The organism is Mycobacterium bulgaricum (genome assembly GCF_041287165.2).
GTDB classification, from domain to species: domain Bacteria; phylum Actinomycetota; class Actinomycetes; order Mycobacteriales; family Mycobacteriaceae; genus Mycobacterium; species Mycobacterium bulgaricum.
Genome location: NZ_JBGGKV020000012.1, coordinates 1 through 115,343, shown reverse-complemented (window position 1 = coordinate 115,343; position 115,343 = coordinate 1). Strand labels below are relative to the sequence as shown.

The 115,343-nt window shown below is 66.8% G+C and carries 100 protein-coding genes, 6 pseudogenes and 1 riboswitch (1 of these 107 running past the window's edge); of the genes and pseudogenes, 31 read left to right on the top strand and 75 right to left on the bottom strand.

Annotated elements, in window-relative coordinates:
• Both ACAG24_RS24855 and ACAG24_RS24850 read left to right on the top strand, forming a co-directional pair.
• Positions 1 to 484 carry the end of a hypothetical protein gene (locus ACAG24_RS24855; protein ID WP_370475604.1) on the top strand. 1,100 nt of this gene lie to the left of the window's left edge, so the window shows 484 of its 1,584 coding nt (coding positions 1,101-1,584); the start codon falls outside the window, past its left edge; it ends in the stop codon at positions 482 to 484.
• Positions 485 to 506: 22 nt separating this feature from the next.
• A riboswitch (ZMP/ZTP riboswitch) is annotated at positions 507 to 583 on the top strand.
• Between the two features lie 18 nt (positions 584 to 601).
• On the top strand, positions 602 to 1,450 hold the full coding sequence (locus ACAG24_RS24850) for a bifunctional 5,10-methylenetetrahydrofolate dehydrogenase/5,10-methenyltetrahydrofolate cyclohydrolase (RefSeq protein ID WP_445206227.1): 849 nt from the start codon (positions 602 to 604) through the stop codon (positions 1,448 to 1,450).
• A gap of 4 nt (positions 1,451 to 1,454) precedes the next feature.
• On the opposite strand, the gene ACAG24_RS24845 is transcribed toward ACAG24_RS24850, so the two are convergent.
• The 7 genes and pseudogenes from ACAG24_RS24845 to ACAG24_RS24815 all read right to left on the bottom strand — a co-directional run bounded on the left by ACAG24_RS24845 (position 1,455) and on the right by ACAG24_RS24815 (position 8,024).
• Positions 1,455 to 2,090, bottom strand: coding sequence for a GNAT family N-acetyltransferase (locus tag ACAG24_RS24845; protein ID WP_370475560.1), 636 nt, complete (start codon positions 2,088 to 2,090; stop codon positions 1,455 to 1,457).
• Between the two features lie 67 nt (positions 2,091 to 2,157).
• Positions 2,158 to 2,877 carry a class I SAM-dependent methyltransferase gene (locus tag ACAG24_RS24840; RefSeq protein WP_370475561.1) on the bottom strand — a complete coding sequence of 240 codons (720 nt, stop codon included), beginning with the start codon at positions 2,875 to 2,877 and terminating at the stop codon, positions 2,158 to 2,160.
• Between the two features lie 49 nt (positions 2,878 to 2,926).
• On the bottom strand, positions 2,927 to 3,553 hold the full coding sequence (locus tag ACAG24_RS24835; RefSeq protein ID WP_370475562.1) for a nucleotidyltransferase domain-containing protein: 627 nt from the start codon (positions 3,551 to 3,553) through the stop codon (positions 2,927 to 2,929).
• A pseudogene (locus ACAG24_RS24830) lies at positions 3,550 to 4,342 on the bottom strand (ATP-dependent DNA ligase). The gene ACAG24_RS24835 and the pseudogene ACAG24_RS24830 overlap by 4 nt, the downstream one beginning before the upstream one ends.
• Before the next feature lie 4 nt (positions 4,343 to 4,346).
• Entirely contained in the window at positions 4,347 to 5,114 is a 768-nt protein-coding gene (locus ACAG24_RS24825; protein WP_370475564.1) for a tyrosine-type recombinase/integrase, read from the bottom strand.
• The gene (locus ACAG24_RS24820) at positions 5,098 to 6,801 is read right to left on the bottom strand and encodes a site-specific integrase (protein WP_374150799.1); all 1,704 of its coding nucleotides are present in this window, start codon (positions 6,799 to 6,801) and stop codon (positions 5,098 to 5,100) included. The genes ACAG24_RS24825 and ACAG24_RS24820 overlap by 17 nt, the downstream gene beginning before the upstream one ends.
• A 56-nt stretch (positions 6,802 to 6,857) precedes the next feature.
• A complete protein-coding gene (locus tag ACAG24_RS24815) occupies positions 6,858 to 8,024 on the bottom strand; it encodes a tyrosine-type recombinase/integrase (protein WP_370475567.1) in 1,167 nt (388 codons plus the stop codon).
• Between the two features lie 73 nt (positions 8,025 to 8,097).
• Between ACAG24_RS24815 and ACAG24_RS24810 the strand changes: the two genes are divergently transcribed.
• Entirely contained in the window at positions 8,098 to 8,958 is an 861-nt protein-coding gene (locus tag ACAG24_RS24810; RefSeq protein ID WP_370475568.1) for an ATP-dependent DNA ligase, read from the top strand.
• Here ACAG24_RS24810 and ACAG24_RS24805 read toward each other — a convergent pair whose 3' ends face one another.
• Genes ACAG24_RS24805 through vapB form a run of 3 tightly spaced genes read right to left on the bottom strand, consistent with a single transcriptional unit; the run spans position 8,959 to position 11,187 of the window.
• Positions 8,959 to 10,512, bottom strand: a complete 1,554-nt coding sequence (locus ACAG24_RS24805) for a serine/threonine-protein kinase (RefSeq protein ID WP_370475569.1) — start codon at positions 10,510 to 10,512, stop codon at positions 8,959 to 8,961.
• A gap of 46 nt (positions 10,513 to 10,558) precedes the next feature.
• The gene (locus tag ACAG24_RS24800; RefSeq protein ID WP_370475570.1) at positions 10,559 to 10,969 is read right to left on the bottom strand and encodes a PIN domain nuclease; all 411 of its coding nucleotides are present in this window, start codon (positions 10,967 to 10,969) and stop codon (positions 10,559 to 10,561) included.
• A complete protein-coding gene (gene vapB / locus ACAG24_RS24795; protein WP_370475571.1) occupies positions 10,960 to 11,187 on the bottom strand; it encodes a type II toxin-antitoxin system VapB family antitoxin in 228 nt (75 codons plus the stop codon). Before vapB ends, ACAG24_RS24800 begins: the two co-directional genes overlap by 10 nt.
• A gap of 143 nt (positions 11,188 to 11,330) precedes the next feature.
• Here vapB and ACAG24_RS24790 point away from each other — a divergent pair, with 143 nt between their 5' ends.
• A complete protein-coding gene (locus ACAG24_RS24790; protein ID WP_370475572.1) occupies positions 11,331 to 12,287 on the top strand; it encodes a DUF4226 domain-containing protein in 957 nt (318 codons plus the stop codon).
• Positions 12,288 to 12,320: 33 nt separating this feature from the next.
• Here the strand turns inward: ACAG24_RS24790 and ACAG24_RS24785 are convergent, their stop codons facing one another.
• Complete coding sequence (locus ACAG24_RS24785) at positions 12,321 to 12,584, bottom strand: class I SAM-dependent methyltransferase (protein ID WP_370475573.1); 264 nt, start codon at positions 12,582 to 12,584, stop codon at positions 12,321 to 12,323.
• A 79-nt stretch (positions 12,585 to 12,663) separates the two neighbouring features.
• Between ACAG24_RS24785 and ACAG24_RS24780 the strand changes: the two genes are divergently transcribed.
• Positions 12,664 to 13,047, top strand: coding sequence for a hypothetical protein (locus tag ACAG24_RS24780; protein ID WP_370475574.1), 384 nt, complete (start codon positions 12,664 to 12,666; stop codon positions 13,045 to 13,047).
• A gap of 921 nt (positions 13,048 to 13,968) precedes the next feature.
• Here the strand turns inward: ACAG24_RS24780 and ACAG24_RS24775 are convergent.
• Positions 13,969 to 14,175: pseudogene (locus ACAG24_RS24775) on the bottom strand (tyrosine-type recombinase/integrase); the annotation flags it as partial.
• A 383-nt stretch (positions 14,176 to 14,558) separates the two neighbouring features.
• Complete coding sequence (locus ACAG24_RS24770) at positions 14,559 to 15,476, bottom strand: hypothetical protein (RefSeq protein WP_370475576.1); 918 nt, start codon at positions 15,474 to 15,476, stop codon at positions 14,559 to 14,561.
• 215 nt (positions 15,477 to 15,691) lie between these two features.
• On the opposite strand from ACAG24_RS24770, the gene ACAG24_RS24765 reads away from it, so the two are divergent.
• Positions 15,692 to 16,384 carry an alpha/beta fold hydrolase gene (locus ACAG24_RS24765; RefSeq protein ID WP_370475577.1) on the top strand — a complete coding sequence of 231 codons (693 nt, stop codon included), beginning with the start codon at positions 15,692 to 15,694 and terminating at the stop codon, positions 16,382 to 16,384.
• Between the two features lie 143 nt (positions 16,385 to 16,527).
• Here ACAG24_RS24765 and ACAG24_RS24760 read toward each other — a convergent pair whose 3' ends face one another.
• On the bottom strand, positions 16,528 to 17,208 hold the full coding sequence (locus ACAG24_RS24760; protein ID WP_370475578.1) for a hypothetical protein: 681 nt from the start codon (positions 17,206 to 17,208) through the stop codon (positions 16,528 to 16,530).
• A 506-nt stretch (positions 17,209 to 17,714) separates the two neighbouring features.
• Positions 17,715 to 19,394: an FAD-dependent monooxygenase gene (locus ACAG24_RS24755; RefSeq protein ID WP_370475579.1), complete on the bottom strand. Its 1,680-nt coding sequence runs from the start codon at positions 19,392 to 19,394 to the stop codon at positions 17,715 to 17,717.
• A gap of 711 nt (positions 19,395 to 20,105) precedes the next feature.
• Between ACAG24_RS24755 and ACAG24_RS24750 the strand changes: the two genes are divergently transcribed.
• The 4 genes from ACAG24_RS24750 to ACAG24_RS24735 all read left to right on the top strand — a co-directional run bounded on the left by ACAG24_RS24750 (position 20,106) and on the right by ACAG24_RS24735 (position 23,816).
• On the top strand, positions 20,106 to 20,732 hold the full coding sequence (locus tag ACAG24_RS24750) for a hypothetical protein (protein WP_370475580.1): 627 nt from the start codon (positions 20,106 to 20,108) through the stop codon (positions 20,730 to 20,732).
• Positions 20,733 to 20,943: 211 nt separating this feature from the next.
• Positions 20,944 to 21,294 carry a DoxX family protein gene (locus tag ACAG24_RS24745; protein WP_370475581.1) on the top strand — a complete coding sequence of 117 codons (351 nt, stop codon included), beginning with the start codon at positions 20,944 to 20,946 and terminating at the stop codon, positions 21,292 to 21,294.
• Positions 21,295 to 21,510: 216 nt separating this feature from the next.
• Entirely contained in the window at positions 21,511 to 22,128 is a 618-nt protein-coding gene (locus ACAG24_RS24740; protein ID WP_370475582.1) for a TetR/AcrR family transcriptional regulator, read from the top strand.
• A 554-nt stretch (positions 22,129 to 22,682) separates the two neighbouring features.
• A complete protein-coding gene (locus tag ACAG24_RS24735; RefSeq protein WP_370475583.1) occupies positions 22,683 to 23,816 on the top strand; it encodes an MFS transporter in 1,134 nt (377 codons plus the stop codon).
• Between the two features lie 530 nt (positions 23,817 to 24,346).
• On the opposite strand, the gene ACAG24_RS24730 is transcribed toward ACAG24_RS24735, so the two are convergent.
• From ACAG24_RS24730 to ACAG24_RS24710, 5 genes are all read right to left on the bottom strand, one after another.
• Positions 24,347 to 24,898 carry a pyridoxamine 5'-phosphate oxidase family protein gene (locus ACAG24_RS24730; RefSeq protein WP_370475602.1) on the bottom strand — a complete coding sequence of 184 codons (552 nt, stop codon included), beginning with the start codon at positions 24,896 to 24,898 and terminating at the stop codon, positions 24,347 to 24,349.
• A gap of 159 nt (positions 24,899 to 25,057) precedes the next feature.
• Positions 25,058 to 25,705 (bottom strand): TetR/AcrR family transcriptional regulator, encoded by a 648-nt coding sequence (locus tag ACAG24_RS24725; RefSeq protein ID WP_370475584.1) that lies wholly within the window; start codon positions 25,703 to 25,705, stop codon positions 25,058 to 25,060.
• 22 nt (positions 25,706 to 25,727) lie between these two features.
• Positions 25,728 to 25,931, bottom strand: a complete 204-nt coding sequence (locus tag ACAG24_RS24720; RefSeq protein WP_370475585.1) for a ferredoxin — start codon at positions 25,929 to 25,931, stop codon at positions 25,728 to 25,730.
• A gap of 7 nt (positions 25,932 to 25,938) precedes the next feature.
• Positions 25,939 to 27,144: a cytochrome P450 gene (locus tag ACAG24_RS24715; RefSeq protein ID WP_370475586.1), complete on the bottom strand. Its 1,206-nt coding sequence runs from the start codon at positions 27,142 to 27,144 to the stop codon at positions 25,939 to 25,941.
• A gap of 35 nt (positions 27,145 to 27,179) precedes the next feature.
• Positions 27,180 to 27,815 (bottom strand): TetR/AcrR family transcriptional regulator, encoded by a 636-nt coding sequence (locus ACAG24_RS24710; protein ID WP_370475588.1) that lies wholly within the window; start codon positions 27,813 to 27,815, stop codon positions 27,180 to 27,182.
• A 103-nt stretch (positions 27,816 to 27,918) separates the two neighbouring features.
• Between ACAG24_RS24710 and ACAG24_RS24705 the strand changes: the two genes are divergently transcribed.
• Both ACAG24_RS24705 and ACAG24_RS24700 read left to right on the top strand, forming a co-directional pair.
• A complete protein-coding gene (locus tag ACAG24_RS24705; protein WP_370475589.1) occupies positions 27,919 to 29,580 on the top strand; it encodes a CocE/NonD family hydrolase in 1,662 nt (553 codons plus the stop codon).
• A 138-nt stretch (positions 29,581 to 29,718) separates the two neighbouring features.
• A pseudogene (locus ACAG24_RS24700) lies at positions 29,719 to 30,024 on the top strand (2-oxo acid dehydrogenase subunit E2); the annotation flags it as partial.
• 26 nt (positions 30,025 to 30,050) lie between these two features.
• On the opposite strand, the gene ACAG24_RS24695 reads toward ACAG24_RS24700, so the two are convergent.
• From ACAG24_RS24695 to ACAG24_RS24675, 5 genes and pseudogenes are all read right to left on the bottom strand, one after another.
• Positions 30,051 to 31,394: an amidohydrolase family protein gene (locus ACAG24_RS24695; RefSeq protein ID WP_370475591.1), complete on the bottom strand. Its 1,344-nt coding sequence runs from the start codon at positions 31,392 to 31,394 to the stop codon at positions 30,051 to 30,053.
• Positions 31,391 to 32,980 (bottom strand): FAD-dependent monooxygenase, encoded by a 1,590-nt coding sequence (locus ACAG24_RS24690; protein ID WP_370475592.1) that lies wholly within the window; start codon positions 32,978 to 32,980, stop codon positions 31,391 to 31,393. The genes ACAG24_RS24695 and ACAG24_RS24690 overlap by 4 nt, the downstream gene beginning before the upstream one ends.
• Positions 32,977 to 33,870, bottom strand: a complete 894-nt coding sequence (locus ACAG24_RS24685) for an alpha/beta fold hydrolase (protein WP_370475593.1) — start codon at positions 33,868 to 33,870, stop codon at positions 32,977 to 32,979. Before ACAG24_RS24685 ends, ACAG24_RS24690 begins: the two co-directional genes overlap by 4 nt.
• On the bottom strand, positions 33,867 to 34,694 hold the full coding sequence (locus ACAG24_RS24680) for an alpha/beta fold hydrolase (RefSeq protein ID WP_370475594.1): 828 nt from the start codon (positions 34,692 to 34,694) through the stop codon (positions 33,867 to 33,869). The genes ACAG24_RS24685 and ACAG24_RS24680 overlap by 4 nt, the downstream gene beginning before the upstream one ends.
• 500 nt (positions 34,695 to 35,194) lie before the next feature.
• Positions 35,195 to 35,614: pseudogene (locus ACAG24_RS24675) on the bottom strand (transketolase-like TK C-terminal-containing protein); the annotation flags it as partial.
• A 241-nt stretch (positions 35,615 to 35,855) separates the two neighbouring features.
• On the opposite strand from ACAG24_RS24675, the gene ACAG24_RS24670 reads away from it, so the two are divergent.
• Positions 35,856 to 36,446, top strand: coding sequence for a hypothetical protein (locus ACAG24_RS24670; protein WP_370475595.1), 591 nt, complete (start codon positions 35,856 to 35,858; stop codon positions 36,444 to 36,446).
• 203 nt (positions 36,447 to 36,649) lie between these two features.
• Here the strand turns inward: ACAG24_RS24670 and ACAG24_RS24665 are convergent, their stop codons facing one another.
• From ACAG24_RS24665 to rimP, 8 genes and pseudogenes are all read right to left on the bottom strand, one after another.
• Positions 36,650 to 38,632 carry a serine/threonine-protein kinase gene (locus ACAG24_RS24665; protein ID WP_370475596.1) on the bottom strand — a complete coding sequence of 661 codons (1,983 nt, stop codon included), beginning with the start codon at positions 38,630 to 38,632 and terminating at the stop codon, positions 36,650 to 36,652.
• Between the two features lie 11 nt (positions 38,633 to 38,643).
• Positions 38,644 to 39,993: a DUF7373 family lipoprotein gene (locus ACAG24_RS24660; protein WP_370475598.1), complete on the bottom strand. Its 1,350-nt coding sequence runs from the start codon at positions 39,991 to 39,993 to the stop codon at positions 38,644 to 38,646.
• 5 nt (positions 39,994 to 39,998) lie between these two features.
• Entirely contained in the window at positions 39,999 to 41,456 is a 1,458-nt protein-coding gene (locus ACAG24_RS24655; RefSeq protein ID WP_370475599.1) for a hypothetical protein, read from the bottom strand.
• 72 nt (positions 41,457 to 41,528) lie between these two features.
• A pseudogene (locus ACAG24_RS24650) lies at positions 41,529 to 42,068 on the bottom strand (sensor domain-containing protein); the annotation flags it as partial.
• Positions 42,069 to 42,074: 6 nt separating this feature from the next.
• Positions 42,075 to 42,734: pseudogene (locus tag ACAG24_RS24645) on the bottom strand (translation initiation factor IF-2 N-terminal domain-containing protein); the annotation flags it as partial.
• A gap of 102 nt (positions 42,735 to 42,836) precedes the next feature.
• On the bottom strand, positions 42,837 to 43,172 hold the full coding sequence (locus ACAG24_RS24640; protein ID WP_370475740.1) for a YlxR family protein: 336 nt from the start codon (positions 43,170 to 43,172) through the stop codon (positions 42,837 to 42,839).
• A 94-nt stretch (positions 43,173 to 43,266) separates the two neighbouring features.
• Positions 43,267 to 44,328, bottom strand: a complete 1,062-nt coding sequence (gene nusA, locus ACAG24_RS24635; protein ID WP_370475739.1) for a transcription termination factor NusA — start codon at positions 44,326 to 44,328, stop codon at positions 43,267 to 43,269.
• 2 nt (positions 44,329 to 44,330) lie between these two features.
• The gene (rimP, locus tag ACAG24_RS24630) at positions 44,331 to 44,855 is read right to left on the bottom strand and encodes a ribosome maturation factor RimP (protein WP_370475738.1); all 525 of its coding nucleotides are present in this window, start codon (positions 44,853 to 44,855) and stop codon (positions 44,331 to 44,333) included.
• Positions 44,856 to 45,021: 166 nt separating this feature from the next.
• Here rimP and ACAG24_RS24625 point away from each other — a divergent pair, with 166 nt between their 5' ends.
• Complete coding sequence (locus ACAG24_RS24625; RefSeq protein ID WP_370475737.1) at positions 45,022 to 45,537, top strand: hypothetical protein; 516 nt, start codon at positions 45,022 to 45,024, stop codon at positions 45,535 to 45,537.
• Entirely contained in the window at positions 45,534 to 46,010 is a 477-nt protein-coding gene (locus ACAG24_RS24620; RefSeq protein ID WP_370475736.1) for a ferritin-like domain-containing protein, read from the top strand. The genes ACAG24_RS24625 and ACAG24_RS24620 overlap by 4 nt, the downstream gene beginning before the upstream one ends.
• Before the next feature lie 7 nt (positions 46,011 to 46,017).
• On the opposite strand, the gene ACAG24_RS24615 is transcribed toward ACAG24_RS24620, so the two are convergent.
• The 9 genes from ACAG24_RS24615 to mqo form a co-directional block, all read right to left on the bottom strand.
• Positions 46,018 to 47,784, bottom strand: coding sequence for a proline--tRNA ligase (locus ACAG24_RS24615; protein ID WP_370475735.1), 1,767 nt, complete (start codon positions 47,782 to 47,784; stop codon positions 46,018 to 46,020).
• A 64-nt stretch (positions 47,785 to 47,848) separates the two neighbouring features.
• A complete protein-coding gene (locus ACAG24_RS24610; protein ID WP_370475734.1) occupies positions 47,849 to 49,339 on the bottom strand; it encodes an MFS transporter in 1,491 nt (496 codons plus the stop codon).
• Between the two features lie 75 nt (positions 49,340 to 49,414).
• On the bottom strand, positions 49,415 to 51,058 hold the full coding sequence (locus tag ACAG24_RS24605) for an MFS transporter (RefSeq protein WP_370475733.1): 1,644 nt from the start codon (positions 51,056 to 51,058) through the stop codon (positions 49,415 to 49,417).
• Positions 51,059 to 51,091: 33 nt separating this feature from the next.
• Complete coding sequence (cobA, locus tag ACAG24_RS24600) at positions 51,092 to 52,306, bottom strand: uroporphyrinogen-III C-methyltransferase (RefSeq protein ID WP_370475732.1); 1,215 nt, start codon at positions 52,304 to 52,306, stop codon at positions 51,092 to 51,094.
• Positions 52,303 to 53,667 (bottom strand): cobyrinic acid a,c-diamide synthase CobB, encoded by a 1,365-nt coding sequence (locus tag ACAG24_RS24595; RefSeq protein WP_370475731.1) that lies wholly within the window; start codon positions 53,665 to 53,667, stop codon positions 52,303 to 52,305. The genes cobA and ACAG24_RS24595 overlap by 4 nt, the downstream gene beginning before the upstream one ends.
• Before the next feature lie 120 nt (positions 53,668 to 53,787).
• Positions 53,788 to 54,402: a cob(I)yrinic acid a,c-diamide adenosyltransferase gene (gene cobO / locus ACAG24_RS24590; RefSeq protein WP_370475730.1), complete on the bottom strand. Its 615-nt coding sequence runs from the start codon at positions 54,400 to 54,402 to the stop codon at positions 53,788 to 53,790.
• Between the two features lie 12 nt (positions 54,403 to 54,414).
• Complete coding sequence (locus ACAG24_RS24585; RefSeq protein ID WP_370475729.1) at positions 54,415 to 56,283, bottom strand: magnesium chelatase subunit D family protein; 1,869 nt, start codon at positions 56,281 to 56,283, stop codon at positions 54,415 to 54,417.
• On the bottom strand, positions 56,280 to 56,726 hold the full coding sequence (locus ACAG24_RS24580) for a GNAT family N-acetyltransferase (RefSeq protein WP_370475728.1): 447 nt from the start codon (positions 56,724 to 56,726) through the stop codon (positions 56,280 to 56,282). Before ACAG24_RS24580 ends, ACAG24_RS24585 begins: the two co-directional genes overlap by 4 nt.
• A gap of 15 nt (positions 56,727 to 56,741) precedes the next feature.
• A complete protein-coding gene (mqo, locus tag ACAG24_RS24575) occupies positions 56,742 to 58,298 on the bottom strand; it encodes a malate dehydrogenase (quinone) (protein ID WP_370475727.1) in 1,557 nt (518 codons plus the stop codon).
• A gap of 138 nt (positions 58,299 to 58,436) precedes the next feature.
• Between mqo and ACAG24_RS24570 the strand changes: the two genes are divergently transcribed.
• Positions 58,437 to 59,474 (top strand): alpha/beta hydrolase, encoded by a 1,038-nt coding sequence (locus ACAG24_RS24570; RefSeq protein ID WP_370475726.1) that lies wholly within the window; start codon positions 58,437 to 58,439, stop codon positions 59,472 to 59,474.
• Positions 59,467 to 60,879 (top strand): mycothione reductase, encoded by a 1,413-nt coding sequence (gene mtr / locus ACAG24_RS24565; protein WP_370475725.1) that lies wholly within the window; start codon positions 59,467 to 59,469, stop codon positions 60,877 to 60,879. Before ACAG24_RS24570 ends, mtr begins: the two co-directional genes overlap by 8 nt.
• A gap of 44 nt (positions 60,880 to 60,923) precedes the next feature.
• On the opposite strand, the gene ACAG24_RS24560 is transcribed toward mtr, so the two are convergent.
• Entirely contained in the window at positions 60,924 to 61,511 is a 588-nt protein-coding gene (locus ACAG24_RS24560; protein ID WP_370475724.1) for a sigma-70 family RNA polymerase sigma factor, read from the bottom strand.
• 122 nt (positions 61,512 to 61,633) lie between these two features.
• Positions 61,634 to 62,032 carry a DoxX family protein gene (locus tag ACAG24_RS24555; protein ID WP_370475723.1) on the bottom strand — a complete coding sequence of 133 codons (399 nt, stop codon included), beginning with the start codon at positions 62,030 to 62,032 and terminating at the stop codon, positions 61,634 to 61,636.
• A gap of 220 nt (positions 62,033 to 62,252) precedes the next feature.
• On the opposite strand from ACAG24_RS24555, the gene ACAG24_RS24550 reads away from it, so the two are divergent.
• Together ACAG24_RS24550 and ACAG24_RS24545 are read left to right on the top strand one after the other, a co-directional pair.
• A complete protein-coding gene (locus tag ACAG24_RS24550; RefSeq protein WP_370475722.1) occupies positions 62,253 to 63,020 on the top strand; it encodes a response regulator transcription factor in 768 nt (255 codons plus the stop codon).
• Positions 63,020 to 64,528 carry a sensor histidine kinase gene (locus ACAG24_RS24545; protein WP_370475748.1) on the top strand — a complete coding sequence of 503 codons (1,509 nt, stop codon included), beginning with the start codon at positions 63,020 to 63,022 and terminating at the stop codon, positions 64,526 to 64,528. Before ACAG24_RS24550 ends, ACAG24_RS24545 begins: the two co-directional genes overlap by 1 nt.
• Here ACAG24_RS24545 and ACAG24_RS24540 read toward each other — a convergent pair.
• From ACAG24_RS24540 to ACAG24_RS24455, 18 genes are all read right to left on the bottom strand, one after another.
• A complete protein-coding gene (locus ACAG24_RS24540; protein ID WP_370475721.1) occupies positions 64,520 to 65,269 on the bottom strand; it encodes an energy-coupling factor ABC transporter ATP-binding protein in 750 nt (249 codons plus the stop codon). The genes ACAG24_RS24545 and ACAG24_RS24540 overlap by 9 nt on opposite strands.
• The gene (cbiQ, locus tag ACAG24_RS24535) at positions 65,254 to 66,033 is read right to left on the bottom strand and encodes a cobalt ECF transporter T component CbiQ (protein ID WP_370475747.1); all 780 of its coding nucleotides are present in this window, start codon (positions 66,031 to 66,033) and stop codon (positions 65,254 to 65,256) included. The genes ACAG24_RS24540 and cbiQ overlap by 16 nt, the downstream gene beginning before the upstream one ends.
• Before the next feature lie 2 nt (positions 66,034 to 66,035).
• Positions 66,036 to 66,404: a PDGLE domain-containing protein gene (locus ACAG24_RS24530; RefSeq protein WP_370475720.1), complete on the bottom strand. Its 369-nt coding sequence runs from the start codon at positions 66,402 to 66,404 to the stop codon at positions 66,036 to 66,038.
• On the bottom strand, positions 66,401 to 67,087 hold the full coding sequence (locus ACAG24_RS24525; protein WP_370475746.1) for an energy-coupling factor ABC transporter permease: 687 nt from the start codon (positions 67,085 to 67,087) through the stop codon (positions 66,401 to 66,403). The genes ACAG24_RS24530 and ACAG24_RS24525 overlap by 4 nt, the downstream gene beginning before the upstream one ends.
• Positions 67,088 to 67,175: 88 nt before the next feature.
• Positions 67,176 to 69,638, bottom strand: a complete 2,463-nt coding sequence (locus ACAG24_RS24520; RefSeq protein ID WP_370475719.1) for a GcvT family protein — start codon at positions 69,636 to 69,638, stop codon at positions 67,176 to 67,178.
• Entirely contained in the window at positions 69,635 to 70,564 is a 930-nt protein-coding gene (locus tag ACAG24_RS24515) for a phosphotransferase (protein ID WP_370475718.1), read from the bottom strand. Before ACAG24_RS24515 ends, ACAG24_RS24520 begins: the two co-directional genes overlap by 4 nt.
• A gap of 68 nt (positions 70,565 to 70,632) precedes the next feature.
• The gene (locus ACAG24_RS24510) at positions 70,633 to 71,439 is read right to left on the bottom strand and encodes a GntR family transcriptional regulator (RefSeq protein WP_370475717.1); all 807 of its coding nucleotides are present in this window, start codon (positions 71,437 to 71,439) and stop codon (positions 70,633 to 70,635) included.
• Between the two features lie 51 nt (positions 71,440 to 71,490).
• Positions 71,491 to 71,853, bottom strand: coding sequence for an ArsR/SmtB family transcription factor (locus ACAG24_RS24505; protein ID WP_370475745.1), 363 nt, complete (start codon positions 71,851 to 71,853; stop codon positions 71,491 to 71,493).
• An 8-nt stretch (positions 71,854 to 71,861) separates the two neighbouring features.
• Positions 71,862 to 72,698, bottom strand: coding sequence for a class I SAM-dependent methyltransferase (locus tag ACAG24_RS24500; RefSeq protein ID WP_370475716.1), 837 nt, complete (start codon positions 72,696 to 72,698; stop codon positions 71,862 to 71,864).
• 96 nt (positions 72,699 to 72,794) lie between these two features.
• Positions 72,795 to 74,204 (bottom strand): PGRS repeat-containing protein, encoded by a 1,410-nt coding sequence (locus tag ACAG24_RS24495; RefSeq protein ID WP_370475715.1) that lies wholly within the window; start codon positions 74,202 to 74,204, stop codon positions 72,795 to 72,797.
• 100 nt (positions 74,205 to 74,304) lie between these two features.
• Entirely contained in the window at positions 74,305 to 77,148 is a 2,844-nt protein-coding gene (locus tag ACAG24_RS24490) for an AfsR/SARP family transcriptional regulator (RefSeq protein WP_370475714.1), read from the bottom strand.
• Between the two features lie 4 nt (positions 77,149 to 77,152).
• Positions 77,153 to 80,044, bottom strand: a complete 2,892-nt coding sequence (locus ACAG24_RS24485; RefSeq protein WP_370475713.1) for an AfsR/SARP family transcriptional regulator — start codon at positions 80,042 to 80,044, stop codon at positions 77,153 to 77,155.
• A 115-nt stretch (positions 80,045 to 80,159) separates the two neighbouring features.
• Complete coding sequence (locus ACAG24_RS24480; RefSeq protein ID WP_370475712.1) at positions 80,160 to 81,731, bottom strand: PGRS repeat-containing protein; 1,572 nt, start codon at positions 81,729 to 81,731, stop codon at positions 80,160 to 80,162.
• 130 nt (positions 81,732 to 81,861) lie between these two features.
• Complete coding sequence (locus tag ACAG24_RS24475; protein WP_370475711.1) at positions 81,862 to 82,587, bottom strand: FadR/GntR family transcriptional regulator; 726 nt, start codon at positions 82,585 to 82,587, stop codon at positions 81,862 to 81,864.
• A 6-nt stretch (positions 82,588 to 82,593) separates the two neighbouring features.
• Positions 82,594 to 83,370, bottom strand: a complete 777-nt coding sequence (locus ACAG24_RS24470) for a 3-oxoacyl-ACP reductase (RefSeq protein ID WP_370475744.1) — start codon at positions 83,368 to 83,370, stop codon at positions 82,594 to 82,596.
• Positions 83,371 to 83,379: 9 nt separating this feature from the next.
• A complete protein-coding gene (locus tag ACAG24_RS24465; RefSeq protein WP_370475710.1) occupies positions 83,380 to 84,753 on the bottom strand; it encodes an aldehyde dehydrogenase family protein in 1,374 nt (457 codons plus the stop codon).
• Positions 84,750 to 85,490: a gamma-glutamyl-gamma-aminobutyrate hydrolase family protein gene (locus ACAG24_RS24460; RefSeq protein ID WP_370475709.1), complete on the bottom strand. Its 741-nt coding sequence runs from the start codon at positions 85,488 to 85,490 to the stop codon at positions 84,750 to 84,752. The genes ACAG24_RS24465 and ACAG24_RS24460 overlap by 4 nt, the downstream gene beginning before the upstream one ends.
• Before the next feature lie 16 nt (positions 85,491 to 85,506).
• Positions 85,507 to 86,886: a glutamine synthetase family protein gene (locus tag ACAG24_RS24455; RefSeq protein WP_370475708.1), complete on the bottom strand. Its 1,380-nt coding sequence runs from the start codon at positions 86,884 to 86,886 to the stop codon at positions 85,507 to 85,509.
• Between the two features lie 191 nt (positions 86,887 to 87,077).
• Between ACAG24_RS24455 and ACAG24_RS24450 the strand changes: the two genes are divergently transcribed.
• The 3 genes from ACAG24_RS24450 (at position 87,078) to ngg (ending at position 92,405) form a co-directional block, all read left to right on the top strand.
• Positions 87,078 to 88,664 (top strand): amino acid permease, encoded by a 1,587-nt coding sequence (locus ACAG24_RS24450; protein WP_370475707.1) that lies wholly within the window; start codon positions 87,078 to 87,080, stop codon positions 88,662 to 88,664.
• Positions 88,665 to 88,830: 166 nt separating this feature from the next.
• A complete protein-coding gene (locus tag ACAG24_RS24445; protein ID WP_370475706.1) occupies positions 88,831 to 90,636 on the top strand; it encodes an N-acetylglutaminylglutamine amidotransferase in 1,806 nt (601 codons plus the stop codon).
• Positions 90,633 to 92,405 (top strand): N-acetylglutaminylglutamine synthetase, encoded by a 1,773-nt coding sequence (gene ngg / locus ACAG24_RS24440; RefSeq protein WP_370475705.1) that lies wholly within the window; start codon positions 90,633 to 90,635, stop codon positions 92,403 to 92,405. The genes ACAG24_RS24445 and ngg overlap by 4 nt, the downstream gene beginning before the upstream one ends.
• Before the next feature lie 7 nt (positions 92,406 to 92,412).
• Here ngg and ACAG24_RS24435 read toward each other — a convergent pair whose 3' ends face one another.
• From ACAG24_RS24435 to map, 3 genes are all read right to left on the bottom strand, one after another.
• Entirely contained in the window at positions 92,413 to 92,976 is a 564-nt protein-coding gene (locus tag ACAG24_RS24435) for an alpha/beta fold hydrolase (RefSeq protein ID WP_370475704.1), read from the bottom strand.
• A gap of 62 nt (positions 92,977 to 93,038) precedes the next feature.
• Positions 93,039 to 93,698: a hypothetical protein gene (locus tag ACAG24_RS24430; RefSeq protein ID WP_370475703.1), complete on the bottom strand. Its 660-nt coding sequence runs from the start codon at positions 93,696 to 93,698 to the stop codon at positions 93,039 to 93,041.
• 20 nt (positions 93,699 to 93,718) lie between these two features.
• Positions 93,719 to 94,576, bottom strand: a complete 858-nt coding sequence (gene map, locus ACAG24_RS24425) for a type I methionyl aminopeptidase (protein WP_370475702.1) — start codon at positions 94,574 to 94,576, stop codon at positions 93,719 to 93,721.
• Positions 94,577 to 94,598: 22 nt separating this feature from the next.
• Between map and ACAG24_RS24420 the strand changes: the two genes are divergently transcribed.
• Positions 94,599 to 94,985, top strand: a complete 387-nt coding sequence (locus tag ACAG24_RS24420) for a PaaI family thioesterase (RefSeq protein WP_370475701.1) — start codon at positions 94,599 to 94,601, stop codon at positions 94,983 to 94,985.
• Here the strand turns inward: ACAG24_RS24420 and ACAG24_RS24415 are convergent.
• Positions 94,982 to 95,584, bottom strand: a complete 603-nt coding sequence (locus ACAG24_RS24415) for a TetR family transcriptional regulator (RefSeq protein WP_370475700.1) — start codon at positions 95,582 to 95,584, stop codon at positions 94,982 to 94,984. The two genes, ACAG24_RS24420 and ACAG24_RS24415, sit on opposite strands and share 4 nt — an antisense overlap.
• Before the next feature lie 19 nt (positions 95,585 to 95,603).
• On the opposite strand from ACAG24_RS24415, the gene ACAG24_RS24410 reads away from it, so the two are divergent.
• Both ACAG24_RS24410 and ACAG24_RS24405 read left to right on the top strand, forming a co-directional pair.
• Positions 95,604 to 96,695 (top strand): DUF1214 domain-containing protein, encoded by a 1,092-nt coding sequence (locus ACAG24_RS24410; RefSeq protein WP_370475699.1) that lies wholly within the window; start codon positions 95,604 to 95,606, stop codon positions 96,693 to 96,695.
• Positions 96,692 to 97,867 (top strand): sulfotransferase family protein, encoded by a 1,176-nt coding sequence (locus tag ACAG24_RS24405; protein ID WP_370475698.1) that lies wholly within the window; start codon positions 96,692 to 96,694, stop codon positions 97,865 to 97,867. The genes ACAG24_RS24410 and ACAG24_RS24405 overlap by 4 nt, the downstream gene beginning before the upstream one ends.
• A gap of 4 nt (positions 97,868 to 97,871) precedes the next feature.
• Here ACAG24_RS24405 and ACAG24_RS24400 read toward each other — a convergent pair whose 3' ends face one another.
• The 7 genes from ACAG24_RS24400 to dxr form a co-directional block, all read right to left on the bottom strand.
• Positions 97,872 to 98,480, bottom strand: coding sequence for a DUF1707 SHOCT-like domain-containing protein (locus ACAG24_RS24400; protein WP_370475697.1), 609 nt, complete (start codon positions 98,478 to 98,480; stop codon positions 97,872 to 97,874).
• A 92-nt stretch (positions 98,481 to 98,572) separates the two neighbouring features.
• Entirely contained in the window at positions 98,573 to 100,387 is a 1,815-nt protein-coding gene (locus ACAG24_RS24395; protein ID WP_370475696.1) for a penicillin-binding transpeptidase domain-containing protein, read from the bottom strand.
• A gap of 190 nt (positions 100,388 to 100,577) precedes the next feature.
• The gene (locus ACAG24_RS24390; RefSeq protein ID WP_370475695.1) at positions 100,578 to 101,252 is read right to left on the bottom strand and encodes a GNAT family N-acetyltransferase; all 675 of its coding nucleotides are present in this window, start codon (positions 101,250 to 101,252) and stop codon (positions 100,578 to 100,580) included.
• Positions 101,253 to 101,278: 26 nt separating this feature from the next.
• Complete coding sequence (locus tag ACAG24_RS24385; protein WP_370475694.1) at positions 101,279 to 102,133, bottom strand: GNAT family N-acetyltransferase; 855 nt, start codon at positions 102,131 to 102,133, stop codon at positions 101,279 to 101,281.
• 58 nt (positions 102,134 to 102,191) lie between these two features.
• Positions 102,192 to 103,337 (bottom strand): flavodoxin-dependent (E)-4-hydroxy-3-methylbut-2-enyl-diphosphate synthase, encoded by a 1,146-nt coding sequence (gene ispG, locus ACAG24_RS24380; RefSeq protein WP_370475693.1) that lies wholly within the window; start codon positions 103,335 to 103,337, stop codon positions 102,192 to 102,194.
• Between the two features lie 32 nt (positions 103,338 to 103,369).
• Entirely contained in the window at positions 103,370 to 104,608 is a 1,239-nt protein-coding gene (locus tag ACAG24_RS24375; protein ID WP_370475692.1) for a M50 family metallopeptidase, read from the bottom strand.
• Positions 104,609 to 104,622: 14 nt separating this feature from the next.
• The gene (gene dxr / locus ACAG24_RS24370) at positions 104,623 to 105,798 is read right to left on the bottom strand and encodes a 1-deoxy-D-xylulose-5-phosphate reductoisomerase (protein WP_445206226.1); all 1,176 of its coding nucleotides are present in this window, start codon (positions 105,796 to 105,798) and stop codon (positions 104,623 to 104,625) included.
• A 140-nt stretch (positions 105,799 to 105,938) separates the two neighbouring features.
• Here dxr and ACAG24_RS24365 point away from each other — a divergent pair, with 140 nt between their 5' ends.
• The 5 genes from ACAG24_RS24365 to ACAG24_RS24345 all read left to right on the top strand — a co-directional run bounded on the left by ACAG24_RS24365 (position 105,939) and on the right by ACAG24_RS24345 (position 112,245).
• Positions 105,939 to 106,625, top strand: coding sequence for a fasciclin domain-containing protein (locus ACAG24_RS24365; RefSeq protein ID WP_370475691.1), 687 nt, complete (start codon positions 105,939 to 105,941; stop codon positions 106,623 to 106,625).
• A gap of 40 nt (positions 106,626 to 106,665) precedes the next feature.
• Positions 106,666 to 107,247, top strand: coding sequence for a fasciclin domain-containing protein (locus ACAG24_RS24360; protein ID WP_370475690.1), 582 nt, complete (start codon positions 106,666 to 106,668; stop codon positions 107,245 to 107,247).
• 424 nt (positions 107,248 to 107,671) lie between these two features.
• Entirely contained in the window at positions 107,672 to 108,952 is a 1,281-nt protein-coding gene (locus ACAG24_RS24355; RefSeq protein WP_370475689.1) for a nucleotide sugar dehydrogenase, read from the top strand.
• A gap of 10 nt (positions 108,953 to 108,962) precedes the next feature.
• Positions 108,963 to 110,516: a glycosyltransferase family 2 protein gene (locus ACAG24_RS24350; RefSeq protein WP_370475688.1), complete on the top strand. Its 1,554-nt coding sequence runs from the start codon at positions 108,963 to 108,965 to the stop codon at positions 110,514 to 110,516.
• Positions 110,517 to 110,616: 100 nt separating this feature from the next.
• A complete protein-coding gene (locus ACAG24_RS24345; protein ID WP_370475687.1) occupies positions 110,617 to 112,245 on the top strand; it encodes a polysaccharide deacetylase family protein in 1,629 nt (542 codons plus the stop codon).
• 14 nt (positions 112,246 to 112,259) lie between these two features.
• Here ACAG24_RS24345 and ACAG24_RS24340 read toward each other — a convergent pair whose 3' ends face one another.
• Together ACAG24_RS24340 and ACAG24_RS24335 are read right to left on the bottom strand one after the other, a co-directional pair.
• Positions 112,260 to 112,985, bottom strand: a complete 726-nt coding sequence (locus ACAG24_RS24340) for a hypothetical protein (protein ID WP_370475686.1) — start codon at positions 112,983 to 112,985, stop codon at positions 112,260 to 112,262.
• A 16-nt stretch (positions 112,986 to 113,001) separates the two neighbouring features.
• Positions 113,002 to 113,877, bottom strand: a complete 876-nt coding sequence (locus ACAG24_RS24335; protein ID WP_370475742.1) for a TIGR03619 family F420-dependent LLM class oxidoreductase — start codon at positions 113,875 to 113,877, stop codon at positions 113,002 to 113,004.
• Positions 113,878 to 113,948: 71 nt separating this feature from the next.
• Here ACAG24_RS24335 and ACAG24_RS24330 point away from each other — a divergent pair, with 71 nt between their 5' ends.
• Complete coding sequence (locus ACAG24_RS24330; protein WP_370475685.1) at positions 113,949 to 115,289, top strand: cryptochrome/photolyase family protein; 1,341 nt, start codon at positions 113,949 to 113,951, stop codon at positions 115,287 to 115,289.
• The last annotated feature ends 54 nt before the right edge of the window (positions 115,290 to 115,343 follow it).

The following is a 115,343-nucleotide window of genomic DNA, read 5'->3' as shown; positions in this document are numbered from 1 at the left end:
GGCAGCAACAAGTTTAGACCTGAAGACCATTAATCGCTTTTCCGAGGCCATCGCTGACAGGCTCGCCGCGTGGAATGTGCCGGATAGTGATCGCGTCCGCTACGACCGCAACGAGCAAGATTTAATAGCTGGCGATCAACTCCGATCTGCGCACGGCAAGGGTGTTCGCGCGATCCTCCACGCCGCCTTTACCATGGGACTAGCTCAATACTGTTTCGAGAATGATCGACCGCATCCCGGCTTCGTGGTGCTTGACTCGCCGCTAGTTACGTATCGTCCGCCTGACGAGGGAGAGTCCGATGATCTTGAAAAGCTAGATATCGGCGTAGCTGCCCGCTTCTACGCGGATATACAAGCCTCGTTCGACGGCCAGATCATCGTCATGGAGAACATGGATCCGCCTGAAGGCCTCGAGCCGAACTCGGCAGATGTCCGCTTCACAAAGTCGGTCAGTTCGGGACGATACGGGTTCTTTCCGGTTTAAGGAGCCGTCTGAACAGCTAAAATGGTGCCGACGCGACTGGCGCAGGTGGGACACCACCAGGAAGCAAAACGCGAAGCATCGAACGCCTGGGTGCTCCTCTCAACTGAGGAGATATCTGTGAGCGCTGACGTTATCGACGGCATCGCCGTTGCAAGCCGAATTCTGTCCGACACTGCTGTCCGCGCCGCACAGTTCGCCGAGATCGCGGGCCGAAAGCCGTGCCTTGCGACCGTCCTGGTGGGCGACGATCCCGCTTCTCATACCTACGTGCGGATGAAGACCAACCGATGCCGAACCGTCGGCCTGGAATCCAAATCCCATCGACTTTCCCAGACTGCCACCACCACGGAAGTGGTGACGCTCGTCGCGAGGCTGGCGCGCGACATTACCGTGGACGGCATCTTGGTTCAGCACCCCATGCCGAACCAGGTAGACGAAAGGCAGGTATTCGAGGCCATCACCCCCACGAAGGACGTCGACGGCGTGACGGGCGCATCGTTCGCGGCAATGGCACTGGGAGACAAGGGATTCGCATCCTGCACTCCCGGAGGCATCATGCACTTACTCGACGCCTATGGTGTCGATCCCTCCGGGCAACGCGCTGTCGTCGTCGGCCGCAGCCCCATCCTTGGCAAACCAGTCGGGATGCTGCTCCTGGCGCGCGACGCCACGGTGACCTACTGCCACTCCAAGACCGCCGACCTCCCCGGCGTGGTGAGTGAAGCCGATATCGTCGTCACCGCCGTCGGTCGGCCCGAACTCATCAAGGGCAACTGGATAAAGGCCGGTGCGGTCGTGATCGACGCCGGTTACAACCCCGGCAACGTTGGCGATGTCGAGTACTCCGCGGCGGCCCAACGTGCCCGACTCATCACCCCCGTTCCCGGCGGGGTAGGGCCGACCACGATCGCGGTACTACTTGCCCAAACTGTCGATGCTGCAGAGTCCGCCCACAGCGTCGCGTAGAGCGTTAGCGGCCCAGGAGCTGGACCAGCTGTTCGGCACCGGTGATCACGGGAACGTACTGCTGGCGAACCGGTGATTCTAACCAGACGTCTCGGTCCAATTGGTACACCTCTTCGGTGTGGGTGCAACCGTGCTCGGTGATGTGATGGCGATCAACGAGGCGGTAGCCGAGTTTGGTCGATATCCCAACGCTGGCCTGGTTGTCGACGAGCACCCAGGACTTCGCCGACTCTGCGTGCAGATGAGTGAAGGCGAGTTCGAGAATCGCTGTACGAGTTTGTGTTCCAATACCGCGGCCCTGAAAGGGAGAAAGTAACCATGACGTCGTTCCCACGATGCGGCGGTGTGGCCATCCGTCGAATCCAGACAGACTCTGCAGGCCGACCGGTTCACCACCGACTTTGACCGCGAGGTCGAGCGTCCAGCCGGGACGGCTGGTCAGATCGCGGTTCGCCTGCACACGCGCAACGCGCTGTTGTGCGATCTCTTGCGGTGTGCGGCCCTGAATCCACATCACGAAGTGCGATCTTTCTGCAGGAAGGACAGCTTCGGGTTCAGCGGCACGCTGCGCGAGCTGGCACAGCTCATCATCGGCTGGGGGCGCCAGCTGGGCGCCGTCGAGCTCCAGAAGCAGGGGCATTGGCCTACGGTAATCGCGGATCGGCGATGGACCGAATGGCTGGAAAGTCGCGGGGTTCGAGCAATAGCTATATCAGTACGGTGCTGACCAGCAGAAACGGCGGTAATCCCAAACGATGTGGGGCCTCGGCCCGTACGGCGTCGCTGGGGGCCGGATCCGTGCAACTGCGCAGTGTGAAGCCGTGGTCGAGCACCGCGGTGAGATAGGTCGAGATGGTGCGGTGGTAGTTGCCCGCTCGGCGAACGCTCTGCGGGTGCGTCGATCGCCAGAGCCCTTCGGCGAAGTATTCGCCGGCGGTGCGTCGCATCCCACTCGACGTCGTGATTGTCTCGGAGCCGGGGGCGTCAAAGCAGGGGTGTGGCACGGTGAAGCTAAGAAATCCATTGGTGCGCAACACTCGTCGGATCGATCTCAACGCAGCATCGAGATCGGCGATGTTGTTAAGTGACAGCGCAGCGGTCACTCCGTCGACGGAATCGTTGGCCACGGTGGCGAGCGTGGTTCCGTCATCAACTCGGTAGGTCACTCCGAGTGGGAGGGCACGTTCTGCTGCCTCCGCATGGGCAATCAGCTTGTGAGTGGGATCAATACCCAGTACGCCCGCTCCGGCTGACGCGAGCGCACGACTGACGATGCCCTCACCGCACCCCAGATCAAGGACGGCGAGACCCAGCAGTTTTTCAGGCAGAGCATTCAGGAGCATGCCCCGCGAGAAATGATGCATCGCCGACCCGCCACGAACCAACTCGGCATACCAGTCCGCGATGCCGTCCCAATCCGCCTCCATCAGCTGCCGACCTTATCCGGTGGCGCCCCGGCTCCGCTGGACCACGTGTTCAATGGTTGGCAGCGATCTCGGTGAGCCACTGATGGTGCGGGCTTTCCAAACGCAGCGTCTGGGCAAGCCATGTACGGCTCGGTCCATCGAGAAGTGGTAAGCAGCGCTGAAAGTCGACGGCATCCTTCTCTCGCACATGCTTGGCCTTGTGCAGAAGTTGTATCTCCGGTCGCAGGTAGGCGATCCCATCGTGGGACCATAGGCAATCGCTCAGGGGACGAGAAATGTTCGGGTTGCGTTTGTATCGCCAGGTTGGGCCGTCGACGTCGTTGAGCTGGACGTCGTATTCCCACGGGTCTGCTCCACTCGCCCGCAACCAGAGGTTGCCGCAGTGAGGCGACACATCTGAGGATCGATCGAGTAGAGGTGTGAGGCTCCCTGCCGCTGCCCATACGTCTAATGAAGTACTGGCGAACTCAATGAAGCCGTCAACCTCGCCACGAGGGATACCGATGTCGAGATCGCCATGAGCCCGCGGGGTTCCGACGAACGCTTCGATAGCCCAGCCGCCGGCAATCCACCACTGGCCCGAATAACCGTTAAGGAATCTGGCCGCGTCATGCGGAGTGCGGCGCTTCCATGGACCGTAAAGCCGGACCACTTCGGCAGGATCGAGTACGGTCACAGCGCTCCCAGTCCAGGGATGATGTCCCTCAGGCTGAAGGTGAGCGGCTGCTCCAGTTGCGCGTATGTGCACGAACGTGGGTCGCGGTCGGGCCGCCAGCGGTTGAACTGCGCGGTGTGATAGTAGGGAGCCGATCGCGTCGTCGCTGGACTTGTGCACGCGATAGCCAGCGATGACACAGTCAGCCGTCCGCTGGTGCTTGACCTTGAACATGACCCGTTTGTCGGGCTGATAGGTGACGGTCAGCGGTTTGGCGATTACCCCGTCGAGGCCGGCTCCTTCGAACTCTTCGAACCATCGTTGTGCGGTCGCTAGGTCGGTGGTCGCTGGTGTGAGGTGGACCGAGGGACCGGAGTCGGCCAACGCCCCAACGAGTGCGTCGCGGCGCTCGGTAAACGGCCGCCGGGTGTAGTCCTCGTCGCCCAATGCGAGGAGATCGAACGCTATGAAGGACGCTGGGGTCTTCTCCGCGAGCATCCGTACTCGCGAGTCCGCTGGGTGGATGCGCTGCTGCAGCGCCTCGAAGTCCAAGCTGTGGTCGGTGGCGATGATGATCTCACCGTCGACGACGCATCGCTCGGGCAACTCAGCGGTGACCGCGGCGACCAGTTCGGGGAAATACCGGGTCAGGGGTCGTTCGTTACGGCTGCCCAGCTGAACCTCCGCGCCATCGCGAAAGCAGATCGAACGGAACCCGTCCCACTTGGGTTCATAGGATGCATCGGGCGGGATGGCCGAGACCGATTTGGCCAGCATCGGTGAGACCGGTGGCATGACGGGTAGCTTCACAGTCTCATTGTGGTCTCTGGTCCGCGAACGGGTTGGCCCCGTGCGAAAGCCGTTGCCGAGCTTCGGATTGTCGAATACGCAGATGCTTGATGCTTTCCTCCAGCGCGGCGACCTCGCCGAGCCACGCTCGGTCCTTCGCCTCTGCGAGGCGCTGCTCGGCGTTCTCGGTCATCTCGTCGATGCGGCCCAGCTGAGCAGGGTCTACGCGCAAAAACCGGCATCGAGTGCAGGCGTGCTCGTGGACGCAGGGTGTGCCGTAGGGGCGGTGGCACTCGCCGAGCGCTACGCGGCGCAGTAGGAAATGTTCTTCGAAGTCGGCCCACTCGTCGTCGTCGGCGACCTTGGCCTCCTCGAAAGGTCGCAGTTGGCGACGGCGCTCGATGAACGCCTGGTGGGCAGTGACGATGTGCTCAGGGAACACCGCCGTGTAGCCGCGCGTGGTGTCAAGGTTGAGGTGGCCGAGCAACGCCGCGGCGATGTGCAGTGGAAGACCGTTGTTGACCGCATCGGTGGCGAACAGGCGACGGAAGTCGTGCGGACTGAAGTGCACCGGGCGACCCGCATCGGTCAACCTGGCGATCGCGGCGAGGTGGATCAGGATCTGGCGCACATAGTGCCGGCCCAGCACTTCGTGGCGGGTGCCCAAGGGACGTGCGAACAGGTGTGGGAATGGTTCGCTGTGGACCTTGTCGTTGGTGTCGTAGGCAACTGACAGCGGCACCTGATCCTTGCCGGCCTTGGCGCGGCGCAGCACCTCAAGCAGCACCGCCACCAGTTCCCGGGGTCATGGGGATGAGCCGCTCGCAGTCGGTCTTGGACGGCACGATGTGCAGCAACGGCACCAGAGTGGCGGTGGTGGAGGCGGTGTAGTGCCGAAGCGACAGCTGAGTTAGCTCCAGTAGTTCTTCGATGCGAATACCTGTGTGACGCAACGTCTCCACGACGGCCCAACCCCAGAAGCCTTCCTCTTCCAGCGCTGTTACGTCGATGCGCTGAGCGCGACCCCGGATCCAGCTCGGTCGTTGCTGCCCGGGAGCGAGGTGCGCCCAGATCCGGGCCCGTTCGTCGCCGTCACGTCGCAGCGGTGGGCAGTGCCGCAGAAACGTGGAGCCGTCGACCACGAATTCCTGGTCGTGCACGCAGGCCAGGGCGCGCTGCAGCAGCATCGCGGTACGGTCCTTGTGGGCGGCAGCCGTCGCCAGTATCGCGGGTAGCAGCGGCGTCAGCATGCGGGTGCGGTCCTGCATTGTGGCCTTCTGGCGGCGTTTCTCCTTGGCCGCCGCTCGGCTGAGTGCTCGCGGCACTGGGCACGGCGCCACCCACACGCCCCAGCGGGCGGGGTCGTCGTGCGACCACTCGGCCAGGTCGCGATACATCCCGCGGATGGCGAACAGGGTCGAATGCACTTCGCGTCGCGGTCGGCCGTCCAGGGTCAGCGCCAAGCGTTCTCGCCACGCCGTCACCACCTCGGCCGAGATCGCCAAGTTGGCCTGACCGGGGTTGATCTGCAGGATCTCCCACCAGAACAGCCTGGCCAATCGGTAGGCCAAGCCTTCCAACGAGCTGTAATCCATGTTGGGCTGAAGCTCTTCGAGGTAGCCCACCAGGACATCACGCATCCCTGAGGCGGGGATGCCGTATCTGTCGACCATCGTCGCGGCGCTGTGTTGGCGTGAGTTGCCCCGCGCCGACCACGTCGCCCTTAGCGTCGGTGCCTCCCCCGCCAAGGGGCCCAACGCGACCAGCAGCTCCCAGATGAGGTGTTCGCGTCGCTGCCGCCCCGAGGTACGCACGACATCTGCGTAAAACAGCAGATCGTCACCGCACACCTCGGCAATGGTCTTTCCGGTGCGAATCATCACCCGCGCCAACGCCTTTTCGGCGTCGGCCTGGTACTTGGGCACCGCGTCCTGGTAAGCGGGCAGCGCACGTAGCCGTTCCAAGTCCGGACCGCCGTTGTAGTCGAGGAACCTCCACAGGTTCACTCTTTGCTTGGAGTCCAGCAGCCAACTGTATGACGGCCGTAGCGCCCGAACCCGCAGCAGCGCATTGACTGCTTTGAGCGTGGGTGACCAGTGATCGTAGTGCGGCAAAGCGTCATGCTCGAACCAGCTGCGAGGTGCGGCGTCGTAGCCACTGGCCAACCACCGCTGCTCCCACGTCTGCCCGGGATACCGAGCCAGCACACCCAGCATTGCTCGCGTTCCTCGAACGATGGGCTGCAGCTGCTGGGGTGCCATGGTTTGGTGATACTCGGCGACGACGTCGCACAACTCCGTGATGCTCAACGCCTGCATCGCCGCACCGCGGGCATGATCGGGCAGCGGCGGGGGCGCATGATTGGCGTCATACCCCCATAGGGGACGTACGCCGCCTGCGGGGCCGAATCGGCTGTCCGCCGGGATCGCTTGTAAGTGAGGAGAATCGGGCCTCGACAGCAGCTGGACTTGGGGGCTCATCGCGCGGCGCGTCGCCGCAGCCTGTCGGCGTTGCGGTGACCGGGTGTCCTCGGCGCTCAACGCGGCAGCCCCAGCAGCTCTCGGACCGCCGCGGCGTCATAGGCCGGTTCGATAGTCGCCACATCGGCCTTCGGTCGGGCGTGATGTTCGAGGACCTTGCCGATCAAATCTTCTAGGCGCGGCTGGGTGTAGATCTGGGTGGTGGTGACGCTTGCATGGCGTAGCACGGTCTGCACATCGACCAAGGTGAAGGCGGGATCAGCCAACATCCGCGCAGCGGCGGTATGGCGAAAGTCATGCAATGACCAGTTCGCGCCCAAGCTGGCATTGGCGCGGCGCAGCACCGCGCGCATGGCGTGGTAGTTCAGCGGTGCCGGGCGGGAGCGTCGGGTCCACCACACCGGGGCGCCAGGCTGCATAGGTGGTTGCTCGGCCAGGTAGAGCGCCAGCCACACGAACGAGTCCACCGATGCCGGCACCGTCTCCCGCACGCGGCTTCCCTTACTGGTCACCGTGATTGTGTATCGGCCGGCATCCAGATCGCCGTGACGCAGGCCCAACAGCTCCGACGCGCGAACGCCTGAGGACAGATAGAAACTCACCAGCGCTCGGTCACGGTGACTGCGCAGCGCGTTGAACAGAGCTGCGGCAGCATCATCAGGGATCGCCCGCCACACCGGCCGGGGAGTCTTCTGCCGATAGTTCGCGCGCCGGAAGATCGCAAAGTCTTCCATCGGGTTGTGGTGAGCATGCGGCCGACCACTATGCCTAGCACGCTGTGCAGGAACTGGATTCACCAACGGACCCAGGTCGGCGGCACAGGCGTGTTCGTAGAACCCGAACAAGACCGACAGTTGATGATTGATGGTGCGAGGCGCGTACTTGCCCGACAACTCCGTCTTGCCGGTCACCGCGTTCACCGACCCCGGCGGCGGCGCATCCGCACGTCGGCGCAACCGCTGCGGATTGGGCACCACCCGCAGGTGCTCGACGAACGCGCGGACGTCGACCCGTTCGGCTCGCTCCCAATTGATCAGGCGTTCGTGGAGGAACCGGAACCACCGCAGCAGGTCGAACGCGTAACTTCGAACTGTGAGTGGACTGCAATCCGACGCCGCCAGCTCCCGCAGGTACGACGTGGCACCCACGTGCTCGACATCGGGGAAGATCACCCGCCACGGCAGGCCGGACTCGGCTGACTCCACCGGTCCCAACTCGCCCATTACCGGATCCTCCGCCCGCTGCACCCACCCCACCGGCAGGCTCGCCGAAGTTCAGTCAACTAGACGGGGGATGGTGACCGTTGATCGGCGCGTGCGGGTGACGTCCCGAAATGGTGCGGACATCACCGAAACCTTCCCCGAGTTGGCCGCCGTCGCGGCTGCGGTCGGTGGTCGTCGGATGGTTCTCGACGGCGAGATCGTCGCGGTTGACGAGCACGGCCGCCCGTCGTTCACACGGCTTCAGCGGCGATGGCCTCAGCAGCGGCGGCCCGGCGCGCAGCTCGTTCGTGAGGTTCCCACGCGATTTCTCGCTTTCGATGTGGTGAACATTGACGGCGAGGACGTCACACCCTGGCCGTACCGCGCTCGCCGCGAGCTGTTGGACACGCTGATGTTGGTCGAGCGTTCGCCAGCACTAACAGTGCCGAGGCACTGGACCGATGTCGCTCCTGCGGACATGCTGGCTATCTGCGCTGAACAACACCACGAGGGCATCGTGTGCAAGCGGCTGGATTCGCCATACCGGTCCGGGCGCTCACGGGACTGGATTAAGTGCCCAGTGCGCGCCACGACGGAGGCGGTGATCGTGGGGGCGCTCGCCGGCCCTCGCGGTGAGGTTGGTGCGCTGATCCTGGCCGCCCACGATGAGGCGGGACAACTCGTGCTGCTAGGGCAGGTGGGAACCGGTTTCAGCGGTGCCGAACGTCGCCGCCTGGCCACAGTGTTGGCCGGGACCGAGGTCGCCGCGCCCCCGATTGACGAAGGGACGTCGATGCTGGGGGTCCAGTGGTTCAAGCCGCTGTATGTCGGTGAAGTCGCCTACCGGGAGTACCACGCAGGTAAGGGCCTGCGACACGCGTCATGGAAGGGCCTTTGCACCGCGCCTGTGTCGGGAGTGTGTTTGCCGCGCGATGCCGCCGCTGTGGCTGGCTGATTACGAGTGCGTGCCCCACCAGGCGTAGAGCTGGTCGAGCCGAGGACCGTTGGGGCCACCTGACTCCACGTCGGCAATGAGTCGTTCCGCCTCGTTGGTCCACACCACGCGTGGGCTCCCGTTGCTCAGCCCGCACAGCACCGTTCCGCGGGTGACGGCGGGGGTGTCATTGCGCCGCCACGGCCCGGGGGACTGAATGTTGCCGGGGCAGACCACCACTGTCGTCGACTCGACCAGCTCGTCGAATGTGGTGCGCAGCATCGCGGGTCCGTCGGCCAGGGTGTAGGTGGCGCTGCGGGGTCCACCTGGGTCGGTGTTTGGCCCGCAGGTGATCACCGTCGCGCCCTCTGAGGATGCCGCCGGGGTGCATGCTCCGGCGGGATAGCCGGACGGGAGCAGCCGCCGCAGGTCCTCCAGCGCAGCGGACGGGGCCGTGCTGGTCGTCGATGGCGCCGCCGTGGGTGCGGCGTCAGGCGAGTCGGAGCCACGTCCGATGAGCCACACCGACAGGGCGACGATGAGCACGGCGGCGACGGCGAGTGCTGCGAGCAACTGGCGACGCTGCGAGACCGCACGGGTGTGGGGAAGCAGGCTGATGAAATCAGCTGCCGCGCCGTGAGACTCGGCACCGCCCAGTTCAGCGTTGGGTGGCGGAGTGTCCCGATCGGCGGGAGGCGATGCCGGCGCCGAGGAGTGGGGGAGGGTGAGTGCTGCACTGGCCGCGGCGGCGAAGGCGCCGGCAGTGGAGTAGCGGGCAGCGGGACTCTTGGCCAGCGCCTTGGCGATTACGCTGTCCAGCTGTGGAGAGGCCCAGCTGAGCCGATCAGACACCCGCGGCGGGGTGGTGTCCAGATGGGCCTTTACTGTGGCGCCGACCCCGGCGTCTGTCGGGTATGGGTGTTCTCCGGTCAGCAGCCGAAACAGTGTGCACGCCAGGGCGTAGACGTCGGCGCGTCCGTCCAGGGCATCCCCGGTAATGACTTCGGGCGCGCTGTACGCGAGGGTGGCGTTCAGGGGCCCGTCTCCAGCACCGCGGCTGTGGGGGGACAGGGCGGCACCGAAGTCGGTGAGCACGACGCGGTCGAGACCGCCAGGCAGCTTCTCGGCCGCGAGCAGGAAGTTCGAGGGCTTGATGTCCTGGTGCACGACACCGCGGGCATGCGCGTAGTCCAGGGCGCGTGCGACCTCGGTGATGATGTGCACTGCCCGCGCGGGCGTCATTTGCCCGTCGTTCAGCGCAGTCTCGGCGTTGGTTCCCTCGACGTACTCCATGGCGATCCACAGGTGGCCGGTGTCGGTCTCGCCGCGGCTGAACACGCGCACGATGTTGGGATGTTCGAGCCCGGCTGTGATGTCGGCTTCGTGGAGGAACTGAGCGCGTACGTGCTCGCCGCTGCCGGGGTCGGCTTGAAGCACCTTGAGCACTTCCCGGCGCGGCAGGGTGGGGCTGTGCACCAGGTAGACGGTCGCCATCGCCGTGACGGCCAGGACCCGCTCGACGCGGTATCCGGCGATGTGCGTGGGCGGTGGGGGCAGGCCCTCTGGTGCGGTCATGTCGACGCCTTCCCTGCCGAAGCGTGAGGACCGCGGGCACGGGGGCTCATAGACGCAACCGTTCGACGGCTTGCCCGGTGACTTGCGCGATCAGGTCGAAGTCCTTGTCGAGGGCGAGCACGGTCAGGCCGGCCATCTCAGCGACAGCAGCCACGAGCAGATCCGGGATCGCGGGGGCGCGGTGCATCCCACGGTCGGCCAGCTGGAGCTGGACGTCCACGGCACGATCCTCGGCGGCCGGGGTCAGGTACTCCAGTGGCATCAATGCCAGCGGCGGTGCGCCCGATTCGGTGCGGGCCTGCGGTCCGTTTCGGAAGGAGTAGCCAATTTCCAGGCGGGTGACGATGCTCATGCGCACAAGGCCACGTTCGATGCGCTCGACCCAGGCCTGAGCATCAGGGGATGCCACCAGTCGGGTGTAGGCCGATTTGTCGATGAGCCAGTTGGTCACCGCCACGCGGCGTCCATGACGTCGGGATCGTCGAGGTCGGTCGCCGCCGCGGCGGCGCGGCGTAGATCGTCGACGGTCATGGTCCGTGCCGAGGCGCTCACTGAACCTTCGGTCTCGAATCTGGTTCGCAGATACTCTTGGCGCGAGAGACCGCGGGCGGCGGCGTCGGCGTCGATACGCGCGATCGCCGCGTCGGACAGGCCCCGGATCAGCACATCACCCATCTCGCAGACCTCCTGATATCACTGATATCAGCATACAGGCGTTCGGCGGGGCCACTGTCGTGACCCTTCACGACGATCGCTGCGCGTCGGCTGACGCCGACTCCTGCTGTCACCAGGGCTGTGCATGCCCGATAATTGGTGGCGTGACCATTCAGCTTGAGGCGGCCCAGGCGCTGGCGGTGGTCGAACGCGCCCGCTCATTGTTCGCGACACCCGGGCCTGTGGCGACGTCGGGCGCGCCTTTGCAGACGGCCGCGGAATCGGTCAGCGGCGCAGGCCAGCAGATGTCGGGCCTGTCCGGTCAGTTGGTCGATCGACATGCGTCGGTGGTACAGCAGCAGAGCCGGGAGCTGGGCACCGCAGGACGTACCGATTCCACACTGGAAGCTCGATTGGCCAGCGCGGCACAGATCACTGAGGGCGGGGCCCGCCAAATGGACACGATTGTCTCCCAGACGCGCTCCATCGCTGAGGTGGCTGGATCGGCTCGCACGCCTGCGGCAGAGATGATGGTGCTCAAGGCGCTGCGCACACAGGTCGCGCGCGCCCAGTCAGTGGTGGCCTCGACTCAGCAGCAGTCCAGCCAGGCCGCCAGCGAGGTCAAAGCGCTCAACTACGGCTCTGGCGATCTACCCCAAGCGCCGGCTGATCTGCCTACCGACAAACCGGGTGAAGACCCACCACACGGTGAAGATCCGCGGTACTGGCTCGACGTCACGAAGCTGACCTACGTGGGTGACGGCGAGCTCGCACCGCCGAACTACAAGCAGGTCGGCCCCAACCTCTGGTATCCAGACCCCGAGGGCGGTTTGGGGTATGTGCCCCCGCCGGCGCCGGCAAAATATCCCCTCGACCTGAGTGACGTTCGGGTGATCGACCCCGACTCCGGCGCCCTGTTTCCGCCTGGCTATCAGCAGGTGGCTCCGGGAATTGGTGTCCCACACCCTGATTCGTATTTCGGCGGGCAGCCCCCGTGGCCTCGGCCGCAGCAGCCCATCGATATCCGCGACGTCGTCGAGATAGCTCCCGATCAGCTTGCCCCGTGGGGGTATGTGGAGTACATGCCCGGATGGTGGGTCCCCGATCCGTCCCGGCCCTAAAGGGCCCAGCACCCCCGCGCGAGGCTCACGGTGTCAGATCAACCGTGGGCGGCTGTTGTGGTCCTCGACGATGCGGCGTTCGCGGCGCAGGAGCGCGTCCAGACGGGCGTTGATGTGCGTGACGGCGCGGCCGTCGAGGCAAACGGGTCCGTAGATCAAGACGTGACCGGCGCCGGCGGTCAGTCCGACACACTCCGGACCACCGCTGACACGTACGCGCAATTCCCACGCGATACGCGATCCAACGCTATCGGCATGCGCGTCGAGCAAGGCAAGAACGCTCGCTGTTCCCCCCACCTATATCGTAAAGGCACCCCAATTAGTTTGCTGAGCAACAGTTTTCGCCGCGCAGTTGGTATCGCGCCAGCGGAGAGCGGTGGGCGCTGCTCTGGTGCGCTCGGGACAGCTGGACGAGGGATTGACCACGGTGTCGCAGACGCGCCCTAGCATCGGCGCCATGCTTGGTTTCTGGATGGCCGCATGCGCCGTACTGCTTGTGTTCGTGATGTTGGCTGTTGAGACGTACGTGAAGCGCCGATGGCCATCTCGCAGCAGCCTAGGGCTGGGCGCGCTCGTGGGACTCAGCGCGATCCTGTCTGCGTTCGTTAGTATCGGGGTCCTCGTGGAAGGAGCCCTTCACGACGCGGTGTGGCTGCGCGATGACGCGATGGCGCTGTGGACCGGAATCCTGTGCATTTGCGGCATCTTTGTCTATGGCGCAGCCCGCGCGATTCCCTGGGTGTCCGCGCAGCGTGAGTGAGAAGGAGGCAACGTACTGCGTGGCGTGTTGGTCTGAAGCATGAAATGTGCAGCAGCAGAGCCGAATTGCGGGGCGGGGTTAACCATCAGCTCGAACGGTGAACACCTTGTCGACGATGCTTGCCAGCGCGGCGCGCGCATCGTCGAGATAGGTGAACATGGTCGCCCGACCGACTAGGGTCGGATGGCCAGGGATTCCGGTCAGGCCGACGTCCAGCCAGTCGCGGTCGAGCCGGCGACACCAACGGACGACCAGGCCGGCAGCGCATTCTTGCCATTCCTGGCGTCGTGCACACCAACACCACCCTGGCTTTGACGTCGCCGCTGCCATACCGAGTGAACCCGCTCGCACACGAAATGACCCGCGGTGCCGGGTGGGGCCGGTCCACGCCTTCGCCGTCCAAATAGCTTTCGCTACCAAGTCGCCATCACTATCTGACACGCTCTGGTTCAGCCGGAGCCAAGATCATGGCGAGATCGGCGTTGTCGGGATCAGCCCCCGCACCTCTCAGGGCACACCGTGGTGAACCCCACGGCCTCGTTTCCGCCCGATCTGGTCACGCGACGCTTCGATCAGGGCCCGCCCGATGCGGTCTGGAGCTCCGACATCGCCTAACTGAACTGCTGTCCGGTCCGAGATTAACTGAGAATAGGAGGCCACCGTGAGCCGGGAACTCTCAACTAGCCGGGACAGGAGCCCCCGGCTGAAGATCACCGAAGGAAGCAGTACAGCGGCATCCGAGCTGATGTCGACCGAGGCGTAGTCATTGCGGTGTGCCCACTGTCGCAGGATCAAAGGCTGGCGAGCCCCGATGAAGGAAGGGAGCGAGCATCGCCTCGTCTGCGTCGCGGAGAATCAGGCTGACTCGCTTACCCATTGCGGGGCCCTCCTTCGTCGTTGTTCACATGGATCGCTTCGTTCTCAGCTCGTCCCATCGTCCTCCCGTTGTTCGGTCAGTAGGGAGTAAAGCTGATTTTGCGCTGCCGCACTTCGTGTTTCAACCCCCGCCGCTGTTACGTAACGCTGCGATGTCGTCATCGACTCATGCCCAAGGAGTTTCATCAGCGTGTAGACGCTGGCATTCGAGGTCGCGAGCTCATTTGCATAGGTATGGCGAAGTCCGTGCACGGCGCGCCTGTTTCGTCACCGTGACGGAATAGCTGTAAGGTGTTGCATCCCATTCAATTACCGCTCTCGCATTAGGTGAACCATTCGACCGACAGGTTACTGAGAACCGGGGCGGCGCAAGCGGGACCGGTAGCGCCACCAGGGCAAGGGCGGCAAGCACTGACCGTTGGTGCCGCTGTCGGATAGTTCTGGAATGCGGGCGAGAAGTCGGACAGCTCTCAGGTTTTCCCGGATTACTCCCAACCAGTTCCGGATCGGACACTGGCGGGACGGTAAGAACCCGACACTGACTTCCTTTGCGCTACAACATAAGCTGGTAACGGTGCGTGTTCAAGAGGTGCGAGTTGCCCGTCGTGCGATTACGGATGCGGAGATCGATGAGTCTATTGTTGCGGGCAGCCAAACGGCAGACTCTTCGCCTCGATTTCGTCGCGGACATACTGGAGCAGTTCGACCGTTGTTGGCTCTCTGCCTAGAGTCTCGCGCAGGGCGTCCGGACCACTAGTAAACGCGACCATCATGATCTGCATCTGGTTGGTCCGGGCGTACGCATCGTCGAAGTCGTCCCTTGGCGTGAGCGGCTGGTAGTCGTCTGGAGCGCCGAGCGCAACAACCCGAAGTAGCTCGATCGCCGTCATGATTCGGTTGCCGTGTTCGAACATTTCGACGAAGCCGACATCTGCAAGGAGCCCGGTCGGGTCTTCAGCCTCTGGGCCACGCGCAGTCATTGCCGATTCGGTGGGTGTTACATGCAACGCTGTGCTGTGGGCCCAGTAGTCGAGAGGCTCAAACCCTTTGTCGGAAAAGGGCTTAATGCCAGCAGCCGACAGCCTGTTCCGGACCTTCTCGGGGCGATACTTGGCCCATCGACGCGCCCGGTCCGCCTCAAGCCACTCCTGTGCGTTACTCGGGTTGGCAGCGAAGTCGAGCAGCAGGGCCTCAATCTCCATGACATCGCGCATGGCGTCGCCAGCGACACTCTGATAGCCCGATAAGGTTGCCTCTAGTGCTGTCTGGAAGTCGGCGCGCACTCTACCGACCAAGAATGCAAGGTCCGCAATCGCCGGGAGCGACGCATACGACTTTACGGCTGCGTCGAGATAGGCGTACAACTGCTCCAGCCCCCGAAGCCGCATTCCATCGAGATAGCCCGCCAAGCGCTCGGCGCGTCTCGCATCGGCCTTCCGAAGGGCCGATGCGATGCGAGGTTTCGACGCTTCCAGTGCGGTGAGCGAGGCCTGGTAGGAATGTGGCGCGTTGGGCGCCAGTAGCGCAGTCTCATGTCGGCGACGTCGGAACACGAAACACAACGTAGCGGCCTGAGCCACCTAGCTCGACCAAATTTTGCTAGCTTGGGCGTTCGTGACCGTTCGGGGCGGCCGGCCAGTGCCGTGGGGCCAGTGCTAATGGAGATCGTCGCGGTATTCGAGTAGCCGAATACCGAATGTGTGCTACCTCCACCGGGCGATACTCAACGCCGGATGCAGATGGTTGCTCAAGATTGGGGTGGTTGGACATGAGCCTTGGGGGCGCTGTGTTGGTGCACGGCGGCATGTGTACGTCGGCGTGTTGGGATCCGGTAGTGCCACATCTGGCGATGCCGGTTGTCGCCGTCGATCTGCCCGGTCGCGCCGGACGCCCGGCTGACCTTGCTGCCGTGACGGTCGGTGATTGCGTCCAGGCAGTCATCGACGCCGCGGACGAGGCCGGGTTCGAACGGTTCGCACTCGTCGGGCACTCGCTCGGTGGGGTCACCATCACCGAGACCGCGTTGCGACATCCGGACCGTGTCGGACATCTGGTCTACGTGGGCGCTCTCGTTCCTGGGCCGGGTTCATGTGCAGCGATCATCCAGACCGGCGCCGACTGGCCGTCCGGCCAGCTGGTGACCATTGAGCAGAAGATCGCTAAGGCGATATTCGGCAACGATCTCAGCGATGAGCAGTGGACGGAGACCTGGCAGGGGTTCGTGCCTGACGCCGGCAATCTGATGAACGCGCGTTTGAGCGGCTATCCCGACGGCATACCCATCACCTACGTCAGCATGACGGATGACGTGCCGGTGCCCCCGGCGCTCGTCGAGCAGATGACCACCCATCTGGGTACGGGCGTGGAACACCGGGTGCTGTCAGCGGGACACATGGTGATGGTGTCGAAACCCCAAGAGCTCGCCACCATCATCAACGACGCGATAGCTCGCCACAAGTAGTGAGATAGCCTGTGCTACAGCGTAACTCAGCTGGCAACGGTGTGTGCTCGACAGGTGTGAGTGCCTATGTTGCGGAGTGGTGACGGTCTCGACGGCGTAATCGAGGCACTGAAGTACCCTTTAAGTCGCCGCCGCAACCGGGATCACTTCAGGGTCTGCACCCGAATCGCTGGATAGGTCCCCTCGCAGTTCGTCTGCAGTGCGGGGTCCATGCTCATCTTGGTCGTGTAGTCCTTCGCAACCTGCAGGTTGTCCGCTGCGAACTGCGTGATCTGCAGGTTGAGGGCCTTGACGGATGTGACGTTCCCGCTGACCGATTTCAGGAGGTCGTCCTGGCAGGCCGGATCCTCGGTCGTGAGCGTGTAAAGCCCGAACTGCGCAGACGGGAAGGTGTCTCCGAAGTGGATGCGCCAGGTGTAGGCCGTCCCAGTCCTCGGTTCGTACAGGTAGCGCAACGCGCCTGTGTGCATGAGGGTGTGCCGCATGAGTTGGATCGCGACTCGGTGCTCGTCGACCTTGTGCACGTCGAGGTAGTTCTCCATGCACGCCTGCATCCGCGGTGTCTGATTGCGTGGCGGCTCCACTGGGCCCCACTCGCATCTTGACATGGGGTCGATCTGACCCATGCAGGCCATGAGGTAGCCGTAGTGCGCGTGGGAGAAATTGCGACTGTCATCAAGGAACGCGGTCTGGGACAAGAGCTTCGCGAGGTTGGACACCTCGTCGTTCAGGGCAGAGGCGTTCCCGATGAGTTCGTCGGCGATGTCGCTGAACTTTATATAGAGCAGTCTGGCATCGCAGTACGGCACGCGGGCTAATCCCACGTTGGTTCGGCGCCAACGCACGGCGTGGTTATTTGCTGGGAGTTGTCGGACCCCAGTTGTATCGTGATGGCGAGGGCGTCAGGTGGCGTCCGCGAGAAAGCCGAGGCCCTCGCCGGAGGGGACTCCAGCTAGGGCCTCGGATGTCTTGCCAGGACTCCCTGATCCTAAATGATCGTGCGGGGTGCACTGACCCCATCGCACGATCTGCTGTGCGTCAGTCCTGGCATGGGCAGCGGCCTGGCGCGGCTGTGCCGCAGATTGGTGTGTCTATGTTCGAACGACCGCGGCTCGGATGTTCAACTTCGATGGTGTTGTCGGGGATGAACTACCGGCAGGGATCCCTCGGAAGCGGCCAGCGTGGTTCAGCTCCGACGAACAGTACGAGGCCTTGGAGTCTCCGCTGTGCTGATGAGGCCTACGAGTCGTGAGTCCCTGCCGTCGAACTAGGTCAGATGCTGCTCGCGTGTGGCGTTCGCGCGCCAAGACTCGTCGCGCGTCGGCGCAGATCACGATGTCTGTCTGCTCGCTGTTGCGCCGACGACTTCGGAAGGTTCGGCGTGCATGCCGCGCACGCGGGCAACAATGTCGCTGGCGTCGCTGACGGTGGTACCACTCCAGGCGATGTGAAGGTCGGGGCGCACCAACACCATTCGGTGCTGGTAGAGAGCCATGAGCGTGGGTTCGGTCAGCGGCAGGTACAGCATCGGTAAGCCAACGCGAGCGGCTTCGCTGAGGATTTCCGTTGACTGCCGAACGTCGTGGGCTGCGTCGACGAGAGTGAACGCCGTTCCAAAGCGGTCGAACAGGGTGCCTTCCTCGCCGATTGCAACGTTTGGTGCGCGGTGACCTGGACGCACAGTGGGAACGAAAGTTCTGCGGTGCCAGGGCGGGCCTGCGCTGTTATCGGAGATCACCACCGGCGAGTGGTCGTATCGGATGTCGAGTTCGACTCCCAAGCTGACGTTCTCGCCGTCGTTGGCGGCCAAGAACTCGGCGATGGCCTCGCGGTGCGCCCTACCAGCGTCGTCGTCGGCATGGATCAGGGATGGTTCGACCATGTCCCAGTACTTCAGCTGTACCAGACCATGGTCCACCGAGACATTGCGGTTGCGCTCGCCGATCGGCGCTCGTTCTGCTTCATAGCTGGCCAAGAGGTGTGGCCCGCCCCAGCCTTGGACTGCCCCGGCGAGCTTCCAGCCTAGGTTCACTGCGTCGCCAACGCCGGTGTTCATGCCGTAGCCGCCTGTGGGGACCATCGTGTGCGCTGCATCCCCAGCCAGAAAGATCCGTTCGCGGCCATAAGAATCCGCCAGAAGAGCGCTGGGCCGCCAGGTGCTGCATGCCAGGACCTCATCTATCTGGATCGCACGCCCAAGTGCGCGGGCGACGAATTCTCGGGGGTTGCCGATCGGGTCCGGGTCATCGTCGCGGTCGCCCAGGTCTTGATGCAAAGTCCATGTCTCGACCTCATCCTGCGCGATCAGGACTGCGCCACTCGTGCTGAAGAGGTGCCAAAACTGGCCCAGCGAACGTAGATTCGACAAGTCACTTGATCGAAAGTGAACAAGTGCGAAGGTGGTGAAGTCCTTCATCCCGTTCATCTCGATACCCAGTTCGCTTCGTACACGACTGGCGTGGCCGTCGCAGCCGACAAGGTAAGATGCGCTCACCGACGTCAAAGTGCCGTCTCTATTGGACAACTCGGCGACTACCCCGTCGCCGTACTGGCTGCAGCGTTCTAACGTCCAACCTTGCCTAACGTCGATGAGCGGGTCGCGGTGAGCGCGCTCCATCATCATGGCCTCGAAGATCGCTTGTGAACATCGCTGCCATGGCTCGGCGGGCACGCTGCCGTCATCAGTTGAGGCGATGAGAGCGCGTTGCTCGTCGACCGACGGCTGGCGCCAACGCGCAAGTTCTGGGCCGTCGAGACCAGCGGCGAAGATGACGTCGAAGGAATAGCTTGCGCCGACTCCGCGGGCGCGCAGTTCTATGTCGACACCAAGTCGGCGCAGAAGTTCCATGTTCGCGCCATTGGTGATGTCCATCTTGGGAAACGTCGTTGTGTGTGGATTGCGTTCGGCCAACAAGCTGGCGACACCGTGCCGCGATAACTCGGCAGCCAGTACCAGTCCAGTTGGCCCCGCGCCTGCGATCAGTACGGGGGCGGTGGTCCGTGTCGTCATTGCGATTGCTCCTGCCGTTTTCCTGGAAAGTTTGACCGCTGGTTCCACGAGAGCCACGGTGGATGCACTCTGTGCTCTTCGCCTTTCGCCGCGGTTTGGTGCGTCCAAACCCAAGCCAAGTTGGATGCGGACGCTACCGAGTCAGGCTGTTGCGTAGCTGGATCCGGTATAGGTCTCCTGCTGCTTCCTTCGGTCACGAGACTGCAAGCTCTCGATGCCCAGATCGGCGGCTCTTTGGGAGATCTGGGTCGACCCGGCGGATAAACGCTCCTGTGCCTCGTCATGTAGAACCCCTGCGATCGCGTAGTCGCCGCCGTACTGACAAAGTAATCGGCCACAGCGTATCCGAAATATTTTGAGTCGTCAACGCCCGCCGTCTATGTCACGAATCTGTCTTGGGGACAGTGGATCTGGAAGCAGGCTGGCTCCGAAACTGCGTTGACTCGACGGGGTGCGCGGGCCTATGCTTCGCGCTCGATGCCTGCCATTGGTGGCGCGCGTACTTCGGACGGATGGCCGTGCGGGATCCTAAGTCGGGTTTCGCCTTGAACGGCGTGGACACGTCGCAGCGCCTTGCGCGCCGGCCTGCCACGTGCATTGCAAGCCGACGAGGTCAGGAGAGAGTAGATGCCCCAACCGAGTTCGATAGACGTAGATGAGTTGCGACGTCGCCGACTACTCGCACGCGCCGCTATCGAGGCTGCCGGTGATGTGTCATTCAAGCCGGTGTCATCCGCTAAGTGGGTGAATGTCAGCCGCTCCTGGTCGGGCAAGGTCAAGAATCAGGTGGAACACGACACGATTAGGGGAGTCAGTCCCAAGATGTTGCGATGGTGGTTCCAAAACGCCTCTGGAATGACCACCTGGAATGGGAAGGATTTCACGGGCCCAGAGATCCCGGTGAACTTGCTGTGGCACCATCGCGATCACATTGACGTCACGCCGCTCACCGACGGAGATCGGCAGAACGAGGGGTTCATCCCTGGCGGGGTTTCCGTGATTCGCGAACAGCTCAGCGACTACAGAGACTTGATCATCGCGACGGTGCACACCGACGTGCTGGACGACGAGGCATTCGATTTTCGCATCATGCGATTCGGCCGGACGGTAGGCCGGATGAGGCACCGTTTCAGCGCCGAACCGAATGGTTCGCGGCTCTACGCCGAGATCGAGATTGGCGTCGACATTCCCGTGCTAGGGGTTTTACTCAACTGGCTCCTCGTGCCGCTGCTGTTCTCCAAATCGACGGCCGAGCGTTCGATCCGGCACGGCATCGAGGAGATGGGTCGGCTAGAGCAGGTGCTGCCGCCCTTGTATGCGCGCGCGCACCGCGAGTGATGGCGAAGCCCGAGCGAGTCGGTTCCAGGCCCATGCGGCAGCACGCCCCCCCGAGCTTGACACAAACCAGCTAATAATGGCTACACTGTATCCGTGAACCTCGAACCTATCGAGGAAGGGTCGGCGAAACCAGATCGCGTGCCCGTCGACGCGATATCAGCGTTTGCAGGCGTCCGTATCCCGCAAGGGAACTGTGAGATCAGGAGCGATCATGACACTGCCGAATATTCTTGCCGTCTTGCTGGCCACGATCTTCGGAGCTTCGGGCCTGATGAAGGTGTTGGCATTGCCGCCCGCGCGCAAGTTGGCCGCCGAGGTTGAGTATTCGGTGTCGTCGTACCGGATGATCGGCCTTCTGGAGGTCGCCGCAGCCTTGGCGCTGACAGCCGCGATCTTCGTCCTGGCACCGCTAGGTGTACTTGCGGCTCTGGGGCTAGTGATGCTCATGGGCGCCGCAGTAGGTACCCATTTGCGCAACGGCGACCCGGTGGCCAGGGTCCTGCCTGCGGCGGTGCTCGCCGCGCTAGCAGGCGCATACGTCATGTCCGCTTACGCGATGTGACGCTGGCACGGTGATGGGTGGCCACCGCCTAGCCTGCCCGGGCATGTGTCGACGGCCACCAGTAAGGCAAGTCCCACAGGCACTGCCAGGCGCGTCTGGGCCAGGAGGCTGCCGACAATGACCTTGGCTAGTACGCAGCGTCATAATGAGGCCGTGAGTGGGACTCGGAGGACCACAGAGCGACCCTCGACCGGCCGTTCGCGGGGGCGTCCGGCGATGCCGCGAGAGCGGATCATCGCCGCTGCGCTGGAATTGGTCGATGCCGAGGGGGCCGACGCGTTGTCGATGCGTACGCTGGCTCAAAGCCTGAATTCGGGAACCGCAACGCTGTATAGGCACTTCGCCAACCGGGCGCAACTGGTCGGTGAGGTAGTGGATCTCGTCTTTGCGGAGGCCGATCCTGGCGCGTTGCGTCAGGAAGGCCGGGGCTGGCGGCGCGACTGCGCAGCATTCGCTACAGCGATGTATTCGGCGTTGGGCGAGCATCCCAATGTTGCGCAGCTGATGCTCGAACAAACTCCCCTCGGGCCCAACGCAATGTCGTTGCGTGAGTCCGCGCTCTCCGTGCTTCTCGCCAACGGCTTCTCGCCGGAGTTGGCCGCCCGTAGCTATGCCACGTTGTCTCGCTTCGTTCTTGGGTTCGCCATTCAGATGTCCGGACGCGATGATTCGCGAGCAGCGCAGGACAGTGCTGTCTTCCACGGCGTGGAGGCGTCTCGGTTCCCCGCTACTTTGGCCGTAGCCGACGCGCTGCCGGTACCACTGGACGAGGAGTTCGCCTTTGGTCTGGAATTGATCATCAAGGGGCTCGGGCAGATTCGTCGTCGACGGTGATTCTCCCGTCGCTACGGACGGACAGTAGAGACACGGTCGTCGCAAGCTGGCCGGCTCTCTGTGAGGCCACCGATAAGCCTGCCGGACAGGCGGATTCAGCGATAGGGGGACTGTCAGGGATATCTTTCCTGCAACGGTTGGCGCGCACAAGGATCGCGCTGAGTTCGGTGGCGCTTGTCTGTGCGGTCGCACGGTCAGAATCGCGCGCCCGGCGGTTGTTGCTGCCATCTCTTTCGTCGCGAGGTTGGACTGCTACATCGATTGTTCACCCCGAATTGCTGACGGCATCGCGCGGCTCTGAATGAGCGGACGCCGACCGCTTGGCGAGATGATCGACGAAGGCGCGCCCGCGCTGGCGTGATCACCGCGGGAGTTTGACGTGGCAGCGCCGAGCGCCAATAATGGATACGGTGTTGCCCAAAATGGACGGTACCTTCTCGCGGTCGCTAAGGCGTCCGGTGGGCGTCGTCGAACGGGAGATCTCGAGGCGTGACCCGGAAAATGCCGGTCAAGCGTGTCCTCGATGGCTGTTGGCCTACGCATTCGCGGCGATAATGGCCGGAACGACGCTCCCGACCCCTATGTACTCGCTGTATGCGCAGCGGTTTCATTTCGCCGTGCTGACCACCACGGTCATCTTTGCCGTCTACGCCGGCGGCGTGTTGTTCTCGCTGTTGTGCTTCGGCCGTTGGTCCGACGCGGTCGGTCGCCGGCCGATGCTACTGGCCGGCGTGGTTCTCGCGGTCTTCAGCGCAGCGGCTTTCCTGACCGCCGACGGTGTGCCGCAATTGCTGGTTGGCCGTGCACTGTCAGGGTTGTCTGCGGGCATCTTCACCGGCACCGCGACGGCCGCGATCATCGAAGCAACGCCGCCGAACCGACGCACCCGGGCTGCCGCGATTGCGACGGTGGCCAACATCGGCGGGCTTGGTTTCGGGCCGCTGCTGGCGGGAGCGCTCGTCGAGTACGCTCCGGCGCCGCTGCACCTGACCTTCGTAGTGCACATCGGACTCGCGCTCGTGGCCGGGATCGCGTTATCGATCGTGCCGGAAACCTCCGGGCGCAGCGGGCAGATCGGCATCCAGCGACTGTCGGTGCCGCCCGAGGTGCGCGGCGTGTTCACCGTGGCGGCGCTCGCCGGGTTTTGTGGGTTCGCGGTCCTGGGGCTGTTCACCGCGGTGGCTCCGTCGTATGTAGCCACCTTCGACATCGGCAACCACGCGGTGGCCGGTCTCGTGGTGTTCTCGATCTTCGCCGCATCCGCGGCGGCGCAGATCGCTGCTACGCGGATAGCGCCTCAACGAGCAGTAGCACTGGGTTGCGCCACCACCGTGGTCGGCATGATCGTTCTGGCAGCGACACTGATGCTCTCGTCGTTGATCGGGCTTGTTGCAGCCGCCGTGGTGTGCGGTGCCGGACAGGGCATTAGCTTCAGCCGAGGACTGGCTGCGGTAGCCGAACGGACCCCCGCTGACCGACGAGCAGAGGTGACCTCCACCTACTTCGTCGTCGCCTATGTCGCGATCTCGCTACCGGTGGTCGGGGTGGGCCTGGCCGCCGGCGTCTGGGGTTTGCGTGCCGCCGGGGTCAGCTTTACCGGCGCGGTGGCTGCGCTGGCAAGCGTCTGCCTTGCGGCGATAGTTGTGCAGAACTGCGGCCGGACTTCGCTTGCTCGGGCTACCGATTGACCGCCGAATCCCATCAGTCGTTTCGCGCGGGACCGGGCACGAGGCGAAGTCGGGTAGCTCCGGTTGAATTCGCGGCGGATTGTCGGGCGGCGGAGCCGGACAGTTGGAGGGTGGTGATGTTGGCCCAGGGGACACCACCTCCACGGATGTATTTGGTCGCGGAACTCGACCAACGCACATCATAAATCGACCGCCATGGCTTCCGGAGGCGCGAGTCGGCTAGAGGGTTCATCGCGAAGCGTTGCGCGGCGCTGAGGTACTGGCCCGAGAGGCTGATTGTCGAAGCTTCTAGCCGCGGTCGGTTGTTCGACTGGCATGAACGAAGAGCCCGACTTGAATGGTGCCGACGCGAGCACCCGAGTCAACGACGACCGCAGCCGGTTGCGCGGGGATTCTCGTCGGCGGCAGTTCGACAAAAGGCCACGTCAAGAGCACCTGATGGACAAGGGCAGCCGGCGACTGGCAGCAGGGGGATTATCCGGCGTCCCGGGATTGCACAAACTAGTCGCCGCACATTACCCGCTCGTTTCCTACTTGGGGTCAGGTGTGTCCCACGCGACCGCTGCCGATTGCCAGTGCGTGAGCTGCTCTGCTTGATCGTTGACGTGGAGGTGGCGCGGCGGCGTCGCGAAGGTGGCGTATGGACGGCAGCGCAACACGACCCGATTCTCCCGTTCGGCCATGTCGCTGACGAAGGGCCGCACGTTGTCACCGGGTTGTTCTCCCGACATACGCCACGCCACCGCCATCATCACGTCGACGGCGAGATCCTGGTCGTGCTCGACGACGGCATCGGCATACACCTGAAGAAAGGTGAATGGCCAGTTCTCGTCGATGACGCAGAGGCTGACCTTTCCATCCCGTTCCACCACGCGAGCTTTTCCGCGCCCCGCCATCGTGGAGACCAATAGTTCGTCAGCATCGGTCGGTATGTAGTACACGACCGACATGGCTGGGCCGTCATCGCGCCGTCGATAGCCGAACACGCATGTGCGGTGCGTGCGTACGAACTGTCGACGTTCCGAAGGGAGCATGTCGCGATCGGTAGGAGCCTTGAACGGCTCGGCAAGCGGCAACAGCATCAAGATGTGTCCCTTCGATTGGCTCAGGCAGACAGCGTCGCTCGCGAGGAAAGCGGTGGACACCGTGAGAGGCTATGGCTTGGCCCATAATAACGGTCACAATGTATCCAAAATTGAGTCGCACGTCAACGGTGCGCGGCGGGATCAACCCGGACTACCTCAGGCGCCACCACCGGCGTTTCGCCGTCCACAGCGGTGGGCGACCTGAACAGCCTTGTGGCTGTTGGGCTCGGCGTCTGGGAGGGGGCGCCCAGTGGGTCGCAGCCCGTCGGTAAGGAGCGTGAGATAACGACGGCTGATGGCGGGATTGCGCTCCGATCTGTGAACGATGGCCAACGCCATCACGACCACAGCCGTCAAGTCGGCTGTCGTTAGGTCTGCGCGCACCGCGCCGGCGTCTCGGGCACGTCTTGGAACCCGTTCCTTGGCAGCAGCGTAGGCAGCCATGGTCTCCATCCCCATGACTGCGTGTTCGGTAGCCAGCGAAACCAGAACGGGGTGTGCGGCGAACGCATCGACGGTGGCGGTGAGAGTGGCAACGAGATCTGTCCAGGGGTCTGGACCGTCCTCGACTATCGCGGTCGCGATCTCTTCGGCGAATACATGTTCGGCCACCGCGCCGATTAGTTCCTCGCGCGTGCCGAAGCGACGGTAGAGAGTGGCGATCCCGACACCCGCGCGACGGGCAATGTCGTCAAGCGACACCGCTGAGCCGTCAATTTCGAACGCCTCTGCGGCCGCAGTAAGGATCCGCAGATGGTTGCGTGCCGCATCTGATCGCAGGATTGGGCCATCGCTCGCTGTCATTCGAGCACGTTAACGCGAACCGTTAGTCGTCGACGACGCTCAGTGCGCCCGAAGGGCATTGGCGTACGGCCATGTGGACCTGCTGTCGCTCGTCCTGCGGCAACTGCCCCTCCTTGTCCGCGCGCACCACCACGATGCCGGCGTCGTCCTGATCGAAGACCGCTTCGGTGGCCATGACGCACATGCCCGCCCCGATACAGATATCGCGGTCCGCCTTGATTTTCATCGGCTGATCACCAGGTGACCTGGAGTGATTGAGCGCCGTAGACGAGATTGAACGCATGAAAGCGCACCTCGTCGACGTCTTCGGCCATCGCAAGATGAGGAAAACGGCGAAGCAGCGCGGGGAACGCGATGCGCATTTCCATGCGTGCCAGAGGTGCGCCAAGGCAGTGGTGTACGCCATGGCCGAAGGCCAGATGGCCTGGCGCACCGCGGTGGATGTCGAGAGTATCGGGGGCGTCGATGAATTGAGGGTCGCGATTGGCCGCGGGCAGCGAAAGAATCACGACTTGCCCGGCGGGGATGGGGACCCCGCCGATCTCGACGGCGGTCGTGGTGATGCGCGGGATGGCGTTCTGCACCACCGACAGGTACCTCAGCAACTCCTCGATAGCGGGCCCGAGCGCATCGGGATCGTCGCGGACGGCGGCCAATTGGTCGGGCCGTTGCAACAGTGCAATCGTCCCCAGTCCCAGCATGTTGGAGGTGGTCTCGTGGCCCGCGAGCAGCAAGAGCCCGCCGATGCCGACCAGCTCGTCGTCGGTGACTTCGTCGCCGTGCTGGCGTACCAGCATGCCCAGCATGTCGTCGCCCGGGTTTCGACGGGCGCGCTGAACCAGCGACATCATGTACTCACGGGCGGCCAACTGCAGAGCCCAGCGTTCGTCAGCCGGAAGGCTGAAGTTCAGTTGTCGGGACGATCGCTGCTGGAAGTCGGTGCGGTCCTGGTAGGGGACACCTAGTAGTTCGCAGATGACCAGCGACGGGATCGGCAGAGCGAAACCCGCCACTAGGTCTGCAGGTGGTCCGGTGCGCTCCATCGCGTCCAGGTGTTGGTCGACGATTTCGATAATCCGCGGCTCGAGTCGCTGCATCCGCCGGACTGTGAACTCCGACGTGAGCATTCGTCGGATCCGTTGGTGCTCGGGCGGGTCGATGCCGAGAAGGTTTCCAGCCGTGAGCCGCGCATGTTCCTCGGCGGTGACGTTGGAAGCACCGGGCGCCGCTGCCCAGCCAGGTGGTTTGCGGTTGGAGAAGCGCTGCGGATCGGCGAGTGCGGCTTTGACGTCCTCGTAGCGCGTCACCAGGTAGGCGGGCATCCCGACTGCCGTGACCAGCTTCGTGACCGCCGTGGAACTGCGGAGCTCGCCTAACGCTGGGACGGGGTCAAGGACGTTGCGTCGCATGTAATGCGGAGCTTCGGTTGCCTGAGTCATACCAGCACCATACGGCAGAAACGATAGGAGTGCTATCAATTAGTGCCAGTGCTACCCGCCGCGGTCAAGACCGCTCGGATTGCCGCGACCAGATGCGCTGGGCGGGCGGCCGGAGCAGATGCGCCGGTCACCTCGGCGGGACTGAACATGATGGACAGCACGGCATCAGCGAGGAGCAATCGATAGGCGGCTTCAGCGGCATCGGGTGGGCAACCGAACCGTTCCGTGAGTTGTGCGGCGAAATACGCGGCGAAGCGTCCGCTGGACTCGTTTCCGCGGGCTCGCAACCCGGGGTCGTCGTTTCCCGTGACCATGAAGGCCTTGAAGGCATTGCGGTGCGTTGCGAATGTCTCGGTGAATGCTGCGACCAGTCGGTGCAGCTGTTCGTCGCGATCCTCGGTTGCCCAAATCGGCGCCGAGGTGTTCAGCCAGTCCCGTTCGAGCCGGCTCAGGAAACGATCCTGGACCGCGATCAGCAGGTGCCGGCGATCGGCGAAGCGATGATAGATGGCGCCGATCGACATCGCGGCCTCGTTGGCCACCGCGGCCATGGTCAATCCCGACAATCCGGCTCGATCGAGGACGGACAAGGCGCCGTCAAGGATGCGTTCGGTCGACTCGTGGCTTCGCGCCTGAACGGGGGCGCGCATGCCGTTTGGCTCGTCGCTCATATGGTCCTTACACCCTTGGGAACTCAGCCTAACGCTGCTACGGTACCGAAGCAGAATTCTGATTCTAATACAGACCGAGAGTTGGAGAATTATGAGTGAAGAAATGACGCTGCTGATGGTGGATGCCACCCCACCCGAATTGGGCGGCTATCCGGGCCTGCGACCAAGCAGCAGCGAGGCTGACGGGATGCTGACCGAGCGCGACGTCGCCGTCCCGATGCGCGACGGCGTAACCATCTATGTGGATATATGCCGTCCGGCGGGGGACGCAGCTCAGGCCCCGGTGCTGATCGCCTACGCCCCGTACGGCAAGCACAACGGCTTCCCGCCCATCCTGGGCGCCGGCGCCGACATAGACCCGCCGCTACCGGAGGGCGCGCCCTTCGAAGCTCCGGTGGCCCAGTACTGGGTCAAACACGGCTACGCAGTCATCTACGCCGATCCGCGCGGTTGCTGGGGATCGCAGGGCGATGCATCGTTCTTCACTGCCCAGGAGGCCAAAGATGGTTACGACCTGGTCGAGTGGGCCGGGACCCGGCCATGGAGCAATGGCAGGGTAGGGCTTTCTGGTGTCTCCTACTTGGCGATGAGCCAGTACGCGATCGCCGCGACCCGTCCACCCCACCTCGTGGCGATCAATCCCTCCGAGGGCATCAGCGATCCGTATCGCGAAGCGGCTTTCCCGGGCGGAATCCCGGAAACGCAATTCGGTCCGAACTGGGTCACGACGCTCGGTTTCGGACTGAACAAACGCGAAGATATCGCCAGCGAATTCTTCACGCACCCGCTCCTGGATGATTTCTGGAACGCCAAGACACCCGTACTGGAATCCGTCGAGGTGCCAGCGCTTTTCGTATGTTCGGTAGGTAATCACGGTACTCACACTCGTGGCACACTGGAGGCCTACCGGCGCTGCGGGTCCACGCAGAAGTGGCTCGACGTCCACGGCCGCAAGGAATGGCGCTACTACTACGCGCCCGAGAACATGGACCGTCAACGCAGTTTTTTCGACCACTTCCTAAAGGACGCGGAAACTGACCTCACGTCCTGGCCACCCGTACGCGTCGAGTACCGCGACCGCACCGAGACCGGGCCCATCCGCTCCGAATCATCTTGGCCGCCAGCACGAGTCACCCCGACCGTGCTCTATCTGGATGCGGAGACCGCCCAAATGACGACGACACCCATCGCCGGGGCCGGCACGACGGGCTACGACCCGACCCTCAGCCCCACCGATCCCGCGTTGCACGCCGGTGAGGAGAAGACCGAGTTCGACTACACCTTTGACGCCGAAACCGATCTGGCCGGCCATTGCGCGCTGCGCCTGTACGCCGCCTCACCAGGTGCCGCCGACATGGATCTGTTCGTCCAACTCGACAAGATCGACAGCGACGGACAGGTGGTGCACTATCCGCTATGCGCCTACCTCGACGATGGTCCGCTTGCCATGGGTTGGCTGCGCGCCAGCCATCGCGAACTCGACACGACCCTCTCCAGCCCCGATCGCCCCGTGCACACGCACGAACGAGAACTCGCGATTCCCGATGGACCGGTGCAGCTCGACATCGAAATATGGCCATTTACAGCGCATTTCCGGGCGGGGGAGACGCTTCGGCTCACCGTCGCCGGCGCCAACATCTCGCGCTGGCCGCGAGAGCAGTTCGTCGCCGGGCACGACATCGTCAACAACACCGCTCCGCACGTCCTGCACACCGGCGGTCAATACCCCTCAGCGTTGTTAATCCCAGTGGTGCCAACGCAATAAAGGACTGGCCGCGTGGCGGTTCGGGGCGGCGAGTTCGCCTCGACGATGCGATCACACCAGAGCGCTCGTCCCCAGTCCAATCGAGGAAGTCGTTGACAGGTTCGAGACCGCGGCGTAAGACTGATTGATAATCAATCCACGGTCACCAACACCGGCAGTCGCGGAGCCCTCTTCGATACCCCGATCCTGAACAAGCCGCAGTCAGGGATCCTCGGAACTGGCGCCGTCGTCGAACGCGTGGTCCCTACGCGTGATGCTCACGGCAACATAGTGTTCAGCGTGCGCTCTATGGTCTACCTCGCCCTCACCTACGACCACCGCATCGTCGTCGGTGCCGACGCCGCCCGCTTCCTCGACACCGTCAAAAGACAGCTCGAATCTGGCTACACCGCAGAAGAACTCTTCTCCGGGCCGCACACAACACAAATGGCGACAAGCACCTGAACGTGCGCGGGGGGAGCCAACTGATTTCAATGGCGACGGACAGACATTGAGTGCGACTCGGTACTGGTCCCGTGGTGCTCGCTGGCCAGCAGCCTGTCGCCCGACTCGCGGAGCTGGGCCTTGAGATTGCCGAGGTCGACTTCAAGCAGGCGGTGGTCGCGTTTGCGCCATTTACCGGAGATCATGACGGCTTCGATGTTGGCTAGATCGGCGTGTAGAGCGGCGGCGACGGGGTGATGGGCGGGCCAGAGGTTCAGCTGGCGGGCATCGATGACGGTCAGGTCGGCTTGCAGGCCCACCTCGATCTTGCCGACGCGGTCGGCAAGGCCCAGGGCGCGGGCCCCCTCGGTGGTGGCCCACGCCAGCGCCTGCTTGCTGGTGACCGTCGCGGTGGGACACATGATGCCGGTGTCCTGACGCGCCTTGTCGTGGTCGATGCCGCGCTGGTGAGCCAGCGCGATGCGTGCGGCGGTCAGCACATCGCCGGGCACGGCGCTATCAGTGTCGGTGCCCAGCGAAGGTGCGCCCTCGCCGGCCAGAAGCTTAGGGGTGATCGGACTCCCGTGGCCGTGGCTTAGTTCATTTTCCGGTGTGGTGGTGAATGTGGCACCAGCGTCGATAAGGCGCTTAACCCATTCTTCGGTCAAGCCGGCGCCGTGCACGACGTTGGTCAATGGAGTGAAAAGGTCGGCCGAACTCACCGCTTCCCATGCGGGTCGTGCAGGGCCTCCGCTCTGATGCATCGACGCCACGATGCCGCGCTCGGCGGCAGCGCGGAAGTCGGCGATCGCCACTTGCGGCGTCGACGTCTGGGGACCGGCTATGGCCATGCCGACGGTGACCAGCGAATGGGTTGGCACGTCGAGGAGGCGGTCCACCTCGGCGAGCGGATGAGTGGTCTCAGGTGTGCGACCGGGGATTCCGTGAAGGAACAGCGCCCGTACACCGGATTGCTTCAGTGCCTCGAGCGAAGCGTCGGCGTGGTCGGCGGTGAGGCTGTTATGCGCCCAATCGCCGATAGTGGTTGTACCGCGGTTAATTTGGCTCAACGCGCCAACCAAGGTGGCGATGTAGACATCGTCGGGGCGGTAGCGGGGGCCGAGTTCACCGTGGACGTGGCGCAGGTACTCCAGCATGGTCCAGTCGGCTCCGACGGTACGCAGCGCAGTCTGCCAGGTGTGCAGGTGGGCATTGATCAGGCCTGGGATGATGATGCGCCCAGCAAAATCGACGACGTCGGCGGCGGCGGGCAGGTTCTCGCCGATAGCGGCGATGGCGTCGTCGGCGATGAGGATGTCGAGGCGCTCGGCGTCGGGTCGGTCGGCGGTCATAGTAATCACGTGCGCGCCACGCAGCAAGGTGGACGTCATGGGCGCGACTCCTGTTGGGACAGAAGGCCTTTGTAACCGGTGCCGCCATGCACGGGTGGTGTGAGCGTGGCGATGACGGCGATGGTCGTGGTGAGCATGTCGTGGGTGGCGATACTGGCGACGTAGCCGTCGGGCCGGATCAGCAGCAGCGTGTCGCGGTCGAGGCCGTAGTGCCTGCAAAAGGCCTTGGTGGTGTCGTACAAGACGCTGTCGGCTTCCGCATTGTCGGCGTCGATGGCGACGCGGCGCAGTGGCGAGCCCCCGGTTGGCCAGGCCAGCAGAGCCATGTCGTGGGCGGAGCGCGGGCCGTAGGCCACCGCGGTGAAGTGCGGGCCGCGGTAGGTGTCGAACAAGCGCACCGCGGTGCCGTTTCGGTCGTGCAATCGGGCGTCGGGAGCGCGGTCGCCCACATGCAGGGCGGCGCTGTGTTCGGCAGCCATGGGTGCTAGTGGGCCGCCGCGGTAGTTCAGCGCGAGTTGCTGTTCGTCTGTGCCGCGTCTGATGCTTGACGGGTTGAGTTTGGCGATGCCGCTGTACTTCTTGGTCGACAGGCCCAGCACTGCGGCGGCGATGGGTTGACGTTCAGCATGGTAGGTGTCCAGCAGTCCAACGGGGGCGCCGGCGATGACCTGGGCGAGTTTCCAGCCGAGATTGTAGGAGTCACCGATGCCGGTGTTGAGGCCTTGGGCGCCCGCGGGGGTGTGCACGTGGGCGGCGTCGCCAGCGATGAACACCCGCCCGCTCCGGAAATTTTCGGCCAGTCTGATATTGGGGCGGAACACCGACTGCCAGGTGATGTTGTACACGCCGAGCCGCTTATTGCCGGTGTGAGCGCGGATGCGTTGGGTGATCTGGTCTTCACCCTCGGGTGGCGATTCATCAGGGCGCAGCCGGATCATCCACTGGAACTGATCCCCGTGCGGCAGCGGGCACGCGCCGACAAACCGGCCCCCCAGACCGGGCCACACATGCCAGCGGTCACGCGAGAGCCCGCCGCGCACGTCGGCGTCGACGATGAGCATCCGATCGGACTCGTCGGTGGATCCGATGAACGCGATGTCGAGTTGTCTTCGCACCGCGCTGCTGCCGCCATCGGCGCCGACCACGTAGCGAGCCGTGATGGTCTCGATGCCGTCGCCGCTATGGACGTTCGCACTGACTGCCTCCGCCGTTTGGCCGAGGTCGAGGAGTTCGCGCTGGTACTCGATGGTCACACCAAGTTCGGACAGCCGGTTGCGCAGGGCTCGGTCGGTGCGGAACTGGGGGACCAGCCAGGTGTCGGGGAACGGGACGTCGTCGCCTGACTTGGCCTTGCCCATCATCCGCCATGGAAGGTGGATCGGTCCGAGGTGAATGCCCATGAGAGGGTATGTGGTTCCGCCGGCGAGCACATCATCGAGTGCGCCGAGGTCCTCGAATACTTCGAGGGTGCGCGGCTGCACTCCTTTGGCGCGCGATCCGTCGAATCCGTGATCGGCCTTGTCGATGATGCGTACGGCGAGCCCGCGCCGGGCCAAATCGATAGCGAGCGCACTGCCGACAGGGCCGGCCCCGACGACGAGGACATCAATGGTGGGTGCGGTCATGAGGTAATCCGATCGTGGTGTGCGGTCGTGAAAGAAACGAGGTGCTCTGCCACGTCAAGGGGGCGTTCGTAGGGGGCCATGTGGCCGCACTGCAGGAGGTGTGTCTCGGCGGGTTGTAGCAGCGCGCGGGCGTCGTCGAGACCGGTGATCGGGGTGACCTGATCATTGGTGCCCCACAGCAGCTGGGTGGGCACCTTGCGCTCGCCTACACCGCGGAACAACAGCCCCCGGCTCGACAGCGGAAAGTTCTGCAGCGTTGAGAAGAACGCGTACATCGAACCTTCATAGCGGTAGGCGTCGCTAATCATGGTTTTCAGTTGGGGGACCAGGGCGGGGTCGGCGACGTTGTGCTCGAGGTGGCCGAGCAGGATGCGGCGCCCAGATCGTTTGGCTACCAGCGTCGCGAGCAGATCGCTGCGCAGCAATCGTTGCTGGCGCGTATTCGCTCCGCTCAAACCAGCCGGTCCGACGAGTGTCAATGATGCTACTGAGTCAGCCTCTGCTGCAACGTATCCCATGGCGATAAGAGCACCCATCGACGTGCCTACGAGGTGGTGAGTCGGTAGCTGCAGCTCGGCGACGAGTTCGCGCAGTTGGCGGCTGAACAGCGCCTCGGTGTAATCGGTGCGGACTCGTTCGGAGTAGCCGCGCCCATAGGCGCTAAAAGCCAGGGTGCGCAGACCCCGTGAATGCAACTCGGCGGCGACGGAGTCCCAGTAGAACAGCGGAATGGTTAATCCCGGCACCAGTACCACCACAGGACCGTTGGTCGGGCCGCGGAGTTCGTAGTGAGTCACTCCGTCGGTTAGGTCGATGTAACTGCCGCGCAGTTGGCGACGAGTGATGCCGTCGAGCGTGCGGTCTTCTCCAGCGACGGTGAAGTACTTCATGTCAGCTCCTGTGCTTCGAGGGTGTTGAGGAAGGTGGCGACCTTCTCGGCGAACCAGATCGGCTCCTCCTCAGGCAGCAGATGTCCGGCGCTGGGATGCACGGCCTCACGAACGTCGGGGATGTCGCGGGCGAAGTGCTGTGCGTCGACGCCGGCACTGCGCAACACCAGCGTAGGCACGCCAATCTCAGGAATCTCGGCGCTACGGTCCGGCTGGTTGGTGTTCACGAAATCGACGAAGGCCGAACGGTTTCCGCTGGCATTCCAATATCGGTGGACCCGGTCAACCATCGCGTCGTCGACGATGGTGGAGTTGGGCGCCACCGATTGCCGCAGGCCGCGTTCGACCAACCGCCGCGGCATCCCCGCCCGCATCAGCGGGCGTGCAAGCGGGTTACGGGCTAATCGCATGCCGGCCGGCAAGGTCTTCTCCGGATAGCCGGTGGCGTTGACCAGTACGAGGGCGAACAGGCGATCTGGGTAATCCAGGGCCAAGGTCCACGCAATGTTGCCGCCCAGCGAGTTTCCCGCCACCGCATACCGGGGAACGTGGAGTTGCTGCATGAATTCGGCCACGGTGCTGGCGTACGTACACACCCGGTAGTCGCGGTCCGGGCGCGGGCCGGTGAGCCCGAACCCGGGCAGGTCCGGGCGAATGACATCGAAACTACGCTCCAGGCTCGCGGCGGCGCGGTCGAAATGCTCCAGCGAGGAGGTGGTGCCGTGCAACAGCAGCAGCGGGTGCCCGCGCCCGGCACGCCGATAGCGGACATTTAGATCATTGACTCGCACGTACTGCGAGGAAAGAGAAGAGTTATCGACCATAATGGATACAGGGTTACCGTTAATTATCGGGGTGTCAACTTGCCGATCGGTGAACGGGTTGGACGGCGCTCAGGCGAGGCGGGTGAGCGCCCGCCGCGGCAGCTAAACAGCCTGCTCTGTCACCCGAGCGCATGTGGGGCGGCGCACTCCCAGTGGCACGCTTCACTACAGGCGCGCACCCGCGCCGGCGATCACTGACACGATGGAACCCCGTGATCCTTCGCCAAAAGGGGCGAATCTCGTGCCGTCGTTGCGGTTGCCCCAGGACATTCCGGAATCCACATCACCAGCTGCGAAGGCTTCGTCGGCGGCGCCGCTGCTCGTGGCGCCAACAGCCGACCGGGCGTGGGATTGCCGGTTCGTCAGTCATGGCATGATTTGATGATCGGTAGTCGTTGATACTCGTCGCCAGCCATGTCCAGTCCGCGACCCTGCGGCGTTCTCCACTCGCACCCTGAGCACCGTGAGATCCTGGCCGGTACTCTCACTGCCGATACCGCTCACCCACGAACATCGAGTGCTGCGCGCACGATGGTGTCGGTATCGATGCCGTGGTGGCGGTACACCGAGTCAAGGTCGCCGGCCTGTCCGAAGGTGCTGACACCCAACGACTTACACCGGACTTGGTTGATGGTTGCCAAGAACGCCAGCGTGTGCGGGTGTCCGTCGAGCACAGTGACCATCGGCGCGGCGCGACCCGCTGCGAAAACCTGGTCGAGAATCCAGGACGGCGCCTCCGTCTGCCCCTCGCGGGCTTGGATGGCGCGGTAGAGTAGGTCTGCGCTTGTCACGCAGACGACTTCGGCCTCGGCTCCGATGTCGGCGAGCCGGTCCGCGGCTTCGACGGCTTCCGTGGCCAGCGCCCCCATCGCCACGATGCACACCGCCGGCGTGGGCGCCGGGCGCAATGTATACGCGCCAGGCCCTGACCAGCCTCACTCACCGGCCCAGCGATGCGCTGCAGGTTTATCTCAGCTTGCTGTACACCGCACACCTGGAATTCGAACCCGGTGACCGGTGGAAGAACGGTCGGGCCAACAACGGGGTGGACGGCTGGAGCGAACTATGCGGCCTGCTGGCGCTCGACGTATCCAACCGCGAACTGAATTTGCGGATGACAAGGGCTCTCACCAAGCTCGCCGAGCACGACTTGGTGCAAGCGTGGGCGCCCGTAGAAGCAAGCACCGATTCGACCGCTTCACCCTGTTCTGCGAAGACCGATCTAGGCAACGATACTTCGTCCCCTCCGAAGAGGCCGGGGCAGTGATCCTGCCCGCCGGGTTTTTCATGGCGGGGTGGCACCTGGTACTCACCAACGAGGAGATGGCGACTCTGCTGGCGGTCGCCGAGCAGACGCAGCGGCCCCGGAGCCGCAAGGACGCCGACGAAGCTGGCGTAGCCTTGCCCCAGCTGACGCGGTGGCAGTGGTACGGCCTAGCCCCCGAAGCCTTCTCCGCCCGCCACGAATTGCAGGAGTTCGGCCTGATCGACATGTTCGACCCGATGGATCGAGCCCACGGGAAGCTCTCCGAGAACCAGCGTCAGAAGGATCTCCTGCGGGCGCCTCGAATTAGGTTGAGGCTCGGTGAGGCTGACTTCGCTCGCCCGGCGATGGAGGTAGTCAAGGCCAAGCTCCGGAGGCCGGTAGCGCCTCGTTGGGAAGACCGAGCCATCGCACTGCAACTGATCGACAACAATCGGCAGTGGCGAGAGCGGACACCGATGGGGTCACCACATGCTGGGGAAAACTAGCCGCAAATCGCGCTCGATCATGTCTGCGAGTCGGGTCGGATCAGCTGCCTGCCACTGGTACTTGGCCCCGTCTGCTGGTTGAGTCGAGATGACGCTGGGGTCGCCGACACCCAACCCGCCGGCTAGGTCGGACTCCAGGCTCGCCCGCACTTGCGCCCCATGTCTGGAAGTCTGCAGACCACGCCATCCGTGGTCAGTGACAACTAGCGAACCTGGCTGGCCAGCGCGTCGATGAGGGTCTTGTTGAGATATGTGGTTGCGGCGTAGCCGGGGGTCTGTAGGGCGGCGATGGTGTCGGGGTTGTCGACGATGACGGTGACGCCGCGGTATTGCGAGAAGGGTTGTGGGAGGCCGTTGTAGCTTCCGCCGCCGGCTGCTTTGTCGGTGCGCAGGATGACTCGGACATCGGTGGGGGTGAGGTTGAGTTGCTGGGCGTCGACGGGTTGGAGTTCGGCAACGGACGTCGTCGCGGAGGGCGTTTGGCCCGGGTAGCGGAATCCGAGACCTTGCAGGTATCGGGCGATCCCCGATTCGGGGGTGGCGAGGTTGACGCCGTTGTCGGTGACGAGCACCATTTCGATGCTTTTGGCATCGAACGCGGGGTGGGCCTCGCGCAGGTCGGCTTGGGCGGTGGCCGCCATATCGATGAGTTCTTGGGCTCGGTCGGAGCGGCCCAGGATGCGCCCGACCCATTGCAGATGGGTTTGCCAGGTCCAGTCGTTGGCGTTCTGGGGGCGGGTGATGGTGGTAGCGATTTGTGACAGGGACCGGTAGGTGGCGCCGTCGATGGGTGCGGTGTCGATGATGAGGTCGGGTTTGGTCGCCGCGATCGCGGCGGTGTCGTTGGTATCGGGGAGTACGGCCACGTCGCCGGTGATGAGATCTCTTTCCCAGCCGGGTAGTTGGGTGTCGGGGGCGATGACGGCGACTGGTTGCACGTCGAGGGACAAGAGGGCGTCGGCGTCGCCGGGTCCTGCTGCGACGACCGCGCGTGGTTGTTCGGTGAGCGTGGCGGTGCCGTGCTGGTGGGCCAATTGTTGGGCTGGGTAGGGGGTTTGGCTGTCGCGGGGCCACATCCAGACCGTGATTGCGCCGGCGACGAGCAGCACCACGGCGGCGAGGCTGGCCGCGATCAGTGCGCGGCGCGGGCGACGCGGGCGCGAGAGCGGCGGAGGCGCCGGGGGGTGAGGCGCGGGGTGTGTGGGGCCGGTGGGCCACGCGGCGCCGCCAACTGCGGTGTGCGGTGGTGGGTAGGGGCGCGGGCCCGGGCCGGCTGGGTGGGTGGGCCAGTGCGGCGGGGTGTGGTCGGGCCGCGGCGGCGGCGCCGGGGTGGGGGTGATGCGGACCGCGTCGGTGGTTTCGTCGAGTGCGCGGGCTGCGGCGGCGGCGAGGTCGCCGGCGGTTTGGAAGCGGTGCGCGGGGTCTTTGGCCATCGCGCGGGTAAGGACTGCGTCGATGGCGGTGGGTAGTTGGGGGGCGGTGTCGGTGGCGCGGGGGGGTGCTTCCATGAGGTGGGCGGCGGCGACGGCGGCCATGCCGCCGGTGCGGGCGAACGGCGAGACTCCGGTGAGCATCCGGTAGAGCGAGCAGCCCAGCGAGTAGATGTCGGCGCGGTGATCGGTGGGCTCGCCAACAAGGCTTTCCGGGGCGGCGTAGGCGACGCTGGCCATGACCATGCCGGTCTGGGTCAGCCCAACGGCCTCATCGAGGGCGCGGGCAATCCCGAAGTCGGCCAAAAAGATTCGTTCGTCCTGAGGGCCTAGCAGGAAGTTGGCCGGTTTGATGTCGCGGTGTAGCAGCTGTTGTCGGTGGGCGTAGTCGAGTGCTTTGGCGACTTCGGTGATGATGTGGGCGGCGCGTTGTGGGGTCATTCGGCCGCCGGTGAGTTCTTTCTCGGCGTCGCTGCCGGCGACGTATTGCATCGCGATCCACAGGTGGCCGTCGGTGTCGCCGCGGTTGTAGACGGTGACGATGTTGGGGTGATCCAGTGTGGCGGCCAGCTCGGCTTCGCGTTCGAATCGGGCGCGGAAGTGTTCGTCGCGTGATAGTTCGGCGGAGAGCACTTTGAGTGCGTCGCTGCGCGGCAGGACGGGGTGGCGGGCCCGATACACCGTGCCCATCCCTCCTGATCCCAGGATGGACTCGATGAGGTAGCCCCCGACGACGGCGCCTGGATGCAACACCATGACCGGGTTGCTTACTGCCCGGCCAGGATTCGGTACTGCGCGGCCATCTGCTGGCGCACGTCTTGTTCGGTGGCCGAGAAGGCGGTGTAGGCGTAGCGGTCCACGGTGGCCACACATTCAAAGGCCCAGAACACTCGCTGCCAGGTCATCGCGGAGGTGGAGGGCAGCGCGCCGAGGTGGCGTTTGTAGCATTTCGCGGCGGGCAGCCCTGCCACGCCGTCGATGCTGTGCACGTCTGTGAAGTTACCAATGTGGTCGGCCAGACCGTCGGCGACCCGCGCGGCCCCGTCGGGGTTGGCGGCCCGGTACACCGTGGTGGTGCGCTGGGAGACCACGTCGACACTGGCGGTACTGAACAGCGCGTTGGCTAGCACGGGATCGGTTTCGAAGTGCAGCCAGGCGCGGGCGTTCCAGACACCGATCATGAAGGGGGCGCTGCCGTCCGGGGCTATAAGTGTGCGAGTCAACAGCTGCCCGGTGGGGTCAAGCGGTAGGTCGCGCAGCGCCGCCAGATCGGTGGGGGTGAACTCGGCGAGGCGGCGTTTCTGCAGATCGGTGGCTTTACCAGCGAGGGTGGCGGCGTCTTTGCCCAGCAGTTCGAACGCGGTCTGGGCGACGACGTAGACCACGTAGGGGCCGTGGGCGGTGAAGCTGATGACCTGTTCGGCGTTGTCGGGCAGGGGGAACTTGATGGCTTTGCCCTCCGGCGTGATCGGCAGTGGGATGGACTGGCCGCCGGGGGCGCCGGGGGGCGGGGGTTGTTTGGCCGCCATTTCGGTGGCGGCCGCTGCGGCCGCGGCGGGGTTAGGGAAGCGCAGGACCGCCATGTTGAGCCAGCGCTGCTGGCCGGGGTCTTGGCTGTTGACCGGAATCGAGGTGCGCGTGGTGGAGAATCCGGCGACGAAGCCGTGCGTTTGGGCGATGTCGGGCAGGTCACCGGCAAGGACGTTGTTGCTGCGCAGCACCGTGGGCGATTCGATCGGGCCCACCAGGGACAGCTCCAGCCAGCCGGGCAGATACTTCACGTCGGCGTCAATCTCCCACGGGCCGACGGTGTATTCGGCGAGGCGGTGGGCTTCGAGCACATTGCCCGCGCCGATGTCGTCACCGGCGACGCCGAAGGGTTTTCCTGCGGCGGTGGGGTAGTTCCCGGAGTCCATCAGCGCCACGATGGCCCCGGAATCGGGGCCTTGCGGGGCGGTGGTGGGGGTGCCCGTGGTCGTCGCCGAACACCCCGCCAGCAGGGCCCCTGCCAGGATCGCTCCGGCGGAGCGCAGCATCTTCGCGGCGGCCGTGCGGCGGGGTTGCCGGGGTGCTGGCCGGCCGACGCCGGACGGGTCACCGCAGCCTGAGCGATTCATGTCGATCACTCCAGGTTCAGCTGCGGGGGCGTCGTGGTCAAATCGACGGTTCCGGCGAAGTATTCGTTGACCTCGCCGCTGGCCTGTTGGCCGCTGGTGGTCTGGGTGCGCACCGGCATGACCACCGGGCCCTGCACGGTGGTCGTCATCGACTTGGGATCGAAGTAGCCGGGGCTGACCTGGCTGAGGTCGGCGGGTCCCCAGGTGACGGTGCCCTCGACAGCGTCGGGCCGATCCAGCCGGTACGGACATCCCGGGGGGTCGATGGCTTTAAAGCGTTCGCAGGTGGCGAAGGCGTCGGCGACGGTTTGGGCGACGGCGTCGTTCCCTTCGTCGCTGAGAGTGAAGGTCGGCTGCAGGAACGACGATCCGCCCGCCAGCGCTTGCAGATCGAGGGTGAAGTCGCCCTCGACGGTGAGGTAGTCGTTGTCGCTGGTCACGTCCAGTATGCCGGGGAACACGTAGGCGGCGCCGCGGGATGCGACGGGCTCGCCGAACAGGGTCAGCGTCTTGGCGGCGCCGGTGGTTCCGGTCAGCGACTGGGTGTCGAGCTTGATGAAAGCGTTGTTGAGCTTCCAGCTGCCGTCGACCTCGGTCAGGCTGAGGTTGCCTTCGGAGATGGTGTCGCCGAAGTTGACGGCCACTTTGAGGGTGGAGAAGCCGAAGTTGGGGCGGCCCTCGTCGCGGTCGAGGATGCGGATGTCGGAGATCGGCATCTCGGCGTTCTGCTTGCGCAGCACCGCGTCGGTCAGGAAGTCCGTGCTTGCGGGTTCGGCCTTGCTGTAGGACAGCGCTTTCTCGGCGTCGCCGTCGCGCAGCGCTTCCAGGTAAGCGGTGACGACCTCAGCCGGAGATCCTGATGGCCCTGCCGACGCGCCGCCGGCCCCTTCGCCGCGCGAGCTCAGTGTGAAGGCCACCACGACGATGACGACCAGGGCGAGCGCCCCGCCGGCGATCCCGGCGATCAGCGCGTTGTTGCGGCGCCGTACCGGCGGCCCGTACCCCGTCGGCGGGCCGGGAGGGTAGTTGGGTGCGCCACCCGGTGGGGGCCAGCCGGGCTGCTGGGGGGACGCCGCAGGCCACTGGGAACCGGTGTCCGGTTGCGCAGCGGGGGGTGCGGCCGGTGCGGGAGCCGACGCGGGGGGAGGTGGTGTGGGGGGAGGTGGCGCAGCGGAAGGCATCGGGGCGGTGGGGGTTGGCGGCTGCGGCGGCCACTGCTGCTGCGGCGCGGCTGCCGGCGGCGCGGGTGGTGTGTAGCGCGGCACCACTCGGGTGGGACCGTCGGGATCTGGCGGCGGACTCGCCGGTGCGGGCGGCCGGGTGTAGGTGGGGGTGGCGACGGTCGGGCCGTCGGGATCCTGGACGGACGGGCGCGGGAACGCCGGGGTGGCGGTCGTGGGTGCCTCAGGGTCGCCCGGTGTGGATTGCGCTGCGGTGTCGCGGCGGTGCGGCTGATCAGCCACGGTCGAGGTTCTCCTTCGTGGGGCTCGCTGGAGCGGTCGAGCCGTCAGTGGTGGCCGGTGTGGTCGGCAGGGTCAGCGGATCTTGTCGGCGATGGCGCGGGTGATCGCCACACCCCCGCCGGCGGCGGTCGTCGAGCAGGACCGCACGTCGACGATGACGTTGCCGCGCAGGGTCATATCGCGTTCGCATTGCTGACCCGGGGTGGCGGAGGTGGTCGGGATCAGCAGCAGTGTCATGACGTCCCCGTCGGGGCGGGGGGTGCCGACGTCGATGCCCGTGGCCGCGCCTTCGGTGTGCATGAGGTGGGTGGATGCGCAGCGATTCCAACCGGCTACCAGGCTGTCGTAGGCGGCCTTGGCGGCGGCGGGGTCAGGGAACGAGACCACCGCCTGGCCCACCTTGTACACCTTTTCCACAGACGCCGCCGACACCGCGACACCGGTGTACCCCGTGCCGCCATAGCTGGTGGCGTAGGCCGGTCCCCAGGCGCCGGTGCAGTGCGGCGGGTCGGAGGCCCCACCCAGCATCTGGTTCTCTACTCCGACCGAGGTGAACCCGGGGGTACCCAGCTGTGTGCTGAGCTCGGCGTCGGTCAGCAGCAGCGGTGCCAGCGCGTCAGGCCCCACGACCGGTGCGGGTGGAGGAGGTGGGGGGCCCGCGGGCGGCGGTGCGGGCGCCGCAGTGGGGGAGGGTGGCGTTGTCGATGCACCGGGTACCTGAGCACGACTGGTGGGCGCGGCCGCAGTGGTCTGCGCCGGCGCGCCCGACTGGCCGGTGCCGGCGCGCAAGACGACGACCGCGACCAGCACGGCTGCGGCCACCGCGACAGCTGCGCCAATCAGCCACCACCGCCTCCCGGCGGTCGGCGGGGCCGGCAACGCCCTGGGCGCGCTGGGCTGGGTCGCCGCAGGCCCCTGCGGCCAGCCTGCCGGCGCAGCGCTGGGGTGCGGCGCTGCGGGCGCAGGTGCGGCGGCAGCGGGTGCCGCAGGCGCTGCGGGCTTGGGCGGCTGGGCTGCCGGCGGTCCGGGGCGCGGACCTGGGCGCCTCTCGGCTGCGGCCGGCTTGGCGGGCGAGCCGTTGGACGCACCGGCGCCCGGCTTCACCTTGTCGGTCTTGTCGCCACCGAATGACTCACGCAGTCGGCGGGCGACCGGGGCCTCCACCGTCGACGACGCGGACTTGACGAATTCTCCCTGCTCGCCCAGACGGGCGAGTACTTCCTTGCTTGTGACACCGAGTTCCTTGGCCAACTCGTGCACGCGTGCCTTACCTGCCACTACATCTCCTGTCTAGGAGGCAACAGCGGTGGTAGGCGCCGCGCCTCGGGTTAGCTATGACGCATGGTCATCGGGGCTTCACGGTGTGCTCATGTTCTTCGCTTACCTGTTCTCTTGCCCGGGCGCGTCGGGCGCCTCCCGTGACGGGAAACGCTCTGACACCGCGGTGATGTCCGGTGAACCGGTGATCCGCAACGCTCGGCCGAAGGCCCGCCGGCGAACGGCTGCTTGCAGACATTCCGGATCGGGATGCAACCACGCACCCCGCCCCGGAAGCTTTCTCGCCGCGTCAACGGTCACGGCGCTGGAACCATTCCCAGGACCGTTCCCGCCGTCGACAGCGACCACCCGAAGCAGTTCGACGGCCAGCTCTCGTTTCCGGCATCCGATGCACGTCCGCACCGGTCCCCCGACGGGGGTGGAGGTGCTTTTGTGCATCCGAGCCGATGTCTCGCGCTGGATCACAGCTGAGTCTACCGTCACCACAGCGCAGAGCGGAAAACCGGTGCCGGTCGTGATTGCGCCTCGCTGGTCAGCGCTCGTCTGCCGCACCGTGCGGGGCGTCGCGGCGCGCCGCGGGCCGCGATGCCTGCGCGTCCGCACCTTCGTCGGCGTCGTCGCTGCGGATGTCGATGCGCCAGCCGGTGAGCCGCGCCGCCAGCCGCGCGTTCTGCCCTTCCTTGCCGATCGCCAGCGAGAGCTGGAAGTCCGGCACGATGACGCGGGCCGCGCGTGCCGCCGCGTCGATCACTGTCACCGACACCACCTTGGCCGGCGACAGCGCGTTGGCCACGAACCGGGCAGGGTCGTCGTCGAAGTCGATAATGTCGATCTTCTCGCCGGAGAGCTCGCTCATCACATTGCGCACCCGCTGTCCCATCGGGCCGATGCAGGCACCCTTGGCGTTCAGACCGGGAGCCCGCGACGCGACAGCGATCTTGGAGCGGTGCCCGGCCTCGCGGGCCACCGCCACGATCTCGACGGATCCGTCGGCGATCTCGGGGACCTCCAACGAGAACAGCTTGCGCACCAGGTTCGGATGGGTGCGTGACAGCGTGATGAGCGGCTCGCGTGCCCCGCGGGTGACGCCGACGACGTAGCAGCGCAGCCGGTCGCCGTGTTCATAGCGCTCGCCGGGAACCTGTTCGGCGGCCGGGATCACACCCTCGGAACCCTTGGTCTCGCTGCCCATCCGCACGACGACCAGACCACGTGCGTTGGCGCGGGCGTCGCGCTGGATCACACCGGCGACGATGTCGCCCTCACGCGCGGAGAACTCACCGTAGTTCTTCTCGTTCTCGGCGTCGCGGAGACGCTGCAGGATGACCTGACGCGCGGTCGTCGCGGCGATTCGACCGAAACCCTCTGGGGTGTCGTCCCATTCGTGCAACACATTGCCGTCTTCGTCGGTCTGTCTCGCCATCACCTTCACAACGCCGGTCTTGCGGTCGATGTCGATGCGGGCGTCGGCCTCGTGCCCCTCGGTGTGCCGATATGCCGTCAGCAGAGCCGATTTGATCGTTTCGACGACGACGTCGACGGTGATCCCCTTGTCGGCCTCGATCGCGTGCAGGGCCGCCATGTCGATGTTCACGGTCAGGCATCCTCTCCGGAGACACCGGCAAGTTCCAACTCGCGTGGACTCGGCGGTGAGAACTCCACCTGGACAACAGCTTTGGTAATCGCATCGAGTGCGATGTCGCGCACCTCGAGATTCTTCCTGGCTTCGCGCACGACGACGCCGACGGTGCCGTCGCCCACAGGGCCGATCCGTCCGGTGAGCGTCGACCCGTCGGTCAACGTGAACTGAGCGAGCCGGCCCCGCGCCCTGCGGTAGTGCTTCTCGTCGGTCAGCGGCCGGTCCACCCCGGGCGAGGACACCTCGAGCACGTACGGCGGTGAATCCAGGTCGTCGAGCAACTCCGAGGCGATCCTCGACAGGTCCGCGACAGCGTCGAGGTCAAGTCCGCCGTCCCTGTCGGCGACCACCGTGATGCGGGGCGGGCGCGTGGCGGCGTCAATCACGACGTCTTCGATGTCGTAGCCCGCGCGCGCGAACTCCCCGTCGAGCAGTTCGATGACCTGTCGTTGCGACGGTAATCCCGTAGACCGCTCCGCCACGGCGAGCTCCTCGTCTTGAGTTGTCCGGACACGGCGCGCGGGAGGGCTCCCCGCGAATCCGACTCCCCACGATACGCCAGCAACGCCTGGACAAATAACGAAAAGCACGCGCCGTGCGCAGGGTCGCCGAAGTCGGTTCCTCGGCTCGACCCCGACGGATGGCAGGATGTGGCACGTGCCGAGACCGCCGACCGTCAGCCGTCGACGCGTGCTCGTCGCAGCTACGGCGCTGGCCGCGCTCGCGGTCACCGCCGCGGGCTGCGGAGCCCCGCCTCCTCCCCCGGACCTCGACGATCTCACCACCGCGCTGGACAGGGCACGATCCGATGCCGACTTGGCCGCCGACGTCGCCGCGACCGTGCAGGGGAGATTGACCGACGTGTTGACCGACATCGCCGCCCAGCGTGCCGCCCACGCCGAGGCGCTCTCGGACGAGATCGTGCGGATGACGGGCCATCCCGCGCCGACCACCAGCACAACTGCCACCACGACCACGACGTCGGCGTCAGTGCCCGCGCCGAAAGCCGACGACGTGACCGGGGCGCTGCGCGCGTCGGCCGACAGCGCAACGCAGGCCGCCGGTGCGCTGTCGGGTTACCGGGCGGGGCTGCTCGCCTCGATCGCCGCGTCGTGCACCGCCGCGTACGCCGTCGCTCTCGCCGGCACTGGAGGTCGGCGATGACGTCACCCGAACCAGACACCACGATGCCTTCGCGTCCCGGGGAGGCGGCAGCCGGCGCCCTGTTCGACGCGATCGCCACCGAGCACGCCACGATCTACGGTTACGGCGTCGTCTCGGCGCACTCCGTGCCCGAGGTCAACTACCTGGTGTCGTCGGCCATCGCCGAGCATCGCGCGCGGCGGGAAGCGGCCATCGCGCTGGCGCAGCAGCAGGGCATCGATGCGGCCGTGCCTGCGGCGGGTTATCAGATGCCGTTGGAGGTCGACGACCCGACCGACGCCACCAACCTCGCCGTCCGCATGGAAGAGGATGCGGCCGTCGCGTGGCGCGCGGTCGTCGAGCAGGCCACTGAGCAGAGTGTGCGCGCGTTCGGGGTGACGGCACTGACCGAATGCGCCGTGACCGCCGCACGGTGGAGCGTCATCCGTGAGGACAGAGCGGTCACCGTCGCCTTCCCCGGCGGCAGCGAGTAGCCCCCTGTCAGCCTGAGATCGCGCTGCTGATCTCCGCCACCGCGCCGTCGATCGCCACCTCGCGCTTGTCCCCGCTGAAGCGGTCCCGAAACTCGACCACGCCGTCGGCCCACCCGCGCCCGACCACGACGATCCACGGCACACCGAGCAGCTCGGCGTCCTTGAATTTCACACCCGGAGAAGCGGTTCGGTCGTCGAGCAGCACATCGATGCCGAGGCGGTCCAGATCGGCGGCCAGTTCGGTGGCGCCCGCGCGCGCATCGGCGTCCTTGTTGGCGATGACCACGTGGACGTCGAACGGCGCGACGCTGGAGGGCCAGCGCAGCCCGAGTTCGTCGTGGTGCTGCTCGGCGATGACCGCCACCAGCCGGGACACTCCGATCCCGTAGGAGCCCATGGTGAGCCGCACCGGCTTGCCGTCCTCGCCGAGCACGTCGGCGTTGAACGCGTCGGCATACTTGCGCCCCAACTGGAAGACGTGCCCGATCTCGATTCCGCGCGCGGCCACCAGGGTCCCTGCCCCGTCCGGGGACGGATCGCCCTCGCGGACCTCGGCGGCCTCGATGGTGCCGTCCGGGGTGAAGTCGCGTCCGGCCACGAGGTCGACGACGTGATCGCCCTTCGAGTCCGCGCCGGTGATCCACGCCGTGCCGTTCACGACCCTGGGGTCGACCAGATATCGAACCCCGTTGGCCAGCAGGCCTTTCGGACCGATGTACCCCTTCACCAGGAACGGGTACCTGGCGAAATCGGCGTCGTCGAGCATCGCGTACTCGGCCGGTTCCAGCGCGGCGCCGAGGCGCTTGTCGTCGACGTCGCGGTCACCGGGCACGCCGATGGCGAGCAGCTCCCAGTCGCCGCCGGGCTCGCGCACCTTGAGCAACACGTTCTTGAGGGTGTCGGCGGCGGTGACGGCGCGGCCACCGAAGCTGGGTAGGTTCGCACCGTTGGCCCAGTCGACGAGCGTCGCGATGGTGGGGGTATCGCCGGTCTGGTGGACGGTCGCGCTGGGCAGCGCCGCGATCTGCTCCGCCGGGATCGCGTCGGGCACCGCGGTGATCACCGCCTCCACGTTGGCCGCGTAACCCGACTCCGGACACCGCACGTAGGTGTCCTCGCCGACCTCGCTCTCGGCGAGGAACTCCTCGGATGCGCTGCCGCCCATCGCTCCCGACACCGCCGAGACGATCACGTAGCGCACCGCCAGCCTCTCGAAGATCCGCTGGTAGGCCTCGCGGTGCAGGTGGTAGGCCGATTTGAGCCCACCCTCGTCGATGTCGAACGAGTACGAGTCCTTCATGATGAATTCGCGGCCGCGCAGGATGCCCGCCCGGGGACGCGCCTCGTCGCGATACTTGGTTTGGATTTGGTACAGCGTCAGAGGAAAGTCCTTGTAGGACGAGTACTCGCCTTTGACCGTGAGCGTGAAGAATTCCTCGTGCGTCGGGCCGAGCATGTAGTCGTTGCCGCGGCGGTCTTTCAACCGGAAGACACCGTCGCCGTACTCCGTCCAGCGGTTCGACGTCTCGTACGGCGCCTTCGGAAGCAGAGCCGGAAACAGGATCTCTTGTCCCCCAATGGCATTCATCTCATCGCGGACGACCTTTTCGATCTTGCGCAGCACCCGCAGTCCCAGCGGCAGCCAGCTGTACAGGCCGGGGCCGACGGGCCGGACGTAGCCGGCCCGGATGAGCAGCTTGTGGCTCGCCACTTCGGCGTCGGCCGGATCGTCGCGCAGGGTGCGCAGGAACAGCTCGGACATGCGGGTGATCACAGCCGACCACCTTACTGATTGTGTTGAACCCCCGAGTCGCTGCGCTCCTACCCCGCCGGAACGCTCAGAGCTCGCCCGCCTCCACGGCTTCGCGAGTCTCCCGGGCGCGGGCGATATCTCGCGCCGAGTATCCGATGAACAGCGCAGCGACACCCACCACCAGCGCGATCGCGGCGACCCACAGCAATGAATAGGTGTAGCCGTGACCCAGCGCGTCGAGTTGGGCCGGGCTCATGTTCTTGACCGGCCCGGTCGTCCCACCCAGATACAGGGTGCGTGACGTCTGCACGGCCTGGATGACCACGAGAACCAGCGGGCCGCCGAGGTTGAACACCATCAACGTCACCGAGGACAGCGGGCCGATGTCGCGGGGCGCCACGTTGGCGAGCAGGCACAGCGGCAGGATCACCGAGATCACGCCGATGCCCACCCCGCCGACGACGACAGGCATGAACAGGTCCGGAAAGTACGGGATGGACCGGTCGAGCGTCGACCCGTAGAGCATGGCGACGAGCACGAGAACCCCGCCGCCGAGAATCACCCACCGCGGCGCGATCCGCGGAGCCAGATAAGTGGCCAGCACGTTGCCCAGCACGAAGGCGACCGCGAAGGGCATGAAGCTGATGCCTGCCCGCAACGGCGAGTAGCCCAACACGTCCTGGACGAGCAACCCGATCATGACGGACAGGGTCAGCATCACCCCGCCCGCCATGAAATACGCGACGAAGGACGCCACCCGGTTGCGGTTGTCGAAGATCGACAGCGGCACCAACGGGTTGTCCGCACCGCGCTCGTCGATCACGAACGCGACGAAGAACACCGCGGCCGCGATCGCCGCCCCGATCACCCACGGGTCGACCCAGCCGCGGGGCGGTCCCTGGGTGAACACCAGCACAGCCGATGTGCACGCCAACGTCGCCAGCAGGGCACCGGTGATGTCGAGCTTGATGCGTTCATGGCGTGTCTCCGCCAGCCGGGTCACGGCGATCCAGATGATCACGATGCCGATCGGCACATTGACCAGGAACGCCAACCGCCAGGACAGACCGGTGACCGCGCCCCCGAGGATGAGACCGAGCACAGAGCCGAGACCCTGCATCGCCGCCGACACCGCGAGCGCGCGATTGCGGGCATGCCCCACCGCATACGTCGTCGCGATCAGCGCCAGGCCGGTCGGAGCCGCCACGGCAGCGCCGACGCCCTGCACGGCGCGGGCGACGATCAGCGTGACTTCTTCGGTGGCCAGCCCGCACACCAGCGAGGCGATGGTGAAGACGCCGACCCCGGACAGGAATGCGCGCTTGTGGCCGATCGCGTCACCGATGCGCCCGCCGAGAAGCAGGAGACCGCCGAAGGCGAGCACGTAAGCGGTGATGACCCAGCTCTTGCCCGCATCGGTCAGGTCCAGATCGGCCTGCATCCTGGGCAGCGCGACGATGACAATGGTGCCGTCGAGCGTCGACATGAGCTGCATGCCCGTGATCGCGACGATCGCGATACCCAGCACCGAGGAGGACAGCGGTGCCGTCTCACGCTCGGACGACCCGGAAGCCATGGTTGGCCACCCTACCGAGGTGCGGGATTTCGGCGTGAGAATCGCCGCCGGGCGGCGATTCTCACGCCGAAACCGCTACAGCTCTCCGGCGTCGATCGCGTCCTTGACTTCCTGCGCGTGCGCCACCTGTTCGGCCGTGTAGCCGATGAACAGCGCCGCGCCGCCGACGATGACCGCGACGGCCGCCACCCACAGCAGGCCGTAGGAGTAGCCCTGGTCGAGGGCGTGCAGCTGGGCGGCGTTCATGTCGCTCACCGGCCCGGTGGTTCCGCCGAGGTACAGCGTGCGCGACGTGATGACGGCCTGGATGATGGCCAACACGACCGGCCCGCCGAGGTTCTGCAGCATCAGCGCGATCGCCGACACGGGGCCGATCTGGTCGAAGCCGACACCGGCGATCGCCGACACGGTCAGCGGCACGACGATCATGCCGATACCGAAGCCGCCGACGGTGATGGGCAGGACCAGGTTCGGGAAGTACGGGATGTTGGCGTCCAGCGTGGAGCCGTAGATCATCGCGGCCAGCACGAGCACGCCGCCGCCGATCACCAGCACCCGCGGCGGGAACTTCGACACCAGCGCCGAGGACAGGCCGAGACCGATGCCCAGCGCGATGACGAACGGGATGAAGCCGATGCCGGCCTTCAGCGCGCTGTAGCCCAGGATGTCCTGCACATATAGCCCGATGGTCACGGTCAGCGTGAACATCACCCCGCCCGCGAGGAAGATCGCCGCGAACGTGGCCAGCCGGTTGCGGTCATAGAACAGCTCGAACGGCACGACCGGGTTCTCCGCGGTCCGCTCGACCCACAGGAAGGCGATGAGGGCGCCGACCGCGACGATGCCCGAACCGATGGTGATCGGGGAGACCCAGCCCGCCTCGGGTCCGATCGAGAACGCGAACACCGCGGCCGTGCAGCCCAGTGTGGCCAGAAGCGCTCCGGTGGCGTCCAGCTTCAGCCGCTCACGATTGGTCTCGCGCAGCGTGCGACGGGCCAGATGGATCATCAGCAGACCGATCGGCACGTTGATGAGGAAGGCCCAGCGCCAGGAGACCTCGGTCAGCGCACCGCCGAGGATCAGGCCCATGACCGACCCGATGCCCGTCATCGCTGCGAATATCGCGGTCGCGGCGTTGCGCGCCGGACCCTTGGGGAATGTGGTCGCGATCAGCGCCAGTGCGGTCGGCGAGGCGATCGCCGCGCCGACACCCTGCAGCAGCCGGGCGATGACAAGGGTGGCCTCGTTCCAGGCCAGACCACACAGCACCGACGCGATGGTGAACAGCGCGACGCCGACGATGAAGGTGCGTTTGCGGCCGATGACATCACCGAGGCGACCACCCAGCAGCATCAGGCCGCCGAAGGTCAGCACGTAGGCCGTGATGACCCAGCTGCGACCCGCATCCGAGAGGCTCAGCTCGTCCTGGATCCTCGGCAGCGCCACGATGGCGACCGTGCTGTCCATGGTGGCCAGCAACTGCATTCCGCCGATCGCGACCACCGCGGCGATGAAGCGCCGCGACGGCATCCAGGCCGGTGTCCTGCTCGGCCGGGCCGCGTTGCCTGTAGGGCTACCGGGATGTCCGCCTGCCGTCTCACCCGTTCCGGGAACACGTACCGGCAGGGCTCGGTCAGACACTCTGTCCGAGCGTCGTTTTCCCCTACCTTCAGCATCACGGTGGATGGCGGCACGCTCCGCATCGTTGAGAGCCGTCATAACGGGTTACCTTACAGTAATCTTAAGAACCCTTTAAGTGCCGAAGCCCGCCACCGCCCCGATTACGACGATCGCCGGGGGCCGAATTCCGTCCGAACGGATGCGTTCGGGGGCCTCAGCCAGGCTAGCCCGCAAAGTTCGCTGCGACGAGGTTGTGCCGTGCTGCACCACCAACACGGGCGTATCCGCAGGTCGGCCACCTGCGAGCAGAACGTTGACGAAGAGTTCGATGCGTTCGACGGCCATCAGCAAAACGATCGTTCCGCTCATGGCTGCGAGCGCATCCCAATTCACTAACGATTCGGGGTGGTCTGGGGCGAGATGGCCGCTGACCACCACGAACTCATGCGTGAGACCGCGGTGGGTGACCGGAACGCCCGCCAGCGCAGGGACCGCTATGGCACTTGTCACACCGGGCACCACCGTCACCGGGATCCCGGCATCGGCGCATGCGATGACCTCTTCGTAGCCGCGCGCGAACACGAACGGATCGCCGCCCTTGAGGCGCACCACGAACTTGCCCTCTTTGGCCCGCGCGATCAGCACGTCGTTGATGGCGTCCTGGGCCATCGCCCGGCCATACGGGATCTTCGCGGCGTCGATCACCTCGACGTCGGGCGACAGCTCGGCGAGAAGTTCCTGCGGGGCGAGCCGGTCGGCGACCACCACGTCGGCGTGCGCGAGTAGTCGCCGGCCGCGCACCGTGACCAGTTCCGGGTCGCCGGGCCCGCCACCGACCAACGCGACGCCGCCTTTGACGACGCCGGACTCCTGGCCGCTGTCGTCGGTGAGGACGCCCTGTTGCAGCGCCTCGCGGATCGCGGTGCGGATGCTCGCGGAGCGGCGGTGCTCGCCGCCGGCGAGCACACCCACCGCGAGGCCTTCGTACTCGAACGTGGCCGGGGTGACGGCGGTGCCCTCGACCGCGACGTCGGCGCGCACGCAGAAGATGCGGCGGCTTTCGGCCTCGGCGACGATCGCGGCGTTGACGTCGGGGTCGTCGGTGGCGGCGATCACATACCAGGCGCCTTCGAGATCGCCGTCACGAAACTCGCGCAATGTCAAGGTGATTCCGTCGATCGCCTCGACGGCGGGAGTCGCAGCCTTGGTGATGACGTGCACGTCGGCGCCGCTGGCGACCAGCAGAGGCAGGCGGCGCTGGGCCACCGTGCCGCCGCCGACAACGACGACCCTCTTGCCTTCCAGGCGTAGGCCCACCAGATAGGCGTTGTCGGTCTCAGGACTCACCCGGCGAGCTTAAAGGTTGCCGCAGCAGCGACGAAGCGCGCGACCGCTTCTGGGTGCGCCGCCGGATGGGTGTGCAGATAGCCGGCGTGCACCCCGGCCGACACGGCACCATCCTCGATCACCTGCCCGCCGCGGCCCCTATAGCGCCACGCGGGCCGTCGGCCGTCGCCGTAATGCACTGCGGTCCGGTGGAATTCGTGGCCCGTGACACGGTCGCCGACGGCGTGCAGTGAAGACTCCGCGACGGCCACCGCGTCGCGGTATCCCAGGGTGAGCGATTCGGTGAACGACGCAGACCCGGACACCACGCCGCACATCGGATGCCCGTCGAGCTCGTCGACAAGATAGGTAAGCCCGGCGCACTCGGCGTGCACCGGTGCCCCGCCCGCGGCCAGCGCCCTGATCTGAGCCCGGACCACGTCATTGGCCGAGAGTTCGGTGCCGAATTCCTCCGGGAAGCCGCCAGGCAGCACGAGCGCGGAGACACCGGCGGGCAGCGGGTCGCTCAACGGATCGAAGTCGATGACGTCGGCCCCGGCGGCCACGAGGATCTCGCGGTGCTCGGCGTAGTTGAACGTGAACGCCCTGCCCGCCGCAAGCGCGACGGTGGCGGAATGCGTCGTCGGAAACTGTGCCGGCGTCCACGGCTCGTCGGCCACGCGGCTCGCCGCGACCCGCGCCACGGCATCGAGGTCGACATGGCGGGCCACCAGGTCCGTCATGGCCTGCACGGCGGCGCTCGCCCGGCGGCCGTGTTCGACGGCGGTCACCAGCCCGAGATGCCGTGAGGGGACGGCGAGTTCGTCGGTCCGCGGGATCGAGCCGAGCACCGGCACGCCGGTGTGCTCGCAGGCCCCGCGCAGCACGTCGTCGTGGCGCGGTGAGCCGACGCGGTTGAGAATGACGCCCGCAAGGCGCACGGAGCGGTCGAAGGTCGCAAAACCGTGGAGCAGCGCTGCGACGCTGTGGCTCTGGCCGCGCGCGTCGACCACGAGCACGACGGGGGCGCCGAGCAGCCCGGCCACGTGGGCGGTGGAGCCCTGCGCGGGGCCGACAGTGGATTCGCTGATGCGGCCGTCGAACAGGCCCATCACGCCCTCGACCACCGCGATGTCGGCGTCGTCGCTGCCGTGCCGGAACAGCGGCCCGATCAGGGGTTCGCCGACCAGGACCGGGTCGAGGTTGCGACCCGGCCTGCCCGCCGCCAGTGCGTGATAGCCGGGGTCGATGAAATCGGGGCCGACCTTGAACGGAGCAACCCGGCGGCCGGCCCGCCGAAGCGCACCGATCAACCCGGTCGCGATCGTGGTCTTGCCACTGCCCGATGCCGGCGCGGCGATCACGACCGCAGGCGTGCTCACCGGGCGCCCCGAGCCTCGCACCGCGAGCGCGCGTGTCTGCACAGCGACGCGCCGCGTCCGGCGGCACTTTGCGCGCGTTCGCTCACCACTCGCACGCCAGTCTGTCGTGATTCGCTGCGCTCACCACTCGATCCCCTTCTGGCCCTTGCGCCCCGCATCCATCGGATGCTTGACCTTCGTCATCTCGGTGACCAGATCGGCGGCGTCCAGCAGTGCCTGCGGAGCGTCGCGGCCTGTGATCACCACATGCTGCGTACCGGGCCGCGAGGCGAGGGTCGCGATCACCTCGTCGGTGTCGACCCAGCCCCACTTGAGGGGATAGGTGAATTCGTCGAGCACGTAGAAGTCGTGACGCTCGTCTGCCAGCCGGCGCGAGATCTCGGCCCAGCCGTCGGCCGCGGCGGCCGCGTGATCGACCTCCGTGCCCGCCTTGCGCGTCCACGACCAGCCCGAGCCCATCTTGTGCCATTCGACCGGGCCGCCGACGCCGCGCTCGGCGTGTGCGCGGCCCAGCTCGGTCAGCGCAGTTTCCTCGCCGACCTTCCATTTCGCGCTCTTGACGAACTGGAACACCGCGATGTCGAAGCCCTGGTTCCAGGCCCGTAGCGCCATGCCGAACGCCGCGGTCGACTTGCCCTTACCCGGACCGGTGTGTACCGCGAGCAGCGGAGCGTTGCGCCGGGCGCGCGTCGTCAATCCGTCGTCGGGAACCGTCAGCGGTTGGCCCTGAGGCATCGCATCACCCTTCTACGCAGCACCCTTGACGAGTGCGGTCAGATTGTCGGCACGCAGATGGGCCAACCGGACCGACGGCGCGTCGAGCTGGCGGGCCAATTCCTCGGCGAGATCCAGCCGGATGTAGGAAGTCTCGCAGTCCACGACCACCGCCGCCGCACCTTCGGCCACCAGCAGCGACGCCGCCGTCCGCGCCCGGCCCAGAGGGTCCGGACCGCCGGTGGCACGACCGTCGGTCAGCACCACCACGAGGCTGCGTCGCGCGCGGTCACGCGCCCGCTCCCGCACCACCATGTCGCGGGCAGCCAGAAGACCTTGTGCCAGAGGGGTTTTCCCGCCGGTATCGAAGCGGGTCAGCCGCCGGCTGGCGATGTGCACCGAGGACGTCGGCGGCAGGAGCACCTGCGCGTCCTGCCGGCGGAACGTGATGACCGCGACCTTGTCCCTGCGCTGGTAGGCATCTCGCAGCAGCGACAGCGTCGCTCCGCTGACCGCCGACATCCGGTCCCGGGCCGCCATCGACCCCGAGGCGTCCACGACGAAGATGACCAGGTTGCCCTCGCGGCCCTCCCGAACAGCGCGACGGACGTCGTCGGGCGCAGGACGCACCGCGCCCGCTCCGGTCTTCCTGCCCGCCGCGGACAGCAGCGTCGCGAACACATGCATCCCATGGCCGGCGTTCGGATCGTCCGTCGCCGAGATGACCGTCCCGGTGCGGTTGCGCGCGCGGGACCTGCGCCCGGGCGCACCCTCGCCGACCCCGGGGACGACGAGGGCTTTGGTCTTGAACGTCGACGACGGCGACGCGCTCTGCCGAGTCGCCGATCCGTTCTGTCGAGTCGAATTCTGTTGCGGCGCTTGCGCTTCGCTGCTATCCGAGGATCCACCGCCGGGCGGGTCCGGTTCGGGATCGGGCTCCGGCGGATCGTCTGCCGATTCGCCGGCCTGCTGCATCGCCTCGTCCAGCCGCTCGGGATCCAGGCCGGGATCGTCGAACGGGTCGCGGCGTCGACGGTGCGGCAGCGCGAGTTCCGCCGCCACCCTGATGTCGTCCTCCTCGACGGTCGATGCGCCCCGCCACGCCGCATGCGCCATGGCGGTCCGCGCCACCACCAGGTCGGCGCGCATCCCGTCGACGTCGAAGGCCGCACACAGCGCCGCGATACGGCGTAATTCGTTGTCGGGCAACACGACATGCGGTACCAACGCGCGGGCCTCGGCGATGCGCACCGCAAGTTCGGCGTCCGCGTCGGCATGGCGTGCCGCGAACCCGGCAGGGTCGGCTTCGTAGGCGAGCCGCGCCCGGATCACCTCGGCGCGCACATCGACCTCCCGCGAAGCGGCGACGTCGACGGTGAGCCCGAAGCGGTCGAGTAGCTGCGGACGTAGTTCTCCCTCTTCGGGATTCATGGTGCCGATCAACACGAAACGCGATTCATGGCTGTGCGAGACGCCGTCACGCTCGACGTGCACCCGGCCCATCGCCGCGGCGTCGAGAAGGACATCGACGAGGTGGTCGTGGAGCAGGTTCACCTCGTCGACGTAGAGCACACCACGGTGGGCGCGCGCCAGCAGGCCCGGGGAGAACGCGTGCTCGCCGTCGCGCAACACCTTCTGCAGGTCCAGCGATCCGACGACGCGGTCCTCGGTGGCACCGATCGGCAGTTCCACCAACTGGCCGCCATCATCTCCCGACCTGGCGTATGCCGCGGACAGCACCTCGGCCAGCCCGCGCACGGCCGTCGATTTGGCGGTGCCCTTCTCGCCGCGGATCAGCACTCCCCCGATGTCGGGCCGCACGGCGCACAGCACCAGCGCCAGGCGCAGACGGTCGTGTCCGACGACGGCGCTGAACGGATAGCCGGGGGCGCGCTGCGTCACGGCTTGACCATCGGCACGTGCGGGATCCCGTCGTCGAGGAACTCGTCTCCGTCCCGGACGAACCCATGCCTGCCGTACATCTCCTTGAGATAGGTCTGGGCGTTGATGTGGCACGGGTAGTCGCCGACTTCGGCGAGCGCGGCCTGCAGCAACCGGGCGGTGTGTCCGTGACCGCGGTCACCGCGTTTCGTGCACACCCGCCCGATCCGGAACGCCTTCTGCCCGGCGGGATGCTCCTCCATCAACCTCAACGTCGAAATGACTTCTCCCTCGGGGTTTTCCAGCCAAAAGTGTCTCGTTTCGGCGAGCAGGTCACGGCCGTCGAGCTCGGGGTACGGGGTCGCCTGCTCGACCACGAACACCTCCACACGCAGCTTGAGCAGCTCGTAGAGCGTCGCAGCGTCCAGGTCCTTGGCCCAGCTGCGGCGCAGCGCCACTGTCATCGCAGAAGCCCTGGATCAGACAGTCGCCGCTGCCGGGGTGTGCTCTGTGCCCGCGGTGTTCTGGCCGTCCGGAGTCACCGGGACGACGTCGGCCGGCTTGTCGAGCTTGAGCACCCTGGTGCCGTGCGCCCACACCTCTTCGAACAGCTTCGGCTCGTCGGAAAGGGGTGTGCCGAGCGAGGGCACCATCTCCTTGAGCTTGGGCTCCCAGCTCGGATAGCGATCGGCGAAACAGCGCTTCATCACGTCGAACATCGCCGGGACCGCGGTCGATGCGCCCGGTGACGCCCCGAGGAGACCTGCGATGCTGCCGTCGGCAGCCGCGAGCACCGTCGTGCCGAACTCCAGCACGCCGCCCTTGCCCTTGGCCTTGCGGATCACCTGCACGCGCTGACCGGCGATGTCGAGCTCCCAGTCGGAATCCCTTGCGCTGGGCGCGAAGTCGCGCAGGTTCTCGACCCGCGCGGACTCGCTGAGAAGCAGCTGGCCGATCAGGTACTTGAGCAGCCCCATCTCGGTGAGTCCGACACCCAGCATGGAGACCAGGTTGTTGGGCCGCACCGAGAACGGCAGATCGGTGACCTTGCCCTGCTTGAGGAACTTCGGCGACCATCCGGCGAAAGGCCCGAACAGCAGCCACGACTTGTCGTTGATGACGCGGGTGTCCAGGTGCGGGACCGACATCGGCGGGGCGCCCAGCGGCGGCAGCCCGTACACCTTGGCCTGGTGCCGCGCGGTCAGATCGGGGTTGCCGGTGCGCAGCCACTGGCCGCCGACCGGGAAGCCACCGAATCCCTTCGCCTCTTTGATGCCTGCCTTCTGCAGCAGCGGCAGTGCACCGCCGCCTGCGCCGACAAAGACGAACTTGGCGTGGAAGTCCCGCTTGTGACCGGTGCGGCGGTTGACGACCTTCACCGACCACGATCCGTCCGAGTTCTGGCTGAGGTCGCGGACCTCGTGACCGAACAGCGTCGACAGGCCCTGCTTGGCGCCGAACCCGATGAGTTGGCGCGACAGCGAACCGAAGTCGACATCGGTGCCGTCCTGGGTCCAGTTCAGCCCGACCGGCTCGGAGAAGTCGCGCTTCTCCGCCATCAGGGGCAGCCGGCGGGCGAATTCGTCCTTGTCGCCGATGAACTCCATCGTGCCGAACAACGGGTTGGTGACCAGCGCGTCGTAACGCTTCCGCAGGTACTGCACGTTGTCCTCGCCGGAGACGAAACTCACGTGCGGGATGGGGTTGAGGAAGCTGCGAACGTCGGGAATGACGCCGTTCTCGACGGCGTAGGCCCAGAACTGCCGTGAGACCTGGAACTGCTCGTTGACGTTCACCGCCTTGGCGATGTCGATCGAGCCGTCGGGGCGCGCAGGTGTGTAGTTCAACTCGCACAGGGCCGAGTGGCCGGTACCGGCGTTGTTCCAGGCGTCGCTGCTCTCGGCGGCGGCGCCGTCGAGGCGCTCGACCAACGTCATCGACCAGCTCGGCTCCAACAACCGCAGCAACGCGCTGAGGGTGGCGCTCATGATGCCGGCCCCGACCAGCATGACGTCGGTCTTCTCTGCTTCTGACACCTTTTCGTGGGTCCTTCGTGGTTGCTGCCCGTCGAACACGGCTTGCCGATGTTCAGGTTATCCCGCCCGCCTTTTCCGTAACCCGCCAACCGCTGCCAGAACGCTCCCCTGCGCCTCCGCGCCATTAGGGTGGCAGGCGTGTCTCGATGGGAGCCCGACGTGCTGCCCGGATACTGGCAGTGCACCTTCGCCTTGGGCCCCGATCCCGACGGCGAGGGCGAGCTGGAGGCGACGCTGGTGCGTCGCGGCGAGCCGGACCCGTCGGCCCGGCATGCGGTGCTGATGGTGCACGGCTTCACCGACTACTTCTTCAACACCGAGATCGCCGACCACTTCGCCGCCTGCGGATTCGAGTTCTACGCGATCGACCTGCACAAATGCGGACGTTCGCACCGGAAGGGACAGACGCCGCACTTCACCACCGACCTGGCGCGCTATGACGACGAGCTGGAGCGGGCGCTGGACGTGATCGCCGCGGAATCGGGGGCGCGGGTACTCGTCTGCGGCCACTCGGCGGGCGGACTCGTGGTGTCGCTGTGGCTGGACCGGCTGCGGTCCCGCCGCGCCACTGCCCGCAGTGGGATCGGCGGCCTCGTCCTCAACGCCCCGTGGCTCGATCTGCAGGGCCATGCGATCTTGCGCACACCTCCGACGTCGGCGGTGCTGATGGCGATGCGCCGGTTGCGCAAGCACACCGTGGTGCGTCGCCCGGTCGGCGAGGGTGGGTACGGCTCGACTCTGCACCGCGATTTCTCCGGGGACTTCGACTACAACCTGGACTGGAAGCCCATCGGCGGGTTCCCGGTCACCTTCGGGTGGATCCACGCGATCCGCCGGGGTCAGGCCAAGCTGCACCGAGGCCTCGATGTCGGTGTGCCGAACCTGATCCTGCGGTCGGACCACAGCGTGCGCGAGGTGGCGGATCCCGATCTGATCCAGCGGGGTGACGCCGTGCTCGAGGTGGCGCAGATCGCGCGATGGGCCGGATGCATCGGTAACCGCACGACGATCGTGCCGATCGCCGACGCCAAGCACGATGTCTTCCTGTCGCTGCCCGAGCCCCGCAGACAGGCGTACGTCGAGCTGGACCGTTGGCTGGAGTGGTATCTGTCCGATGCCCCGGGCGCACCGGGCGCCACCGCATCACCGTCTGAGGGGAACACAGCGCTTGGCTGACTTCGACATCGCGATCATCGGGACCGGCTCAGGGAACTCCATCCTCGACGAGCGTTACATCGACAAGCGGGTCGCGATCTGCGAGCAGGGTCTGTTCGGCGGCACCTGCCTCAACGTGGGGTGCATTCCGACGAAGATGTTCGTCTACGCGGCCGGGGTGGCCCAGCAGATCCGCGAGTCGACCCGCTACGGGGTGGACGGGCATCTCGACGGGGTGCGGTGGACGGACATCGTGTCCCGGGTGTTCGGCCGTATCGATCCGCTGGCCAGCGGCGGCGAGCAGTACCGCCGCTCCTCCCCGAACGTCGAGGTGTTCGCCAGCCACGCCAAATTCGCCGGGCCCGATGCCGGTGACGGGTACCGGCTGCGGACCGACGACGGCGACGAGTTCACCGCCGACCAGGTGGTGATCGCGGCGGGCGCCAGGGCGACGGTGCCGCCCGCCATCCGCGACTGCGGTGTGGCACACCACACCAGCGACACCATCATGCGGATTTCCGAACTGCCGGAACACATCGTGATCGTCGGCGGAGGTTTCGTGGCCGCCGAATTCGCGCACGTGTTCTCCGCGCTCGGGACGCGGGTGACGATCGTGCTGCGCGGGACGACGATGCTGACCCACTGCGACGACACGGTGTGCGAACGGTTCACCGACATCGCCGGCAAGAAGTGGGAGATCCGGAGCCGGCGCAACATCGTGCACGGCGAGTCCGACGACTCCGGCGTCAGGCTGCGCCTCGACGACGGTTCGACGTTGGAGGCCGACACCCTGCTCGTCGCGACGGGTCGCATCCCCAACGGTGACCTGCTCGATGCACATCTGGCCGGGGTCGAGGTCAACGACGGACTCGTCGCTGTCGACGAATTCCAGCGCACCACAGCGCGTAACGTCTTCGCGCTGGGTGACGTCAGTTCCCCGTTCCAGCTCAAGCATGTGGCCAACCACGAGGCCCGCGTCGTCAAGCACAACCTGCTGCAGGACTGGGACGACACCGAGAACATGATGCCGGCCAACCACCGCAACGTGCCGTCAGCGGTGTTCACCGAGCCGCAGATCGCGTCGGTCGGCCTGACCGAGAACGAAGCCCGCGCAGCGGGTTACCGAATCCGCTCAAAAGTGCAGGACTACGGCGACGTCGCCTACGGCTGGGCGATGGAGGACAACACCGGGTTCGCCAAGCTGATCGTCGACGACGACACCGGGCTGCTGCTGGGCGCGCACATCATGGGCCATCAGGCGTCGTCGATCATCCAGCCGATCATTCAGGCGATGGCGTTCGACCTGCCGGCCCAGGACATGGCGCGCGGCCAGTACTGGATACATCCGGCGCTGCCGGAGGTGGTCGAGAATGCGTTGTTGGCGCTGTGCGGCGAGCCGCCCTGGCCGCGGCCTCGGCGGCATTAGGCAGAAGCCGCGGCCTCGGCGGCATTAGGCAGAAGCCGCGGGAGTCAGGCTGCGGCGTCGCCGCGCAAATAGCCGCGGCTGGTCGCGACGTCGAGTAGCAGGTGCCGCAGGGTGCGCCTGCCGCGGTGTAGGCGTGACATCACCGTGCCGACCGGGACGCCGAGGATGAGCGCAATCTCCTTGTAGCGCAACTCTTCCACGTCGGCGTAGTAGACCACCAGACGCTGCTCCTCGGTGAGTTGTTCGACCGCCCGCCTGACCTCGTCATCGCCGAGCGATTCCAGTGCGGCCAGCTCGGCCGACGGCAGGCCTGTCGACGAGTGTCCCGCGTGCGCGCTGAGTTGCGCATCGGTGAAGTCCTCGGACAGGACCTCCGCCGGCCGGCACTGCGCTCTGCGATAGGACTTGATCCACGTGTTGGTCAGGATGCGCAGAAGCCAGGCGCGGATGTTCGTGCCGTCTTCGAAACGGCGAAAAGCGGCGTACGCCTTCATCATCGTCTCCTGTACCAGGTCTTCGGCGTCGGCGGCGTTGCCGGTGTAGCGGCGCGCGGCGCGGTACAGGGTGTCGAGCAGCGGCAGTGCGTCACGCTCGAACCGTTCCAGATCGGGATCCGTCGTCGTCATGGTCATGCTCGGTGCCTTCCACATCGCTTCTGTCGTCGGTGATTCCAATCTAGGATCGCGATCGGCGCGACCGCCAGATCCGCATAGGAAACGCAAACATTTGCAAACCATGTGAGAGAGAGGGACTTTCAGAGTCGGCGCGTGACGGCGAACGCGCCAGGGCCGGTGGCGACCAGAAGCAGGAACACGAAGCAGTACAGCACTGCGGTCTCGCCGCCGTTGACCAGCGGCCAGAATCCGTCGGGGAAGTGCATCCAGAAGTAGGCCACCGCCATCATGCCGGAGGCCAGGAAAGCCGCCGGCCGAGTGAGCAGACCGATGGCGATCAGGCCACCGAGCACGACCTCCAGGGCGCCGGCCCACCACATCGGCCAGGCGCCGAACGGCGCAGGCGATCCTTGGGGCCATCCCGCCAGCTTGGCCGTGCCGTGCATCATGAACAGCAGCGCGACGACGATGCGGAACGCGCCGAGCGCCATGTCGGACTGCAGTCTCGGGCGGGTCTCGGGCATGGTGTCTGAGGACATGACGGTGGGACCTTTCCCCTCGAATGGTGGTGTCGCGGCCATTTTCCCGGGCGCCACACCCATGTGGGTCGACTCTCATAGACGATTCACATGTCCGCCAACCTCTTTCACCACTGTCAATATCTCCGCCGCCCTGCGACAGAGCCGCCCGGGACTGTCCGACATATGAGATCTCTATGAGGTAGTGACGGCGTGGGACGCTGCACGTGACAATGGTCGGATGACGTCTGCGCCGGTGGAGGATCACGGCCCGCGTCGCGCGATCCTGGGCAAACTTCCCCGGATGTACCGCGCCGACGGGTCGCCGATCCGCGTGCTGCTCGTCGACGACGAGCGCGCGCTGACCAACCTCGTGCGCATGGCGCTCAAGTACGAGGGGTGGGAGATCGAGGTCGCCCACGACGCCGCCGAAGCCGTCGCCAAGTACCGGGAGAACACCCCCGACCTGCTGGTTTTGGACATCATGCTGCCGGACATGGATGGCCTCGGTGTTCTGGCCCGGCTTCGCGAAACCGGCACCTACACTCCGACGCTGTTTCTCACGGCCCGCGATTCGGTGTCGGATCGCGTCACCGGGCTCACGGCGGGCGGTGACGACTACATGACCAAGCCGTTCTCGCTCGAAGAACTCGTCGCACGGTTACGCGGACTGTTGCGCCGTTCGGCTTACCTCACCCCCGCCGACGACGAGACGCTCACGGTCGGGGATCTCGCGCTGGATGCCGCCAGCCGGGAGGTGACCCGGGCAGGTGAGCCGGTCTCTCTGACGTCGACCGAATTCGAGCTGTTGCGCCTGCTGATGCGCAATCAGCGAAAAGCCATGGACCGCAACGAGATTCTGCGACAGGTGTGGAACTACGACTTCGGCGGCCGGTCCAGCATCGTGGATCTCTACGTGTCGTATCTGCGCAAGAAGATCGACGCGGGCAGGGAACCGATGATCCACACCGTGCGCGGCGTCGGCTACATGCTGCGACCGGCGCAATGATGCGTGCGTGGCAGAGCTGGTCGTTGCTTCGCCAGCTCGTCGTCGGAGTCTCGGCGGTCGTGATGGTCGCACTCGTCACGGTGGGCACGATGTCGGTGGTGAGCCTGCGGGCCTCCGTGCTCGGCATCATCGACACCCAACTCGCGGGCGCCGCCGACGGCGGCATCAGCTCGGTGAACAAGTTCCGGAGCTCCCCCGGCCCCGGTGGTGAGCTGCCTGCCCCCGGTTCGATGAAACCGCTGACCCATCTCATCGGGCAGGCTCCTGGCAATGTCGTGGCGCTGATCCAGAATGGCGAGGTGGTGGACTCGGCGTTCTTCGGCGACGGCGAGGCGCGCAGGGCCCCGCAGGCCGCCGTCGACACCATCGCCGGACTGTCGTGGGCCGATCCGCAACCGCGCAGCATCGAGCTGCCCGAACTGGGCTGGTACCGGATGGTCGGCAGGCCCGGCGACGGCAACGAGATCCTGGTGACCGGGGTGTCCCGGACGCCGGCGTGGGACGCGATGGTGCGCGAGACCGCGATCGTGTCGGGCATGACCGCGATCGCGCTGGTGATCACCGCGCTGAGCACGGTCGCGATCGTCCGTTTCGCCCTGCGCCCTCTCCGTCGGGTGGCGGCTACGGCAGCGGAGGTGGCCAGCCTTCCGCTCGACCGCGACAACCACGCGATCACACCACGGGTGCCGTCGGGCGACACGGACCCCAGCACCGAGGTGGGACTGGTCGGCGACACGCTCAATCGGTTGCTCGACCATGTCGAGGGCGCACTGGGCGATGTGGCGGCCTCGGATCGGCGGATGCGGCAGTTCATCACTGATGCCAGCCATGAGCTGCGTACGCCACTGGCCGCGATCCACGGGTACGCGGAGTTGACCCGGCAGGACAGCGCGGTGCTGCCCGAGACGACGGAGTACTCGCTGGCACGTATTGAGGCCGAGACGCGGCGAATGAACTCGTTGGTCGCCGACCTGCTCCTGCTGGCGCGTCTCGACGAGGGCCAGGATCTGCAGGCCGCTCCGGTCGACCTCACCGATCTGGTGGTTGACGCCGTCAACGACGCGGCGGTGTCGGCGCCGACGCACGGCTGGCTGACCGACATTCCGGACGGCTCGGTGTGGGTGCGCGGTGACCGGGCTCAGCTGCACCAGACGCTGGCCAACCTGCTGTCCAACGCGCGGCTGCACACGCCCGCGGGCACGACGGTGACGACCCGCCTGTCGACCGCGACCGCAGGCGACGGCACGGCTCATGTCGAGATGTCGGTGACCGATGACGGCCCGGGTATCGACGCCGAACTGCTGCCCCACCTGTTCGAGCGCTTCGTGCGCGCCGACAAGTCCCGGTCGCGCCAGACGGGCAGCTTCGGGCTCGGCCTTTCCATAGCCGCATCGATCGTCGAATCGCACGGCGGCACCCTCGATGCCCGATCCGGTTCAGGCGCAACCACTTTCAGTGTGCGCCTGCCCGCCTCGCCTGCCGCGGCGCCAGCGCCGACCTCAGCGTGATCCGACGGTGAACCCCCACGGCAGCTCGAGACGGTGCGCGGCGAGCAGCTCCACGTCGGAGAGCACGTCGTCGATGGGCCCGTCGGCGACGATGACCCCGCCGTCCATGACGATCGCGCGCCGGCACAGTTGCGCCGCGTACGGCAGGTCATGGGTGACGAGCAGCATGGTGGCGTCCAGCCCCGACAGTGTCTCGGCGAGTTCCCTGCGCGCCACGGGATCGAGGTTCGCCGACGGTTCGTCGAGAACGAGCACCTCGGGGTCGCACGCCAGCACGGTCGCCAGCGCGGCGCGGCGGCGCTGCCCGCCCGACATGTGCGAGGGGCTGCGTCCGGCCAGGTCGGTCATCGACACCGTCGCGAGGGCGCGCGCGACCCGGTCCTCCAGTTGGGCGCCGCGGAGACCGAAGTTGGCGGGGCCGAAGGCCACGTCCTGGGCCAGCGTCGGCATGAACAGCTGATCGTCGGGGTCCTGGAACACCAGCCCGACACGACGCCTGATGTCGCGCAGGGTGGTGCGGGACAACGTGATTCCGTTGATCTCGACGGTGCCCTGCAGGGCGCTGAGGACGCCGTTGAGGTGGAGCATCAGGGTGGTCTTGCCTGCGCCGTTGGGGCCGAGCAACGCGACGCGTTCACCGGGTGCGATGTCGAGGTCGATGCCGCGCAGGGCCGCGTGTCCGTCGGGGTAGGCATAGTGCAGCCCCGTGACCCGGATCGCCGGAGTCACAACGTCACCCACGAGGTCAGGGCCACCGATACGGCCGTGGCCGCGGGGATCAGCGCCATCGCCCACTGCCGTGGTGTCGCGGACGCGACCGACCCGGCGCCGACCGCCAGTGCCGGAACCCGGCCGTCGAAACCCCTGGACAACATCGCCAGATACACGCGCTCACCTCGTTCGTAGGACCGCAGGAACAGCGCCCCGACACTTTTCGCCGTCGCACCGACCTGGTGCAGCATCCGCGGCGAGTCGCCGCGCGAGATCCGCGCCATCCGCATTCTGCGGGCCTCCGCGGTGAGGACGTCGATGTAGCGGATCATCAGCGTCAGCACCGACACGATGACCGCGGGTACCCGCAGTCTGCTCAACGCCACCGGCAGCTCGGCCGCCGTGGTCGTGGCCGCCACGGTCAGGGAGGCGGCGACACCGAGGGTGCCCTTGATGACGATGCCCCAGGCGGCATACAACCCGGCGACGGACAGCTGCATGCCCGCAACGTCGATCCGCTCACCGCCCTCGGCGAACGGCAGCAGCACAGCGAGCACGATGAACGGAGCTTCGATCAGCATCCGCGGCAGGATCCACAGCAGCGGGATCCGCGCGACCAGCCAGACCGCGATGATGATCAGTGCGTAGATACCGAACGGCCAGAACAACTCTCGCGGTGTCGCGACGACGGCGAGCACGAATACCACCAGGCAGACGATCTTGACCTCCGCCGGCAGGCGGTGCACCGGCGAATCGTCGTCTCGGTACAGCGGATGTGCGTGACCGCCGCCCACCGTCAATCGCGTTCTGTCGGTGTGGTTTTCGTCCGGGACCGGGCGATCAACCAGAATGCGGCGCCTGCGACGATCACGGTGACGACGACGCCGACGATTCCCGCCAGGCCCCCTGTGCCGTCATGGCCTCCGACGGCATAGTCGGCCAGCGGTGAGCCGGCCATCGCATGGTCGTCGGCGTGCCGGGCGATGCAGTCCCCCCGCAGGGCCTCTCCGTCGGCCGTCTCGACGACCTCGCAGCCGCGCAGCGTCGCCGAGTCCAGACCGTCGGGGCTTGAGCTGGCAAAATAGGACACCCCGCCGGCGATGAGCAGTGTGACGACGGCGAAACCGATCCAGAACCAGCGGTGCCGCCGCGGCGCACCGGTCATACCGCCACCTCGGTGAGCTGCCTGTGGCTGCGGAGCAGGTAGACGAGGTCGGGCCGGGCCCGCACGACCGCCATCACCGTCATCGCGGTGATGAGGCCCTCACCGATCCCGATCAGGACATGTGTTCCGAACATGTAGGCGGCCACCGAACCCAACGACGTCGGGGCCGCCCCGCCGATCGCGTATTCGACGACGAAACCCATGGCAGCGCACACAGTTCCGATCACCGCCGAGACGAAGGCCAGAGCGCCGACGGCCGGCACCGCGACGGTGTCGCGGCCCCGCCGAAGTAGCCGGTACAGCAGCACGGCGGTGCCGTATCCCGCGGCGACGCCGAGCACCGACATGTTGGTGATGTTGGTTCCCAGGGCCGTGACGCCGCCGTCGGCGAACAGCAGGGACTGGACGATCAGGACGATCGCCACGCACAGAGCGCCGGTGTACGGTCCGACCAGGATCGCCGCGAGCGCGCCGCCGAGCAGGTGACCGCTCACGCCGGGCAGGATCGGGAAATTCACCATCTGGACGGCGAAGATGAAGGCGGCGACCAGGCCTGCGAGCGGCACCGTCCGCTCGTCCAGTTCCTGGCGCGCCCGCCACGCGCAGACGCCGAGCGCGACGACGGCCAGGACTCCGAACAGCAGTGAGACCGGGGCGTTGACGATGCCGTCACTCATGTGCATCGCTTGGTGGAGGACGGTCACCCGGGAAGCCTATTCCCGCATCTGTTCATCTGTCTAGCTGATCAGATGAGGTCGATTACCAGGCTCTTCAGGCGCGGGTGCGCTCGCCGGCCGGGTCGTAGAGCGGCCGCAGCGACACCGTGATCGGGTACAGGGTCCCGCCGACGTTGATCTGGTACGCGCCCGTGCGCACCCAGTCCGCATCGATGACCGAACCGTCCGCCGCGCGCAGATAGGCCAACCCAACCCCCGCCCCCGTCGACTCTCCCCAGGCCGCGGAGGTCACCTGACCGGCGACCTCACCGTCGCGCAGGATGAGCTCACCGCCCCAGAGCATCGGCTCGGCGGATTCGACGGCGAATCCGACGAGCTTCTTGCGCACGCCGGCGGCACGCGCCTTCTCGACCGACTCACGACCGAGGAACGGAATGCCGGTCTTGAGCTTGCAGGCGAAGAGCAGCCCCGCCTCGACGGGATTCTCACTGGGTGTGAGCTCGCGACCGAATGCGCGGTAGCCCTTCTCAAGCCGTAGCGACTCGATCGCGGAGTAGCCGCCGCGGACGATCCCGAATCGCTGCCCCGCTGCGATCAGCTCCTCGTACACCCCGACCGCGAACTCGGCCGGGACGTAGAGCTCCCAGCCCAGTTCACCGACGTAGGTGATGCGGGTTGCGCGCACCGTCGCATAGCCGAGAGAGAGGACGCGGCTGGAGCCGAACGGGAAGGCGTCGTTGGACAGGTCGGCGTCGGTCAGGCTGGACAACAGGTCTCGCGATCGGGGCCCCATCACCCCGAACACCGCATACGAGGACGTGACGTCAACGAGGTGGGCGTTCGCGCCGTCGGGCATGTTCTTCACGATGTGGTCTTTGTCGCGCTCGGTGGTGGCCGCACTGCTGACGATCAGGTACTCGTCGGCAGCGATCCGGGTGACCGTCACGTCGGATTCGTAGGTGCCCCGCGCATTGAGCATGCCGGTGTAGACCGACCGTCCGACCTCGACGTCCACGTCGGCCGTGCAGAGCCACTGCAGCGCGGCCCCGGCATCGCGACCGACCAGCAGATACTTGGAGAACGACGTCTGGTCGAACACCGTGACGCCGGTGCGCGTGCTGATCTGCTCCGCGGCCGACCACCCCAGCCAGTTCGGCTTACCCCAGGTGTAGTCGATCACCGGCTCCGACCCCGGCGGGGCGAAGAAGTTCGCGCGCTCCCAACCCATCCGGCTGCCGAAGTGCGCTCCGGCGGCATCGAGCAGGTGGTGCACAGGCGAGCGACGGAACGGCCGCGCGGTCGTCATCTCCCGGTTCGGCCAGGGAATTTCGTAGTGGATGCCGAGCACCTCGGCGACCCTGTCATGCAGCCAGCGGTTGTTGCCGTTGAACCGCGCGAACCGGCGGATGTCCACCCCGGTGAGATCGGTTGTGGGGGCGCCGTCGACGATCCACTCGGCCAGTGCCCGCCCGGCGCCACCCGCGGTGGCGATCCCCACCGAGTTGAATCCCGCGCCGACGAAGAGGTTCCGGCATTCGGGCGCCTCACCGAGGATGAACTGGTTGTCGGGCGTGAAACTCTCCGGGCCGTTGTAGAACTTCTTGATCCCTGCCGACTCGAGGGCCGGAATGCGCAGCAGCGCGCTGTTCATCAAGATCTCGAAGTGCTCCCAATCCTCGTCCAGCAGCTGGAATTCGAACGGATACGGGATCGCGTCGGGCGACACCCACGGTTTGGCCTGCGGCTCGAAGCCTCCGATGACGAGGCCCCCGACTTCCTCCTTGAAGTAGGTGTAGCCGTCGGGGTCGCGCAGGATCGGCAGGTCCGGGTGGACGCCGTCGATGGTCTCGCTGACGACATAGAAGTGCTCGGCGGAATGCAGGGGAACGTTCACCCCGGCCATCGCGCCGACCTGCTTGGCCCACTGCCCCGCACAGTTCACGACGATTTCGGCCTCGACATCGCCCCCATCGGTGCGCACGCCCCTGACCTGACCGTCTTCGGTGAGGATGTCGAGCACACGTGTCTTCTCGACGATCCGGCACCCGCGGTTGCGTGCACCCTTGGCCAGGGCGAACGTCAGGTCGGTGGGGTTGGCCTTACCGTCGGCCGGCAGCCAGATCGCGCCCACCAGGTCGTCGACCCGCATCACCGGATAGTGCTCGAGAGCCTGCTGAGGGGTGAGCAGCTCGCACTGCAGGTCGAACGCGGCCGCGTTGGCGGCGGTGCGGCGCAACTGGACCATCCTGTCCTCGGTGCGCGCGACGGTCACCCCGCCGCACTGCTTGTATCCCGCCGACAGCCCCGTCTCGTTCTCCAGCTCCGCATACAGTGCTGTGGAGTACTGCACCAGGCGCGTCATCCCTTCCGACGCCCGCAGCTGCCCGACGAGACCCGCTGCGTGCCAAGTGGTTCCGCAGGAGAGCTGGCCCTGCTCGAGTAGCACCACGTCGGCGATGCCGAGCTTGGTCAAATGGTAGGCGACGCTCGTGCCGATGACACCGCCGCCGACGATGACCACGCGAGCGCGGTCGGGCAGGGGCTTGGGTGAGGTCATGATGTCCTTTCCTCGGCGACGGCGTCGAGCAGGCGTGCGTAGCTCGGGCTGCGGAACTCCGCGACGGCCGCTTCGTAGCGCTCCATCGCCCACTCCCAGAAATCGAATTCGATGGCGCTGGAGCCGTATTGGATGCAACCCCACAGGGTCCAGCCGTACTTGGCGACGACGCCTTGGAGGTGAGCGCGGGCAGTCTTGTGTGGTAGTGGGCGACCGTAGTACTCGGTGACCAGCTCGTCCAGCTGATCGAGGGATAGCCCGCATTCACTCCAGATGTTGCCCAGTTCGAAGCACGGGTCGTTGTTGCCCGAGTACTCGTAGTCGATCAGCCACATCCGATCGCCGTCCTCGATGAAATTCCCTGCGAGCAGATCGTTGTTGCAGGGCACCGTCGTGTCGTCGGTCGCGGTGAGCACACGCTTCGCCGCCGCGAACGCGTCGGCGTGGTCGTGGTAATCCGCAGGGATCCGGAAGCCGTGCTGCTTGGTGGTCGCGAGGTAGGCGGGCTGGCGTTCGAACATGTCGAAGCGGCCCTGAAATCGGGGCCCGGCATGCAGGGTCCGGCATGCGCGCGCGGCTTTGGCGATCACCCCTTCTCGCTGAAAATCCTTGTTCTGCAGCGTCTTTCCATCCAGGAAGCTCAACAGCAAGACCCCGAGGTCCGGGCGGTAGTCGAGCACTCGCGCGCCGACGCCGGCCCTCTCGGCGGCCACGGTGTTGAAGTGTTCGCGACCGCGGTCGATGCCGAGCAGGTTGCGGTCGGTGTCGACACAACGCGCGACGTAGACGCCGTCGGGGGTCGTGATCTTGACGTTGCGATTGGTCAAGCCGCCGGAGAGCTCCTCCAGAATGCGCGGTCGTCTCGCCAACAGCCCGATCTGATCGAAAACCCGGTCGAGGTGTTCATCGGTGAGCTGTGCAGCCATTCGCGATCCTTCAACCGCCGCAGTGGATTGCCGCCATTCTAAACCCGCCAGCGGTAAAGGTCTAGACTTTATGGGTCGACGAGCGGGGCCAGCGACGGAGTCGGCTCCGCGCGGGACTTGATGCGGATCGCGGTCCGGTCCGAGCGCAGATAGTCCCTGGAGAACTCGATGGCGATGCCGTTGTCCGCGTAGGACGTTCGCACGATGATCAGCAGCGGACTCGCCGGAGCCAGCCCGAGGATCTCGCTCTGCTCCAAGGTCGCCGGGGCTGCCTCGATGCGCTCGTCGGCGGTACAGGGGGCCAACCCGTAGTCACGCATCACGGCATAGAGGGAGCCGTGCAGATCCTTCTGTATGAGGCCGGGGAACGGGTCGGCGGGCAGATAGGCCTCTTCGAGGACGATCGGCTCTCCGTTGGCGGTACGGACACGCTGGATCTCGTGGACGTGGTCCATCCTGCGCAACCCCAGCGCCTTGCTCACGACGATGTCGGGCCTGCGGGTGGCCGCCTTGAGCACCTGCGCGCCCGGCGCCACGTCGATTCTGCGCATCTGCTCAGTGAAACCCGGAAGCGCGGCGTGGTCGAGCTCGAATCGCGGAGCGGCGATGAAGCTTCCGCCGAAACGTCCCCGGCGGCGATCGATGAACCCCTTTGCCTCCACCGCGCCGAGCGCCTGCCGCAGCGTCATCCGGCTAACACCCAGCGACGTCGCGATCTCCACCTCGGGCGGCAGCTTGTCACCCGGCATCAGTTCACCGGAGATGACGAGATTCTCCAGCCAGTGCGCGATCCGCGCGTGGACAGGCTGGTCGGAATGCCCGCCCAGTTCAGGGTGCGGTGCCAGCGGTGGCTGGTCGAGGTTCAACACGCGCACGCAGCAAGTGTAGGTCCGACGCGGGTGCGCTTTGGCTGCAACCTGTTTCGTTCAGCCGTGCCGGGCGCCGATCCAGTGCAGAAGGTCGTGCACGATCTCGTCCTCCAGCCGATAGGTCACCGACCGGCCCGAGCGTGTGCTGGTCACCCAACCCTGCTGGCGCAGGACCCGAAGTGCCTGCGAGACCGCATTCTCCGAACGGCCGAGTGCCGCGGCGAGGTCGCTGACGCAGATCCCCGGCGCCCGGTGCAGGCTCAGCAGAATCTCCAGACGGTGCGGATCCGACACCAGGTCGAAACGCTGGGCCCAGCCCGGCGTGTCCACCTCGGCCAGCGCCGACGACGCCCGATCGACGAGCTGTTGATCCTCCACAGAAGAGAATGTAGTCCTCGGCGCACGCTGCGCGGCCGACATCCACGCGGTCAACGCTTCGTCGCCGTGACCAACAGGTACTCCGCGTCATAGGCGGTGCGTCCGGATTCCGCAGAGCGATTCCACTCGGTGAGAAAGCGAAGAAATGCCTCGTCGAGCTCCGCCACCCGATCCGGCTGTTCAGCGTTGTGCCGGTACGCAGCGATGGTCGGACCGTAATTGCGCTTCCAGTACTCGCGGAACTCGAGCGGCGTCGCGCAGCGGTTCATGTGCACCGTCTGGCGGATCATCCGCAGAGCGGAGACCCGGTCACCGAACAACGCAGCGACGTGCCCCTCGCTGCCCCACAGCGGTGGCGGGCTGGCGCCGGGCGGGGGCGGCGGCGCGTACGGCTTCATCGTCGCGAAGAGTTTGCCGATGAACCCCTCGGGGGTCCAGCTGATGAGGCCGATGGTGCCGCCGGGACGGACCACGCGCACGAGTTCGTCGGCCGTTGCCTGATGGTGCGGGGCGAACATCGCTCCGACACAGGACATCACGACGTCGAAACCGTCATCGGCGAAGGGCAGGGCCTCGGCGTCGGCCTCCACCCATTCCAATTCCACGCCGTGGTCGGCGGCGATGCGGCGCCCTGTCCCGAAGAGCTCCGGGGTGAGGTCGCTCGCTGTGACGACGGCACCGGCCACCGCGGCCGGGACCGACGCGTTACCGGAGCCGGCCGCGACGTCGAGGACGCGGTCACCGGGCTTGATCCCACAGGCCCTGACGAGTTCGAAGCCCAGCGCCGGAATCAGTTCGGCAGCGACTGCCGCGTAGTCGCCGGAGGCCCACAGTGCGCGGTGCTTGGCCTTCAGCGCGCGATCGGCGTCGAGGTCGACAGTGGTCATTTCGGTGTTCTCCTTCGTGGTGGGGTGTCGGATGTCAGAGTGCTCGCCGCCGCTTCGGAGCTCCTTCGGCAAGCATGAAATGTGCTGGTCAGTGTGCTATCCATCGGATCCGTCGGATCCGTTGCCGCCCGTGGTGGTCTTTCCGGTCCCGCCGGCGCCGCCGGAACCGCCCTCGCCCCCTGCGCCGGCGTCACCGCCGCCGCCACCGCTGCCGCCGTAACTGTTGCCCTTCACCGACGAGCTCACCCCGCCCTTGCCGCCATCGCCGCCGTCGGAGCCGAGACCACCGTTGCCGCCCCTGCCGCCGTGTCCGCCGTATGCCGAGCCGTCATTGCTGTAAGCGTTGCCGCCGACGCCCCCGTCGCCGCCGTCACCGCCGAACACGCCGCCTTTGCCGCCGGCGCCGGCTTCACCGCCGTAGGTGACGTCCTTGGTCCCGGTGACCGTGCCGCCGTTTCCGCCCCGGCCGCCGGAGCCCGACACGAGGGCACGGCCGCCCTTGCCGCCTGTACCGCCGACACCGGCGCCGTCGTTGCTGATTGCGAAACCGCCTTCGCCGCCGCTGCCGCCGGCACCCAGAACGGCGGTTCCGCCGTCGCCTGCCTTGCCTCCCAGCGCCGTACCCTTCTGGGTCGAGGAGTTGCCGCCGCGGCCGCCTTGTCCGGCGTTACCGAGAACGCCTGCCGCACCGCCTTTTCCGCCGTTACCACCGGTCGCGGTCCCCGATAGGGCGTCGGCGACGCCGCCCATGCCGCCGTCGCCGCCGCGGCCGGACAGCAGACCGCCGCGGCCGCCGTTGCCTCCGTCGGCGGCTGTCGGCGCGACGCCGCCGAGGTTGCCGCCGTTCCCGCCTGCGCCGCCGACACCGAACAGGCCTGCGGCGCCGCCGTTGCCGCCGTTCTGACCCGCCAGACCGTCGCCGCCGCGGCCACCGTTGCCGAACAGCAGACCGCCGCGGCCCCCGTCCTGGCCGGGCGCGCCCGGGGCACCGTTGCCGATCAACAGTCCCCCGTTCTCGCCGGGCTCGTCGCCGTTGCTGATGAACACCCCGACGAGCGCGGCCACCAGGTTGGGACCGGACGAGGCCGACGTGCCGGCGAGTTGTTCTGTGCCGCTCGGCCTTTCGTCACTGTCGCTGTCGAGCCGAAGCGATCGCGATACCGGACGGCTCTGATCGCGGTGTTCCGGCGCGTCGCGAAGGAGCTCCAGGAGCGGAGTGGCATCGCTAGCGGCCGGCATGGCGTCGGGTGCGGCGATACGCACCTCTGACGGTCGCGATGTTTGGTGCGAAATGACCGTATCCATCGGTGCCGCAGACAATCTCGAGTAGTCGGACGGCTGGAACGCCGGCACGATGGGCGTCGCGGGGGCGGGCATCACCGCCACGCGACTGATCGCCGGTGGTGTCACGTCGAGCGGACCCGCGCCCGCGGGCACGGCGACGCCGCCGACGCCGAGGGTGAGCGCGAGAACGCCGACGCGGCCGATGGATGGATAGTGGTTCATCGCAGACTCCTGGTCGAGGGGCTGACACCCCGGTTGGTCGATGCTGCAACCGTCGGCCACCGCGCTGTCGAAGACCTGACGCGTTCCTGAAATCCGCAGCTCAGAAGCGGCGCAGCACCGCACGGGCGTGGGCGACGGCCTGCACACCGCTGACGGCAGGCGCGTCCGCGCCGTTCGTGGATCGCACCGGGGACTGTCGGCCCGCAGCCAGCAGCGCACGATGGAGAACCATCGCATCGTCGGTCGCCCCGATCCGGAGCAGGAAGCGGGTGATGTATCGCAGGTTGAGCCACTGCTGGCTCCAGTCGCCCACCCGGTCCCAGTGGTCGAGCACGTCGGCGAACTCTCTGGCGGCGACCGAGGGTTCACCGTGAACCCCACGGGTCGATGCGGCCTCCATGATCGCGATGCCGTGCCACCAGAAGTTCTGCACCGCTGCGGCGAGTGCGGCCGCCTCGTCGAAAAGTCCGAGCGCGGCGTCTGGGTCGGACTTCTTCAGCACAAGACCCAGCGCGTACCGCGCCATCGACCGCGCGGTGGGATTGTGGGTTGCCTCGGCGACGGCGACCGCCTCTTCGGCGGCCTCACGTCCCGCCTCCGGAGTTCGCAACGCGGCCTGACAGATGGCCACGTAGAACAACGTCCACACCAGGCGGATCGGATCGTCGTCGGCACGGGCGCGCGTCATCTCGGTGTCATAGTGAGCGAGCGCGAACGCCGGATCCCCCTCGTAGAGCGCGACATCGGCCAGCACGTCGCCCGGATAGGCCACGCGGCCGTTACCACGCCCCGGGTCACGCCCCTCGGCCCGCGATGCCAGCGCCCTGGCCCGCGCGTGGTCGCCGCGATTCCATGCTCCGCGGGCCGCGAACCCGACGGCGGCGGCGAACAGCGGATGGCCGGCATCGGTCACCGCGAGTGCACGCTCGGCCCACCCCGACGTCTCGAAACCTATTCTCAGGTGCACTATTTCAGACAGCGACGTCACCAATTGCAGCGCCGCATCGACCTCCCCGACCGCCATTGCGTGCTCGAATGCCGCCCGCAGATTGTCGTAGTCGGGCAGGATCCGTTCGACCCACGCCGCTTCGTCGGCGGTGTGCACCCCGGCGGCGGCGAGCTGGGCGAGGCGGGTGAAGTAGGCCATGTGCCTCGCCGCGGCCCCGCCGGCGCTTCCCCGCTCCGACAGGCGTTCCCGCCCGTGGGCGCGCAGCGTCTCCAGCACGACGTACCGGGTGGTGGCTGCCCCGCCGCGCACCGTCACCATCGACTTGTCCACGAGCCCGGTGAGCAGGTCGAGCGTGTCGTCCTCCGTCGCATCCCCTTCACCGCAGACCCCGTGTGCGGCTTCGAGATCGAATCCGCCCGCGAACACCGACAGCCGCATGAACAACGACTGTTCGGCGGCCGTCAAAAGTTGGTAGGACCAGTCGATGGTCGCCGCGAGGCTCTGCTGGCGCGGCAACGCGCCGCGACTTCCACCCCGTAGCAGGCGAAGTCCGTCGAGCCGCCGCGCCAGGTCGAGGCTGCCCATCACGCGTATCCGCGATGCCGCCAACTCGATCGCCAGCGGCAGACCGTCGAGTTGTCTGCAGATCTCGGCGACTGCGCCCACCGGCTCACGAGCGAGGTCGAAGTCCGGCCTGCCTGCTCTGGCACGGTCGGCGAACAGCGCCGTCGACTCGTCGGCGCCCAGCGGCGGCACCGCGAAGAGACGCTCGCCGTTGAGCCCGAGCGCCTCCCGGCTGGTGGCCAGCACCGTCACCCGCGGGCACCGCGTGATGATCCGGTCGATCAGCGCGGCGGCGGAGTCGAGCAGGTGTTCGCAGTTGTCCACGATCAGCAGCAGCTCACGCGTGCCGAGGTATTCGATGACCGTCGCCTCGATGTCGAGACCGTGGCGTTGCTGCAGTCGCAGCGCCGCCGCGACCGCGTGCCCGACCGCGGCACCGTCGTCGAGGGGCGCGAGCTCACACAGCCACACTCCGTCGGGGTACCGGTCGCCCTCGGCGGCCGCGACCTCAAGTGCGAGCCGGGTCTTGCCGACACCTCCCACGCCCGTCAGTGTGAGCAGCGGCCCCTCGGCGAGCGCTGCGCCGAGGCGCTGCCGTTCGGCGTGCCTGCCGATGAAGGCGGTGGGCCTGCGCGGCAGAGTCGCCGCAGGCTGGCGGTTCCGGGGTGGCGGGGGCGCACAAACCCCCGGTACAGCGTCCCGTTCACCCACGAGGATCTGTTCATGCGCGTCACGCAGCACGGGACTGGGATCGACCCCCAGCTCCTCGACGAGCCGCACCCGCATCTGCTGGAAGACCTCGAGCGCGAGCGCCTGCCGGCCCGCCCGGTATTGAGCCAGCATGAGCTGCGCGGCAAGACGCTCGTCGAGGGGATGCGCCTGCATCTCGGTCGTCAACTCCGCCACGAGGTCCGCATGCCTACCAGCCTCGAGCGCCCGGTCGTTGCGATCCAGCACTACCGAGAAGCGTTCGATCTCAAGGGAATTGCGTACCTCATTGATCCAGGGCGTATCGAGCGTCGCGAAAGGCTCTGCGCGCCATAAGCCCAACGCCTCGTCGAAGCGCGCCGCGGCATCGGCGGGATCTGCGGCGTTGCGGGCTTCGGCGGCCAGGCGCCGGAAACAGACCAGGTCGACGCTGTGCGCGTCCGCCTCCAGCAGGTATCCGCCGGGCCGGCGCAGGATCTGCACCCCGTCGGCGTCGGCGAACAGGGTGCGCAGCCGCGACATGTACGCCGCGAGCGCGTTGCGCGCGTTGTGTGGGGGTTCGCCGGCCCACACCCGGTTTATCAGCTGATCGGTGCCGACCGCATGGTTGACGTCGACCAACAGCGCGACGAGGACGCACCGCTGACGGACATGGCCGATCTCGAGGCGCCTGCCGGCCAGCCGCGCCTCGACATCGCCGAGCAGTCGGAACTCCACCGCCACGGCACTAGCTTCCGCAGAACCGGCGCAGGGTCGACCGCGCGAGGGCCAGGGCCTGCGCGCCTGTCAGCGCGGTCGGGGCTCCCCTGTCGTCGACGACCCCGTCGCCACGGGCCGACTCCTGGCCCGCCGCCGCGAATGCGCGGTGCAGTGCGGCGGCCTCCTCGGCGGCGCCGAGGCGCTCCAACAGTTTCGCCACGAAACGGATCGCGAACCAGTGCTGCGAACCGGTGCCCGGCCCCGCTTTGGCCCAATGGTCCAGCACCTCGATGAACTCGGGCGCGACCTCGGCAGGGTCGGCGTGCATCGTGCGCGTCGCCGCGGCCTCCATTCGCGCGATCCCGGTCAACCAGTTGTTCTGCACCGGGCCGGCGTGGCCGATCGCCTCGTCGAGGTAGGCCAGCGCGCGGTCGGGGTCGGTGTTCTTCAGGCAGCGCCCCATCGCGCAACACGCCATCGCCAGTGTGCTCGGATTCTGCGTCGTCCGAGCGGCCCGCATCGCCTCCTGCGCGGCCGGCAGGCCGGCCTTCGGCTCGCCGCGGGCGTCGTGGGCGACGGTGATCTGGTAGAGCACCCAGACCAGCCGGGACAGGTCACCCGCGGCCTTCGCGGTGCCGATCTGCGCCTGGTAGTAACGCAGCGCTGTGTCCGGGTCCCCTTCCGACACCGCCGTATCGGCCGGGACGTCGCCCGGATAACCGAGATAGGTGTGTCCTGGCGCAGGCGTGCGTCCGGCGGCTCGCAGCGCCAACGCCCGCGCTTCGGCGAATTCGCCGAGCACCCATGCCTTCCGCGCCGCAACGCCGATCACCTCGGCGAAGAGCCGGTGACCGGGATCGGCGACACCGATCGCCCGGTCGACCCAGTCGGTCGAGGTGTACCCGACCCGCATCTGCATCAACTCGCACACCGAGGCGACCATCCGCATCACCGAATCGGTGTCGCCGTCGGCCAGCACCCGATCGAAGGCCACCCGGATGTTCTCGGTGTCCGGGCTCGTCACGGTCGTTCCGGCCGTCGGCGCCAACCGCTCGATCCAGGCTTTCTCGTCGGGGCCGCGCACCCCGGTCGCGCCACGCTCGATCAGGTCGACGAAGTACAGTGCGTGGCGCGTCTCGTAGTGCTCCCGCAAGCCCCTGTCCTGCAGTCGATCCCGTCCGTATGCACGCAATGTCTCCAGCACCGCGTAGCGCGTCACGGCCGGGCCGCCGCGGATCGTCACCATGGATTTGTCGACGAGACCGCTCAGCAACTCGAGGGTGTCGAGCTCGCTGTCGCCGTCGTCGGCGCACACCCCGTGCGCGGCTTCGAGGTCGAAGCTGCCCGCGAACACCGACAACCGGTCGAACAGGGCCTGCTCGCGTTCGGCGAGCAAGCGGTAAGACCAGTCGATCGTCGCCGTGACGCTCTGATGGCGGGGATGTCCCCCTCGGGCGTTGCCGGACAACAGGCGCAGGCCGTCGAGTCGCCGGGCGATGTCGAGGCTGTTCATCATCCGGGTGCGGGCGGCGGCCAGTTCGATGGCCAGCGGCACCCCGTCGAGGCGTCTACAGATCTCGGCCACCGCACCGACCGGCTCGGCGTCCAGGTCGAAGTCGGGTCTGCCCGCCTTGGCACGGTCGGCGAACAATGCGGTTGCTTCGTGGTCGGGCAGCGGCGCTACGGGTATGACGCGTTCCCCGGCGACAGCCAGCGGTTCCCGACTGGTGGCCAGCACCGTCACCCGAGGACAATCCCGGGTGACCCGGTCGATGAACCCGGCCGCCGAGTCGAGGACGTGTTCGCAGTTGTCGACGAGCAACAGCAGATTGTGCTCGCGCAGATGTTCGATCACCGTGCCTTCGACCCCGAGCCCGGGTCTTTCCTGCAGCCCCAGCCCCGCCGCGACCGTCTGCCCAAGCGTCGCACCGTCGGCCACCGGCGCCAGTTCACACACCGATGCACCGTCGGCGAAGTGGCTGTGAGCGCGTTCGGCGACCTCGAGCGCGAGTCTTGTCTTGCCGACACCGCCGACCCCGGTCAGGGTGATCAAGGGCCCGTCCATGACGGCCGCGGTGACCGCCGCCAGCTGGTCGGCGCGGCCGATGAACGAGGTCGGCCTGCGAGGCAGATTCGCCGGCCGCCCGACGGGACGCGCAACGGTTTTCACCGGCGGCCTCGGAGGCGGCGTCGCGTCGGCGTCGAGGATCTGCCGATGGACGTCACGCAGCACGGGACTCGGGTCGACACCGAGTTCGTCGATGAGGCGCTCACGGGTCCGGCGGTACAGGTCCAGCGCATCCGCCTGCCTGCCGCTTCGGAACTGGGCCAGCATGGTCTGCCCGGCGAGGCGCTCGTCGAGCGGGTGCGCGTGCAGCGCGGATTCGAGTTCGGCGATGATCTCGGTGTGGCGTCCCGCCTGCAGCGCGACGTCGTTGCGATCCAGGAACACCGAGAGGCGTTCGGCGACAAGCGCATTGCGCATGTCGGCGAACCATGGTGTCTCCATGCCGGAGAACGGATCCCCGCGCCACAACGCCAGCGCCTGCTGAAATCGTGTGGTCGCTTCGCCAGGCTCGGCGGCCGCGCGTGCGGCATCGGCCATCCTGCGGAACAGATGAAGATCCACGCGGTCGCGGTCGGCGGTCAGCGTGTAACCCGCAGGTCCCCGCGTGATCGCGACGTTGCCACCGGCCAGCAGTGCGCGCAGTCGAGACAGATACCCGGCCAGTGCGTTTCGGGCCCGGCTCGGCGGCTGGTCGGCCCACACCCGGTCGACGAGCTGATCGACCGACACCGGCCGGTTCACGTCGACGAGCATCGATGCGAGCACGCATCGCTGACGGGCATGGCCGACGTCGAGGCGTTGCCCGTTCACCAACGCCTCGACCTCACCGAACAACCGGAACTCGACCGACATCGGTTCACAGCGTTCCTCAAGAACGCACTCGGCGGGGCGTGAACGCGTCGAACGCGATGACGAAGGCGACCGCGACTGCCTTCCCAGGCCGCGGTCGCCGAGTCCCCGATGCGTGTCAGGCTGTGCCGTTGCTGCCGTTTGTGCCGTTGGTCGTACCGGGGTTCTTGCCGCTTCCGGTGCCGCCGGTGCCGCCGGTGCCGGGTGTCCTCCCGCCGGGCCCGGCGTCGCCGCCGTTACCGCCGTTGCCGCCCTTGCCCGTCGACTTGTTGTCCGTCGACGTCGCGGAACCGCCGTCGCCGCCGTCCCCGCCTGCCGAGCCGAATCCGCCGTCACCGCCGTCTCCACCCGTGCCGCCCTGGGCGGGTCCCTCCTTCGACGTCGTGGAGCCGCCCTTGCCACCGGATCCGCCGGGACCGAAAACCCCGCTGCCATCGCCCCCGTTGCCGCCACCGTTGCCGTTGGCGTCGCCGTTGCCGTCGGCTGTGGCGGTGCCCGAATCTCCGCCGTCACCGCCCGCGCCCGAAGCGTGCGCGTCACCACCGTGACCGCCCGCGCCACTGTTGGCAGTGCCGGTGTCGGTGTGGGCGTCTCCACCGCCGCCTCCGTTGCCGCCGTTGCCCACTCCGGCCTGCCCGCCGTCGCCGCCCGCGCCTCCGTTGGCCACACCGTCTTCTGTGGACGCCTTGCCGCCCGACCCACCCTGACCGCCGCTGCCGGTCAGGCCGCCATGGCCGCCGGATCCGCCACTGCCACCGGTCGCGTTGCCGTCGGTGACGGCGACACCGCCGTCGCCACCTGCGCCGCCCTTGCCCGCGGCGAGCCCCCCGTTGCCGCCGCTGCCGCCCGTGCCGCCGGTCGCGCCGCCTGCGGCGAGCACACCGCCGCCGTTGCCGCCGGCGCCACCGTTGCCGAATAGCCCGGCGTTGCCGCCCTTTCCGCCGGCACCTCCGGTTCCCGGCGTCGAACTGATCACCGCGCCGCCCGCACCACCGGCACCGCCGTTGCCGAAGATGCCTGCGTTGCCGCCGTTTCCGCCTGCCTGCCCGGCGAGACCGATGCCGCCGTTGCCGCCGTTGCCGAACAACAGGCCGCCGCGGCCGCCGTTCTGCCCCGGAGCGCCGTCGGCGCCGTTGCCGATGAGCAGGCCGCCGTTCTCGCCCGGCTCGTCGCCATTGCCGATGAACACCCCGATGAACGCGGCGATGGGGTTCTCCCCGGCGAAGGCGGGAGGCAGTGCCGCACCGACCGTCACCGGACGGCGGTCGCCGCCTCGCGCCGCTGCGGCTACCACCGCGGCATCCGGCTCGGGGGTGTCGGGGCGCAGCACGTCCGGTTGGACGACGCGGTCGCCGTCTGTCTCGGCGGGGACGATGCTTGCCGCGCTGCGGATCGGCGCGCTGTCGACGGGGGCTGCCGTCGGAAACAGGGTGATGGCGTGCTGTTCGGCCGGACGGACAGCCCCCTGAACCGGCACCGGCGCCGCCGCGACGACTGCGGCGGCAGGGATGGGGGGTGTGTCCGGACGTGCGATCAGCCCAGCCGGGGTGAGGCGGATGTTCGCGGTGTCGGCCACACCCCCGTGCTGCGGAATCGTCGATACCAGCGCGGCACCGACGCCGAGGGCGACGGCCAGGCTTCCGACGCGTCCGACGTGCCTGCTGTACGCGCGGCAATTGCGATCTGTCATTGCTGTCTCCATGTGTCTCGCCCGAGATCCGGGGTGCGGTAACGGAGGCAACGGTCGCGCCCGAGGATGAAACGGTTATTCAGCGACGATGAAATGGCAGCTCAGCAGGCATTCTGCCGACCGGTCGGCGTCAGTCCAGGAAGCCGTGCAGCAGCGCCGCCGAGCCCCACACGTGCGCCGCCATGATCTGCGCCGCCGTGTCGGCGTCGCCCGCCAGGATCGCCACCACGATGCCCTCGTGCTGCTCGTCGGAGTGCGCGATGTTGCGGGTCAGCAGCGGTATGCAGTCGAGCAGTTCGTTGAGCCGCATCCTGTTCTGCGCGACCAACGGGACCAGAGAGGGCACACCCGATGCCTCGGCGATCGCCAGATGCAGCCGCGAGTCCAGTCGGCGGTAGTCCTCGGCAGCGGCGCCGCGCACGTCGGAGAGCCTGCTCCACAACGCCTCTCGCTCGGTCGCCGCGAGGGTGCGCCCCGCCGCCATCCGGGCGGCACCGACTTCGAGGATCTCGCGCAGCCGTAGCGCGTCGTCGATGTCGGCGCGCCGCAACTCGACGTCTCCGGTGCGCGGTGACGGGAGTTCGTCCGCGATGAAGGTCCCGCCGTAGCGGCCCCGGCGCGACACCAGGTAGCCGGCGTCGGACAGGGACTTGATGGCCTCCCGCACGGTGTCTCGACTCACGCCGAGCCGTGCGGCGAGTTCACGCTCCGGCGGCAGGGATTCGCCGGGGTGCAGCACGCCGAGCCGGATCGTCTGCAGCAGGCGCTCGACGGTGTCCTCGAACGCGTTCAGCGGCCGCACCGGACGCAGCAGCGCATCGCTGGCATCTGCTGATCCGTCCGGTTGGGCTGTCACGGGGGCCTACAGCGGCGTCACGTAATGGCCGCTGATGCCGCCGTCGACGAGGAACGTCGACGCGGTGATGAACGACGCGTCGTCGCTGGCCAGAAAGGCCACCGACGCCGCCAACTCCTCCGGTTCGGCGAACCGGCCGACCGGCACGTGCACGAGCCGCCGCGCCGCGCGCTCGGGATCCTTGGCGAACAACTCCTGCAGCAGCGGCGTATTCACCGGCCCCGGGCACAGCGCGTTGACGCGAATTCCCTGACGCGCGTACTGGACCCCGAGTTCGCGCGACATCGCCAGCACACCGCCCTTGGAGGCGGTGTAGGAGATCTGCGAGGTTGCCGAACCCATCACCGCGACGAACGAGGCGGTGTTGACGATCGAGCCCTTCTGCGCGGGAACCATGTGGCGCAGCGCCGCCTTGCAGCAGAAGAAGACCGACTTGAGGTTGATGTCCTGCACGCGATCCCACGCGTCGATCCCCGTGACCTCGATGAGGTCGTCCTCCGGCGGGCTGATCCCCGCATTGTTGAAGGCGATGTCCACCGAGCCGTAGGTCTCTGCGGCGGTGTCGAACAGCGCATCGACCGCCACCTGGTCGGCGACGTCGACCTGAACGAACGTGCCGTTGAGGTCGTCGGCGACGGTCTTGCCCGTGGCGGGATCGATGTCGCCGATGACGATCGTCGCGCCCTCGGCTTTCATGCGCTTGGCCGTGGCCAGGCCGATGCCGCTGGCGCCGCCGGTGATCACCGCGACCTTTCCTGCGAGTCGCTGGGTCAGATCCATCAGAAGTTCCTCTCAGGCGTCCTGGACTGCAAAAAACACGTTCTTGGTTTCGGTGAACGACAGCGGGGCGTCGGGCCCGAGCTCACGGCCGAGACCGGATTGCTTGAAGCCGCCGAACGGCGTGCTGTACCGCACCGACGAATGCGAATTGACCGACAGATTCCCCGATTCCACGGCGCGCGACACCCGCAGCGCCCGGGACAGGTTCTCGGTCCAGATCGAACCCGACAGGCCGTACACGCTGTCGTTGGCCAGCGCGATGGCATCGGCCTCGTCGTCGAACGGCAGCACCGTCACGACGGGGCCGAAGATCTCCTCGACCACGGTGCGGTCGTTGCGCTCAGGGGTGAGCACCGTCGGCGGGAACCAGAAACCCGGGCCCTGTGGGGCCGTGCCCTGGAACGCGATCGGCGCGCCTTCGGGCACATACGACGACACCGAGTTCCAATGCGCCTTCGACACCAGCGGGCCCATCTCGGTGCTCTCCGCACCCGGATCGCCGACCACGACGCCCTTCACCGCGGGCTCGAACAACTCCATGAACCTGTCGAACACGCTGCGCTGCACCAGGATCCGGCTGCGGGCGCAGCAGTCCTGGCCGGAGTTGTCGAACACGCCGTACGGCGCCGTCGCCGCGGCCCTCTCGAGGTCGGAGTCGTCGAAGACGATGTTGGCGCTCTTGCCGCCGAGCTCGAGGGTGACGCGTTTGACCTGCTTCGCCGCCCCGGCCATCACGCGGGTGCCGACCTCGGTCGAGCCGGTGAAAACGATCTTGCGGACGTCGGGATGGCTGACGAAACGCTCCCCGACCACCGATCCGCGCCCCGGCAGCACCTGGAACACATCCGCGGGAAGCCCGGCCTCGACGGCGAGTTCGCCGAGCCGCATCGTCGTCAACGGCGTCCATTCGGCAGGTTTGACCAGTACCGCGTTACCCGCGGCGAGTGCGGGCGCGAAGCCCCACGACGCGATGGTCATCGGGAAATTCCACGGGGTGATGACGCCGACGACCCCGAGCGGCTCGTTGAACGTGACGTCCAGACCGCCAGCAACCGGAATCTGCTTGCCGGACAGCCGTTCCGGGGAAGCCGAGTAGTACTGCAACACGTCGCGGACGTGTCCGGCCTCCCATCGTGCGTTGCCGATCGGATGCCCGGAGTTGGCAACCTCCAGCGCCGCCAGCTCCTCGGTGTGCGCGTCGACGACGGCGGCGAAGGCGCGCAGCGCGGCGGCCCGTTCGGCGGGTGCCAGCCCGGCCCATTTCCGCTGCGCGGCTTTCGCCCGCGCCACCGCGTCGTCGACCCCGGCCTCGTCGGTCTGCTCGACGCTGCGCAGCACTTCCTCCGTGGCGGGGTTGATCACGTCGCTCTGCATTGCCTGGGTCATGCACTCACTTTCTGATTCGCATAGGCGGTCGCGGCACCCACCAGGCCCGCGAAGAGTCGTAGGTCATCGAGCCTTTCCTCCGGATGCCATTGCACCGCGACGACCCAACGGTCCGGATGCTGGGCAGGGTCGATCTCGACGGCCTCGATGACACCGTCGGCGTCGGACGCGCTCACGACCAGCCCGTCGCCGAGCCGGTCGATGGCCTGATGGTGATAGCACTGGGCCTCGGTGTCGGGTCCCACGAGTGCGGCGACCCTGCTGCCGGGCACCGTCGCGATCGACGACGTCGTGAAGACCGCGTTGCCCTGCTGGTGACGGGTGTGCCCCACCACGTCGGGCAGATGCTGGTGCAGGGTTCCGCCGAGGGCGACGTTGAGCACCTGGGCGCCGCGGCAGATTCCGAGCACCGGTATGCGCCTGCGTAGCGCCGCGCGCAGCAGCGTGAATTCCAGCGCGTCGCGGGTGCGGCTGTCGGTCACCGGCTCGTCGGTGGTCGAATGACGCTGCGCCCCATAGGTCGACGGGTCGACGTCGCGCCCGCCCGTGATGATCAGACCGTCGAGTCCGTCGAGCAGCCGCTCGGCGATGTCGTCGTCGACGGGCTGGGGCGGCAGCAGTACCGAAATCCCGCCCGCCATGCCGACGCCTTCGAAGTAGATGGCGGGCAGAAAGCTGGCCCGCACGTCCCACACACCGGTCTGCGCCTGCTGCAGATAGGTGGTCAGCCCGATCACGGGCCGGGATGCAGGACTAGAGACGTTCAAAGCCGCGCTTCCTCTCCCAATCGGTCACCGCCGAGTTGAACGCCTTCATTTCCACGTTGGCGTTGTTGAGGTAGTGGTCGACGACGTCGTCGCCGAACGCCTCGCGGGCGACCTTCGACTTGTCGAACAGCTCGGCAGCCTCGGCCATCGTCGTCGGCAGCCGGTCCGCGCCGCTGGTGTAGGCGTTGCCCTTCGTCGCGTCCTCGAGCTCCAGCTCGTTGTCGATGCCGTAGAGACCGCCCGCGATCAGCGCCGCGGTCGCCAGATACTGGTTGACGTCGCCGCCGGGCGCGCGACACTCCATCCGCATGCCGTGGCCGTGGCCGACGACCCGCAGGGCGCAGGTTCTGTTGTCGATCCCCCACGCCACCGCGGTCGGAGCGAAGCTGCCGTCGACAAATCGCTTGTAGGAGTTGATGTTCGGCGCGTAGAACAGCGTCATCTCACGAAGCGTGGCGATCTGGCCGGCGACGAAGCTGCGGAACATCGGCGACATGCCCAGCTCGTCGGAGTCGTCGGCGAACACCGCGACGGTGGGCCGGCCGTCGTCGTCCAAGCCGCGGAACGAAATGTGGATGTGGCAGCTGTTTCCTTCGCGCTCATCGAACTTCGCCATGAACGTCAGACTCTTGCCGTGCTGATCGGCGATCTCTTTGGCGCCGTTCTTGTAGATCGTGTGGTTGTCGCAGACCACGAGGGCTTCGTCGTAGCGGAACCCGATCTCCTGCTGACCGAGGTTGCACTCCCCTTTGACACCCTCGCAGTAGAGGCCCGCGCCTTCCATGCCCAGCCGGATGTCGCGCAGCAGCGGTTCCATGCGGGTCGAGGCCAGCATCGCGTAGTCGATGTTGTAGTCGGTGGCCGGTGTCAGGTTGCGATAACCCGCCTTCCACGCATCGCGGTAGGTGTCGTCGAACACCATGAACTCCAGTTCGGTGGCAGCGACGGCGCCCCACCCGCGCTCGGCCAGGCGATCGAGCTGTGTGCGCAGCACGGTGCGCGGCGCCTGCGCCACCGGTCGGCCGTCGGTCCAGGACAGGTCTGCCATCACCAGGGCCGTACCCGGCAGCCACGGAAGGAGCCGCAGCGTGCTGAAGTCCGGGGTCATGACCATGTCGCCGTAGCCGGTCTCCCAGCTCGAGATGGCATAGCCGTCCACGGTGTTCATGTCGACGTCCACAGCCAGCAGGTAGTTGCAGCACTCGGCGCCGTGCGCGGCGACGTCGTCGACGAACAGCCGCGCCGAGACGCGCTTTCCGGTGAGCCGGCCCTGCATGTCGCAGAACGCGACGATGACGGTGTCGATGTCGCCCTCGGCGACCATTTGTTCCAGTACATCCTTGGACAGCAAGCCGCGTGTGCTCATCAGCTCAAGCCTGACCTTCCTGACGGGTTCTGCCTGTGGACCGACCATTGGCTCCCGAGGGGGCCGGAACGCTCACCTTATGCACGAACACATTTTCATGTCCAAAGGTAGGACGCCAGACCAATAGGCACTCTATTGTCCGGGATGGTGCCAGCGCTCGTCCCTGCGCTGCCTTCCCAGAGGAGAACTCCGTGCCCGAAGGACATGAGCATTTAGACGAAGGTGAGCATCTGGACGAGGACGAACGCCACCTCGCGAGCCTCGGCTACACCCAGGAACTCTCCCGGACCTGGTCAGGATTCAGCAACTTCGCCATCTCGTTCTCGATCATCTCGATCCTGGCGGGCTGCTTCACGTCGTTCGGCCTCGGCTGGAACAACGGCGGCCCGGCGGCCATCGCCTGGGGGTGGCCGCTGGTCTCGGTGTTCATCCTGATCATCGGCCTCTGCATGTCCGAACTCGTCTCGGCCTACCCGACCTCGGGCGGAATCTACTGGTGGGCAGCGAAACTCGGCGGCGCCAAGGCCGGTTTCTACACCGGATGGCTCAACCTCATCGGGCTCATCGCCATCCTGGCATCGGTCTCGTACGGTTGCGCGACATTCCTGGACCTGACCCTGGGCACCTTCAGCGAGACGTGGCTGGAGGGCTACAGCCTGACCAGGACGTTCATCATCTTCCTCGTCCTGCTGGCGATCTCGGCCACCATCAACATCTTCTCGTCGCACCTGCTCGCGGTCATCAACAACATCTCGGTGTGGTGGCATGTCGCGGGCGCGGTCACCGTGGTCGCGATCCTGTGGCTGCTACCCGAACAACACGCGAGCTTCTCGACGGTGTTCACCACCACCGTCAACAACACGGGCTTCTTCGGCGGGGAGACCGGCATCGCGTTCCTGTTCTTCGTGCTGCCGATCTCGGCGATCCTGACGCAATACACGATCACCGGTTACGACGCGTCGGCGCACCTGTCCGAAGAGACCAAGAGCGCCGCCGACGGCGCGGCCAAGGGCATCTGGCGGTCCATCTTCTACTCGGCCATCGGCGGCTGGATCCTGCTGCTGACGTTCCTGTTCGCCGTGCAGGACGTTGATGAGGTGACCGCAGGCGGCGGCGCGGTCGCGGTGATCTTCGGTCAGGCACTCGACAGCCAGTGGATGGGCATCGTGCTGCTGATCTCCACCTGCGGTCAGTTCTTCTGTACGACGGCGTGCCAGACGAGCGCCTCACGCATGCTGTTCGCATTCAGCCGCGACCGCGCGGTACCCGGCCACCAGCTGTGGTCGAAGGTGAACAAGACGAAGATCCCGGCCAACGCGGTCGTCGTCACCGCGGTACTCGCCGCGATCATCACGCTGCCCGCCCTCGTCGAGGTGGACATCAACGGCGCGCCCGTGCCGGTGGCGTTCTTCGCGGTCGTGTCGATCGGCGTCGTCGGGCTGTACCTGTGCTTCGCGGTGCCGATCTACTACCGCTGGCGGATGGGCGACGACTTCAAGGTCGGCCGATGGAACTTGCGCGGCCACCACAAGTGGATGGCGCCGGTGGCACTGATCGAAATCCTCGTCACGTCGTTCATCGCGCTGTGGCCGACGTCCAACCTGGGGGCGCCGTGGGATCCCGGCTTCGAATGGAAGTACGTCAACTACACGCCGTTGCTGGTCGGCGGCGTGCTGATCCTTCTCTTCATCTACTGGAACGTCTCGGTCAAGCACTGGTTCACCGGCCCGATCAAGCAGGTCGACGCGTCGGGGGACACCCTGGAAGGCGTTTCCTGACCCGAGGTCGCCCGACCCTGTGACGACGGTCTCGATCTTGATTGCCTGACGTGGGTTTGACCCACCTCAGCAGGGGTAATCACCGTCGACGCCGAGCCCCGCCGCGCGGTGGCAGATAGAATCGGCACCGCCGTCAGAAAAGCCACAGGATAGGGACCGAACCAAGGTGTGTGGAGCCACCGGCGAGGTACGCCTCGACGGAACAACCCCAGATGTCCGAGCCGTCACGGCAATGGCCGAGGTCATGGTCCCGCGCGGACCAGACGCCGCCGGTGTGTGGTCTCAGGGCAGGGTGGCTCTCGGCCACCGGCGCCTCAAGATCATCGATCTGTCCGAAGCGGGCGCCCAGCCGATGGTCGACGCCGAGCTGGGACTGTCGGTGGCATGGAACGGCTGCATCTACAACTACGAGCAGTTGCGCGACGAACTGTCCGGTCACGGCTACCGCTTCTTCTCCCACAGCGACACCGAGGTGCTGGTCAAGGGCTACCACCACTGGGGCGATCGCTTCGTCGACCACCTCAAGGGCATGTTCGCGTTCGCGATCGTCGAACACGAGAGCGGACGCGTCCTGCTGGGGCGCGACCGGCTCGGCATCAAGCCGCTCTATCTGACCCAGGGTCCCGACCGGATCCGCTTCGCGTCGTCGCTGCCCGCGCTGCTGGCCGGCGGTGACGTCGACACCCACATCGACCCCGTCGCGCTGCACCACTACATGACGTTCCACTCGGTGGTTCCGTCACCGCGCACCATCCTGCGCGGGGTCAGCAAACTGCCACCCGCGTCGCTGATGGCCATCGAGCCCGACGGCAAGGTCACCACCACGACGTACTGGGAGCCCGACTTCACCCGCCGCGCGGACCGCGCCGACTGGTCCGAGAAGGACTGGGAGGACGCGGTTCTCGACTCGTTGCGGACGGCTGTGAAGCGTCGTCTGGTCGCCGACGTCCCGGTCGGATGCCTGCTCTCCGGTGGGGTGGACTCGAGCTTGATCGTCGGGCTGCTCGCCGAAGCCGGCCAGCACGGCCTGGCGACGTTCTCCATCGGTTTCGAGTCCGTGGGCGGCGTCAAGGGCGACGAGTTCAAGTACTCCGACATCATCGCCGAGCGCTTCGGCACCGACCACCACCAGATACGCATCGGCACCGACCGGATGCTGCCCGCCCTCGACGGGGCGATCGGCGCCATGAGCGAACCGATGGTCAGCCACGACTGCGTGGCCTTTTACCTGCTCAGCCAAGAGGTCGCCAAGCACGTCAAGGTCGTGCAGTCGGGGCAGGGCGCCGACGAGGTGTTCGCCGGCTACCACTGGTATCCCCCGATGGGTGAGCCCGCGGCGGCGTCGGTGCAGGGCTCCGTGGAGAGCTACCGCCGCGCCTTCTTCGACCGCGACCGCGCCGGCTATACAGACATCGTCGCACCGGGCCACCTGACCGACGGCGACCCCAGTGAGCTCTTCGTCACCGAGCACTTCGCCCGCGCGGGCGCCGAGACGGGTGTGGATCGGGCCCTGCGCCTGGACACGACCGTCATGCTGGTCGACGATCCGGTCAAGCGCGTCGACAACATGACCATGGCGTGGGGGCTGGAAGGGCGCGTCCCGTTCCTCGACCACGAGCTGGTCGAGCTCGCCGCCACCTGCCCGCCCGAGTTCAAGACCGCGCACGAGGGCAAAGGTGTGCTCAAACAGGCTGCGCGGCAGGTGATTCCGTCCGCAGTCATCGACCGGCCCAAAGGCTACTTCCCGGTGCCGGCGCTCACCCACCTCGAAGGCCCCTACCTCGACCTGGTCCGCGACGCGCTCTACGCGCCGGTGGCCAAGGAGCGCGGGCTCTTCCGTCCCGACGCCGTCGAGCGTCTGCTGGCCGATCCGAACGGCAAGCTGACTCCGTTGCGCGGCAACGAACTCTGGCAGATCGCGCTGCTCGAGCTCTGGCTGCAGCGGCACGGTATCAACGGGCCCGCCGCATGACCGCGGAGCCGACGGCAGACCATCCCGAGGCCATCACCCTGGCACTGCACGAGGCGGCCACCCCGGATGTGCTCGACACCATGTCCGACGACGTGGTTCTCGAACTCGGTTGGGGGCGGCTCATTTTCGGCCAGACATTCGCCGACCCGGCCCGCCTCGCCGACGTCCTGCGCCAGGAGGGCCAGGGCAGGCGCGACATCTGCATCTACGCGCGCGAACCGCACGTGCTGGTGTCCAAGGCGCCGTCCGAGCTGTTCATCGACCCCAGCCACACCTACCGACTGCGGTTCGCCGACGTCGACGACGAAGCTCCGGCACCTACCGGATTCCACGTGCGCACACTGGAAAGCCGCGGCGACGCCGACGAGATGAACCGCGTCTACCTACGCTGCGGCATGGTGCCCGCACCCACCGACGTGCTCTGGAACAACCATCTGGAGCAGACGTCGGTCGACTACCTGGTCGCGGTCAACGACGAGGACGGCGCCATTCTGGGCACCGTCACCGGGGTCGACCACAAGGCGCTGTTCTCCGATCCGGAAGAGGGTTCCAGCCTCTGGACGCTGGCCGTGGACCCGGCCGCGACATTGCCGGGTGTCGGCGCGGCGCTGACCCGCAGCCTGGCGGCGCTGTACCGCGAACGCGGCCGCTCCTACATGGATCTCTCGGTCACGCACGACAACAACGCCGCCATCGCGCTGTACGAGAAGCTCGGATTTGCCCGGGTGCCGGTGATGGCCGTCAAACGCAAGAACGCGATCAACGAACCGCTGTTCACGCATCCGCCCGAGACCGTCGACGACCTGAATCCGTACGCGCGGATCATCGCCGATGAGGCGATGCGCCGCGGCATCTGGGTCGAGGTGCTCGACGCCGAGGCCGGTGAGATGAAGCTGTCCCACGGTGGCCGGACGGTCGTCACCCGTGAGTCGCTGTCCGAGTACACCTCGGCCGTCGCGATGGCGCGCTGCGACGACAAGCGCTTGACCCGCCGCCTGGTGTCGGAGGCCGGCATCGCCGTGCCGAAGGGCCGCCTCGCGACGTTCGACGACGCCGACTACCAGTTCCTCGCCGACGTCGGCGACGTGGTGGTGAAGCCGACACGCGGCGAGCAGGGCAAGGGCATCACCGTCGGGGTGGGCGGCAGCACCGAGGAACTCGATGCCGCGCTCGCTCGTGCGCGGGAACAACACCCCGAGGTGCTCATCGAACAGCGCGCAGAAGGGGACGACCTGCGGCTGGTCGTCATCGACGGCAAGGTCGTGGCGGCGGCGTTGCGGATGCCCGCCGAAATCACCGGGACCGGCAAGCACACGATCCGCGAGCTCATCGAGACCCAGAGCCGGCGGCGCGCCGCGGCCACCGGCGGCGAGTCGAAGATCCCGATGGACATCGTCACCGAGACGACGGTCAGGGAAGCCGGATTCACGTTCGAGGACGTGCTGCCCGAAGGCGAACGGCTACGGGTGCGCCGAACCGCCAATCTGCACCAGGGCGGCACGATTCACGACGTCACCGCGACCGTGCATCCGGAACTGTGCCGGGTGGCCGTTGCCGCCGCGCAGGCCGTCGGAATCCCGGTCACCGGCATCGATCTTCTCGTCCCCGATGTCACCGAGCCCGACTACGTTTTCATCGAGGCCAACGAACGGCCGGGGCTGGCGAATCACGAACCGCAGCCCACCGCAAAGGCGTTCGTCGATTTCCTGTTCCCTAACCAACCCGGACTACCTCAGGCCTGGACCCCGGACGAGGCGCAGAACGGCTAGCCCGCGGTCACCAGGTGCTGGTGCGCATCACGATCTCGGCGGCCAGTTGCGCCGTCGAATCGGCGGCGTTGCGCCGGCCCAGCAGGTCGACGATGCGGTACTCGCCGTACACGAAGCGCTGGCTGGCCTTGGCTACCGCCCGCGCGGCGCTGGTGCTGACAAGGGCAGTGGTGTTGAGTTCCACCGGGGGGCAGTGCTCGTCGCGCACCGCACCGGTGAGGTCGGCGACCTTGGGGTGACCCCGGTCGATGACGACCAGGCCGATGAAGCGGTCCAGGCGGGTGGCTGCGAGCTCCCAGGCGAGTTCGCCGCCCAGCCGGTCACCGACCAGAAGGGCCCAGCGGACCTCGAGCGCGTCGAGGATGCTGATGACCGACTTGGCGGTCAACCGCGGCTCGGGTCCGATCACGACGGTCTTCAGCGATGCCGTGTGCAATCGCTGGCACACCCCTTCGTAGGCCGCAGGCGCCTGGTGTGCCGCGCCCAGCAACACCACGACGGAACCCTTCTCCGGACCGGTGACCTCAACGGGCACACCGAAACCGTCAACGGTCACCATGGGAGTGGGCATTGCGCCACGCTACAGGGACTCATCGAGTTGGCGCGGCTGTTTGCACGCGGTTGATCCGGTCGTCAGACGCTGCGCGCACGCTCAGCTTGTCGGGCGATGATGTCCAGAAAGGTTTGCGGGAGCGTGCCTTTGACCGATATGGACGGATCGGTCGTGGGGAATGCGATACCGAAGATGCCGAAATTGCCGACGTTTTCGAACGAGAAGTACACGCTGCTCTCGTCGCCCATCAGATGCATGGTCTGCCGATAGGCCAACGCGTCCTCACGCGGCACGGGCACCTGAGTCGTCGTCATCTCGATGCCCGGATCCGCCTCGTCGAAGAATGTCCGGTACTCGGCACACCGCGCTGCGGTCGCCGCGAGCCGTTCGAGAGCGAGGCGCCACGACAGCACGGTGATCACCATCCGTGCGCCGTCATAGGCGACGACGTATTCGACGGCGCTGCCCGGGCCGCGCTCCGCGGATCCGGCGATGTCACGCGTCAGTCCGTCGGTACACCCCGGCGGCATCGACTGCATCGGCGGTGGGCCGCTCGCATTGTCGCCCTCCCCCGGGTCGCGGTCGATGCGCTCGAACCGCACCCCCGGCGGGAAGTCGGCTTCGGTGAGCACCGCCTTGTCCAGCCGGGCGCCCGGCCAGGTCGCGGTGCCCGTGACCGCATTCCCGCAGCCGGCGAGCAGGCAGCCTGCCATCGCAAGCACGAGCCCTCGCCGGATCATGGATTCAGGCTACCGAGGCCTCAGAGCTGGGTCAGGATCTCGGCGCCCGAGTCGGTGACCACGAGCGTGTGCTCGAACTGCGCGGTCCACTTCTTGTCCTTGGTGGCGACCGTCCAGTCGTCGGACCAGATCTCGTAGTCCAAGCCGCCCAGGTTGATCATCGGCTCGATGGTGAACGTCATCCCCGTCTCAAGGACCGTCTCGACAGAGGGCTGGTCGTAGTGCAGCACCACCAGCCCGTTGTGGAAGGTGGTGCCGATGCCGTGGCCGGTGAAATCGCGAACCACGTTGTAGCCGAATCGATTTGCGTATGCCTCGATGACGCGGCCGACGACCGACAGCGCGCGGCCCGGTTTGACGGCTTTGATGGCGCGCATGGTGGCCTCGTGGGTGCGCTCCACGAGGAGGCGATGCTCCTCGGAGACGTTGCCCGCGAGGAACGTCGCATTGGTGTCACCGTGTACGCCGTCGATGTATGCCGTGACGTCGATGTTGACGATGTCGCCGTCCTCGATGACCGTCGAGTCCGGGATGCCGTGGCAGATGATCTCGTTGAGCGACGTGCAGCACGACTTCGGGTAACCCTTGTAACCCAGCGTCGACGGGTAGGCGCCGTGGTCGACCATGTACTCGTGGGCGATGCGGTCGAGACGGTCGGTGGTGACCCCCGGCGCCACAGCCTTGCCTGCCTCGGCGAGCGCACCGGCCGCGATCCGACCCGCCACCCGCATCTTCTCGATCACCTCGGGGGTCTGCACCCATGGCTCACTGCCCTCGCGCGCGGTCGGCCTGCCGACGTACTCGGGGCGCTCGATCGACTTGGGCACCGGCAGCGTCGGCGACACAGTGCCGGGCCGTAGGGCGGTCCGTACAGACATGTAGCAATGCTAGCGTTCCGCCATGCAGGTCACCCCGGGACATTTGTTCGCCCAGATGAACTTCCGTGACGTCGAGGTGTCCGACGAACGCCTGGTCATCGAATTGGACAACCAGCCGAATCTGGTGAACCGGCGCGGAGCGCTGCAGGGCGGTCTGGTCGCGACGCTGATCGACATCGCCGCGGGCCGGCTGGCCGACCGGCATATCGGGCCGGGTCAGGATGTGACGACGGCAGACATGACGATTCACTTCCTGGCGCCGGTGCTCGAAGGCCCGGCCCGCGCCGAGGCCACGATGGTGCGTGCGGGGCGCCGCCTGCAGGTCGTCGCGGTGGACGTCTTCGATGTCGCGCGGGACCGGCTCGCCGCCCGCGCAACGCTGAGTTTCGCGGTGCTCGACCCCCGCTAACGAAACCGCAGCGATCCCAGCGCCGAACGCACCCGCTCGGGCAGGGAGCCGCCTTGGCTGAGCCAGTCGTCGAGCGCGATCCGCACCGACGCCATGGCCAAGGCGCCGAGCAGGCGCGGCCGCGCATCGTCGGGCAAAAGGTCGGGGAACCGCGGACCCAGAAGTTCGGCGATCGCGGCTTCGTAGCGCAGGTATATCTGTAGCGTCCAGGCACTGAACACCGGCGACGACCTCGTCAGCGTCGCGAGCTCACGCACCTGAGCGCTGATCGTGTCGAAGCCGTCGCCGAGACTCTCGAACGCACCGATGAGGGCCTCGTCGGCCGACAAACCGGGCGGCTGCACGGCGATCGCGGCAGTGATCGCGTCCAGCCAATGCGTCGTCATGCCCTCGGCGACGGCATCCTCTTTTGCGCTGAAGTAGCGGAAAAATGTGGCCCGGCCGACCTCCGCGGTGGCCGCGATGTGCTCGATGGTCGCGCCGGCCAGCCCGTGATCGGCGACGGCCTGCGCGGCGGCCGCGGCGATGCGGGCCTTGGTCGCGCGTTGCTTACGGACCATCAGACTTTCTCGCGCGATTCCCGATGAGACGACGTCCATGGTGGAACTATGTCTCACCATGAATGGTAAAGGCAACGACCTGGCCCCGGCGAGCCTGGAAGCGTGGAAATTCGTGCAGCAGATGCTGGCCGACCTCACCCAGACCGTCATCGAGGATGCGACGAGCGAGCGTGAACTACTCGAAGGGCTCGGCGTGCTGGCCAAGACCACAGCCCTGTGCACCGAGATGACGGTCGAGGCCGACGCCCAACGGCCCCGGTTCTTCGACATGTGCAGCGATACCCGCCTGATCGGCGGACCGAACCCCGACGGCCGATACCTGCTGGCGATGATCCGCGGGGACCGCACCTATCGGGTCAGCGGCACCCGCGGCGACACCGCCTATCTCGGGTTCCAGGTCCTGGCCGGCACCGGGCTGACACCGCGCCGGATGGCCGCCTACCTCGGCGACAGCGAACTTCGTTGCACCAGAGGCACGTTCGAGTTCGTGGTGTCGGCGTCCGAACCGTCGCCGGACACCCTGGGGACGGCGGAGTGGCTGCAGGTGCCCGAGGATGCGTCGTCGATCGTGGTGCGCGAGTACATCGGCGACGCCGCCTCCGAACTGCCCGCGACGATGAGCATCGACTGTCTGGATGCGCAGCCGTTGCAACCGCTTTCGGACGCGGCACTGGCCGAGGCATTCACCGCGATGGCGTGGACGATCGTCAAACTCACGACACTGCATCGCACCATCAAGCCCGAGATGCTGACCGAACCCAATGTGCTCGTCACCGCCCACGCCGCCGACCTGGGCAGTGCCGACACCACGCCCGACAACCTTTACATGATCGGGTCGTTCGCCCTTGGGCCCGACGAATCACTGGTGCTCGAATTCCCGCCACCGGACACCCGGTACTGGAACGTGACCCTCGAAAATGTCTGGCACGAATGCCTGGAACCGCGGCACCGGCACAGTTCGGTGACCAACAAGGCGGTGACGCCCGACGCGGACGGTCTGGTGCGGATCGCCATCGGCGCCAACGACTCCGGACACGGGCACTGGCTCGACACCGGCGGACGCCGCCGCGGCTTCGTCGTCGTGCGGTGGCTCGACAAGCCGGAAGCCCCCGTGTTGCGCAGCACCGTCGTTCGCGGTGCCGCCCGGTGAGCGCCGCCCGGTTCCGCCCCGGTTTGCTCATCGAAAAGGCCTGCGAAAACTCGGGTCTCGACGACTTCGGCGACGGCACCACCTGGCGCGACGGCCTGGATCGGGTCTGCGACAGCCTGGCCTCCAGCCAGGCGCGGCTCAACGACCTCGGGGTCGAGATCGCGCTGATGGACATCGACCGCGCGCTGACGAGCAGGCTGCAGATCATCGACTGGCGCAACCGCCATCCTGACATCGCGGCGGCCCCCGTCGAACGGCCGATCTTCATCGTCGGCCAACCACGCACGGGGACGACGATCCTGTTCGACCTGCTCGCCCAGGATCCCGAGCTCCGTCCGCCACTGACCTGGGAAGTGGACAATCCGTTCCCGGTGCCGGCGCCGGATACCTACGACACCGACCCGCGGATCGCCTCGACGCAGGCAGCCCTTGAGATGTCCGAGCAGATCGTGCCCGGCCTGCTCACCCACCACCCGATGGGTGCGCTCGTCGGACAGGAATGTGTGCGCATCGTCGCAGGCGAGTTCTGCTCGATGATCTTCCCGACGCAATATCGCATGCCGGACTACTACCGCTGGCTGCTGTACGACGCCGACCATTGCCCGGCGTACCGCTATCACCGGATCTTCCTGCAGCACCTGCAGTCCGGCGTCGGGGGTCAATGGCTGCTGAAGTCGCCGGCACACCTGTGGCAGCTCGATGCGCTGCTCGCCGAGTACCCCGATGCGTTGATCGTGCAGACGCACCGCGATCCGCTCAACGTCATCTCGTCGGTCAGCGCGCTGATCCACCACCTGCGCGGCATGGCGTCCGATGAGTCCTCGATCCCCGATTGTGCGGCGCAGTCGCGCGAACAGATCGTCGTCGGCCTCGAATGTGCCATGACGATGCGAGATTCCGGCGTGGTGCCCGCGGAGCAGGTGATCGACGTGCACTTCCGCGACTTCATGCGCGACCCCTTCGAGACCATCCGCGCGCTCTATCGGCGGCTGGGTCGCGAGCTCTCACCGATCGCCGAGCAGCGGATGCGCAATCACCTCGCCGCCCATCCCGGCGATCACGGCGGCAACAGATACCGGTGGGCCGACACAGGTCTGAACGCCTCCGAGGTGCGCGAGCAGGTGCGCGCCTACCAGCAGCGCTACGACATCCCCGACGAGCCGCTGCGGTAATCCCTCAGCCGTTGCGCAGCAGGCCGCGTCGCCACGTCTTGCGCGGCCCCCTGATGTCGACCGACCCGCACACGACCTTACCGGTCAGGATCACGTGCGGATTCCCTTCCGCCGGAGCGTCTTTACGATGGTCATGCGCACTGCCGACGTTGACCTCGACGTCGTCGATGGAAGCGCTCGCCCCGTCTGGCAGGCGCAGATCGAGGCCTCCGAATCGCATGTCCAACTCGATGACGACGATGGGCCCGGCGAAGCGTGCGCGGGTGAGATCGAGATCGACCGAGCCCATCCGTCGGTGCAAGGCCAGCCTCGACGGCACCACCCATTCGCCCTGCCGCTTCAGCGAGCCCAGGACGCCGCGCAGTTCGACGCGATCGGCCGCCGAGGTGACAATCGCTCCGGGGCCGGGCAGGTCACCGACGAGCGCATCGAGTTCGGAACGTTGCCGGGCCTGAGACACCATTGCGGAACGTTCCTCGAACTCCTGGATGTCGATCAGGCCGAGCGCGACGGCGTTGTGCAGCCTGCGCAACGTGCCGTTGCGGTCCGCGTCGGAGATCCTCATCTCGGTCGGCTCGACGGCACCGTATCGGCCGTGGTTGATGTCGGTCATGGCGACATCTACGGTACCGCCGGTAGTGGGTCGACCTCCCGCCAGGAGGTCCGCCGGCTGCAGCCCGTGGCGGCCGATTCCGCGCTGACCGGCTACGCCAGGTAGTCGGGTGGCAGCGAGTCGAGCATGTTCTTGACCATCCGCACCGCGTACTCCGAGCTGCCGCCCCCGACGATGAGCGCCGAAAAGGCCATGTCTCCGCGATAACCGGTGAACCAGGAGTGCGAGCCTCCCGCGAACTCGGCCTCACCGGTCTTGCCCCGGACATCGCCCGCGCCCTGCAGGTCCTCGGCGGTCCCGTTGGTCACCACGAGCCGCATCATCGGACGCAGACTCTCGACCACGTCGGGCGAGATCTCCTGCCGTTCACCGGTGACGGCGGTCTCGCGGCCTTCGATGAGGTGAGGCACCGGGGTATGGCCTGCCGAGACGGTCGCGGCGGCCAGTGCCATCCCGAACGGGCTGGCGAGCACCTTGCCCTGGCCGAAACCGTCCTCGGTGCGTTCGGTCAGGTTGACCGTCGGCGGCACCGAACCGCTGACAGTCGGCAGGCCTGCGATGTCGTAGTCCGGTCCGATGCCGTACTGCGAGGCCGCCTGGGTCAGGCCTCGCGGCGGCATGCGGCTCGCCAGTTCGGCGAAGGTCGTGTTGCACGAGCTGGCGAAGGCCCGCGACATCGGGACCGTGCCGAGATCGAAACCGCCGTAGTTCGGCACCGTGCGGTGGCCGATGTCCATGGTTCCCGGGCAGCCGAGAAGCGTGTTGGGCGTGGCCATCTGGCGTTCGATCGCAGCCCCCGCGGTCACGATCTTGAACGTCGAGCCCGGGGGGAACAGGCCCATGGTGGCCAGCGGACCTTCGCGGTCGGCCGCGGAATTCTGTGCCACCGCGAGGATCTCACCGGTGGAGGGCTTGATCACCACGATCATCGCCTGTTTGTCGGTGAAATTGACCGAGTTCTGCGCTGCGTTCTGGACCGAACGGTCGAGGCTGATGCTCACCGACGGCGCCGGTGCGCCGGGCACCTCGTTGAGGACGTCGACGTCGACACCGTTCTGGTTGACCGTGACAACCCGCCAGCCGGGGTCGCCGTCGAGGTCCTCGGCGACGGTCTTCTTGATCTCGTTGACCAGGGCGGGGGCGAATGTGTCGTCCGTCGGCACCATCTCGGGCTGCGGTGTGATCACCACGCCGGGCAGCGCGCCGACAGCTCCCACGACGGCGTCACGGTCGGCCCGGCTGAGTGTCATCAGGCTTAACGACCCCGGGGTCGAGCTGGCCAGCTCGGCGAGCCGCTGCGCCTCAAGGGTGTTGTCAAAGCGGTGCAGCACACCGGCGACGGTCCGCGCGGTGGCCATCAGGTCGGGTCCGGCGGCCCGGGCGTCGAGTGCGAAGTGATACCTGTAACCGGGCACCAGGACGTTCGTGCCGGTGCGTTCGTGCACGGACGCCCGCGGTGGTGAGTCGGCGCGCAATGCGAAGGTCTGGTTCTCCCCCAGCCGCGGATGCAGGCCGGTCGCACTCCAGCGCACCTCCCACCGGCCCTCGTCGCGGACCATGTTGAGCTGTCCGTCGTAGCTCCAGGTGCGGTCTTTCGGCAGGTGCCACGTGTAGCGGTAGGCGACGCTGCCGGTGTCCTCGGCGTACTTGGAGCTGAGGATCTGGGCGTCCAACCCGGTGGCCTGCAGTCCGGCCCATGCCTCGTTGAGTGCGGCGCGGGCCGCCTCGGGGTTGTCGGCCAGCTGGGCCGCGGCGCCGGTGTCACCGGTGGCGAGTGCTTCGAAGAACTCCTCCGCCGTGGGCTCAGGGCCGTCGGGTCGAGGGGTGCAGGCACCCAGCGTGAGGACCAGGGCCGCGGCCGTCAGGAGCGCCGCGCTACGTGATACGGGTGAGAACAGTGTTGCCATTGAGGCAGATGTTACGAAGCCGAGACCTCAAGCCCGCGGAGGCGCACCGGCGCTCCATCCGCCGAAATCCACTTTTTGCAGACAAAGTGCAAGTGGCGTGTGGCAAAAAGTGGATTTCGACGCGGCGCGATCACCCGCTCTGGTCAGCCACCTGCGAAACGTGGGGACGTGAGATTCCTGTGACGCCCCGTCAGGATCCGAACGCGCCCGCCGCCGGCGCGCGCACAACCAGAGGCACCGCCGGGAAGTAGGCCGCCATCTCCGAGCGCGACGCGCGCAGCGCCGCGGTGCCGTAGCCCTGTTTGCGATGGTCCGGGTGAATCCATATGCGCACCCCGACCTCGCCGTCGGCGAGCTCGCCGAACACCATGCCGACCTTCGTCGTCCCGACCTCGGCCACCAGCCACGCCGCCTCCTCGGCGGCGACGCGTGCCACGGCATCTCGGATCTCGTCGGCGAGATCACCTGCGGGCGCCGCGGTTCCGTCACCCGCGGAACGCATGTCGGCGGTGCGCGCGGCAAAGACGTCACGGTCCGCCTCAGCGGAGAAAGGCCGCAGCATCAGCCGGCGCGCCGACCCCGGTGTCTGTTCGGGTGGGGTGAAGGTCGACGCCTGGCTGTTCAGGTTCTGGAGCTCGTTGGCGATGCGCCGCCGCGACACCCTGGTGAGCCGGTCGAAAGACAACCGCAGGACGGCCTCGGCGGCCTCTTCGGACGTGTCGAGCAGTGCGGCGATCGACTCGATGGCGGCGTCGTAATCGTCGGACGCGACGACCGCGTCGAGCACCTCGTGGCGGCGCTCCATGGCGTGGACGAGCGCGTCGGCAATAGCCCTGCGCACCGCCGTCACATCCTGCTCGGTCATATCGGAAGAGTAGGCGGCATGCCCGTTCAGTCGAGCAGGACCGTCGCAAATGACGCGATCTCGGTGAAACCGATACGCGCGTAGGTTGCCCTGGCGACGGTGTTGAAGCTGTTGACGTACAGGCTCGCGATGCGTCCGCCGCCGACGATCGCCGCCGCGACGGTTGCGGTTCCGGCGGTACCGACGCCCCGGCCCCGCTGGTCCGGATGCACCCACACGCCCTGGATCTGACCGACGGCCGGCGACTGCGAGCCGACCTCGGCCTTAAAGACGACCTCGCCGCGATCGAACCTCGCCCACGCGCGTCCTGCCGCGATCAGCCCGGCGACCCGGCGGCGGTAACCCCGCCCCCCGTCGCCGATGCGGGGGTCGATGCCGACCTCGCCGATGAACATGTCGATGGCAGCCACCAGATACGCGTCGAGCTCCTCGATACGCACCTGCCGCACAGCCGGATCGGCGGCGCACGCCGGAGCCGAACTCAGCGCCATCAGCGGTTGGTGCGCGCGTACGTCGCGCGCAGGACCCCAGACCGGCTCGAGCCGCTGCCACATCGGGAGGACCAACTCGGAGCGCCCGACCAGCGACGAGCAGCGGCGCGCGGAGCTCATCGCCTTGTCGGCGAACGCATTCAGGTCTCCGAGCCCGCCGCGCAGAGGGATGAGGTTGGCGCCGGCGAAGCACAGAGATTCCGTTGCGCGCCTGCGGGTCCACAGTTCCCCGCCGATGGCGGACGGCTCGATGCCGTGCTCGGCGACGCGGGAGGCGACCATGCAGCCCGCCACCGGATCCTCGTCGAGGACCTGACGCACCGCGCCGATGTCGCGCACCACCGACACTCTGCGTTCGTCGACGAGACGAAAAAGCGGAGGAGCCGACATCTGGACTCTTTCTGCGACTGACCCGTAGGCGGATGGCCCCACCCCCTGGGGCCGGATATCAGCTTACGGTCACAACGGGCGAACCGGTGACATCATCGGTTCCGGGTCCCGCCCCAATTTCTTCGGCAAGCCTCAGCGCCTCTTCGATGAGGGTCTCGACGATGAGTGCTTCGGGCACGGTCTTGATCACCTCACCCTTGACGAAGATCTGGCCCTTCCCGTTGCCCGAGGCCACCCCGAGGTCGGCTTCGCGCGCCTCACCGGGTCCGTTGACGACGCAGCCCATCACCGCGACCCGCAGCGGCACTTCCATGCCCTCCAGGCCGGCGGTGACCTCGTTGGCCAACGTGTACACGTCGACCTGGGCCCGCCCGCACGACGGGCACGACACGATCTCCAGGCCGCGAGGCCGCAGGTTCAGCGACTCCAGGATCTGGTTGCCGACCTTGATCTCTTCGGCCGGCGGCGCCGACAGAGACACCCGGATCGTATCGCCGATGCCTTTGGACAGCAGCGCGCCGAAGGCCACCGCGGACTTGATGGTGCCCTGGAACGCCGGGCCCGCCTCGGTGACGCCGAGATGCAGCGGGTAGTCGCACTGGGCGGCCAGCTGCTCGTAGGCCGACACCATGATGACCGGGTCGTTGTGCTTGACGCTGATCTTGATGTCGCCGAAGCCGTGCTCCTCGAACAGCGACGCCTCCCACAGCGCTGACTCGACGAGCGCCTCCGGGGTGGCCTTGCCGTACTTCTTGAGGATGCGGGGGTCGAGCGAGCCGGCGTTGACGCCGATGCGGATCGGGATGCCCGCGTCACCCGCCGCTTTCGCAACCTCCTTGACCCGGCCGTCGAACTCCTTGATGTTGCCGGGGTTGACGCGCACGGCGGCGCAGCCGGCGTCGATGGCGGCGAAGATGTACTTGGGCTGGAAGTGGATGTCGGCGATCACCGGGATGTTCGCCTTCTTGGCGATCGCCGGTAACGCGTCGGCATCCTCCTGGCGGGGGCAGGCCACGCGCACGATGTCGCAACCGGACGCGGTGAGCTCGGCGATCTGCTGCAGCGTCGCGTTGATGTCATGGGTCTTCGTGGTGCACATCGACTGCACCGCGATGGGGTGGTCGCTGCCGACACCGACATCGCCCACCATGAGCTGACGGGTTTTGCGGCGCGGAGCGAGGACTGGCGCGGGAGGCGCAGGCATTCCAAGACCGATAGAGGTCACTTCGGAGTCTCCTACTGGAACAACGTGATCGGATTGATCACGTCTGCTGTCACGGTGAGCAGCGTGAAGCCCACCATCACGATGATCACGACATACGTGAGGGGCATCAGCTTGAGGTAGTTGACGGGGGCGCCGGCCACTCTGCCGCGCGCCTCACGGATCTTATTGCGAACCTTCTCGTACAACGCGATCGCGATGTGGCCGCCGTCGAGCGGGAGCAGCGGGATCAGGTTGACCGCCCCCAGCACGAAGTTCAGCTGGGCAAGGAAGAACCAGAACGCGACCCAGATGCCGTGCTCGACGGTCTCGCCGCCGATCCGCGATGCCCCGACGACGCTGATCGGTGTCTCGGGATCGCGCTCGCCGCCGGTGATGGAGTGCACCAGGGCCCCGATCTTGGTCGGGATCTTGGCGATGGCCTTGCCGAGTTCCACGGCCAGGTCGCCGGTGAAGACAAAGGTCCCCGGCACCGCGGTCAGCGGGTTGTACTGGGTGGGACCGAACGTCGCGGCGGTGACGCCGATGCTGCCGACATCGACGGGAGCGGCGGCTGCGCCGTCCTCGCCCGCCACGAAGCGCTGGCTCGGGGTCACGACGACGGTCGTGGTGAACTCGCGTACCTGGCCGTTCTCGTCGCGCTGCACGGTCAGTGTCGTCGGCCCGTTCTGCGCGCGCACGGCCTCGACGAGCGCGTCGAACGTCGGCACCTCGGTGTCACCGACCTTGGTGATGACGTCGTTGGCCTGGATTCCGGCGGCCGCCGCGGGGCTGTTGGCGATGCAGTCACCCAATTGCCCTTCGGTGACCTCGGACTTGATGCAGGACGTCTCCCCCACCACCGCGGTGGTCGGCGCCTTGATGTTGGGCAGTCCCCAGATGATCGCGATCGCATAGACCAGGATCAGGCCGATGACGAAGTTCATCGCGGGTCCGGCGAACAGCACCGCGACGCGCTTCCACGTCTTCTGCTTGTACATCGCGTACTGACGGTCCTGCGGATCGAGTTCCTCGACCGCGGTCATACCCGCGATGTCGCAGAAGCCGCCGAGCGGAATCGCCTTGATGCCGTACTCGGTCTGGCCGAGCCTGTTGGGGCGCCACGTGGACCACAGCGTGGGGCCGAAGCCGACGAAGTAGCGGCGCACCTTCATCCCAGTGGCGCGGGCCACCCACATATGGCCGCATTCGTGCAGCGCCACGGAGACCAGAATGGCGAGCGCGAACAGCGTCACGCCAAGCACGTACATCATCGTGGCGGCCAGTCCTAACTTCTACTACCTGCGGGTTCCCGCTCGACCGCGCTCCGGGCCCGGTCACGGGCCCAGTCTTGTGCGTCGAGTACGTCTTCCACGGTAGCTGGTTCGGCGGCCCACTGGTCGGCAGCGCGCAGCACGTGTGCGACCGTGCGCACGATCGCGGGGAAGCGGATGCGGCCTGCGAGGAAGGCCTCGGCGGCCTCCTCGTTCGCCGCGTTGTAGATGGCGGTCAGGCAACCGCCGGCCCGGCCCGCCTCCCTGGCCAGCGTCACAGCCGGGAACACCTCATCGTCCAGCGGCTCAAAATCCCAGCGTGACGCGGTGGTGAAGTCGCACGCCGACGCCGCCCCTGCGACGCGGGACGGCCAACCAAGGGCCAGCGCGATCGGAAGTTTCATGTCGGGCGGGCTGGCCTGGGCGAGCGTGGATCCGTCTGTGAACGTGACCATGGAGTGCACGACCGACTGCGGGTGGACGACGACCTCGATGCGGTCGTAGGCGACGCCGAACAGCAGATGCGTCTCGATCAACTCCAGCCCCTTGTTGACCAGAGATGCCGAGTTCAGCGTGTTCATCGGACCCATCGACCAGGTGGGATGCGTTCCAGCCTGCTCGGGAGTGACACCCTCGAGTCGCTCAGCGGTCCAACCGCGGAAGGGACCGCCCGACGCGGTGAGGACGAGTTTGGCGACCTCGTCGGCGCTGCCGCCGCGCAGGCACTGGGCAAGGGCGGAGTGCTCCGAGTCCACGGGCACGATCTGGCCGGGCGCCGCCGCCTTCTGCACCAGAGGCCCGCCGGCAACCAACGACTCCTTGTTGGCCAGCGCGAGCCGTGCACCGGTGGCCAGCGCGGCCAGCGTGGGTTGGAGACCGAGCGCCCCGACGAGTGCGTTCAGCACGACGTCGACTCCCGTTGTTTCGGCGGCGCTCTCGATCAGGCGGGTCATCGCGTCCGGTCCGGAGAACGGCACGTCCCCGATCGCTGTCGCCGCAGCTTCGTCGGCGACGCCGACATTCGTCACACCGGTCTCGGCGCGCTGGCGCGCCAGTAGATCGCGATTGCCGCCGCCGGCGCCGAGACCGACCACCTCGAAACGGTCCGGATTGGCCGCAATGACCTCGAGGGCCTGGGTGCCGATCGAGCCGGTGCTACCCAGGATCAGTACGCGCAACCTGTCCGTCACGCGTTCATTGTGCCGTCCCCGGATGTGACGTGTGTGTGACGCCAACGCTTTGGACCCATCCAAACGGGTCCCGGCTGGGAATCACCCGTGTGCCAACTGAGTGCGGGCAACGGTGTCCGTATGCGAAGGGAATGGTGAAAATGATGACGAACCACCGGAAGACGACGGCTGTTGCCGGACTCGCTGCTCTCGCCATCTTCGGCGCGGCGGCCTGTTCGAGCGAAGAAGCTTCGAGCAACGCCTCGTCGGCGACGAGTGCGGCAGAGTCGGCCGTCGAGTCCGCGACCAGCGAGGAGACGACGCCGTCGTCGGCTCCCGCCGCCGACCCTGCGGCCAATCTGATCGGCAGCGGTTGCGCGGCGTACGCCGAACAGGTGCCCGAAGGTCCTGGCTCCGTGGCGGGAATGGCAGCCGACCCGGTGACGGTGGCAGCGTCGAACAACCCCATGCTGACCACGCTGACTCAGGCGCTCTCGGGCCAGCTGAACCCGAACGTCAACCTCGTCGACACCCTCAACGGTGCCGAGTTCACCGTGTTCGCACCGACCAACGACGCCTTCGCCAAGATCGACGCCGCGACGCTGGAGACGCTCAAGACCGATTCCGAGCTGTTGACGAATATCCTTACCTACCACGTGGTTCCGGGTCAGGCAGCTCCGGACGCAGTGGCCGGCGAACACACCACCGTCCAAGGTGCTCCGGTGACGGTGACGGGGGCCGGTAACGACCTGAAGGTCAACGACGCCGGACTGGTGTGCGGCGGCGTCAAGACCGCCAACGCGACCGTCTACATGATCGACACCGTGCTGATGCCGCCGGCCGCGTGATCCTGCGCCGCTACAACACCGACACGAAAGGACAGATATCATGACCGTCATCGCAAAACGTTGTCTCGGAGCAGGATTCGCCGCTGCGGCTGCAGTGGGCCTGTCCCTTGGCGTGGCCGGTACCGCGACGGCCGCGCCCGTCGGCCCCGGCTGCGCAGCCTACGCACAACAAGTTCCGGAGGGCCCGGGATCGGTGCAGGGCATGGCGATGGATCCGGTGGCAACGGCCGCGTCCAACAACCCGATGCTGACAACGCTCACGAAAGCCGTTTCGGGCCAATTAAATCCGAACGTCAACCTTGTCGACACGCTCAACGGCGCCGAGTTCACGGTGTTCGCCCCGACAGATGAGGCGTTCGCGAAGATCGACCCGGCCACCCTGGAGACGCTCAAGACGGATTCGGATCTGCTGACGAACATCCTGACCTACCACGTGGTTCCGGGTCAGGCGGCACCCGAGGCCGTCGTGGGCGAGCACGCGACGGTACAGGGCGCGACGGTGAATGTCACCGGCACGCCGGACCATCTCATGGTCAACAACGCATCGGTGGTGTGCGGTGGGGTTCAGACCGCGAACGCGACGGTCTACCTCATCGACACCGTGCTGATGCCGCCCGCGTAACAGCGCGGCTCCACAAACAGAGGGTCCCCCGCACACTTCCCCCGGCTGTGCGGGGGATTCCTCGTCTCTACCCTCGTCTCTACCGCTCGCCTCTACCGCGTTCGCTACCGTCCGACCGGCACGCGGCTCGGCGGGCCGTTCCCACGCCCCCGGCCGGCCTCGCAGCCCCGGCACGCGCGCTCTGGTGCAATTCAAGCAACTACAACGCCTGACACAACGATTCTCGCTCATCGAGCCAGGCCGATGGTAAGCAAGTGCGCTGCACGTCGCTCTCTGCTGAGAAATCAGAGTTCATAGTCGTAAATGAATCGATGCCCTCAGTAACTCGCTGTTGCACATTGTCGTGCTTGTCAATTACTCTGTGCACAGCAAGGCATTTCTAGCAAAGTATCTAGCTGCACCAAGGACCCTCCGGGAGGGCATTGTGTCCACACCAGTAACCCGCCTCGCCCATCCACGAGTCGCCGTGGTCGGACTCGGCTACGTCGGGCTGCCCACCGCCCTGTCCTTCACCGACATCGGCGCCGAAGTCATCGGCTTCGACGTCAGCGAGTCGCGGCTGACCGCGATCAAGGCGAAGCGAGTCGACCTGCTGGCCCGCGACCAGACCAGGCTGGCGGCCGCGCTCGACAGCCATCGACTCAACCTGACCACCGAGCCGTCGACGCTGGCTCACGCGGAGACGGTGCTGATCTGTGTACCGACCCCCGTGGATGCCCACTTGACGCCGGATCTGGCCGCCCTGTCCTCTGCGTGCGCGGCGGTGGTCGAGCACGCCCAACGGGGGCAGACCGTCGTGCTCACCTCGACCACATACCCGGGCTGCACGGCCGATCTGTTGGTCCGCCCACTTCAGGCACGCGGACTGCAGGTCGGGCACGACATCTTCGTGGCGTTCAGCCCCGAGCGGATCGACCCGGGCGTCGACGACCACGCTCCCGACCGCACGCCACGCGTGGTGGGCGGCGTGACCGCCGAATGCGCGCGTCGCGCGGCACGATTCCTGGAACCCACCGCGGGGTCGTTACACATGGTGTCGTCGCCCGAAGCCGCCGAGATGACCAAGCTCGTCGAGAACACGTTCCGCGCGGTCAACATCGCCCTGGCGAACGAGTTCGCCGATGCCGCTCGCGAAGTCGAGATCGACGTCATGGAGGTGATCTCGGCGGCGGCGACCAAACCGTATGGCTTCATGCCGTTCTATCCCGGTGCCGGCGTCGGCGGACACTGCATCCCGTGCGATCCGCATTATCTGTTGTGGCAGTTGCGTTCCCGGCGGACCAGCTCACCCGTTGTGGAGACCGCGATGGCCGCCATCGCCGAACGCCCCCGCGATGTCGTCGGCAGAGCACGGGATGTCCTCGCCGACGCCGGACACCGACTGCGAGGCGCCAGGGTGCTGGTCCTCGGGGTGGCTTACAAGCCGGGCGTCGCCGATGTCCGCGAGTCCCCCGCGCTGGCGATCATCGACATGCTCGCCGCCGAAGGAGCAGACGTGGCCTTCGCCGACCCGTATGTCGAAACCCTGCAGACCCCGTCGACGGGCACTCTGTTCCACCAGTCGAATATCGCGGAGCAACAGTGGGATCTCGTTGTCGTGCACACGATCCACCCGGGTGAGGACAACTCCTGGCTGGCAAATCAGCCCACCGTGCTCGACACCACCTACCGAGTCGGCGCCCTCGCCGAACACGTCACGCTGTAGGGGCGCCGTCATGGTTGACTACGCACCGCTGACGGCGGTGCCGGCAATTCCGCGCATCACCCGACGCGACGACTCGGTCAACGGCCTGAGGCGCGAAGGCAAGCACCACCGATTCATCGCCGCGCGACGGATCCGCATCGCCCGATGGCTCGACTCGCTGCCCGGCTACGTACGGATCGGGATCCGTCGCCTGGCGGTCATCACCGCCCTGTTGCCGCTGATCCTGCTCCTCGCGGTGCAGGCGCCCCTGGTACCGAATGCGCCGCTGCTGGTCGGCTACGGACTTCTCGTGCTCACCGCCACCATCTCGATGATGTATCTGGGCTTCGCCCGCTACGAAGATCCCAGCGTCCATGCCAGGAAACCGCGGCTTCCACGGAATCCGCTGGCACGCAGGGCACCATCGCAGGCGTGGGATTTCCCGCCACTGCCCGCCTCACCGAAGGTCAGCCTGCTTGTGGCGGTGCGTGACGAGGCCGACGGTATAGAGGACTGCGTCCGCACCATGGTTGGTTCGGACTACCCGAACCTTGAGGTCATCGTCATCGATGACGCCTCCACCGACGGCACGCCGGACATCCTGCGGCGCCTGGCCGGCGAACTCGACATCACCGTCCTCTACAACGACGTCAACCGCGGCAAGAAGCATGCCCTGACCGACGGGGTCATGGTCTCCACCGGAGATGTGTTGGCGTTCACCGACTCAGACTGCGTGCTGGCGCCTGAGGCCCTGTCGCGCTGCATTCGCGCGTTGGTCACCAACCCTGACCTCGGCGCGGTCAGTGGACACGCCCGCGCCTTGAATGCAGACGACACCGTGCTCACCCGCGCGCAGGATGCCTGGTATGACGGCCAATTCCGGGTCGCGAAGGCCGCCGAGGCGACGTTCGGCAGCGTCACGTGCGTGTCCGGACCCTTGGCGGTCTTCCGACGCGACGCGGTACTCAATTACTTTCCGGCGTGGGCCAATGACAGCTTCCTCGGCCGGGAGTTCCGCTTCGCCACCGATCGCCAACTGACCGGCTACGTGCTGGGCCAGGTCTGGAAGGGCAAAGAGCTGAAGCGGCGCTATGCCGATTCTCCTCTGGTGTTCGAGCAGGACCACCCGGAGCGGCACTGGCGAGTCGGCTATGTCCGCTCGGCACTGGTGTGGACCACCGTTCCGGCCCGCGTTCGCCCGTTCATGAAACAGCAGGTGCGCTGGAAGAAGAGCTTCATCCGCAACCTGTGCTTCACAGGCTCGTTCATGTGGCGACGCGGCCCCGGGCCCGCAGCGCTGTTCTACGGCCATGTGCTCTTCGTGGCGGTGGCCCCTTTGATGGCGATCCGTCACCTGGTGTGGGCGCCGGCGCACGGGCTGTACTTCCTCACCGCCCTCTACCTGTGCGGCGTACTCACCAAGGGGTTCGCATGGGCTGTCGTCTTCAAGCTGACCAATCCCGGAAACTCACGCTGGCGGTATCGCCCGGTCATGAGCCTGGTGAGTTCGGTGGTGCTGTCCTGGTTGCTGCCGTATTCGCTGCTCACCATTCGCAAGAACACCTGGGCCCGGGGCGCCCGATGAGATCACCCATCGTGAGTGCGCTGTTCACAATGCTTTTCGCGCTTGCAGGCGCGCTGCTGTATCTGACGGTGTTGACAGACGGAAGGTTCGGCTGACTCGCGTGTCCGATCCCGATACCCGCTGGCCCGCGCGCCTCGCGCATGGCGCCATCCGCGCATTGTTGTCGCTGCTCGCGTTGGGCCTGGTTTCGGCGCCCTTTGCCTACGCGACACACCGCCACATCACCAGAATGCAAGTCACCGAGCAATTCTCGACCACCCCGACCTCTCTGACGCCAGAGCAACAGGCACAGGCAGCTGACGTCGACGCACGCTTGCCGAAGCGCACGCCTCCGGTGATCCTGGCCTACCACGACATCCGCCCGATCAATCCGACGGAGGACCACCCCGACCCGGCCGAGAATCCGCAATACCACTACGTAGTCACACCGGAGGATTTCGACGCTCAGCTGACTGCGCTCAAAGCCGCCGGCTACACCTCCATCACGACCGATCAATACGTCGACTACCTCAACGGCGGCGAGATCCCCGAACGCGCCGTGATGATCACCTTCGACGACGGCACTCACGGGCTGTGGACCTACGCCGACAAGATTCTCGAACGTCTGGGCATGCACGGTGTGTCGTTCATCATCACTGCCAACGTCGGTGAGAAGCGTCCGTATTACCTGTCGTGGCAGGAGATCTCAAGAATGGCCGCCTCCGGCCGCTGGGATTTCCAATCGCACACCCGGAAGATGCATGCCAAGCTGCCGATCGACGCCGAGGGCACGGTCGCATCCGAAATGGTCAACCGGCGCTGGCTTTTCGAGGAGGGCCGTCGGGAAACCCTCGCAGAGTTCGAGGACAAGATCCGCACCGACCTGCAGGGTTCGATCGACGACATCACCGGCCACGGTCTGCCCCGTCCGCGAACCTTCGCCTTTCCGTTCTCGCAGGGCTACCGACTTCTCGAAGGCGGTGACCCCGAGGCGGCGGCCGTGGCCGAAGCGGTGATCGACGAGTTGTTTGCCGGCTCGTTCAACAACGCTCCGCCGCAACCGCTGCCGCCCGGCGCGAGGGCTGCCGAGGCGGGGATGACCGGCCGCATCGAGATCACGGTGGACACCACCGTCGAGGATCTGCTCGACGACGTGCGCGCCCGCACCGCCGTGAACCCGGCGCAGGCGCCGCCTTCACAGCGGCCGGATCTGTGGATCCCGCGGACCGACGCGCCGGTGGTAGCGCTTTCCGACGGCGGCAGGCTGTCGCTGTCCGGCCCGGGTCTCTACCAGGAGATGGCCTACGGTCTCGATGCCACCGCCGACTGGGCGTCCTATCAGGGGTCGGTGACGATCGGCGGATTGATGAACGTCGGCACCCCGGTCGCCTCGCTGGTCACCAGAGTCGCATCTCAGAACGAGGTCACCCTGCGCGTCTCCGCATCTGACGTGCGGCTCTCGGTTGGAAGGCGCTCGGCGGAAGCCGTGATCGACAGGCGCGAGGTCTCTCCGTCTGATCGTCACGCCGTGGAGTTCACGGTGTCCCCGGCGGGTACCGAGTTCGTCATCGACGGCTCGGTGAAGCTGTGGGTCTCCGCTGAGGGGGGCCCCCGCAGCAGCGGCGGATTCGGATTGATCGGCAGGCGGGAGATCGTGTCGGTCCCGTGGCCGTCGTTCACCGATCTGCGGGTCGCCGAGGGCGCGGACTTCCCCGGCGTCCGAGCGGGCGTGGGGGTGCCTGCCGGCTGAGTGCGGTCGGGACGCTATCCGATCGGCTCGACGACGAAATCGGCGAACCGCAACTCGGCGTTGTCGCCCCGTAGTCCCACTCCTCCGGCACCGGTCAGCGGCGCGCAGCCGATGCCGGTGTCGATCCCCGACACCGCGGTCCCGTCGCGGGTCGCGTTGATCGCGACCGCGCCGCCGGGTAGGTCCCTCACCGACACCAAAACATGCTGCCGGCGCCCGAACGGAATGGGCGCGCCGCCGACGACGGGCGAAAGGTCGTGATAGGTGCCGCCGTTCACGTCGCCGCCGGGGCACTTCTTCTTGATGACCATCTTGCCGTCACGGCGATCCACGCTGACCGCGTACAGCTCCTCGGGTGAGCGGTACCGCACCCAGACGTGCGCCCCGTCGTAATCGCGGGGCGGAGTGCGTTGCGTCGTGACCAGTTCCACGACATCGAGGCTCAGAGTCACATCGACGTCCCCGAATGTCTTGTCCGAGGACACCATCCGGAACACCGCCGAGCCTGTCATTCCGGGTCGGCCCCCCTCATCGGGAACACCTGTCCATCCGGCGCCCTGCGCCCGGAACAGCGATCCGCTGGTGACCGTCCACGGCGAATCCTCCTCGGCGGACTCGTGTTCCGAGGCGATCAGGCCGTCGGGACCGGAGAAGTCGTCGAGACCGGTCGGCTCGACGACTGCACCCGCGCACCCGGCCAGACTGGCCGCCACGGCGCAGATCGCGATGCTCTTGAACACAGCTGGGCCGATCCCTTCAGCACCCGAGCTTGGCGATGATGTTCTGGGCGAACAGCTCGACCGGTTTGCGGAACCGTTCGACACCAGGCGAATCGCCGTGCTGGGCACCCATCCAGGGGGCCACCATCACCGAGGTGATCCCCGCGTCCTGCGCCCGCCGGTAGAGGTCGACAGACGGTGGCTCCATGAGGGCCAGCAGGATGTCGAAGGGTTCGTCGAGGCGTCCGTACTCGCGTCGCAGTTCGGTGAGCCTGTGCGCGTAGCCGACGGCGTCGTCCCAGCGATAGGCGTAGCCGACCCAGCCGTCGCACAGCCGCGCCGCGCGACGCAGCGCGGCCTCGGACTCGCCGCCGCAGAAGATCGGCACGGGGCCGGGCGGGTGGGGTTCGATCATCATCTCGGGCACCTGGTAGTGCTCGCCATGCCAGGACACCCAGCCACCACGCCACAACGCGCGCAGCGCCGGGATCATCTCGTCGAGTCGTTTGCCTCTGGTGCTGAAGTCCTGGCCCATCAGCGCGTACTCCTCGCGCATCCAGCCGACGCCCGCCGCGAGCGTGACGCGGCCGCCCGACAGCACCGCGGCGGTCGCCACCTGCTTGGCGACCTCCAGAAGCGGACGGGCCGGGGCGATGTAGACGGCGTTGGAGAACCGCAGCCGCGTGGTGACGGCGGCCATCGCTCCGGTGAGCACCCATGCGTCGGGCCACGCCGTCTCCGGCGCCCAGGGTGGGGTGCCGCTGCCGGAGTCGGGATAGGTGGACTGCAGCTGCCGCGGATAGATCATGTGGTCGGACGTGACCATGCCGTCGAAGCCGGCCTCGTCGAGCATCTGCGCCAGCGGCAGTACGTCCGTGGTGTCCAGGAATGTCGCGCCCGACCAGAACTGCACAGGCATGACCCTTTCGTCAGAATTTCCGCGCCCCTGTTTCTCTATCCGAGATTGCGGGCAGCATCAATGCCATGGCCGCCGTGTTGTGGTTTCGCCGCGATCTACGGCTCGCCGATCTGCCGGCGCTGCTCGCCGCCGCCGAGGGTGACGGTGAGGTTCTCGCTTGTTACGTGCTCGACCCGACGCTGAAGTCTTCGGCGGGTGAGCGGCGGCTGCAGTACCTCTACGACGCACTGCGCGACCTGCGGGACAACCTCGACGGGCGGCTGCTCGTCACCCGCGGTGACGCGAAGTCCGTGATCCCGAAGATCGCGAAAGCTGTTGAGGCCACGGCGGTTCACATTTCCGAGGAGCACCTGCCCTACGGTCGCCGCCGCGACGACGCGGTGCGCGAGGCCCTGGGGGGCGATGTCGAACTGGTGGCGACGGGGTCTCCCTATCTGGTGTCACCCGGCCGTGTCACGAAAGGCGACGGCAGCCCGTACAAGGTGTTCACCCCGTTCTACGACGCGTGGCGCAAGCACGGCTGGCGCAAGCCCGCGGAGTCGAGCAAGACGTCGGCCCGCTGGATCGAACCGGGCCAGGTGAAGGGTGTGAGGGCTGTCGAGATTCCCGACCTCGGGGTCGAACTCGACCGCCCGGCGGGCGAGACCGGCGCACGCAAGCAGTGGATGGAGTTCGTGGAGGACGGGTTGGCCGGCTACGGCGACGACCGCAACCGCCCCGACCTCGATGGAACCAGCCGGATGTCGGCGCACCTGAAGTTCGGCACCATCCATCCGCGCACGGTGGCGGCGGACCTCGGCCGCGGCAAGGGCGCTCAGACATATCTGCGCGAGTTGGCGTTCCGGGACTTCTACGCCTCGGTGGTCCATGAGTGGCCGCGGAGCACGTGGTGGAACTGGAACACCGCTTTCGACGCCATCGAGGTAGACGACGGGCGTGAGGCCGAGAAGGCGTTCGAGGTCTGGAAGGCGGGCAAGACGGGCTTCCCGATCGTCGACGCGGGGATGCGCCAGCTGGCCGAGACCGGCTTCATGCACAACCGGGTGCGGATGATCGTGGCGTCGTTTCTGGTCAAGGATCTGCACCTGCCGTGGCAGTGGGGAGCCCGCTGGTTCCTCGATCAGCTCGTCGACGGCGACATGGCCAACAACCAGCACGGCTGGCAGTGGGCGGCGGGGTGTGGCACCGATGCGGCGCCGTACTTCCGGGTCTTCAATCCGACCACCCAGGGCAAGAAGTTCGACCCGTCAGGCGCCTACGTGAAGCGCTGGGTGCCGGAGTTGCGCGACGTCGACGACGTGCACAACTTGGGCGACGACGACAGACCCCATGACTATCCCGAGGCGATCGTGGACCACAAACAGGAACGCGCCGAGGCGCTGCGCCGGTACGGCGCCATCGGCTAGCGCCGGTACGGCGCCATCGGCTAGCGCCGGTACGGCGCCATCGGCTAGCGCCGG

Bases quoted from the DNA above. Each gene is read 5' to 3' on its own strand.
- ACAG24_RS24845 (WP_370475560.1), bottom strand. From the start codon at position 2,090: ATGCCCCTGCTTCTGGAGCTCGACGGCGCCCAGCTGGCGCCCCCAGCC.
- ACAG24_RS24840 (WP_370475561.1), bottom strand. From the start codon at position 2,877: ATGGAGGCGGATTGGGACGGCATCGCGGACTGGTATGCCGAGTTGGTT.
- ACAG24_RS24820 (WP_374150799.1), bottom strand. From the start codon at position 6,801: ATGAGCCCCCAAGTCCAGCTGCTGTCGAGGCCCGATTCTCCTCACTTA.
- ACAG24_RS24815 (WP_370475567.1), bottom strand. From the start codon at position 8,024: ATGGGCGAGTTGGGACCGGTGGAGTCAGCCGAGTCCGGCCTGCCGTGG.
- ACAG24_RS24805 (WP_370475569.1), bottom strand. From the start codon at position 10,512: ATGACCGCACCAGAGGGCCTGCCCCCACCGCCCACGCACATCGCCGGA.
- vapB (WP_370475571.1), bottom strand. From the start codon at position 11,187: ATGGGTGATGTGCTGATCCGGGGCCTGTCCGACGCGGCGATCGCGCGT.
- ACAG24_RS24765 (WP_370475577.1), top strand. From the start codon at position 15,692: ATGAGCCTTGGGGGCGCTGTGTTGGTGCACGGCGGCATGTGTACGTCG.
- ACAG24_RS24755 (WP_370475579.1), bottom strand. From the start codon at position 19,394: ATGACGACACGGACCACCGCCCCCGTACTGATCGCAGGCGCGGGGCCA.
- ACAG24_RS24745 (WP_370475581.1), top strand. From the start codon at position 20,944: ATGACACTGCCGAATATTCTTGCCGTCTTGCTGGCCACGATCTTCGGA.
- ACAG24_RS24740 (WP_370475582.1), top strand. From the start codon at position 21,511: ATGCCGCGAGAGCGGATCATCGCCGCTGCGCTGGAATTGGTCGATGCC.
- ACAG24_RS24735 (WP_370475583.1), top strand. From the start codon at position 22,683: ATGGCCGGAACGACGCTCCCGACCCCTATGTACTCGCTGTATGCGCAG.
- ACAG24_RS24730 (WP_370475602.1), bottom strand. From the start codon at position 24,898: ATGCTGTTGCCGCTTGCCGAGCCGTTCAAGGCTCCTACCGATCGCGAC.
- ACAG24_RS24725 (WP_370475584.1), bottom strand. From the start codon at position 25,705: ATGACAGCGAGCGATGGCCCAATCCTGCGATCAGATGCGGCACGCAAC.
- ACAG24_RS24720 (WP_370475585.1), bottom strand. From the start codon at position 25,931: ATGAAAATCAAGGCGGACCGCGATATCTGTATCGGGGCGGGCATGTGC.
- ACAG24_RS24715 (WP_370475586.1), bottom strand. From the start codon at position 27,144: ATGACTCAGGCAACCGAAGCTCCGCATTACATGCGACGCAACGTCCTT.
- ACAG24_RS24710 (WP_370475588.1), bottom strand. From the start codon at position 27,815: ATGAGCGACGAGCCAAACGGCATGCGCGCCCCCGTTCAGGCGCGAAGC.
- ACAG24_RS24705 (WP_370475589.1), top strand. From the start codon at position 27,919: ATGACGCTGCTGATGGTGGATGCCACCCCACCCGAATTGGGCGGCTAT.
- ACAG24_RS24695 (WP_370475591.1), bottom strand. From the start codon at position 31,394: ATGACGTCCACCTTGCTGCGTGGCGCGCACGTGATTACTATGACCGCC.
- ACAG24_RS24690 (WP_370475592.1), bottom strand. From the start codon at position 32,980: ATGACCGCACCCACCATTGATGTCCTCGTCGTCGGGGCCGGCCCTGTC.
- ACAG24_RS24685 (WP_370475593.1), bottom strand. From the start codon at position 33,870: ATGAAGTACTTCACCGTCGCTGGAGAAGACCGCACGCTCGACGGCATC.
- ACAG24_RS24680 (WP_370475594.1), bottom strand. From the start codon at position 34,694: ATGGTCGATAACTCTTCTCTTTCCTCGCAGTACGTGCGAGTCAATGAT.
- ACAG24_RS24665 (WP_370475596.1), bottom strand. From the start codon at position 38,632: ATGGTGTTGCATCCAGGCGCCGTCGTCGGGGGCTACCTCATCGAGTCC.
- ACAG24_RS24660 (WP_370475598.1), bottom strand. From the start codon at position 39,993: ATGAATCGCTCAGGCTGCGGTGACCCGTCCGGCGTCGGCCGGCCAGCA.
- ACAG24_RS24640 (WP_370475740.1), bottom strand. From the start codon at position 43,172: ATGCACAAAAGCACCTCCACCCCCGTCGGGGGACCGGTGCGGACGTGC.
- ACAG24_RS24625 (WP_370475737.1), top strand. From the start codon at position 45,022: ATGTGGCACGTGCCGAGACCGCCGACCGTCAGCCGTCGACGCGTGCTC.
- ACAG24_RS24620 (WP_370475736.1), top strand. From the start codon at position 45,534: ATGACGTCACCCGAACCAGACACCACGATGCCTTCGCGTCCCGGGGAG.
- ACAG24_RS24610 (WP_370475734.1), bottom strand. From the start codon at position 49,339: ATGGCTTCCGGGTCGTCCGAGCGTGAGACGGCACCGCTGTCCTCCTCG.
- ACAG24_RS24605 (WP_370475733.1), bottom strand. From the start codon at position 51,058: ATGACGGCTCTCAACGATGCGGAGCGTGCCGCCATCCACCGTGATGCT.
- cobO (WP_370475730.1), bottom strand. From the start codon at position 54,402: ATGCCTCAGGGCCAACCGCTGACGGTTCCCGACGACGGATTGACGACG.
- ACAG24_RS24580 (WP_370475728.1), bottom strand. From the start codon at position 56,726: ATGACAGTGGCGCTGCGCCGCAGCTGGGCCAAGGACCTGGACGCTGCG.
- ACAG24_RS24560 (WP_370475724.1), bottom strand. From the start codon at position 61,511: ATGACCATGACGACGACGGATCCCGATCTGGAACGGTTCGAGCGTGAC.
- ACAG24_RS24555 (WP_370475723.1), bottom strand. From the start codon at position 62,032: ATGTCCTCAGACACCATGCCCGAGACCCGCCCGAGACTGCAGTCCGAC.
- ACAG24_RS24550 (WP_370475722.1), top strand. From the start codon at position 62,253: ATGACGTCTGCGCCGGTGGAGGATCACGGCCCGCGTCGCGCGATCCTG.
- ACAG24_RS24545 (WP_370475748.1), top strand. From the start codon at position 63,020: ATGCGTGCGTGGCAGAGCTGGTCGTTGCTTCGCCAGCTCGTCGTCGGA.
- ACAG24_RS24530 (WP_370475720.1), bottom strand. From the start codon at position 66,404: ATGACCGGTGCGCCGCGGCGGCACCGCTGGTTCTGGATCGGTTTCGCC.
- ACAG24_RS24525 (WP_370475746.1), bottom strand. From the start codon at position 67,087: ATGCACATGAGTGACGGCATCGTCAACGCCCCGGTCTCACTGCTGTTC.
- ACAG24_RS24520 (WP_370475719.1), bottom strand. From the start codon at position 69,638: ATGACCTCACCCAAGCCCCTGCCCGACCGCGCTCGCGTGGTCATCGTC.
- ACAG24_RS24515 (WP_370475718.1), bottom strand. From the start codon at position 70,564: ATGGCTGCACAGCTCACCGATGAACACCTCGACCGGGTTTTCGATCAG.
- ACAG24_RS24505 (WP_370475745.1), bottom strand. From the start codon at position 71,853: ATGTCGGCCGCGCAGCGTGCGCCGAGGACTACATTCTCTTCTGTGGAG.
- ACAG24_RS24500 (WP_370475716.1), bottom strand. From the start codon at position 72,698: ATGACCACTGTCGACCTCGACGCCGATCGCGCGCTGAAGGCCAAGCAC.
- ACAG24_RS24495 (WP_370475715.1), bottom strand. From the start codon at position 74,204: ATGAACCACTATCCATCCATCGGCCGCGTCGGCGTTCTCGCGCTCACC.
- ACAG24_RS24485 (WP_370475713.1), bottom strand. From the start codon at position 80,044: ATGTCGGTCGAGTTCCGGTTGTTCGGTGAGGTCGAGGCGTTGGTGAAC.
- ACAG24_RS24480 (WP_370475712.1), bottom strand. From the start codon at position 81,731: ATGACAGATCGCAATTGCCGCGCGTACAGCAGGCACGTCGGACGCGTC.
- ACAG24_RS24465 (WP_370475710.1), bottom strand. From the start codon at position 84,753: ATGACCCAGGCAATGCAGAGCGACGTGATCAACCCCGCCACGGAGGAA.
- ACAG24_RS24455 (WP_370475708.1), bottom strand. From the start codon at position 86,886: ATGAGCACACGCGGCTTGCTGTCCAAGGATGTACTGGAACAAATGGTC.
- ngg (WP_370475705.1), top strand. From the start codon at position 90,633: ATGACCGCGGAGCCGACGGCAGACCATCCCGAGGCCATCACCCTGGCA.
- ACAG24_RS24435 (WP_370475704.1), bottom strand. From the start codon at position 92,976: ATGCCCACTCCCATGGTGACCGTTGACGGTTTCGGTGTGCCCGTTGAG.
- ACAG24_RS24430 (WP_370475703.1), bottom strand. From the start codon at position 93,698: ATGATCCGGCGAGGGCTCGTGCTTGCGATGGCAGGCTGCCTGCTCGCC.
- map (WP_370475702.1), bottom strand. From the start codon at position 94,576: ATGTCTGTACGGACCGCCCTACGGCCCGGCACTGTGTCGCCGACGCTG.
- ACAG24_RS24420 (WP_370475701.1), top strand. From the start codon at position 94,599: ATGCAGGTCACCCCGGGACATTTGTTCGCCCAGATGAACTTCCGTGAC.
- ACAG24_RS24415 (WP_370475700.1), bottom strand. From the start codon at position 95,584: ATGGACGTCGTCTCATCGGGAATCGCGCGAGAAAGTCTGATGGTCCGT.
- ACAG24_RS24410 (WP_370475699.1), top strand. From the start codon at position 95,604: ATGAATGGTAAAGGCAACGACCTGGCCCCGGCGAGCCTGGAAGCGTGG.
- ACAG24_RS24400 (WP_370475697.1), bottom strand. From the start codon at position 98,480: ATGACCGACATCAACCACGGCCGATACGGTGCCGTCGAGCCGACCGAG.
- ACAG24_RS24395 (WP_370475696.1), bottom strand. From the start codon at position 100,387: ATGGCAACACTGTTCTCACCCGTATCACGTAGCGCGGCGCTCCTGACG.
- ACAG24_RS24390 (WP_370475695.1), bottom strand. From the start codon at position 101,252: ATGACCGAGCAGGATGTGACGGCGGTGCGCAGGGCTATTGCCGACGCG.
- ACAG24_RS24385 (WP_370475694.1), bottom strand. From the start codon at position 102,133: ATGTCGGCTCCTCCGCTTTTTCGTCTCGTCGACGAACGCAGAGTGTCG.
- ispG (WP_370475693.1), bottom strand. From the start codon at position 103,337: ATGCCTGCGCCTCCCGCGCCAGTCCTCGCTCCGCGCCGCAAAACCCGT.
- ACAG24_RS24375 (WP_370475692.1), bottom strand. From the start codon at position 104,608: ATGATGTACGTGCTTGGCGTGACGCTGTTCGCGCTCGCCATTCTGGTC.
- ACAG24_RS24365 (WP_370475691.1), top strand. From the start codon at position 105,939: ATGATGACGAACCACCGGAAGACGACGGCTGTTGCCGGACTCGCTGCT.
- ACAG24_RS24360 (WP_370475690.1), top strand. From the start codon at position 106,666: ATGACCGTCATCGCAAAACGTTGTCTCGGAGCAGGATTCGCCGCTGCG.
- ACAG24_RS24350 (WP_370475688.1), top strand. From the start codon at position 108,963: ATGGTTGACTACGCACCGCTGACGGCGGTGCCGGCAATTCCGCGCATC.
- ACAG24_RS24330 (WP_370475685.1), top strand. From the start codon at position 113,949: ATGGCCGCCGTGTTGTGGTTTCGCCGCGATCTACGGCTCGCCGATCTG.